This window comes from Sphingobacterium lactis, assembly GCF_011046555.1.
In the GTDB taxonomy this organism is placed as follows: domain Bacteria; phylum Bacteroidota; class Bacteroidia; order Sphingobacteriales; family Sphingobacteriaceae; genus Sphingobacterium; species Sphingobacterium lactis.
The window spans coordinates 1,095,757-1,211,099 of sequence record NZ_CP049246.1; the positions used below are offsets into that span (position 1 = coordinate 1,095,757).

Here is a 115,343-nt window from a genome sequence, read left to right on the forward strand (position 1 = left end):
TTGATGCGCATGATCTGATCCATATAGGACTTCACCCCACTTGGGACACCCCAGTTATACATTGGCAGGCCGAATACAATGATATCTGCTTCCTTAAGTTCACGGACCAGTTTATTGCTGAGTGCCAATGGTGCTTGGTTTTCTGCATTCCGATCGGATACTTTGGTAAAGGATGCCTTAATCCAAGCATCATCTATATGAGGTATGGGGTTTATGCCAAGATCACGAAAGATAAAATGATCGGTAGGATATAGTCGCTGCCAATTTTCCTGAAATAAGGCTGTCATCGCACGGCTCTGCGAATTGGTGATCCGGGCACTGGAATTAATAATTAAAACTTTTTTCATGTTATTTTTTTTCAAAAATATCCGAACCTTATGTTTTAATTCTTAATCTAGATTAAGAAATCCTAGCGGTTTTGGCTTCTTAGTTTGCTGAAGAATTCCGGTGTCACGCCGAGGTAGGAGGCGATTAAATATTGTGGTACCCGCTTTGTTAAAACTGGATAACGTTGGTAAAAATCAATATATCGTTCTTCTGCAGAATACGATAGATTGCGAACGATGCGGTGCTGGAGGGAGGCTGTATACTGCTGTAGAATAATGCGGAAATAGCGCTCCAATTTTGGGATTTCCCCTAACATTTCTTCAAATTGGCGTGAGTTGATCTGGAGGAGTGTAGTGGTTTCCAGAGCTTGAATAGCATATAGCGAGGGTTGCTGGTTTGCGAAACTTGCCAAGTCCGTAGCCCACCAATCTTCTGCGGCAAAGAAAAGAATTTCCTCTCTTCCCGATTCTTGGTTTATATAGAAGGCCTTCAGGAGACCTGATGCCACATAGCTGTCGTGTGTGCAGATTTCGCCCATCCTGAACAGGTAGTTGTCCTTAGGAAGTGTCTTCGTCGTCCAAAAAGTGCGCAGCCGCTCTTGCTCAGGAAGCGTTAGGGAGACAATACGGGATATGTTTTCTAGCAATCGCTCTATCATTACCCATAAATCTAAAGAAAATCTGGAAAATCAGCCATCTTGACCCTAACGAAAAATGTGAATTGCACAACAAAATCCCTGAAAAACAGGAGTTGAAATAGTCGTTAAAATTTGTAATTTGCTTAACCATTAATCTATGAATAAGGATGGCCATACATATTGATAATCAGCTATTATTTATTTCTTAATGAATTACGACGACTTAGAACAATTATTTTATTCTGGAGAATTGGCGGCCTGCATCGATGGCTGTGTTCACTATTTAATCGACCATCCCGGGGATGTTGAAGTTATTTTCTTGTTGGCTGTAGCGAAGCATGACCTGGCTTACCCAAATGGGCATGAAGCGGTTTATGAGACCCTGCAAGCAGAGGTAATCCCCCTGTTGCGTTCCATGATCCCCTTAGAGCCTGAAAATCCACGGGCACGATTCAATATACTCAATTATATTTTGGGCAATGAATATGACCTCTTTCAAATCGCACGACCGAAAAAGCATGTGACCGCCGAGAATAAGGATGAATTTATTGGGTATGCCAAAGATCTAATTGCAGTAAAAGAACATGCCGTATATGGCTATGATTTTCTGATTCGTATCCATGAGTCTTTAGGAGATGATGAAGAACTACTGCTTGCATTAGATCAGGCAATCGCCTTTTTTGACGTGTTCTTCAAGCATGAACGGGACATAAAAGATAGAAATATATCCATTACTTGGATGAAGAAGATCTATCTCCTGGATCGAAACAAAGATTTGGCTATGGAGAGCAACATCTTGGAAATTATTGAAACGGGTTTACCGCGTTTCGTTTCAGGACATGCCGGACAGTACTTTGATCTGGCGGAGATTGCGCAGGAACATAATAATTTTGATCTCGCGCTTAAAATCTTGCTCAAGGTTGTCAGGGGTGATGATGAGAACGACCAGATTCAGGAAGGCCTCGTCAAATGGCATCAGCGGTTTTCTGATCTGATCGATAAAGGGTTCCATCCGACCGATGTGCTTTATTTTCAACTCTTGGTGGAGCGTGCCTATCCTGAACGCTTACAGATAGCAGAGGATTATTATTATCAACATGCCTTGGAAATCATACAGCGCTATCCCAATACCTACGGGGCCTTCCATTTTGCCGGAACCTATCTGTATGAACAGGGGGATTTTGACCAAGCTGTATCCTACTTTCGAAATGCATTGGCCATCCAGCAGCAAGTGACCACCTGGAGAAGGATGGTCGAGTCCCGATTCCTGGCCAATGGTACGCTTGAGGAACAGGTTCCTCAATTTAAGGATATTCCGAGAGATCTGTATAACGAAGGCGTGAACTTGGATGCCTTCCTGAAGAATATGGAAGAGAGTGCCGTGAAGGAAGCCTTGCGGAATCTGGATGTGATGATTTACCAGCAATCATTTGAAGCATTCCGAAAATATTTTGAAGAGGACAAATATGAAAGCGACCTGTTCGGGGATGAGCATTGCTGGGCAATGTGCTGCAATAACTTGGCTATAGCCTATACAGCACAGGGAAATTACCATGATGCCGTAGAAGTTGCTCAGGAAGGCTTGAAACATGCCGAATTCCAGGAACTTCATTACAGCTTAGTGGAGGCAGCCATAGAGTCCAATGATTACCTGACTGCCCAAGAAGCCCTACAAACCTATTTTGATCAGTATAACCAGGAAACGGCTTCCTATTATAAATATCTGCAGATGCAAGCGAATTTGGTGATCGTAAATCATCAGTTGGGGGATGAGGAAACAGAGCTTAACCATGCAAAAGACCTCCTGTTTGCGATCTACGATCATTATCAAGAGAACCCAGATATTTCCGATTATGATTTTCGGGATTTTGAAGCTGCAAAGAATACGATTGAGACCCTGCTGTACCAGGAATACGAGCATAAACCAGCAGCGGTTAGACAACAGTACTATGAGGAGATTGCCGCAAAATATCCAGATGAGGCAAATCCGCAGTACAACCTGATGCAGATTTACAATGAACAGGAGGATTACCAACAGGTGAATAGAGCCGCACGCTTATATATGGAAAACAAGCAGGCCTTTCTGATCAATGACTTCGATAAGGCAAAAACACTCTACATGATCGTAAAAAGTCATTTTCTGATTGGCCAATACCGGGAAGGCGCTGCCCTGTTCTCGGAATACGATAGTTTTGTGGAACAATCCCTCGAATCCACAGAGTATGTAATATGGCTAAGTTATGGAGTGAAGTTGTTGAGTAAATCCGGAGATTTGGAGGGTATGGAATCATTGGTGAGTCATTTCCAATCGATTTACAATCAGGAGAATTGGTCTTACGATAGCGATTCTGAAGGTGTTTATCTCGCCCAGGCTACAGCATTGTACCAACATGGGAACTTGAAAGAAGCGCATAAGGTTTTGGATTATGTGCTGTCATTTGATGACCACGATAAAATAGCCGACCATTATAAACAGACCTGGAAGAAACCTGGATTTCTGTCCAAGTTTGGGTTTTAAAGGCTAATTTCATTCATGTGATGTGTGCAACCGTATACCCCCTTTTGAAAAGGGGATATACGGTTTTTATTTGGTTAAAAATTACGCTAAAAGCCGGTCAGTGACGGTTGTATTTTACATGGTTGGTGTTAGGTGTTGTGCCATGTATATCAATTTATTGCTACAAGGATTTAACCAATATGAAGAAAAAGCCATGGTAAAAGTTTTTAATCCTACCTTTGCATTTGGAATAGAAACTGTCTGGCGATACAGTTCTGTTCCCAAAAAACAAAATGCAACCTATGAACGAAAAGTTGTCGAGGGTAATAGATTCCATGCGCATGCCACTAATTTTTTTGGTGGTCATTGCCCATCTTGTACCCTTTACTCTTCCCGAAATAAATTTCAGCAGGAACCCTGATGATATCTATACCCTGATTTCGGAAATGTTTTCGCACAATATTGCCAAGTTATCTGTTCGGTGTTATTTTTTGATCTCCGGCTTTTATTTCTTTAATAAGTTTAAGGATGACATTGTCACCTTTTACAGGACGCAGTTGTTTAAAAAGGTCAAATCGCTATTGGTACCATTTATCGTATGGAATGTGATGTTGATATTGGCCGTTTTCATCAAGCATCATGTTTTCATGAAGGTAGGTTTGGGGCCGGATGAAAGTTATGATTTTATTTTGGGGTCAAGTTTTTATGATCTCTTCTGGGGTTTGCCGATCAATTTCCCGCTCTGGTATGTGCGCGACTTGCTCTGTATGATGATCCTGTCACCCCTTATTTATTTGCTCATCCGCTATACGAAATACTTTGGCGTGATCGGTTTGGCTGCGCTGTATTTTCTGCAGGTGGAATCGCAGGTTCCCGGTCTCAGCACAACGGCGATCTTCTTCTTTACCCTAGGTGCTTATTTCGCCGTGGAGAAGATTGATGTCCTTGCCCTTTTTGACAAGTTTAAATATCCAGCCTACATCCTAACGCTAGTCTTCCTGGTGCTATCCCTTAAGCACAACGGACTGCCTGATCAGGAGTACTATCTGCGACCGTTTATCTTTTTTGGTGTCTTTTCCATTATCAACCTGTTTAACCTCCTCTATGACACCAAGCCAGCTTGGAGTAAAAAGCTAATGGGCTATAGTTCCCTTTCCTTTTTTATCTATGCCGCCCATGAGATCTATATCATCAACTGGCTAAAGGGTGGGTTCTTCGGTCTATCCTTTTTCAGTGCAGGCTGGGGCAAGTTGATTGCCTATTTTATCATTCCTGTCCTGTGTATGGTGATTTGCACGGTGATCTATAAAATCCTGATGAAGATAATCCCGAGGTGGTTCGCTTTTTCTCTTGGCGGTAGGCTCCCCAATTATTACGGCCCTGTCACTCCCGTTGCAGAAAGCAAATCGGATAAGGTGGAGGCGTAAGGGGAATCGGAAAGTATATCTAAATATTGTTGGCCCTTGCGCTTAACATGCAATTCAGCATGTTTCGGATTTTCTAAAACCCTAACTTTTCCAACTTTTACGTGTTGGATAATAAGATCCATTCACCTAAAACACACGGAAATGAAAGCTATTGCCGACAGAATCAAGGAGATAAATTGGGATAATTTTACTGAGCAGATGCATGCCAATGGGTATGCGGTATTACCTAAACTCATTACGCCAACTGAATGTGAAGTTTTGAAAGAAACGTATGCAGATCCAAATAATTTTCGGAAAACGGTGGTGATGGAGAGGTATCGTTTCGGTTTGGGTGCGTATAAATATTTTAGATATCCACTTCCCCAGATTATCCAGGACCTCAGGAAGGAGATCTATCCAGCGCTTGCGGGAATTGCGAATGAATGGTTCCAGCAATTGGGATTGAAGACAGTTTTTCCGTCGGCTCATGAGGAGCTTCTTGCTCAATGCCACCAAGCGGGACAGGAGCAGGCGACGGTGTTGATCCTGCGGTATGGTAAAGGTGGATTCAATACGTTGCATCAGGATCTTTACGGAGAGATTTTCTTTCCCATGCAGTTGGTGGTCATGCTGAGCGAGCTGGAGGAAGATTATTCAGGAGGAGAATTTGTCCTGACCCAGCAGGTTCCGAGGGCGCAATCGAAAGCCATTGTTTTGCAGCCTTCCAAGGGGGATGTGCTGGTCTTTACCACGAACTTCAAGCCGCAGAAGGGAGCTCGGGGTTTTTACCGGGTGAACATGAAACATGGTGTCAGTGAGGTTCATTCAGGCGAGCGTTATACGCTGGGTGTTATTTTTCATGATGCCATTTCCTGATCATGATTTGGCATGCAGCAATACAGGATGATGAATTACGAGTCGCGATTCGGCAAGGTAAAGTCAATTTCGGTGGTAATCGAAAGCTCAAAATATATGGAAAACTGTCCTGCACTTCCGGAAAACGCATGAAGCGTGAAAATAGGGTGTTCTTCGTCTCTATAGGGGAAGCAATCGAAGCTGGGTACCGGCCCTGTGGCCATTGCATGCGCGAGGAATATCTGAAATGGATGGCCAAAAATTAAAATACAGTTGAATTATCAAAATTTTATTCCTTGACCATGATGCCTTGCTGATGATAGGTTGAAATTCTTTTATCGATACATGTTGCAATTAAGAAGAGGGTAATGTCTATTTAAATTTTTATCTTTAAATACTATTCCATTTATAAGCTTTTGAAGCTATTTTTCAGGATTACATTTTGCAGTTTCAGACAAGGTAACGCATACGGTATGCCGTATTATTATCCTTAACACGCTCTCGGCCCGCCAATTTTATAAAGAATACCTGTAAACTCTGCCATTTTCACATTTGAATAGATCGCACAAAATGGTCGTAAGCAATAGCTAGACGTTGTCTAAGGTCCGTCCGTAGTGCGAGCGTGGTTTAACCGGGGTGCAGACGTGCTATAGACACGCTCTCACCACGCTCTGACCACGCTCTCACCTCAGACAAGGTCCCAAGGAATTTTTACCAAAATGCCAAGGGATTTAGGTTATTTATTGTCGTAAGTAAATGAAATACAGTGTTTTAATGGTGTTTTGAATTGTTTTGTGTTTTTTTTGCTAATTGGACGGTTTATATATACCAAGCTGCGACAATTTTATAGTCGAACCGTTGCATGGTCGGACCTGGAATTGGGCAGCCAAGATACTCCTGCTGTTGGGGGTAGATGGTGTACACCCGGCTTTCAGTGCGCTGTTGATTCATGTATATCCATTTAATTTCCACGGTGATGCCAATAGGTCGTGTGGTGCCGGTGTTTCTGGCATATAGCATTCGGGAGCCGTGTGGACCACAGACGCTACCTTCGATCATCTTGGCGTCGCGCATTGCATTCTCCTCTGTGTCACGAGCATCTAAGACATCGGATACATTTTCGTTTTCTACAAATTCGGGAAATTCCCGTTCTAAATTTTCCATGTGTTTGTAATTGGGTTAATAATATAGCTTAAAAATAACCAGCGAAAAGAGAAGGTCAAATACCTAGCTGTTGGTATTTTCTAATCTGGACAATGCCTTAGTGCTCAGTATTTTGTTTGAATGTTTTGGGGGTAACGCCGGCAATTTTTTTGAACAGGCGCGTAAAATGGGCTGGATTTTTAAAATGGAAAAGGTAGGCGATTTCGGCAATCGTAAAATTGGAATTTATAAGGTATTCCTTTGTTTCCTCAATAAGTAGCTCATGGATGATCTGCAATGCGTTTTTATGTTCCACCTGATGGCAGATCCTATTCAGGTGCACATGGCTGATGTCCATTCTGGAAGCATAGTCCTGGACGCGGGAAACGTTCTTGATGGTTGATCGGACAAGCCGCTTAAAATGCTGGACTTGGCTTGTGTACTGATCCAGGTTTTCGCTGGTTTTGTTGGTACTTTCCGTAGACCGGTATAGCTGCAGCAAGATCAGGAAGAGTAGAGCGGTTAGCGCCTGTTGATTTTTGTTGATATCGGAAAGCTCAGTCTGGATACGGGAGTTTAGAAAATGAATTTCCTGCCAGTGCGGCGAATCCTGAAATTCAATATGCCTTAAGTTTTTCAGAATGTGGTCATTCAGCGGAGGTTGAGCAAGTTCTTTTTCAAAGAAGGAGGCGTTTATGGAGTACAGATCTCCGTCGGAATCCTCTTTGAACCTGAAGCCGTGCAGGGTATTGGTCGGTATGAAAACAATAAAGGGGGCATGCAGTTCTTTTCGTCCATTTGTCGTTGTCAATATCCCCGAGCCAGACCAGATGACAAATAATTGAACGATATCCTTGTGCGTGTGATTCTGGACATCCCAGCTGTAGAATTTGCTTCGGCGTGCTAAGTTCTCGGCATGCACAAAATCTTTCTGCTGCAATCCAAATCGGTCTCTGTGTAATTCTTTGTAATTCGAAAATTTCCCCATGTGTGTAGACAGCCCCGTAAGTTATCGATATTAATTGGTTGTTAATTTGTTTTAAAATATACAATTATAATTTCTTTTTGCATAATCATGCGATCGTTTTGTGTAATAATTCATAATGCAGTCATTTGGAACTATGGTGCATAGTCATCTATAATTTTAAATTGTTTTGACTCTTAATGCTTCCTAATATTTAATAAATATTTATTCACACAGCTAAAATATGAATGCAACCTAACGATTTTAATTTCAAAAGCTAAATAAAATTCTTGCTATTATCTTGAAAGTATATAATATTTTATTAATGTTAATATTTAATTGTATTGAATATTATTTATAAAAATAAAAAAATAAAATATTTGAAATACTCTGTTTACAATACTTCATTAAAGTTTTGATTTTGTTGTTATTATAAAATATATGTATTATTTACAACTATTTAATTTAAAATATTTCTCAATAAATGTTAAAAAGCTTAAAACTGTTGTTATATTTGTAAAGAAATTAATCTAATTATGGTGATAGGATTTGACCGGTCCTTAAAATCATTAACAAACAATTATTAAAAATTTAAGTAAAGTTATGCAGCAAAAACTATTCAGTTTTCTCTTTACATGTTTGCTTCTTATTTCCGTCTCCTATGGGCAGGACTTTCAGGTTTCTGGAAGGGTAACTTCTCAAGCGGATGGAAATCCTATTGCAAATGTCACTGTAAGAGTTCAGGGTAAAAATTTAAGTTCACAAACGGATGCTGATGGAAGTTACACCATCCGTGCGGCAGAGGGTAATGTCATCGTATTTAGATCCCTTGGGTATAAAGAAAGATCCATCACAGTAGAGAAGATGAGTACGATAAATATCCAATTGGAAGCCGAGGAGGGTTCAATTGATGAGGTCCTTGTCGTGGGATATGGTTCCGGTAATAATATCGGTTCTGTTGTTGGGTCGCAAGTGACCGTTAGGGCAAAGGATATCGCAGGGAAACCTGCGCCAAATGCTATTGAGGCCTTGCAGGGTAAGGTTCCTGGGTTATCCGTAATGACCAGCAACGGTGAACCTTCGACAACGCAGTCCATACGCCTGCACGGATCAGGGTCCTTGGGAGCAAGTTCGACCCCTTTGTTCGTCATCGATGGAATTCCTGTGGGATCAGGATCTATTTTGTCAACCAATCCTGATGACTGGGAAAGTATTACAGTGTTAAAGGATGCTTCTGCTACTTCCATCTATGGTTCCCGGGCAGCAAATGGGGTGATTTATTTCAAATCCAAGAAAGGAAAGGCTTCGGAGCGGGCAACGATCACTGCAAGCGCTATGAAAGGGTATAACAACCTAGCCACGAAGAATATGATGGATCAAATGATGAACAGTAAAGAATTGCAGGCTTACTGGTTGGAAACAGGTTTTCGGACGCAAGCGCAAATCGATGAAATAAACCAGACCTTTGGACATAATGAGACCGTTTGGGGAGATTATTATTACAAGAAAAATACCGGGTTGGATCAGTATAACTTGAATATTTCAGGCGGTTCCGAAAAAATGCAATATTACATCAGTTCGGCCTACTATGATCAGGAAGGGATTATGTACCGTTCGAATTTCGATCGGGTTACCTTGCGCAGTAATCTAAGCGCGACGTTGAATGACTGGATAAAAGCTGGTTTAAATCTTTCTGGTGGATATGATAAGCGGATGTCCAATCCGTATGGTGGAAATAGTCTTAACGGTGCATTGTCTTTAATGGCTTTGCCTTGGTACTCACCGTTCGATGAAAACGGAAATGAATATTACGAAGAGCGGATACCAGGTTTGGATGCATATTCGCCGAAATACCTTGCCGATAAAAACTTGAACGAAGGCGTGAACAAACAGTTCAACCCGACGATTTTCCTACAGGTGCAGCCGTACAAGGGCCTGACTTTGAAATCAACAGCAGGTATGGACTATTTTGATTATCGAATTAGTGCATTGCGTTTGCCTTCCTATTTGGGCAACCTAAACAATGGTTCGGCAAGTGAAGAGTACCAAACAGGAATCTTAAAAACAATTACCAACACGATCGATTATCGGACGTTGATCCATAATGTGCACGACATATCCATGATGATCGGTCAGGAAGCGACGGATTACGATGAATCCTCTTTCAGCGCATCCGGATCTGGATTGACAGATGACCGCTTGACGTTATTGGGACAAACCATTGCGAATGGTCGTGGTGTCGGAAGTTCGAAATCCGAATATGCATACAATTCCTATTTTGGACGCTTAGGTTATTCCTATAATGCCAAATATCTATTGGATTTAAGTTTGCGAACTGATGCCTCTTCACGCTTTGGTAAAAACAACAGAAAAGCAACATTCTGGGCTGCCGGTGTCTCGTGGAAAGCCAAGTCGGAGAAATTCCTTCAGGATGTTTCCTGGTTGACGGATTTGACAATTAAGGCAAGCATTGGTACGCAAGGTAATTCGGCAATCGGTAATTACCAGTCTTTAGCTACGGTTGGATCTATTAATTATGATGGTGCTCCAGGATGGGGTGTTTCATCTCCAGGGAATCCAAATCTTGCCTGGGAACAACAGACAAAAACGACCTTGGGGGTTCGGGCATCCTTCCTCAATCAAATCAATCTGGACGTGGAAGTGTATAAGCGGGTAACCGACAATATGCTGGTATCTGTGCCTTATCCATATACTTCTGGCTTTTCAAGCATCACGAGCAATGTGGGGTCTTTGGAAAACAAAGGAATTGATGTGCAGTTTTCGGCAAATGCTTTCCGTAGTGAAAAATTCTACTTTACACCTTATGTAAACTTCAATTATAATCAGCAAAAGATTACGGAACTCTTCCAGGATAAGGAATATTGGATTGTGCCGAATACGGGCTTAAGCTGGGCTGTGGGAAAGCCGGTAGAGTTTTTCTTCCCCGTTCAAGCGGGTGTTAACCCAGACAATGGATTGATGCAATGGTATGTCCCTGGAGAGAACATAAGTGATTCTAACTTTGATCCGAATAATGTGACCACAACTTTTAATGCGGTAGATCTCCAGCAAAGTACGGGTTTACGCCGAGATGCGCCATTTACGGGTGGTTTTGGATTCACATCAGGCTACAATGGCTTTTATCTGGATATGGATTTTGCTTTTGTAAAGGGGAAATATATGATCAATAACGATTTGTATTTCTTTAGTAATCCATATCAATTCAGGGGCTACAATCAGATTAGAGGGGTTAGGGACTATTGGAAAGAACCTGGAGATCAAACAAGATATCCGAAATTCGGACAGGTGCATCAATTTGATACGGGTTTACTCGAAGATGCTTCCTTCTTACGGTTAAAGGGCTTGCGTTTTGGGTATAATATTCCAAAGAAGCTGTTGAGCGGTCAAAAATTCTTTAAGAGCGCCTCTGTGTATTATGTTGGCAGAAACCTATGGACGAAAACTAAATACCTGGGCCCAGATCCGGAAGTGGATTCCAACTTGGCGCTCGGGGTAAATCCAAATACAAAACAATCCTCATTAGGTATTCAGTTGCAGTTTTAATACGTAATTCTATTTTTATGAAACTAAAAAATATATTCATACTAGGCTTGGTTTCCATTGGGTTTATCACTTCCTGTAACCTTGACCTGACACCCTATAATGTTATTGATACGGAACTGTCATTTACGTCGGTTTCCGATGCGCAAAAATGGGATACACGTTTCTATGCCGACCTTCGCGGAAGGATCTACGGTCATTATATCATGTCCCCAGATGTTCAGGCCGATCAGTTAAATGCGGTAATAGATTATGGTAACAATTATGGAGCCGTACATCGTTGGAATGATTTTCTGGCAGACAGTTATGAAATTAGTAATGTGTGGGCCGGCTATTACGGCGCATTGAGCAATGTGAATACCGCGATTCAGGGTTTTGAAAAAATCACCCCTAAAAATGCGGAAGAAACCGAAAAGTTCAAGGCATATAAGGGCGATGCTCATTTGGCCCGCGCATATTATTACTTTATGTTGGTCAACAGATTTGCAAAGACCTATAACGCAACCACTGCCAATACCGATTTGGGAGTGCCATTGATATTAGCGCCCGATATAAATGCCATGCCGAAGCGGAATTCAGTGAAGGAAACTTTTGATCAAATTCTTGCGGATATAGCCATTGCCAAAACAAATCTATCCGCAATTCCGGGAAAGCCAAATGCGAATCGATTTACCATAGACGTGGTACATGCTTTGGAAGCCCGGGTAAAATTAGCGATGGGTGACTGGAATGGAGCGAAAGCTGCAGCAGAAACAGTGCTGAAAAAAGGGAACTATACCTTGTATAAAACAGAAGCAGATCTTAAGAAAATGTGGCACAATGATGCCGGCAATGAAGTGATTTTTGCATCATTCACATCCTTTGATGAAGGAGCAAATGCCAATTCAATTTATCTGGGCTATATGCCAAAAGAAAATAAATACCGCCCAGCTTACATCCCTTCCCAATGGGTGTATGATGCGTATGAAGATGGTGACTTCCGTAAAGGGATCTATTTTCTGAAAGATGTCGTTATGCCATACAACGGTCGAGATTATAAGGTAACCGTAGTGAATAAATATCCCGGAAACCCGGAATTTTACCAAGGAACCACCAACTACAGGCATACACCAAAGATTTTCCGTGTCGCGGAACTGTACCTGATTGCTGCAGAAGCTGCCTATAAAGGTTCACCGTCGTCAGCGGACGCCCTGACGCACCTCAATACCCTACGGACGGCCAGAGGATTGAAAGCACTAAGTTCGATTTCTGGAAATGCCCTTTGGCAAGAAATAAAAGCAGAGCGTTTCAGGGAATTGGCTTTTGAAGGATTTAGACTGGACGACCTGAAGCGTTGGGGCGAAGGTTTTACGAGAAGAAATCCACAACAGCCCTCGGATCTGATCCAGGTCGGACCTGAATTTGACTCCAAAACGGTGCCTGCTAACCATGATAAATTCGTGTGGGGCATACCGGATCGCGATGATGTGGCCAACCCGAATATAGAACAGAATAAAGGCTGGTAATATAAAGCGATGTAGTGGGTTCATGCCATTACGATGTTTAATTAGATGGACCCCACCGATGCATTTCGGTGGGGTTCTTTTTTTAGGTTTTGGGTAGGGTAACAATGACGGAAGAACCTATGATTTAACCTTTTTAAATTTAATTATATTCCCTATTTCCGAATTTTCATTAAAGATTTGTTAATTCCATGGTAATTATTATTTAACTTTAGAAACCTAACATTGTAATCAATTATAATAAAGTCGTCCTAATAAAGGATTCGCCTTATGAAACTGAGACCTGAACAAGAGCTGTTGTTGTTGCGTAGAATTGCTGATGGTGATCATGGTGCTTTTAATACTTTGTACCGTCATTATCAACCGATCTTGTTGCAGTATTGCCGCCCATTCATTACGATGGAGGTCAGTGAGGAGGAAATTGTCCAGGAGGTTTTTGTTGAATTCTGGGAGCGCCGTGAGCGAGCCGTGAATATACGCAATGTAAAGAGCTACCTGCTTCAAACGGCAAAAAATAAACTGCTGAATATTCACCGACACGTCTTGGTGGTGGAACGCATGAAACAGGAATTCCAGACCCTTCCCAAACAAGAGACAGCCGAGGACAAACTGATTTTTAAAGAACATTATGCACTGTTCCAAAATCAGATGATGGCCATTAGTCCAACAAAGCGGCAAATTTTTGAAGGCCGTATCTTTGATGACAAGTCCAATAAGCAAATCGCCACGGAAACGAAGCTTTCCGAATCCATGGTGAAGAAGCATTTCAAGCACGTAAAATCCCTTTTCGAAATTTTCGTAAAAAAATACCAATAGGAGGTGTCCTTTTTGTGGCGGTTGGTGTCTCTTCTATAGATGAGCGATACTATCCAACACCTTTTTGCCAAGATCCAGCGCAACGCGGCTACTGATGCCGATATCGATTGCTTTCGGGAACTGCTGAAAACGCTTCCTGAGGAGGAATATGCATACTGGCTTGACAAATGGACGGCCCACATGGAGGAGCAGGAAGTGGAAAGACCCGTTTCGATGCCGAGACGTATCTTCGTGGCTACGGCTGCCCTCGCCGCCCTATTTATCGGTGCATTCTTCCTCATTCCCAAATTTTCAAACCAGGAAATCGCAGAAGAGCATATTGCCCAAATGGACTCCATAATTGCTGCGCCCGCGGGTAATCGCGCCGTGCTCAAATTGGCATCTGGGGAGGAATTCAACCTGAATCAGGATGGTGACTTCCTAAAGATCGACCAGTCCTCCGTACGCCTGGGGGAACGGACGTTGTTCGATAAACTGTCTGCAGAAGAAAGCAATGCAGCTATTCAGTATCATGTATTGACCACGCCCAAGGGTGGAACCATGAAAGTGGAACTTCCGGACGGCAGTAAAGTGCAGATGAATGCCAATTCCACCTTGCGATTCCGGGCCGATTTTGCCCTCCATAGGGAACTGCAGATGAGCGGGGAGCTGTTCTTCGATGTCAAAAGAGATGAAAAACACCCTTTTATCGTTCATACGCCGAATCAGCGGGTGAAGGTGCTTGGCACGAGTTTCAATATCAATACCTATGATGCAGATGGGCGGGAGGAAACATCCGTGGCATCTGGGCTTGTGGAAGTCTCTGCTGCCAAGCAGGTGGTGTATTTGGCAAAGAACCAACAGGCCGTTAGCAACAAGGCCGGCCTTAGCGTGCATGATGCAGACATGTCCCTGATCTTGGATTGGCTTTCCAATGAATTTATTTTCAAGAACGCAACGGCCATAGAGGTACTCCGGGAATTTGAACGCTGGTATGCTATTGAAATCGAGGTCGTTGATCCACATCTATTAGCAAAAACAAGACTTTGGGGGAATGTTCAACGCTCGCTCAATGCCTATAAAGCGCTTGCGCAGTTAAATTATTTTGATATCCAATATGAAGTTATTTCGGAAGGAGGTAAGAAGAAAATAAAAGTTTTTAAGAAATAAAAGCATAAGGCCTCCCAGCTTGGACCCTGGGAGACTCTTCATGCAATAAATGAAATACTGGAACATAAATCATATATCAACTCTCAAAATTAATGAAATTTAACAGCTTTACTTCAGCAGTAAGGGTTTGTGCGGCTCGATTTTTTTCTAAAAGAAGCGTTCGACTGACAAGCACCTTCATTTTGGTATGCTGTGCCCTACACCCACATCTCAGTTTGGCACAGTATATTAACCTTAACCGAAACACCATAACGATCGGCGAGGCCCTGCAGGAATTCAGAAAGCAGGCCAAGGTATCCATCCTATATAACGATGCCAGTCTCGATCGTGTACAAGTTTCAAATATCAATATCAAAAACGCCAGCATCCAGCAGGCAATGGACAATCTGCTAAAGGGGACCGCTTTCGAGTATCGGGTGACTCCAGAAAAGAGTATCCTGATCAAGCGTAAAGCCGTGCAGCAAACTGCCTCGCGACGGGAGCAGCAGCAAACCCTTAGCGGGCGGGTTATCGATGACCAAGGCAAACCACTTGAAAATGTTACGGTGTCCATTGAAAATGGAAGACTAAGTACCATGACCAATACATCTGGAGAATTCAGTATCGTTTCTACTAAGGACGATGTTCTTCAAGTGAGCTTCATAGGTTACGGGAAAAAGGTGGTACACGCCAAATTGGGTCAAGCCGTTACGATCCAATTGCAACCCTTGGAGAACCTGGTGGATGAAGTCGTGGTCATTGGCTACGGTGAGGTGAAGAAAAAAGACCTGACCGGTTCGGTGTCCATTGTCAATGTGGAAGACCTACAGAACATTCCTGTTCCACGTGTGGATCAGATGCTCCAGGGGCGGATTGCAGGTGCTGAGATTGTCTCCTCATCAGGTGAACCGGGAGCTGGAACATCCATCCGGATACGGGGTACTCGCTCCATCTCTGCAACGAACGAACCACTTTATGTCGTAGATGGCGTCATGGATGCGATAACTTCCCTGAATGACTTGAACCCCGATGATGTCGCTTCAATCCAAGTGTTGAAGGACGCCTCCTCAACAGCAATATATGGCTCCAGGGGTAGTAACGGGGTGATCCTGATCACCACCAAGAAAGGTACTGCCGGAAAGAACGATGTTGCCTTGCGTGCCGATTTCGGATTCTCGGAAATACCACGGTTTCTGGACCTCATGAATGCACAGGAGTTCGCAGAATTGCAGAACGACCGCTATTACCTAGCGAATGTGGCCAACCAGACCAAACCTATCGAAAACTATCCGTATCCTAATCCCGAAGCACTCGGTGAAGGAACAAATTGGACCGAAGCCATCACCAGACGTGCGCCCTATCAGAACTATACGGTGACCGCGGCCGGTGGATCCGACAAAACGCGCTACTATTTTTCGGGGAATTTCAATGATAACCAAGGGATCATCAAGGCTAGTGGCCTCAAGCGTTATCAGGCGCGATTGAACCTTGACCATACGTTCAGCGATAAATTCAAGGGGGGCTTCCGATTTAACTACTCATATTTGGATCATGAATTAAATAAAGCCGATATCGGTACACAGACCCTATGGTACCGATCAACAATTTTCTTAGCGCCTACCATTCCGGTGTATAAGGAAGATGGTTCGCTCAACGATTGGAATTCGCAATGGTACACCGGTACGCTCTTCGACTCGCCAATGGCCAACGTCATGATGAAGCGTATGGATCAGGTGAAGAAAACAACCTCCCCGATGATGTACCTGGAGTACGAACCGATCAAAGGATTGAAATTCAAATCGCAGTTGTCATTCTATGATTACAACCGTTTTGATGACAATTTCTATCCATCGACCCTACCTACCCGAATGAACAACAAGAGTGGCGCCTATGCGTATAAGCGAGCTTATACCGCAAACAATTACCTGAATGAAAATACCGTTGCGTGGTTGGGTAAGACCAAGAAGCATTCCTATGATGCACTTTATGGCTTTACCATACAGAAGAACTGGTATACCAATCTTTCTGCCTCTGGCGATGGCTATTTCATCGACGAAATCAGCACGAACGACTTGAGTGCGGTCCCTTCAAAGGAAATGCTGAATGTAGCATCAAATTTTGAAAACAGGACCCGCGTGTCTCATTTGGGTCGCCTAAATTACAATTACAATTCGACCTATTACCTGACCTTGACCGGGCGTGCAGATGCAGGTTCGAATTTTGCCGCGAATAGGAAGTGGGCATTTTTCCCATCCGCAGCTTTTAAATGGAACATGAAAAACGAGACATGGATGAAGGATGCCAATTGGATCAATGAACTTGGATTGCGCCTAAGTGCGGGAACTTCCGGAAATGATGCCATCAGCACGTACCAATCCTTGGATCAAGTCGCGTCGACCATGAGTGGCTACATCTTTGATGGCGCTATTCCTGTGGCCTATTTCCCGAATCGTATCAAGAATGAAGATCTGACCTGGGAGAAAACAGTATCCTATAATGCGGGAATCGATTTTGCGATCCTGAACAGGAAACTCACCTTCACGATGGAAGCCTACATGTCCAAAACCTCCGACCTGTTGCTGACCGTACAATTGCCGCACCATGGCGGATTCCCAACACGCTTGATGAATCTCGGTAAAACAGAGAATAAAGGACTGGAATTAACCGTAGAATCGCAGAATATCAACCGGAAGAATTTCTCCTGGAATTCAACCTTTACGATTGCCCACAACTCGCAGAAAGTGGTGGATATCGGAACTTTCGATCGCGTGCCTACCTATGTGAACCCCTACGGAAGTCAGTATATGATGTATGGCTATATTCCGGGAAAACCCCTGAATGCATTGTGGGGAATGGAATATGCTGGGGTTTGGAAGAACCTTCAGGAAGTAGAAGATAATAAAGTGACCAAGCAATATGCTTCAGCTTCGACAGCCTATTACACGCCAGGAAGACAACGGTACATCGACCAAAATAACGACGGTATTCTGGATAATAATGATTTGGTATACCTGGGTAATGCAGATCCCATCGTTTATGGTGGTTTGCAGAATAGTTTCCGATACAAGAAATTATATGTGAATGTGTTCTTCAATTACAATTTGGGAGGTAAAATCTATAACCCTACGGAATTGTTCATGGGAACAGGTACCTATCTATCCAACCAGTACCGCTATATGGTGAATGCGTGGCACCCCGTACGGAATCCGGATTCCGACTATCCACGTGCTGACTCCAAAGACGATATTCCGAATGATCGCTTTATCTATGATGCCACTTTCCTGCGCTTGAAAAACGTGACGGTAAGTTATGTTTTCGATGTCAAGAAACTGACGAAGAACAAGCTTTCCTCCGTTACAGCTAGTTTGAGTGGAAACAACCTGTACCTATGGAAGAAATACAATGGATATGACCCGGAAGTATCGACTGAGAGTGGTGGATCGACGATCCGGAGAATGGATAATGGTGCCTATCCGAACAGTAGAACGGTTACCGCAAGTCTCAACATTAAATTCTAAAATCATGAAATTCAAAGCAATATTTAGCATATTAACCTGTTTGGTGCTCTTTTCGGGATGTTCGAAATTCCTGGAGGAGAAGCCAGCAAGCTTCGTGGGTTCAGATGGATTCTTCAAGACACCTGAGCAACTTCAGGCGTCCGTAAATGGTGTATATATCCCATTGACCAGCATTGTCAACCAGAACCTAATGATTGCCGTGGAAGGGGTTACAGATTTGGCCTTCCTGAATTCATCCAGTGTGGATGCGAAGATGGAAATATCACCTGCAAACCCTGGAATGGGCGACGACCTTTGGCGCAATGCCTACCGTGGTGTGCTGTATGCCAATGCATCCATTGCTGGTATTAAAGCCTCACCGGTTGAGGAAAGTTTGAAAGGACCTTACCTGGCGGAAGCAGCTACTTTACGCGCTTTCTATTATTACTACCTGACTTCAGTCTTCAATGGCGTGCCCTTTATCACGGTGAATGTGAATTCCGTGGAGGTATTGGACCAAGTCAACCAATTTGGCCGTACCGATGCCAAGATCATTCGGGACTCCCTGATCATGGATCTGCAGCAGCATGTTGAGCATCTGCCACAGCAACGCCCATCGGATGTCAAAGGCAATCGTGTATCTGCACCGCTGGCCTATATGTTGATCGCCAAGATGGCCATGTGGAATAAGGAGTATGCGGTAGCCAAGGATGCCCTTTTGAAGATTAAAGAAATCTATGGCGATTTATCGCAATATCCATTGGAGGATACCTATTTCCGGAACAAGAACAAACCGGAATCCATATTCGAGGTGCAATATGCTTGGTCAACAACCGGAATCAAGAAAACTACCCAGGTTGCCTGTTTCTTTACACCAGCGAAAAAAGCAGGGACTTCTACCTATGATGGGATTGAGATCTTGGAATTGGGCGCACAGGCCAACCCTTTCAACTCCATTACACCGTCGGACAATTTCATCGCTATGTACGATGTATATGATCCGAGGAGGGAAATTATTTTAGCCTATACCTACGACGGAAAAAACTTCAGCCGACCAATGGCCAATAATGGAACGGGTAAGCCCTGGATGGGGCCTAAGTTTTGGTGTCCGGGGATGCAGAACCTTTCCGACGGCAATAACCAAAAGGTTTTCCGCTATGCGGATGCATTGTTGATGTTGGCAGAAGTAGCCAATGAACTAGGGGATGCTGACCTGGCCATGAGCAGCATCAATGCCGTGAAGAAGCGCGCGGAGGAACATGCTATCATCACCCGTGAGTTTCAGCTAAAGAGCTATCCCGGCAAGGCTGCCTTCTTTAAAGAGGTACAGGATGAACGTGGGCGTGAGCTGATGGGTGAATACCATAGAAAATTTGATTTGGTTCGCTGGGGAAACTATGCTGACCTAATTCAAAGTACCATTGCCGAGGAATTCGCAGATCTGAAAACCAATTTCAGACCTTACCACCGCTATTACCCAATCCCGGATATCGAGGTGGTGAAGTCCGAGGGTAGATTGTCCAATCCAGAATATAACCAATAACAACCGACCATGAAAAGATTAGTTTTTTACATATGCTTACTGCAATTTGCCATTGCTTTTCCTGCTATGGCGCAGAAAGAAGTGAAGATTTTGTGCTACAACATTCTGGAAGGAATGACCAAGGATAGCACACCTGATAAGCAGGAATTTGTGAAATGGGTAAAGAATCAAAAACCAACCATATTTGCGATCCAAGAAGCCAATAAATTCACTAAGGAGAGCTTGGCCAAGATGGCAAAAGGATGGGGACACCCGTATTCCGTGCTGCTTAAAGAACAGGGGTATCCAGTAGCTCTGACCTCAAAGTACCCTATTGAGGACGTGAAGATTGTCTTGGAGAATTTTCACCACGGATACATCCAAGCCAAAACGAATGGCATCAATTTTATCGTTCTGCATTTGTCACCACACCGATGGGATAAGCGACGCTGGGAAATGGCCACGATATTGGAGAGCTTAAAACTGCAAGGGATTGAGCAGAATAGCGTTCTGCTAGGTGACTTCAACGCCTTCAGCCCCTTGGATTCTACCAGCTACCGCGATGGAAAGGATGTAGCGCGTTTTCAGGAACTGCTCAAGAAATACCCTAAGAACAATTACCTGATCAACAATAAAGATATTGATTTCCAGACCATCCAATATGTGCTGGATGCCGATTACGTTGATGCATTGAAGGCATTGGCAACAGCATCACCAGCTCAGGCGAAGACCATTCTTCCAAGCCCAAGACGCATTGACTTTATCTATATCTCCAATGATATGCTCGGACGGTTGAAGGGGGGACAGTTTATCGTGGATGACTTTACCAAAGTCTACTCGGATCACAAACCATTATTTATCACATTAAAACCTAAGTCATGATCAAGGTAAATTCAAATCCTATATACCTCCTTTTCCTGACATTCTTGTCGACTGTATTGTTCTTCGGATGCCAGAAGGATGAGCTTCGCCAGTTCACGACCGACTTGGCCATTAACCAACGGATTGTGCAGCTCGCGGACTCTGCTGCTAGCACGAAGATCCAGATTTATGCAGAGGACAATTGGACCATTGAAACCCAAGCAAAGGATTCTGTTTGGTTGACCGTTCCGGTGAATTCCGGTTCGGGCAAAAAATTGATCGATATTTCCGTGACCTCCAATGCAGGTAATTTACCGCGTGCGCAGACCTTGTTTATCAAGAGCGGCAATATAACAGACTCGGTCTCGATTCAACAGAAGGGGTTAGTTCCTACCTTGGCGATCGTCGATGAAGAGCTAAAGGCCATCGCTGGAGGGGGTACCATGCGTACAGCCATCAATACCAATATTCCATTTGAATTGATGAAGGTAGAGAAAACAACCTTAGCCGGCGGTGATCTGGATTGGGTAACCGACCTGAACATTGAAGAAGGATACCTTTATTTGAAGGTGGCAGCTTCTACCCAGCCGTCCATCCGTCAAGGGAAGCTGATGTTCAGCTACCTGGATGCATTGAATGTACTCGTGAAGGACAGCATCATGATTTCCCAACAAGTGAAGGGGGCTTATGAAAATGCCAAGCCTGTATCCTTCGATGAGGTTCGCATGAAGGGCGAGGGTGAAATCATGGAGGATATCTATATCGAAGGGATTATTATCAACGATAAAGGTGGAAATAATGTCGCATTGAATAGAAATGCAGCCGCCAATAAACATACTATCGACCGTACACCGACAAGTGTTACGGCCTATATCCAATCGTTGGATGGGCGACAGGCCTTCAAGATTGAAACGGCAACGGCCGGTGACAATATCTTCGATCGCAACCAGAAGGTTAAGCTCTGGTTAAAGGGCAGTAAACTGAACAAGCACAGTGCTCCTGAATTCATCACGATTTCCGGAGTGCAATCGGTCCAGGTGATGGAACAGAATGCTTTGGCTACACAGTTGCAGCCAAGAGAACGCTTCATGTCCGAGCTGACCGATCGGGATCTGTTTACCTATGTGAAATTGAAAGATGTTGAAATTTCAGTGCCATCGGGCGCATATTCCAACATCAATGAAGGCTATGTGAATAGAGCCAGTGTATATCCGCTGAACCTGCGCGATATCCGTGGGAACAGTTTGTATGCCCTATTTAATGTGGATGTGCCTTATCGCCGGGATGGCAGAAGAGTTCCACAGGGATCCGGAAATTTTGCGGGTATTCTCGTTTATGAAGAAATAGAACGTTACGGAACCCAAATTGGCCGATATGCCATTCGTCCGCAACATGAAACAGATATAACCCTGCAAGAGAATCGGGAAAGTGGGTTTTCCAAAGTCCACCTGGAATGGTCTCGTTTCAAGGATGAACATGAATCCAGCCCTACAGCAGCTCAGAACCCATTGACACCAGATATCGGAACAGGAAAAATCTATCGCTCCGGATATGACCCACTAAACTTCACTGCAGTCAGCGGAATCTATAAAACCGGAGATTTCAATGGCTTGTTACAGGAACCAACAACGGTAAAAGGAGCCGTTGCCAATGGAGGCTGGGGCGCCAGGAATTGGTGGAACGAAGATAAGAACAGAGGTGAAGCTTGGGTGGTTGAGATGAGCACCTCAGGAATTGCCAAACAATTATCTCTGCAGGTGGAAGGAAATGTGGATGTTGGTGGCCCGCGTAATTTCGTCGTGGAATGGAATACAAATAGTGATATGGACGACAGCAATTGGAAACATGTTGCCGATTTCACCTTCCAGGATATCACACAATGGTCAAATACGCTGATTTCACAAGTGCCCGGTTATAAGGTGGTTAATATCAACCTGCCTGTAGACCTGCTGAACAAATCCAAAGTGTTTGTGCGCTTAAAAGTTAAAGATAAAGCCGCAGGAACACTGACCAACCCAGTAGGAGGAACCTTGGTGAATTCCGCAAACTGCCGATTGGGCCATTTATCAATCAAGTACAACAAGTAGACTATTTTATAGTAGCATTAGTGTGTGAGTAGGAGGGGAACCCAATTGGGTTCCTCTTCGTATTTTCAAGATGTCAGTTATTTGATGTAGACTACCTCCCGAACAATTTTCCATGTTCCATTTTTCTTCTTCCAATAAATGTTGAAGAGAAATTCCTGCTCTTTGTCCAGCTGTTTCATCTTTCGGGTTAAAATAATAAAACCCTCATCTCCTTGCATATCGGCATAATGGAATGCTGCATGATCGTTGAGTGGTGCTGCATCGCTAGCCTTTAATGTGCGAAAGAATTCCATATTATCCGACTTGCTCAGCACTTCAATGGAGTTCTCCTGATCGATGCGCAGAAATTTAAGATCTTCGTCGTAAATATGATCCAGAAATTCCAGGTCATAGGTAGTTCCGCGGCGAATCAGTTCTTGGGTTAGGTTTAGTATCTCCGTATTTAGCATGTTCATTAATTTTTGGTAAGGTATGGAATTTAAGATGGGAAGTAAATGTAAATTGGGCGCAAGTCAACAAATTGACTTCATGATGATATGAACAAGTGAGGGAACATGTAGCCCATCCAATTGATCTATTGTTGGTGACTTGGTTTCCTTAAATTTTAGGGAGTAACCCCTATCTTCCGAAATATGTATATTTTTACGGTATGGCAGAAAAGAAATCCTATCTCATTTACCTAAGAGTCATCGCAACCTTTTTTGTGGTGCTGATCCATGCGTCAACCGGATTTCTCTACCACATTGACACGTCTGCTTTCGACTGGAATTATGCCAATTGGATAAATGCCGCAACACGGTGCTCCGTGCCCATCTTTGTCATCATATCTGGGGCATTATTGCTGCAAAAGGATGAAGGAACAGGCGAATTCTATAAAAAGCGACTTCCCAAGCTGATCTACCCGTTTATATTCTGGACACTGATCTACCTGGTATATTATTTTTATCGCTATACAAAATTCGATCTGCTCCCTACAGATAAGATCATGTCCATCAGTCTGGATAAGATTCTCCATGGAGCGAACGCGCATCTGTGGTATCTGTACATGATTATTGGGCTTTATTTGGCCATTCCTTTCATCCGCAAAATCCTGGTGCAGTCCACGCAACGCGAGATCGAGATCTTTTTGCTCCTATGGCTGGCATCCATGTGCATCATGAACAAATCGCTGTATGTCGCCATGCCCAAATTCGATCTGACATTCTTTTCTGGATATATAGGTTATCTTGTTTTGGGGTATTATCTCAGTATGCGCACCTTTACCTTCAAGCTCCAGCCATGGACATTCGCACTCCTGTATATGCTGATGTTGGCGATCGGGGCAATAGGAAGTTTCCTGATTAACAAGGAAGCCAAAAAGCTGGACCCATTTTTCTACAATTATCTATTTATAACCACCGCCATAGCTGCCGGTGCGCTTTTCATGTGGATAAAAACGACAACCCAAGCGGCCCATGTGCCCAGTTGGATCATGGGTATCGATAAGTATAGCTTTGGGATCTACTTGAGCCATATTATTCCCCTCAACTTCCTGCATCCACTCCTGTCAAAGTTCATGGGAACAGCATGGGTTATTCCACTGGCTACTATAAGCACAATTGTCGTCTCCATCGCCATAACTTATCTAATCCGGAAATTACCCTACGGGAAATATGTGAGTGGATAGTAGTGAAGTTTTTATCGGTTTTCAGGTGGTTGGGCTCGAAGCTTTAATAGGTCTTAATTCTTATGACCAGCTAACGGCTGCCATCTTTTTTGACAAGAAATTAGTCTACAGTTAGTTATGGCTCACCATGTACTTAACTTGATGGTCGTTCAGAAGCTGAACAAAGTCGGTAAAATCCTGTTCAAATATCATCGCTGCGCTGGGATACTGTTTTTTCCATGCGTTGTGGATACTTTCCGAGCAACCAACTGTAATACGCCCAACGCAAGCGTGTTACTTCGGCTCTTTAACTGTTGTCTTCTTCATGAAAATGAGATTGTATTGTTTTACCAAATAGTGGGATCAAGCTATAATTTGCTTGTCTTTTGGATTACCGCTAGTGGCTATATGGACGCCTAGGTAACTGATGAGAAATAGCAGATTTAACCCTCCGCAAGTATCCTCAATGGATTTTTGTTTCGCAAACGATGGAATAATCTGGGAGGTTTGGTATTGTTGGCGGGCAGAATTACTTACGGATTTTGCCAAGGGAATGATTATAAATTGTCCGTTGATTACTATGAGGAGAGATATGACCAAAAGCACGATATTCTTTCGTTTTTTACCCTTTTTTAATGCCAAAAACAATCCAATATTTCCGAATAGAAACAGCCAGATTGAAGGCATTGTTACGTAGTTCATAATCGGATTGACGAAATGCCTTTGCCAGTATAAAAACTCCATTGTCGGGTTATCCCCCGCAATGACATTCATAGCTATGAATGAAGCTATACTGCCTAAACATAATGAATAACCTACTATTATTAAGGTCTTGGCTATTTTTAAAAAGGATTGTTTGTTTAAAATTTCCATTGTATGTTTTTATACAAAGGAAGCGGGTGAAAACATTAAAGAAGTTACCTTGGGGTAATAAATTACTTCTTGGCAATTCTTCTTCGAATTCTGCTTAAAGATTGCGGTGTCACGCCGATAAAAGAAGCGATATAAAATTGTGGTATGCGTTGTTGCAAATGCTTAAAGTCATGTAAGAAACTTAGGTACCGCTGTTCGGCAGTGTCTGCATACACGGATATAATATGCTGAAGGGCAGATGAAAATATCTTTTCCAACAAGAGTCTTCCAAAACAGTCTCCTTTATTTATTTGTGCATAGAATTTTTGCAGATTTTCATATGAAATAATATTCAGTTCGGTGTCTTCCAACGCTTCAATTGTTTTCCTCGATGGTGTTTGGCTTATAAAACTGTCAAAATCACATGCAAATGTCTTTTCTTCGTTAAAATGAATAGTTAATTCTTTCCCATCATGATTGATATATTGCCTCAACAAGCCCTTTGAAACAAAGAATAGCGATTTACAGATTTTTCCTTGTTCAAGGATGTTTTCTCCCTTTTTTAAGGATCTATTGGTAAATAGTCGTTTTGTCAATTCAGTTTCCTCTTCTGAAAGATGAATATAATTACGAATATTATTGATAAGTTCTTCCATGCAGCAGGTTGTTAACATTACTATTTCGTGGTTCTTCAATCACTACAAAAGAAAGTGTTTTCATGTATTCATACAATGCTATTGTCTGCTTACTTCGCTTATCTAACTTTATTGTAATTTCCGTGTCCACCTATTTAAATGACACTAAATTAAAGTTACCGAAAAATACAATTGTTCGCTATAGGCGAGTGAAATAAAGGAATACACGGAATGAAAGAAAAGATTTTACAGTAAATGCCCAGATGGAGAACATGGGTCAGGGCAGTGGGTCGGGATTTCGGAGGCCTTAATTAAGCTCGGATTTTCGTTACATCGATACGTACCTATAATGTAAAATAAAGATAATAGGCGCTTATCCATTCGAAATAACTGGGTTAAATTTTTTAATCCAACTTCAAATTGCACAATATTATTTTTATGATTATCTTAAATCATCTTATTCACCGTGGGATCTTGTAGTCTCATAAATATAGGAACCAAACCTATATCCTAAAAACACCAATTATACCGTTTCAGACGCTATTAGGTGCGTTTTTGGACTTATGGAATTTTCAGGATACCCTTGTTAATAATGTAGAGTCAAAACTATGGAGACACTGGCGGAACAGTTATATGGTATATCCAAAGGACTTAAATATGGTGATTTTAATATACCGGATATTGGCGACATCGTACCGGCTTCCCTAATGATTCAGGACTTGGACGAGATGCGACCCACCGGTTGTAGTTATATGAACAACTGGGGTTGCAAACAATTGGGTTCCTCAGTAGAAGAAGTGAACCACCTCGGAGAAGCATACTACGAACGTTATTTTGTCAAAGAAGAATCCAATGATATTTTCCAAGGAATGAATAATTATCTCAGGCTTGGCGATTTTGACCGACAGTATAACTTCTTTCAACGGGTCAGGCTATATGGCGATACCGATTACACCTGGTTCTATACGGTATTAAAAGTCGTGCAAGTGAAATATTCTGCCGAACTGGAAAATAAGATCATCCTGCTTTCCTCCCCAGTAATGGGTATGGACAACCTGATCGCCAGGGTAAATAAAACATTGGATCAGGGCGAATACATCCGTAACAACTACAGACGCTTTGCCGAACTTACCAGTAGGGAAAAAGAAATCATCACCCTATTGGCCAATGGAAAATCCACATGTGAAATAGCCGACCAGTTATTTATCTCGACTCATACCGTATCTACCCATCGTAAGAACATAATACGGAAAATCGAAGGTAATTCTTTTGCGGAGCTTATGCGATTTGCAATGGCATTTGACTTGGTATAAATATGGTAGTCCTAAGTCTATGCACAGTATCTGATGGATTACTCAAACATCTACTCTTCTTTTTAATATAGCTAAAATTGACAAATTATGCGGGTTTGGGTAGAAATCACCAAACGGGCACTAGGTACACTGCTTGATCCTTCCCTAGAGATGTAATCTCACTAAAAATTGTTCAATAGATCACCATAGAGCCCTCATATTATTACTTTATCTTCAATGTCGCCAAAGGCAAATTGGAGTTATGGATATTAGCGACAGGTTGATAAGGTAGGCAAAATACCTAGCGCTAGGTATTTACCCACATGCTTTGTTGGGCTAGCTTTGTGATAGGTATTAATCTAATGGAATATGAAAAGAGTCGCTAAAATTATGGTGAGCATCATCGGGATGATGTGTTTGCTTACTGTGCATGTGCATGCACAAAAGAACATTAAAGAGTTCAACGTAGCGGAAGAAGGTATATATAAAAAGTTAATGGAGGACCGTAGGGCGATGGGCGGTATACCGTTTAATCTAGCCCATAACGATGAATGGTCAGATTCGCGTATAAAAACAGAAATTGACCGCCGCAAAAATGCAATCAATGCATGTGAAAAACGTTTACAAGCCTGTAAAAATGCTCTTGGTTCCTTGCCCGATGCTCCAAGCTCAGAGGTTAGCAGTAATGCGCATTTAAGAGACCATACACAAAGGGCGTTTATAAATGCCTGGTATCCTGATTTGATAAGAGATTTTAAAAATCAGCTCAAACAGCTTGAAGATGGGTTAAGCGAGAGGGCTAGACTTAAAACTGCTGTACCAACTGCTTATTAACGGTGACGACCGCAAGATGGATTAGTCGGCATTTGGCAATAATGGCAATCTGGTTAAGAAAGCCGACGAAATCTATTACTAGTTAACAGAAATGTCATGAATCCCAAACACCGAAATAGTTCTTGCTTCCTATTGCTCAACTTCCCCCATCATGCAAACACTGTATCCCGTATCCGAAATAGAAGTAAAGCTATTAAATCGTGCCACAATAGCCAACTGCTTTTTGTCTCTGACTTATAATCTCAACCGCGGCTTGATGAAAGATAATACCACGTCTCTAATATATATACCATAAACATCAATGAAGATGAAACAATTGCCAACCAAGCTATTTTGAAAGAGCAAATGATAAAAAATAAAATCTATAAAAATGAAAACAATTACAAAATTAAGCCTCGCTGTGCTACTGGTTGGAGCATACGCGGCATTTAACAGTGCGGTAGCACAAAAGTATAAGTTTAAAACAAGCCTATTCAATGTGCCATCGCTTACTGAAGAACGAACTAAAAAGGAGACTTTATTTACAATTGATTTTGATAGAAAGAAGTTTGATAAGTCTTCAATCATATCAGAAATTAAGATTAAAGATTATCGAGATCATCAAGATCCAAAATATAGGATTTTAGAGTATAATTTTGAAATAGAAGACGGCTATACCGTATGGTTGACCATTGCCGGTTCTGAGTATTATGACGAACTTTTCTTATATGATAAAGATTTGGAAGGAATGGCTTCCGTACGTTATTATGGAAAAGTAACTGAAATAAAAAATAAAGTAAAATGAAAACAATCAAATTATTGATAACCGCAATAATGCTGTGTATGGCTAGCGGGAGTTTTGCGCAGTCGAAAAAAGAAACGTTAGCATTATTGAATGCCATTAAAAAGGATACGCATGGTGTGCACGCAAATTTTACAGATAAATATCTTACCTGGCAAGGCAATAAAGGCTCGGACTCGGTGCAGATCGCATGGAAAAGTATATCCAATGTTGATGTTGTAGGGAAATATACCCTATATGTCGCTTCAAGCCAAAAAGATGATAAAGGTAATGATATCACCATCTTTCTTAATATTCATGATGACGAAGCAAAAAGTAAGATAATAAAATATATTCGGCATTTGGCGAAATTAAATAGAGCTAAGCTGACCAAATAAAAAAGAATCATTAAAACACTATATTCATGAACCCCCAAAAGCGAAAAACCTTACAACAAAAAAGGGAGCAACTGCAGTTACAACTTCGATTTGATGCCTTTGTAAAGAGTTACGTGGCACCGCTGCTGGAGGTTTTGGGCGAAATGCAACGTTTGGATATCCCTTATCGGGTAGTTTCGTTGCGTTCGGTGCCGATGGAGCTGCAAGCCATGTTGTTAGAACAGCTCCGCAAGGATAGTTTGATGGAGCATAACTTGTCGGCACTCCCTATCGAGATGGATACCAGCCTGCTGGAACAGCTTTTTGAGGTGTATCCTACAGAGCATACTTCGCGTTATTTTCCTGAGTTGCCCGTTGTGGCCATGTTGGACACACCTTCTGCCGTATTGCAGGACCTCATACGCGAGCAAAACCTCTCCAGGCAATACGTGTTTATGTGTTGGCTTCAATATGCCTTGCTGTTGGAGGTAGACCTGCAACAGCTGGCTAAGCATGCTAATGCCAATATACTAGATATCCGAGGCGATGATGTAGTTCTCTTTCCGGCCGACCTAGACGTGCTGATCGTGTATAACGCCTTTGAAGACCAATGGCGGTTTGGTACAATGAATCGTTGTTCGATAATTTCTAAAACAGAGTAAATTGCATGTAGGCAATGAAAAATATAATTCTCCTTTGCTTCCTATTACTCAGCAGACTCCTTGTGCAGGCACAGCATCCCGTATCCGAGGTTGGGGTAGAGCTATTAGACCTCTTCCCGAAGCCTACCGCTAGCGAGTCGGCCGAGCAAGCTAAATTGCGCATGCGGACGTTAGACATCCGCGAAAGCGAGATTGTTCTTGACCTTAATACCGGCATATCCCAATTGGATACCATCATCGAAAGGGGGAAGTATAAGCTCTTAATTAAGCATGATACAGATATTGTGCAGTTTGGAATCTGGAAAAACGATAGGCCGATCAAGCGGATTGAAAAGAAAGATAACAAGACCTATGCGTTGTTCAGAGGGATACGTAGTAGGATAAACAGGCCGCTATTACGCTTCGGGAAGCATACAACCTATATCATACAGATACAGCTGGCAGGTGAGGTACATTCGCGGGCGATACGTCTCCGCACAAGGAGTCCCGATATTCCCAAGCCTATGAAAGAAAAGAAAGGAGTCCCGATATGAAAACACGGAATCCCTAAGCTGTCTGTATTGGAGTCAATTTAACTCACATTATAAATAGCTCGATTAAAATATGAATCAGTGAAATCTTGTCAAAAGATCTGCTACGTAAATAGGAGAACTATCTTCCATTTCCAGAATTTTATCGTGATTAAACATCTCGATTTCTTCTGAAATCATTTCATACGATACCCATTCAAGGGAATTATCGAACTCGGGGTTTACGATGGTATGAAAAATATAACTTAGAACTGGATTATCATTCTCGTAAAAGTATTTGTCAAAACCGCTCATCCCCGGCACTGAACTCCAGGCCAAGAAATATCCAAAAATGCTGATAGCAAACACAACGGTGTCATTGTTAGGGAGTTGGATTTCGAACGTGAGGCAGCGGTCTTCTTCAATAAAATAGGTATACCTATAAGTCGGCAATTCGGGATAGACGGTTTTAACTTTTTGTATAATATGTACTAGTGCATTTGGATACTTGGACTGAAAATCTTTTGCCAGATTGTTAATCAATGGTTGCTTTGGCATGTAATGTCCCCAAAAAAAATCAAAGTCGAAATAATTATATATGATCGTTTGAATTCTGTTCATCTTCTTTTTTCTATAGACTTCCAGTGACTGGAGATTTTTGGCGTTTTGTCTTTATAGGGATTTCCATTACCACCTACTTAACTGACACCACTCTAAAGTTACTGAAAAATAAAATTGTTTGCTATCGACGAATGATAGAAAGGTATACAAATCATGAAAAATAAAATGATAGTAAATGCCAAATGGAGAACATGGTCAGGGGCTGTGGCATCGGGATTTCTCAGGCCATAATTAAGCTCGGCACTGCAGCAGTCGTCTTCAGACCAAATACCAACTACTATATACTAAAAATGCTCAGCTTTCGCTGAGCATTTTTTCGTAGCCCGTAGGGGAATCGAACCCCTGTTTCAAGAATGAAAATCTTGCGTCCTAACCCCTAGACGAACGGGCCGTTTTGTTATTCGGTGTGCAAATATAGAATTAACTTTTATTACCGCAAAATTTTTTTGATAAAAATTGCGCCTTCCGATCTAAGGTGGTATTTTAGGGAAGTTATATAACAAATTATGAGACTTATAAAGCTATTCGCATGTTGCGGTGCGCTGTTCGGCGCTGTGGCGGTACATGCACAGGAAAACAACCTGAAGGTAAAATGGGATTTCGCAAGCGATTACGATGCCAACAGGAACAAAGCATTGACTTTGACGCTGCTGAATACCGGCGGGAAAGCTATTGATCTATCGGGTTATGAGCTGTGGTTCAATTCCATGTATCCCATTCAGGAACGACCGGATGCGGCCGTCGATATCCATAACCGTAATGGTAACCTCTATGCAATAGACTTTGCGAAAAATACCGTAATCAAGGAAAAGGATTCGTTGGTGATAACCTACGATTCACCTTATCCGATAACCCATACCTCTTTGACTCCAAATGGTTTCTACCTGCAGGGAAAAACAAACCCAGAGGACGTTATCGATCTGGGGCACCCCGAGGTTGCACTTTTGGATATCTCCACTGCGGAACAAAATCAGGTTCTGAACCGTCTGTTTGCCAAAAATGAACAGATCATGGGGCAGGTGGATGCGCAATTGATTCTGCCTACCCCGGCGAAGATGGACATTGGGCGAGGATTCTTGACTCTTCCAGAGACGGTGAAGTATTCGATTGCTCCCGAATTTGGCAATATGATGAAGCACTTGGAGACGTTGGCAGGACAGTTGAGCCAGTATCAATTTATTGAAGCTCCACAGGGAGATGCGTTTATTCAGTGGCGCCATGACAGCAATCTTTCGCAGGAGGAATATACGCTGAATATAGACGGAAAGGGCATACGGATTGGTGCATCGACCGATGCTGGCGCCTTTTATGCCCTACAGTCGCTAAAATCCCTGCTGCACGCAGAGCATTTACGTGGCCAAGGAAAAGTAGCACTGCTTTTCATGGCGGTGCAGGATAAGCCACGTTATGGCTATCGCGGGTTCATGATGGATATTGCCAGGAACTTCAAAGACGTTGCAGTCATCAAGAAGTACATTGACCTGATGGCCCAGTATAAATTGAATAAATTTCACCTGCACCTGATTGATGATGAGGGCTGGCGATTGGAGATCCCTTCACTACCTGAGTTGACGGAAATCGGATCGGTACGTTCGGCCGATTTCAAGGACGGCAATAGCATTCAGCCGGCATATGGCTCAGGTCCTGAGGCTACGGCAGGGGCCTATTTATCCAAAGCGCAATTTCAGGAAATCCTAACCTATGCTGCCGATCGTTTCATTACCGTGATTCCGGAGGTAGAAACACCAGGGCATGGTCGGGCAGCCATCAAGGCTATGGAGACCCGGTATAACCGGTTGATGAAAGCTGGGAAAAAGCAAGAGGCTGAAGAATTCCTGTTGTATGAAGCGGCGGATCAATCCGTGTATAGCTCAGCGCAATATTGGGATGATAATGTAATGAATCCTGCCTTACCTTCCGTATACCACTTTTTGGATGTGGTCGTGGAGGATATCAAAAAGATGTACAATGAGGTAGGCCTAGAGTTGAAGTTGATCTCGCTGGGCGGCGATGAGGTGCCTGCGGGTTCCTGGGAGAAATCCCCAGCTATCCAGGCGTTGATGGAAAAGGAAGGCATGCAGAGCGTCTATGAAGTCTGGCCGTATTACGTGAAGAAAATTCAGCAAATATGTGCATCCAAGGGGATGGACCTTGCGGGTTGGGAAGAATTCGGCATGATCAATAAAGGTTCGGGAATGGTCGTGAACAATGAATTGTCCCACCTTAATATCCATCTGGATGTCTGGAACAATGTGATCGGTGGGGGACAGAAAGATTTGGCCTACCGTTTGGCGAATGCGGGTTACAAGACCGTGTTTACCAGCTGTGCGAACTTCTACCTCGATATGGTCTGGGATAAGGATTTCCGCGAACCGGGATTGAAATGGGCATCCATTACCGATTTGGAACATGCCTTTTCGCTCTTGCCGGAAAATTTCTTCGCCAATATGCAATACACCGAAGCGGGAAGTAAGTTGGAGAAGGGGAAATTGGCCAGTAAGGTACGCCTGACCGAAAAAGGAAGATCGAATTTGATCGGTGTGAAAGGTGCGCTTTGGGCGGAGACCATCCTAACAGCAGACCGTATGGATTATATGCTATTACCTCGTTTCTACGCACTAGCGGAGCGGGCATGGGCACCGAAACGTTCCTGGGAGGATGATTATAAATTCGATAAGAAGGCATACGATAAGACATATAAGGAATTTGTTCATAAGGTGGGAAGCCAGGAATTGCCAAAACTGGCCAGCATTGGAGATGGTTTCAATTACCGCTTGCCATCGGTCGGTGTGCTGCAGAAAGGACAAACCTTGTTTGCCAATGCGGAATACCCAGGCTTTACCTTGGTTTACACCGTAAATGGAGCTGATCCAGGTCCTGAATCCACTGCACTGGGAGAAGGAGAGGGCGTGAAGGTCAAATCGGGGGATGTGGTCCGCTTTGCAACCGTGGACAGCCAGGGTCGGGTTGGCCGAATTAGTACCTATGTGGTTGATTAGCAAAAAATAAATAACGCAAAACAAATAAAGGCTGCAGATCACTGCAGCCTTTATTGTTTTGCGTTTGTATAGGATTAAAATTCCTTGAATTTTTCCGGTTCCATCTCGGTAAACGAGGCTACCTTTTGGTAGGTGATGTTGTCTCCACTGCTTTTAAAGCTCGTAGGGAGCACCAATCCATTTCCGATGTCCTTGTACCCATTTACGGCAAAGGTCTTGTTGTTGATCTCCAAGCGCTTGATAAAACCTGTTTCTTCGCTGACATAGAAACTGCCTTTCGAACCCAGGAAATTGGAGAAGTCCAATTTCTGTAGTTTTTCGGCATTGATGATCTTGGAATTATCCTGTCCACTGATATTTGCGGCCAAGATACTGATCGGCAGCGATAGGACCTTAAGGTCCAGGTTGTATTGATCGATCAAGTCTGGAAGCACCGATTTATATTCCTGCAGCGTGAGCTCAGATCCATTCTCATCATAGATATGATTCAATTTCTGGCTCTGTACATTTATTAAAGCAACAACATTCTCATTGTTCAGGGTTCCCTCGAAGCGCACATTTCCCGATTGTTTGTCCAACAGGAACTTGCGGCTTCCGGAAACTGCCGGATACTTGTTGTTTCCCGAAACGGTAAACATGATGTATTTTGTGCTTTCCCATTTCGATTTGCCACCTACCGCGTTCCAGATCTTATCGGTCATGGCTGCGGATTGCCCGAACAGCAATGCCGGAGCAAAAGTTAGGGCAGCAAATAATAAATAGATATAGCGAACTATATTCTTGTGATGTTTCATAATGCTAAAAATTTAAATAATAGAGAGGTTATATGCCCTCATCCATCCTATCTGCTCAAATTATTCGTGTTTGGTGTAAGAATATTTGCAGGTCTGGAAAGAGATGCACATAATGTTGGAAGAGTTGATCCTTTCGGTTCAACGGCAAACATGATATGACGATAACGTTTCATAACCTCTTCATTATCAAAAACAATACCACTAATAACTTTTGTGGATATGTGCCATCTGAATGGCCGTAATGGCAGCTTCTTCGCCTTTGTTACCATGCTTACCTCCTGCACGGTCCAGAGCTTGCTCCAGATTATCCGTGGTTAGAACACCGAAGATAACAGGTTTGTTGTGCTGGATACCAACTTGTGCAATGCCATTGGCAACAGCATCACAGATAAAGTCAAAATGGCGCGTTTCGCCTTGGATAACACATCCCAGGGTGATCACCGCATCCAGTTCTTTATTGCGTAGTGCGATATCGCTCCCCGCTACCAGTTCGAAACTTCCGGGTACTTCTATTAATGCTATGTTTTCTTCTTGGGCACCATGGTCCAAAAGACCTTTGTAGGCACCGTTCAAAAGTGCGCCAGTGACTTCCGCATTCCACTGCGAAACCACAATTGCAAACTTAAGACCTGCAGCGCTTTTCACCTGCAAGTGGGAGAAATCCGATAAATTTTTTAATGTACTGGACATAGTATTTGTTTAAAATAAAAGGGCTGCCATCGGGCAGCCCTCAAAGTTATAAAAATATTCTTGTCAATAAACTTTGAATAGTCTTGTTCCTAGGGACAACTATTGTTGTTTAGCTTGAACGCGAGCAATAAAGCTATCGATGGTTGTTGACTCCGAACTCTCCGGATATTCATCTCTGATCTTTTGGTAGGTGCTTTCTGCATTCTTGTAATCCTGCAGTTCCTCATATACCAATCCTAATTTCTTCAGGAAGATTGGAGATGTGTACGTGTTGGCCGATTTATCAGCTGCTTTCTTGTAGTAGTTAGCGGCTTTGTCGTAGATTTTTTCTTCCGAATATGCATCACCCAAAAGTCCGATGATCAAAGGATCCAAGACCTGACTTCCAGTTTCTGAGTATTGCTCTAGATATTTGATCGCTTCCTTGAAGTTTTTCTGACGAAGGTATAGACCACCTAAATAGGCATTCGCAATATTTGCTGATTTCGTGTTGGCGTATTCATCGGCAATTTCCTTGAAACCAGGGAAAGAACCGTCGCCATTGATCGCTTTCGCCTGTAACGAATCGATCGCCGCATACTGCTCTGCCTGGTACATTTGGCTCGCTGCTTTCTCTGCACGCGGTGCCAAATATAATTTTTGGTAACCGATGTACAGTAAAATCAATACGATAATACCGGCAACGATGAAAATGATACTCTTCTCATTTTCTTGGAAAAAAGATTTCTTCGGCCCTGTTGGCAATGCTGAAGAACCGTTTGGGTTATTTTGTGACATTCTTAGTTTTAATAGATTACGGAACGCAAAAATACACTTTTAAAGAATACTTGCAATATTATACGAAAAATATTTAAGGGAGTTAGGGGTTAATGGTTGCCATGATTTCCTTGTCCAATTGTTCGTAAATGGAGTTTTGACTCTTGAATTCTGGAACCATGACCTTCATCTGCCGAACAATATTCACATTATTGTTGCTTTCGAGTTCCTTGCCCAAGGTATTCAATTCGCTTTTTACCAATTCGAAATCGTTATTGCGCACCTTGGCGATCATGATCTTTTCATGATGCGTAGGGAGGGTATTCTCCAGGTCGTTCAGCAATTCCTCATATAATTTTTCGCCAGGACGGAGTCCGGTGAACTTAATGTCGATATCCTTGAATGGCGTAAAGCCAGATAGGCGGATCATTTTCTTGGCGAGGTCGACAATCTTCACGGATTTTCCCATGTCGAACACGAAGATTTCGCCTCCATTCCCCATGTTGCCGGCCTCAATCACCAATTGACAGGCTTCGGGGATCGTCATGAAGTAACGAGTAATGTCGGGATGGGTTACCGTTACGGGACCGCCTTTTTCAATTTGATCCTTAAAACGGGGAATCACGGAACCGTTTGATCCCAGAACATTCCCAAAGCGTGTGGTGATAAATTTGGTCGATTTTATGCCATTGACGCTCGTCAGGTAATTATTCAGTGATTGCACATACTTCTCGGCGATTCGTTTCGTCGCGCCCATCACATTTGTAGGGTTCACCGCTTTATCCGTGGACACGAACACAAATTTCTGTACGTCGAATTCCACCGCCAAATTCGCCAATTGATACGTGCCGAAAACATTCGTCTTTACGCCTTCACTCGGGTGGTTCTCCATCATCGGCACATGCTTATAAGCTGCGGCGTGGTACACAAAGTGTGGTTTAAAGGTTTCAAATAGCAGGCGCATCCGTTCTTGGCTGCGGATATCCGCAATAAACGTATGGTAGATCTGGTTCTTGAATTGATCCTGTAGGTCCAGTTGTAGGTTGTGCAATGGGGATTCTGCCTGATCACACAAGATGATCATCTGCGGTTCGTACTTGCCCAATTGCTTGGAGATCTCGCTACCTATTGAACCTGCCGCGCCGGTCACCAAAACGCGCTTGCCACGCAACTGATCCAATAGCTTCATGTTGGAAATCTGGATCGGTGCTCGCTCCAAAAGATCCTCAATCTTCACCTGTTTAATCTGTGCCGGTGAAAGGTCGCCATTGATGATCTTGTGAACTGGTGGAAGGGTCAATACATTTACATTCAGTTCCAACGCCTGTTCTACCACCAAATTCTTGGTTTCGATATCAATGCGGGTAGAAGCAATGATCAATTCATCCACGCCATATTTACGCACGATCCGTTGGAAGTCTTTGGAAGAAAAGATCTTTAAGCCGTCGATGACCTTGCCAATTTTCTCCTCACTGTCATCCATATAGGCAACAATGGTTTTGTCAGCGCGGAAATCGTGCTCAAACGTACGTTTTACAGCGATTCCCAGATCCCCAGCACCATAGACGATTGCGTTTTTTCGACCATTCCGGGTAGATTTGGTGTACTGGAAAAAGATCTTGATACAGGTACGGTATGTCGTCAAGCCCGTGAAAGCAAATAGGGCGTATGTGATGATCAGGTTGGTGGGTATACTAATGTTGATCGAGAAAGCAATGAAGGCCAACTTCGCAATGAACATCGTAATGGATGTGAAGACGATTGTGGATAGGATGCGGATGGAATCCACGGCACTAGTATACCGCACAATACCACTGTAGAGGCGGAAAATCATAAAGGATAGTGCGGTCAATCCAATGCAGAACAGAAAGTCTATCGCAAAGCTTTCATTGGTAAAAGAATCCAACTGAAAGTTGTAACATAAGACATACGCAAAGAAGAATGCGATGGCTGAAACGGCAATGTCGAAGGTGAAAATGATCCATCTCGGCACTATCTTAATGTTATTCAACGGCTTAATTATTTTCATCGTAATAGGTTAGTTTAAGAACTTACGATTAATAAACTATAATAATTTAATAATTACCAAATATAATTCTTTATGCTTTATTTGTTGACATATTATTGCGTATTTTTAGCATACATTATATTTACGTAAATGATAAATGTATCCAAGTTGGCCCAAGAAGGGGTACTACAACCTAAAGAAGCACTGCTGAAAAAAGATAAGAAAAAGGGTAGCTTGAGTATCGGTATTCCCAAGGAGGACTCCTTTCAGGAGAACCGGATTGCGCTTACTCCGCTTTCGGTTGGCCTATTGGTGGAGAATGGGCATGAGGTGCTTATTGAAAGCGGTGCCGGGGATGCGTCTAATTTTCTGGATCACCATTACAGCGAGCAGGGTGCCCGTATCGTGCATGATCGGAAGGAAGTTTTTCAGGCCGATATCGTGATCAAGGTGGCGGGACCGACCCTGAAGGATGTGGAACTGATGAAAAACCGACAGGTCTTGTTCAGTTCGCAGCAACCTTCGCTGATGAAATTGGAAGTGTTGAAGGCGCTCATGAAAAAGCAGGCTACCGCATTATCCTTTGAATATCTGCAGGATGAGGGCGGACATCTTTCCGTTGTACGCGCCATGAGTGAGATTGTCGGTGCAACTTCGGTATTGATCGCTGCTGAGTACCTGTCCAATGTTTTTGATGGCAAGGGACTGATGCTAGGCGGTGTGACGGGTGTCCCACCAACTGAAATGGTAATTATCGGAGCTGGTACCGTCGGTGAATTTGCGGCTCGTACAGCTATCGCTTTGGGCGCACAGGTGAAGGTCTTCGATTCGTCTGTCTACCGCCTGCGCAGGTTGCAGAATAATGTCGGAAGCCGGGTGTTTACCTCAGTCATCCAGCCCATCGTGTTGAATAAGGCTATTCGTTCCTGTGATGTAGTCATCGGTGCGGTACGGGCGAAGAATGGACGTACGCCATGCTTGATCTCCGAGGATACGGTTTCTAAGATGAAACCGAATTCGGTATTGATCGATGTGAGCATAGATCAAGGCGGGTGCTTTGAAACGTCGGAGGTCACGACCCACGACAAACCTGTGTTCCGCAAATACGATGTGATCCACTATTGTGTGCCAAATATTGCATCCCGGGTGGCCAGGACTGCTACCTATGCATTGACCAATATTTTTACACCCATCCTTTTGGAAATCGGGGAGGCAGGGGGCATGAACAACATGATCTGGGCCAACCAAGGTATCCGGAGTGCCATCTACCTGTACCATGGCAACCTGACCAATAAGGATATGAGCGACAAATTCAATGTGCCGTGCAAGGATCTGAACCTCATCGTTATGGCAAACTTCTAATATGAAAAATCTACTGTTACTACTGTTGAGCATCATGTCAATTCATCTATATGCCCAGGATACTGGGGAAATGCGCGCATTATATGGGGTCGAGGAGATTCCGGGGAGCCTCAAGCCTGTTCAGGAACTGGAGGATGCCGATATCCCCAAATTATTTGTCCACACCGCCGCAGACAGCAGTAAGGACATCGTTTTCTTGGTGATTCCGGGAGGCGGCTATTCGCATGTCGCAATCAATCATGAAGGCCACGCAGTCGCCAAGCGGTTGAACGATCTTGGCTATTCAGCCTATGTATTGCGCTATCGCCTACCGAAGGCAACGACCATGAAAGACAAACGCTATGGGCCCGTGCAGGATGCACAATATGCCATGGCGCAGATTCGTAAGGATCATCCCAATAAGAAGATCGCTGTCATCGGATTCTCCGCGGGAGGACACCTGGCCGCATCGGTTTCCAACCTCTTTGAGCTTCCACAGACCGAAGCGTTGAAGCAGGTGAACCTGCGCCCGGATTTTACCGTACTGGCGTATCCTGTAATTTCGTTTGAGGATGCAATCACCAACAAGGGTACGAAGGAAAGCCTGATCGGGCCAGATTTCAAACCGGAGGATGTAGAATTTTTCTCCATGGAAAATAGGGTAAGTGAAAGCTCCCAACCTACATTCCTGATGAGTGCCAAGGATGATAAAACGGTGCCGATTGAAAATGCAAACCGTTACGCAAAAGCTTTAAATGCGTACAATGTCAGAAATGCCATGTTTACCTATGAGGAAGGCGGGCACGGTTTCGGTCTGATCAACAAAACCAATGACCGGGATTGGTTTGCCGCTATGATGAAGTGGTTGGAAGAAGTAAACGCCCAATAAGAATTTTTAAGTACCAAATTTATGGTAAGAAGATACGAGGATATGAATTCTCGTATTTTTTTTGACCAAGGTTTTCGGATATTGTATGGTATGGAGCGTAATGTCGTCATTGCCGATGATCAGTTCATTGTAGAACCCACGGAATCGGAAATCCTTTACCCAATAAGCTCCGTGTTCCTGCTCTTCGAACCGGATGTTTTCCTGAAGGATGGAAATTTCGCTGTCAACCTGAATCCCCAGGACGGCGGCTTGCTGGGGGCTTAAGATGTTGCTTTTGGCCAATAGTCGCGCCGTATACGGGCTATTGGGTTCGACATAAAGCGCATGGGGTTTGCCCTGGTCGGTAATCTCGCCAGCTTTCATCACGATCAGGTAGTCGGCCATGGCTAACACTTCAGCAGGGTCATGGGATACCAAAATCACTGTCAGTCCTGTTTTTTGTACGATCTGTTGGATGTCCTGTTGCAGTTCATCTCGAAAGGCAGCATCCACTTGGTTGAAGGGCTCGTCCATCAAGAGCACTTCTGGATCATTGATGAGCGCTCGGCTGATGGCAACGCGTTGCTTTTCCCCACCGCTGAGATCTGCGACACGTTTTTGGGCCAGGTGGTCTATGCGCAACTGTTCCAGTACTTCCTGCGTCCGGCTGGCCTTGAGGGCCAGGTTGGTGTTGGAAAGCTGGGATGCCACGTTATCCCACACCTTGGCATAGAGGTTCAGGTCATCAAAACCCTGCGATACCAGTTTCATGGCATCATGCCCTGGAATCAGCTTATCCTTCCGCGTAGGCACCAGCCATCCACGGTACCGAATTTCGCCGCTGTTGGGCTCCAAGAGGCCGTAGATCAATTTCAAGAGGGTACTCTTACCGCTGCCCGATTCACCGATAATGGCCGTGATCTTGCCTTCCTCGATGCCGAAGTCAACGTGATTGACCGCGGTCACCGTCAGGTTGCCCTCGAATATGCAGCTGACATCCTCACCGTAGATAAGGGGTACATCCTGCTTTTGAACATCCGAGAAAATATACTGACAAGAGTTAGATTGCGTAGCCATAAATAATGTCGGGCGTTTTGAACCCAACAACAAAAATACAGTTTATAATCGTTTTTCCTTTAAAATCCCAACGTTACCCCGAAAGTCAAATTGCGGACACCTTCCTGCTGAGGACTATCCTGGAACATATCATTCATGTAATATTTTGCAAATAGCCCGTAATTATCATAGCCAACGCGAAGGAACGGTCCATACTGGAAGGACTGCAGGTTAAAGCCGTCCTTGAATTTCTGTTTGCCGTTTTTGTCGCTCTTTAGGCGTTGCGTACCTTTTAGCAACACACCCGTCATCGCTCCGAATGCCAATTTGAAACGCTTACCGTTCTGCAGTTGCCTGCTCCGCAATTCAAATGAAAGTGGTAATCGGAGGTAGGTGGATGTCAGGATGTTCTTCTCATAGCCCGCCTGCTCATCCAATTGCGCATAGGTTAAGGGCTTCACATCTTCCAGCAGCTGTACATTTTGCTTTAATCGCCAATAGTTCCACTCGAAACCTGCCGAGAGGTAGATTTTGAAATTATCCGTGAATCGGACGCCAAATTGGGCAATGTCGAATCCGAAGTTTGACGCTTTCTTGTAGGAAAGAAATTGGTTCTCATCGCTCAGGGTAAAGCTCCCATCGTCCATAAGGCGGGAGAATCCCCAGTCGATCCGGGTAAATGTCAATCCTCCGTAGGTACGCGGGTAGACGATCACTTCCCCGTTATCCATTTCCGAATCTCCCTTGCCAATGCCTACCGAAACAATGTCCGTGTTTCCCAAGGAGTCCTTGGATTCTTTTTTGTAGATAACTTGGGCAGTGGAACTGCTGATACCAATAAATAGGGCGAATAAGCTTGTTAAAAATAATCTCATGCGTTTAATCTCGTTGATGTGCGCCATTGTATTTATATCGTAATGGTCCTTGATTTGTCGTCATTGACCGTTATTTCCACGAGGATGGCATCCTCAGGGATTAAATTAGGTATTTTTTCCGGCCATTCAATAAAACAGTAGTGGTCGGAATAGAAATATTCTTCATAACCCAGATCGAACGCTTCCTGTTCGTCCTTGAGCCGGTAGAAATCGAAATGATAGACCGGTCCTTTCGGCGAACGGTACTCATTGACAATGGAAAAAGTCGGACTGGAGGTGCTGTCCTCAACCTGCAGGTGTTCGCAAAGGGATTTGATAAAGGTCGTCTTGCCGGCACCCATAGGTGCCTTAAAGATAAAAACCCTGCTATCTCCCGTATGGTCAAAAAGCCAAGCCGCTGCATTCCTCAGTTCTTCGGGTTGCTGTACACTATATTCCATGGCTGTTTATTTGGGGCTATACGTAATAAAAGGGATAATCATCTCTTCCAGCGAAATCCCCCCATGCTGAAAGGTCCCGTTGAAATAGTTGACGAATTGATTGTAGTTGTTCGGGTAAACGAAAAAGGCATCTTCCTTGGCGAATACATAAGCGGAACTGACGTGTACCTTCGGTAACTGTGCCTCATGGGGGTTTTTGATCACAAAGACATCCTTGTCGATGTAATTCAGGTTCTTCCCCTGTTTGTAGCGAAGATTCGTGTTGGTATTCCGATCGCCGATGATCTTGCTCGGCTTTTTCACCCGTATCGTACCGTGGTCCGTCGTGATAATGACCCGCACGTTTTTCTGCGCCAACCATTTCAGCACATCCAATAGGGGCGAGTGCTCAAACCACGATAAGGTCAACGAACGGTAGGCTGCGTCATCATTGGCGAGCTCGCGGATCATGGCTACATCCGTGCGTGCATGCGAAAGCATGTCCACGAAGTTATAAACCAACACATTCAGATCATTCTGCATGTACTTGTTGATGTTATCGAGCACATCTTTTCCCTGCTCCATGGTGATGACCTTGGTATAGCTATGGCGGATATCCTTACGGTACACGCGCTTTATCTGGTCGGCCAGGAACACATCCTCGTACAGGTTCTTTCCACCTTCATCGTCGTCATTCTGCCATTCGTTGGGGAACCGTTTCTCCATTTCCAATGGAGTCAGCCCCGAGAAAATAGCGTTCCGCGCATATTGCGTTGCGGTCGGCAAGATACTGTAATAATTGTCTTCCTCTTCCACGCGGTAATAATCTGTAATCACCTCGTTGATCACCTTCCACTGGTCATACCTTAGGTTGTCGATGAGGAAGAAGAATGTGGGTTTCTCAGGTTCAAGTTTGGGGAAAACCTTTTTCTTGAAAAGCTGGTGGGATAGGGTAGGTCCCTCCTCCGGATTTTTGATCCAATGCAGGTATTCCTTTTCGATAAATTTGGAGAACAACAGGTTGGCTTCAGACTTCTGCATGGTCAAGATTTCATGCATACCTGCGTCTTCCAATTTCTCCAAAGATAGTTCCCAGTACAACAGTTTCTTGTAGGCGTGTACCCATTCGTGGTAGCTGCCGATATCATTCATGCGCATACCCAGTTCCCGGAAGTCCTGTTGGTAGGCCATGCTGGTACGCTCGGAAATCAAGCGTTTATTTTCCGTGAATTTCTTGATGGTGAGTAGAATCTGTTTTGGATTGACAGGCTTGATCAGGTAATCATCGATCTTGGCGCCGATGGCATCTTCCATCAGGTGCTCCTCCTCGTTCTTGGTGACCAGCACCATGGGAATGGAAGGGTTAATCTCCTTAAGGATATCCAGGGTCTCCAATCCAGTCAATCCAGGCATATTCTCATCCAGAAAAACCAAGTCAAAGGGTTCGTTTTGAAATGCTTCCACAGCATCTGAACCGTTGTTTACTGTCTTTACTTTATAATCTTTCTGTTCTAATAATAAGATATGAGGTTTTAGGAACTCAATTTCATCATCTGCCCAAAGAATGTGGATTTTCTGCATATTACCTTTCCTTAATCGAGCTAATTTACATTTTTAGAAGCATACTTGGGGTTTATTTACCAGATTAAGTTAAAGGTTGCCTGACATAACTTGTTCAATTTTTTTGAAATTCGATAAAAAATTTGCCGTAATCCGGCTTTAATTTATTATATTTCAGTAATCCTACCGCCCGAGGGACATTATCCCATTCTAAGCTCTATTTTTTATAGATCAATAAGATAATCCTTAAATCCTTGCAAAAACCAAATTGGCCATACGCTGTCGTGTTTTGTTTTTTTTATCATTTTACACCTTGACTTGACATTTCCTCAATGCACAATTGGGGCAAAATCCGCTTTGCCATTGCTTAGGACCTTGTTCGACATGCATGCGGGGTGCGTCCGGGGTTTTAGCGAGGTGAGAGCGTCCTATAGGCACGGTCTCACCTCGCTCTCACCACGCTCTGACCACGCTCGCATGTCAGACAAGGTCCCTGTCCATTTTAAATCTATTGTCTGCTTACATGAGAAGTTTTGGCCATTGAAATGTATCCACAGGTGTTCGAAAAGCTTGATTTTTAAAAAAGTTGTTCAGTAATAATTAAAAAATTGTCAACTACATGTTGAAACATTCGTGTACGTTGTTCAATGGAATAATGTGGTGATATGGAGATGTTAGCGAGAAACTGAATGTTTGGGTATTGCTCAGAAAAGTAGTTGAAAATAGGTAATTACAAGGTTTTTGGCATTTTTTTAACATTAATTAAGTACCATGTATGTATCTTTGCCCGTATCTTAGACTTACTATATAGCATCCTGCTTGCGGTTGGGCGAAGGCATAATCACTATTTTTAGGCAATTGAATAAGAAAAAAATAATAAATGATCCTGTCTACGGTTTTGTTACAATTCCGTCGGGATTCATTTATGACCTCATCCAGCACCCCTATTTACAGCGCCTTCGGTATATCAAGCAGGTAAGCATGACACACCTGGTTTACCCCGGTGCACTGCATACGCGATTCCAGCATGTCATCGGTGCCATGCACCTGATGAGCTTGGCCATTGAAACACTGCGCGGTAAGGATGTCTATATTTCGGAGGAAGAAGAAGAGGCCGCATTGGCAGCAATCCTGTTGCACGACGTCGGGCATGGGCCATTCTCCCATTCCCTGGAACATACAATCGTCGAAGGTGTATCCCATGAGCTGATTTCGGCGCTGTTGATGGATCGCTTGAACCAGGAGTTTTCAGGCAAGTTGGATTTGGCCATTACGATTTTTAATGATCAGTATCCCCGTCGTTTCCTGCACCAATTGGTCTCCAGTCAATTGGATACAGATCGGATGGATTACCTGAACAGGGATAGTTTCTTCACCGGTGTGTCAGAAGGGGTGATTTCCTTTGACAGGATCATCAAGATGCTGTTCGTAAAGGATGATCAATTGGTCATAGAGGCCAAGGGGATCTATTCCGTAGAGAAGTTCCTGATTGCCCGTCGGTTGATGTACTGGCAGGTCTATCTGCACAAGACGGTGATCACGGCAGAGCAAATGCTCATACAGGCGCTAACCCGCGCCAAGGAGCTAAGTAATGCTGGAGAAGAGCTGTTTGCCACGCCAGCATTTGGCCATTTCCTGAAGAACAAGGTAAATAAAGATAATTTTTTAGCTGATCCGTCTCACTTGAAGTGGTTTACACGTTTGGATGATACGGATATCTTATCAGCGATTAAGATATGGACGGACCATAAAGACCCGATATTAAGTCTTTTATGTTCCAAAATAATAAAACGGGAGCTGTTCCGAACGGAGTTGAGCAATACACCCTTTTCGGAATCCTATAGACAAGAGATTAAAGAACGAGTAATTGAGAAGTTTGGTGTCGCGGAAGAAGATTTAGGCTACTACATCTATGAGCAGGTCATTGCGAACAATGCCTACGATGCAAGTGGCGGCAAAATATGCGTACTATTCAAGGATGGACAATTGAAGGATATTGCTGAGGCATCCGATCTATCCAACATTGAGGCACTTTCCCGGCGGGTGGAGAAATATGCGATTACCTATCCGAAGGAAATTGGCTATGTACCCCTGACCAAACAGACAATTATTAACATATAACTAGTTTTATTGCATGCAATTTACTGCTGAACAAATAGCGACCTTATTAAAGGGAAAGGTGGAAGGGGATTCCACAACGGTGGTTGATCAACTTTCCAAGATCGAGGAGTCAACCTCCCGAAGCCTAACCTTTTTGGCCAATCCGAAGTATGAACATTTCATCTACGAGATCGAAGCAGGGATCATCGTGGTGAATGAGGACCTTGCCCTACAGAAACCGGTCAAATCTACACTTGTGCGCGTAAAGAATGCGTATTCTGCATTTACGGAGCTGTTGAAGCTGTACGATGAAATGACTAACGATAAACGAGGTATTGAAGAGCCGAACGCGATTCATGAAACGGTGCAATTGGGAGAGGATGCCTATGTTGGCGCCTTTACCTATATCGGTAAGCATGTCAAGATCGGGAATAAGGCAAGAATCTATCCACAGGTTTTCATCGGTGATAACGTACAGATCGGGGATCGAGTGGTGCTGTTGCCCGGTGTAAAGATCTACAACGACTGTGTCCTTGGCGACGGTGTCATGATCCATTCCGGTGCGGTCATCGGCAGTGATGGCTTTGGCTTTGCGCCCCAGGGAGATGGAACCTATCAGAAGGTGCCACAGATCGGGAATGTCGTTATTGAAGACGATGTGGAGATCGGTGCCAATACGGTCGTTGACCGTGCGACATTGGGTTCCACACGTATCAAGAAGGGTGTCAAATTGGACAACCTGATTCAGATTGCGCACAATGTGGAGATCGGTAAGAATACCGTTATCGCGGCGCAGACAGGAGTGTCCGGCAGTACCAAAGTCGGTGAGAATGTCATTCTCGGTGGGCAGGTTGGCGTCGTTGGGCATATTACCATCGCCAAGGGCACACAGGTACAGGCGCAATCGGGAATTAACCGCTCCCTATTGGAGGAAAATAAAAAATGGGGCGGAAGTCCAGCATTTCCTTACAACAATGAATTGCGCTCTCAGGTCCTGTATGCAAAGCTTCCGGAAATGGAAAGACGTATCGCTGAGCTGGAAAAACAACTAAAAGAAAAAAATAATAGCTAACTTTACCCGATAATATTTTTTGCAAAACACGAATGCTAGATATGAATGTAAAACAGAGAACCATTAAATCTGACGTCCAATTTTCGGGCGTAGGCCTGCATACGGGGAAGCAGGTGAATTTGACTTTAAAGCCTGCGGCGGAAAACCACTGGTATAAATTCAAACGCGTGGATTTAGATGGTGAACCAATTGTAAGTGTGGATGCTGACAACGTGTCAAATACCGCAAGGGGAACTACAATTACGCAAAACGGCGCTTCTGTAAGCACCATCGAGCATTTGATGGCGGCATTGGTAGGACTGCAGTTGGACAACGTGCTCATAGAGATCGACGGTCCTGAAGTTCCTATCTTGGACGGAAGTTCAGCGATATTTATCGAGAAAATTCAAGAAATTGGCTTCCAAGATCAGGAAGCTGATCGGGACTTCTTCGAAGTGACCGACAACATACATTATACGGATCCTGAAAATAAGGTGGAGATTGTGGCCATGCCCGTAGATGGGTACCGCATTACCTGCATGATCGACTTCAACTCACCGGTGTTGGGCAGCCAACATGCGTCCATTAGCAATATCGATGAGTTCAGTAAGGAGATTGCCGGATCCCGTACCTTCTGTTTCTTGCATGAGCTGGAAGCTTTGGTGAGTCAGAACCTGATCAAAGGTGGTGATCTATCCAATGCGATCGTTATCGTGGACAAGGAAGTTTCAGAGGGCGAATTGGATAAGTTGCAGGATCTGTTCCACAAGCGAGTGGAAGTAGCGCAGGAAGGAATTTTGAACAATATCTCCCTACGCTATCAGAATGAACCTGCCCGTCATAAATTATTGGATATGATCGGTGACCTTGCCCTAGTCGGCAAGCCGATCAAAGGTCATATCATGGCAGCACGCCCTGGGCATGCTGCGAACGTGGCCTTTGCAAAACGCATCAAGGCACAAATGAAACGCGAAAAACAGAAAAAAGGCGTGAAGGTGTACGACCCGAATACGCCGCCGGTATATGATACCGTACAGATCATGAACATCCTGCCGCATCGTCAACCTTTCTTGATGATCGATAAGATTCTTGAGCTGTCCGAAACCCATGTTGTCGGTTTGAAGAACGTAACGATGAATGAAGACCTGTTCATGGGGCATTTCCCAGGAGCACCTTTGTTCCCGGGCGTTCTGCAGATCGAAGCGATGGCGCAGACCGGAGGTATTCTTGTACTGAATACCGTTCCTGACCCTGAAAATTGGTTGACCCTGTTCTTAAAGATCGAAAATGCACGTTTTAAGAACCAGGTTGTCCCTGGCGATACAGTGATCTTCAGCTGTGACCTGATTGAGCCTATTCGTCGTGGAATTGCACGGATGAAAGGAGTGGGTATGGTTGGAGATAAAGTCGTTAGTGAGGCCGAACTAATGGCACAAATTGTCAAGGTCAAAGGAAATTAATATTAGAATGATACAACCACTATCATATATCCATCCTGAGGCAAAAATTGCCCAGAATGTTGTTATCGAACCGTTTTCCACGATTCACAAAGATGTGGAGATCGGGGAGGGAACTTGGATAGGTTCCAATGTCGTCATCATGAATGGCGCACGGATCGGAAAGAATTGCCGGATTTTTCCGGGAGCCGTGATTTCGGGTGAACCTCAGGACTTAAAGTTTGAGGGGGAGATCACAACAGCGGAGATCGGCGATAATACCACCATCCGCGAGTGTGTGACCATTAACCGTGGAACAAAAGATCGCTATCGGACCGTAATCGGGAAAAATTGCCTGATTCAGGCATACAGCCATATCGCGCATGATTGTTTCATCGGCGATAACTGTATCTTTTCCAATTCCAGTACCTTGGCGGGCCACATTACCGTTGGTGACTATGTGGTATTGGCGGGAATGGTTGCGGTACACCAATTTTGTAAGATTGGATCCCATGCCTTCGTAACAGGGGGTACCTTGGTGCGCAAGGACGTTCCTCCGTATATCAAAGCGGCACGTGAGCCTATTTCCTATGCAGGTATCAACTCGGTTGGGCTTCGCAGAAGGGGATACAGCAACGAGCAGATCAATGAAATCCAGAACATCTACCGCGTCCTGTTCGTACAGCACAGTAATCTGGGTAAAGCCCTGGATTTGGTGGAAGCGGAGTTCGAAGCGACTGAATTGCGGGATGAAATCCTAGGATTCGTACGCGCCTCCAACCGCGGAGTTGTCAAAGGATTTGGACAAGGAAAATCGAGTATTTAATAAAACAGCGAATATTTGAATATAACTCTACATGATATTGGTAGAAGGTATAATAGAGAGTGGATTTTTCGCCACCTCGATTATACCTTTTCTTTTGGAAACAGTTACGCGATCCTAGGTCCGAACGGATCTGGTAAATCCACCCTGATCAAAGTATTGACAGCAGCACTCAATCCCAGTGAAGGGAAGCTGCAATACCTGCAGGATGGAAAGGAAAAGGATCACGATCAAGTTTTCCAATGGATAAGCCTTGCTGCGCCCTATGTCGAGTTGATCGAAGAATTTTCTTTAGCGGAAATGATCGATTTCCATTTCAAATTTAAGCCGACGAGCATGGATCGGCAGGAGATGGTGGATCTGTTGGGATTTGCAAAGCATGTGCAGCAGAAAGAGATCCGACACTTTTCATCCGGGATGAAACAACGGGTGAAATTGCTGCTGGCCTGTTGTGCGGACAGCAAAATTCTTTTTTTGGATGAACCGACCAGTAACCTGGACCGGGAAGGTGAAAAATGGTACCTGGACCTCTTGCAGAAAACAAAACAAGAACGTATATTGATCATCGGTTCGAATCAGGAGCATGAATATGCTTTTTGTGATGAATTTCTGCAAATTATGGATTATAAATAACGTGATACTCACGTTTTTTGTTATTTTTGCGCAAGAAATTAAGAATATATTATGGCAAAGGCTTCAGACGTTAAAAGTGGAAATATACTTCGTTTCAATGGAGAATTGGTATCGGTAGAGGAATTCATTCACCGTACTCCAGGAAACCTACGCGCATTTTACCAAGCGAGAATGCGTAATATCAAAACGAATAAATTAGTAGAATATAGATTCAGAACGGACGAAGAGGTAGAGATTGCACGTGTTGAGACCAACGACTATCAATACCTATACGAGGACGGCGAATTTTTCGTGGTAATGGACAACAATACCTACGATCAGTTCAATATCCCGAAATCCTTGTTCGGTGATTCTGCCCGTTTCCTGAAAGAAGGAATGAACGTAATCGTGGCATTTGAGAGCGACGAGCCGATCATGGCGCAGACTCCTGCAAGTGTGGAATTGGAAATTACCTACACTGAGCCTGCAGTAAAGGGCGATACTTCGACCAATGCGTTGAAAAGCGCAACTGTAGAGACTGGCGTAGAAATCCGCGTTCCTTTGTTCATTAACCAAGGTGATAAAGTAAAAGTAGATACACGTACCGGTGATTACATGGAACGTGTAAAATAAAGATTTTAGGTTTAGGTTGATTATTCGGTCTTGTTAGCTCCCAAGCTTCAAGGCCGTTTTTTTTGAAATTGATATGGATAAAGCAACGGCAAGGGCAGCCTACAAACTGAAGAGAACGAACCTTTCCATTCCAGAGGTGGAACGGATGGACCAGCAATTGTTCCAGCAATTGCAGGCATTCGATTGGTCAGGCATTACCTACCTGCACTGCTACCTCTCCATTGCTAAATTCAAGGAATACGATACCATGCCCTTCATCGAGTGGATTTGGGAAAACTACCCAAAAATCCATATCGTGATCAGTAAATCTGATTTTGAAACCCACGAGCTGAAGCATTACCTGATGGAAAAGGACGCTCCTCTGGAACACAACCCATGGGGAATACCAGAGCCCGTGAATGCCCCGGAAATCGATGTGCAGCAGATCGATGCCGTCGTGGCGCCGTTGTTGGTGGTCGACCGTGCTGGAAATAGGATAGGGTACGGAAAGGGCTTTTACGATCGCTTTTTCGCAGCCTGCAGACCGGATGTGCAGAAGCTCGGCATTTCTTATTTTGTACCCATCGATCACATCGATGGTATCCAACCTTGGGATATACCCATCTCGGTCGTCTTTACTCCAGGAGGGACCTATGAGCTGGGATAGATTCGGGTTCGCCGGTCAGAAATATCAGGAAAATTATAATCTTCGCGCCAAATCGGCGTTTTAATAGTAGAGGGTTGATCAAATGGTGCGTAAAAGGGGTTTTTCCCGGAGCCATTGGATAAAGGAGTACGGAGATCTGCCCAGTAGATCATCCAGAATAAAGAAAGATTTGTCTAAAAAGCTGAGGTAAACATCATTCATTATTTACTCCCTGTACTGTGAGGATCTGGCGGAAATTGCCGGACCTTAAAAATTCAAAATCGAAATGCCTAAAGGTATTTCCAGTTTCCTAAGCTTTTTAGACTTACTTTCTAATCCCTATTTATAGAGAATTCTAAATTTTATCGTGTTTTCCACCTGTTTCAGTTGTTTTAAGACCGTTTTGTCGTAGGCGGCATCAATATCCGTAACGGCATAGCCGATCTCACCACGGGTCATCAGGAACTGTGAAAAGATATTGATTTCATGCTCTGCATAGATCTTGTTGATCTGCGCCATAACACCAGGAACGTTCCGGTGGATGTGCAGTAAGCGGTGTGCTCTTGTCAGCTTCGGCAACAGCAGGTTCGGGAAGTTCCGGCTCTGGTCCGTATCCCCGTTATTGATGAAAGCGGCCATTCGGCGTGGGATAAATTCCGCATTGCGTTTCTTCCCCTTTTTATCATCGAACACCACAATACCCTTTTCATTGCAGATCGCTTTGGAAAGATGGCCTTTGACATCGCCCAGATACCCGATAGTCTTGAGTTTGTCCGCCCGGGATAGGACCTCATCGTCAATCGTTTCACCAGGACCTAGCAATAACAGCCCTACATCTTTCACGTATTTTTCTTCCAAGGTATCCTTAATCCGGATGGATAGCCCATCATTTTTGAGGATATGTGCCGCTATTTCCGGTACATCGCCGACAATTAGGCATAGAATCCTGTTTTTTGGGTAGGAAATGGCCCTTGGCAGGTCGTTGACATAGAGGAATTCATCAAAAGATGGTGTGATATGGTCCGCGCGATCCGTAACGGATTGGCGGGAGATATTCTCCGTAAAGGCGTAGAATTTCTCGATCAGTCCGGATTCTTTCAGCTGGAAATCCGAATAGCCATCCCCAATACCAAAGATGCGTCCCTCGATATTCAACTGCTGCAGTAATTTGACCTTACCACCTTCATCGGAAAGCGGATTATGTTCATCATAGCCCACAATATTGCCGGCCTCATCGAATTTAAACGTGTTGGCGTAGATGTTCTCCTTCTGGATATGGTATTGGCTCACGACAGGGGTAATGAACTCCTTAAAGCCTCCCGAAACGATCCATGCGGTGTCGGAATGTTTTTTGAAGAATTCCTTGTTGCGGCTGAAGGATTTGGACACCTTTTTCTTGAGGTGGGTAATCAATTTGTCCAGGTGGCTGCGGTTTGCCTGCAGTAATTTTACGCGGCCCGCCAAGCTCTCCCGAAAGGAAATCTTCCCCTCCATGGCCAAGTTGGTGAAACGTTCGATCTCCTTGTAGATTTCCTCCTGATCCGGATGATGCTCCAGGGAAATTCTAGCCAATTCGTCCAAAGCCTCGACTTGGGTAAATGTGCTGTCGAAGTCTATGATGTAATAATTTTTCACTTTTATTGCGTTTAGATTGTTTTCGCGTAATAGGTCTCGCAGACCTCTTTCAACGTCTGGTCCACAGGTTTGAAGCTGTAGTTCAGGGTTTTCACAATTTTGCTGTTGTCGTACTGCATCCTGTTGTTGGCTGCGCGTGCTGTTTCGGCGGTTAGTGCCGGTTTCTTGCCGTTGATGAGCGATGCAACCTTGGACATGCGCCATGCCAGCGAGAGCATCACGGGTGTGGCCTTGATCCGCGGTGCAGGTTTGTTCATCAATGTGCTGATCTTGGTTAACAATTCCTGGTTGCTGATGTTATCGGCATTCAGGATAAAGCGCTCACCGGAAATACTGCTGTTCATCAGGGCGATCATGATTTTGGCAACGTCACTGACATCGACAATTCCGACGGATCCCTGCGGATAGATTTTATTGCCTTTGTCGACCATATCGAAGATGGCACGCGAACCTCGCTCGCCCCAACCGATCCCCATGATTATGGATGGATTGACAATAATGGCATCCAAGCCCTCTGCAATACCGCGCCAAACTTCCATCTCACTTTCGTATTTGGCCAACGAATAGTTTGATGTCTTCGGCAGACGCTCCCATTTGTCCTTTTCGCTCACGGGCAGCCCTTTTTTATTGGTGCCCAGGGCAGCAATGGAACTCACGTGCAGCAAGCGGACCTGATGGAGCATGCATAGGTTAACAATGTGCTTGGTCCCCTCGATGTTGGTCTGGAACATCTCGGAAGCATCGGATTTCTGGTAAGAAACCTTGGCTGCGCAATGATAAACCTGTTTAATCTTGGGGAACAATTCTTCCAGAGCAAAGTAATCCGTGATATCAGCGTCTACCCATTGGATCAGGGAAGATGCCTTTAAATGATCCGGAATGATGGAGGATTCGCGTTTCAGGGCAATCACACCCTGCCCATCATCAATCAGATATTGCAAGAGTGTAGATCCCAAAAATCCTGTGCCGCCTGTTACTAAAATCACTTCCTAACTTATTGTTGAAAAATTGTGTACTTCAAAAATAAGGTAATAAATGCATATTTGCTAAATACTAAAGCATAAACACCTGATTTTTTCGGGTTTTACATGAACTATATGACATTAGCTGACTTTTTATCGCCGATTGCAATACAAGATCTTGGCCTCCCCGAGGATTACTACAATTCTCAATTCGGAAAATCCATCGAAAAATACGTTGACACGTTTCCAAAATGGGAGGAGGAAGATGAAGTGCCGCAGATTGCCATATTTGGGGTAGAGGAAGGTCGCGGAGCTTTCAACAACAACGGTACGCAGAAAGGACCTGATGTGGTCCGCCGACACCTGTACGACCTCTACCAAGGGGATTATACGGTGAAGATTGTCGATTTGGGCAACATTAAAGCCGGCTCTACCGTAAAGGATACGTACGTGGCCATTAAACTGGTTATGGAAGAACTGATGAAGCAAAACATCCTTCCGATCCTGATCGGAGGTGGCCAGGATCTGACCTATGCACAGTATACAGCATACGAAGGTATGGAGCAGCGTGTGGACGTGGCGGTGATTGACTCCCGTTTTGATCTGGATCAGGAAAATGCGGAAGACATGCCCTTGAATTCACAGACCTACCTGAACCATATTATCCTCCACCAACCCGACTACCTCTTCAACCTGAGCAATATTGGCTACCAGACTTACTTGGTTAGCAAGGAGTCGATCAATATGTACGATAAATTGTTTTTTAATGCCATGCGTCTGGGTTCCTTTTCCGGGAAATTGGATCAAGCCGAGCCGATCATTCGTTCTGCGGATATGGTCAGTTTTGATATTGGTGCCATCCGTGCTTCTGAGGCGGGAGGGAATGCCAATGCAGGACCGAACGGTTTATATGGCGATGAAGCCTGCCAATTGGCGCGCTATGCTGGGATGTCCGACAAATGTACCTCTTTCGGAATTTACGAGTACAACCCGACCTTCGACCCAATGGGCCATACAGGGATGTTGATCGCCCAAATGGTATGGTGCTTTATCGATGGATACTATAGCCGCAAGAAAGATGCGCCGATGTATCCGAAATCGAACTACATCATTTACCGGACAACGTTGGAAGCAGAGGATTATGAATTGGTGTTCGTCAAGAGCAAGAAATCGGATAGATGGTGGATGCAGGTTCCTTATTTTGGATCCAAATCGGTCAATGAACGGTTCTATTTGGTTCCATGCCGTTATGAGGATTACCAGATGGCTGTCGCTGGCGATATGCCCGACCTCTGGTGGAAGACACATCAAAAATTGCAATAATAGTTAACACGATAGATTTGGAGATCCTATACCCCTTGATCGTAGTCCTTTTGGTACTCATCTGTGCATACTTTATCTGGCGGAATGGGCAGGCTGTGTCCAAGGAGGCCTTTCAGAAAGAGCAGGATGCAGTGAAGGATTTGCAGATCGCATACGCCAAGATGCAGGAACGTGACAGGCTTTTGCAGTCGGAAAAGGACCGGATTCAAGAAGAACTGCGTTTCGAAACCGCTGCCAAGCAATCGCTGGAGCGCAGTCTGGAAGCGACCAATGCCTATCTGCAGGCCCAACAGGAAAAATTTACCGAGCAGAAGGAAGAGTTAGAAAACCTACGGTCTCGGTTCAATGCCGAATTCCAGGTCCTTGCCAACCAGATCCTGGAGGAGAAATCGCAGAAATTTACCCAGTTGAACCAGCAACAGATGGCGCAGGTGCTGGATCCACTGAAGGAGAAGATCAAAACCTTTGAGGAAAAGGTGGAGAAGACCTACCAACAGGAATCATCGGAGCGGAACGTTTTAAAGGGCGTGGTGGAGCAATTGATGCAGCAGAGTATGCAGATCAAGGACGAAGCCAATAATCTCGCTAAGGCGCTGAAAGGGGATAATAAGAAGCAGGGGAATTGGGGAGAGGTTATCTTGGAAAGGGTATTGGAGCGATCGGGCTTGCTGAAAGATCAGGAATACCGGTTACAGCATGCCTTGATCGATGAGGAGGGAAGACGATTCCAGCCGGATGCCGTCATCTACCTTCCAGATGAAAAGCATTTGGTGGTCGATGCCAAGTTATCTTTGATCGCATATGAACGTGCGGTCAATGCGGATACGGATGAAGATCGTCAGCTCTTTGTGAAGCAGCATGTGCAATCGATCGAAAACCACGTTAAGGAACTCTCTGCCAAAGATTATCACCGACTTTACGGGATTCAATCGCCGGACTTCGTTCTGCTGTTCATCCCGATAGAATCCTCCCTGAGCCTAGCGGTCAATCATAAACCAGAACTTTTCAGCGACGCCTGGGATAGAAGGGTCGTCATCGTCAGTCCATCCACTTTATTGGCTACCCTACGGACCATTGCGAGTGTGTGGAAACAGGAGCGACAGAACCGGAATGTGCTCGAAATTGCCAAGGAAGCAGGACTGCTCTACGATAAATTTGTAGGCTTCCTTTCCGATATGGAGCAATTGGAACAGATCCTCCAAAAAGCCACTGACAAGCACGCCGATGCCATGAAAAAACTGAATTCAGGCTCCGGAAATGTAATCCGCAAGGTGGAACAGCTCAAAACCCTCGGCGCCAAAGCCAATAAGCAAATCGGGGATAGGTACCTCGAATAGATATTAGATGTGAGATTTGAGATTTGAGATATTAAGGCGGCTATTAGTCGCCTTTTTTTTGGGGTCAATTTGACTTTTTTGAAAAATGTCCCTTATTATCTCAAGCATTTCTCCCGCTTTCTATCTCACATCTCACCTTTCACTTGCCACAATTAAAGTTTAGTTTGCCCGTTTTCTATCTCATACCTCACATCTTACATCTCACATCTAAAAGTTGGTTATCCCGATTTCTATCTCACATCTCATATCTCACATCTCAAATCTATTAGCTACCTTTAAAGCATAAGTTGAATCTCGCTAAACTCGTGCATTATGGAAGACATGATTCTCTACAATCGTCTGCAATTTGCTTTTACCATTACCTTTCATTACCTCTTTCCGCAATTGACCATGGGTCTTTCGCTCATGATTGTGTACTTCAAGTGGAAATTCCTACGAACCAATAACGTGGTGTATAACGATGCGTCGAAGTTCTGGATGAAAATTTTTGCGTTGAACTTTGCGATGGGTGTGGTGACAGGGATTCCGATGGAATTTCAGTTTGGGACCAATTGGGCCAAGTTCTCGGAATTGACGGGAGGAATCATTGGGCAGACGCTGGCGATGGAGGGGATGTTTTCCTTTTTCTTGGAATCTTCTTTTCTGGGCATGTTTCTCTTTGGGGAGAAGTTGCTTGGTCATAAGCTCCACTTTGTTGCGGGATTTCTGGTCTTCCTGGGGTCCTGGGCTTCGGGTTACCTAATCTTGGCGACCCATTCCTGGATGCAGCACCCCGTAGGTTACGAAATTCTGGAAAACGGAAAGTTCGTACTGAATAACTTTGGCGCGCTGTTCAATAATCCGTGGCTATTGCCATCTTACCTCCATAACCAAGCTGGATCCCTGATTACGGCATCTTTCTTTATGGCGGGAGTTGGCGCATTTTACCTGCTCAGCAACCTGCATCAGCAATACGGCAAGATCTTCCTGAAAACGGCTGTCATCTTTGGCTTGATATCATCTGTTGCCGTTGCTTTCCCCACTGGGGACCTGGTGGCGAAGAATGTCGTGAAATATCAACCTGTCACATTTGCCGCCATGGAGGGGATCTTTGAAACCGAGCATGGCGGGGCTGAGATCATTCTGATCGGTCAGCCGGATATGAAGAATAAGAAATTGGATAATAAGATTGCAGTGCCGAATGTGCTCAGCTTCCTGACCTATCAGCGTTGGCATGCCACGATCAAGGGGCTGAACGAATTTGACGAAAGCATACATCCCACGAATGTCCCGGGATTGTACTACAGCTACCACATTATGGCCGGCCTCGGTACGATCTTTATTGCAGTGATGGCCATTGCGGCCTTCCTGCTCTGGCGCAAAAAGCTGTACGATACCAAGTGGATTCTCTGGGCCATGATGTTCTTGATCCCTTTTCCATATATCGCCAATACCGCAGGGTGGTACACTGCGGAGTTAGGGCGTCAGCCTTGGTTGGTATATAACCTGATGCGGATGGTGGACGGGATCTCGCCAACGGTATCTTCTGGGAATACCCTGTTTACCCTATTGGGATTCGTTGGGCTCTATCTCCTGTTGGGCTTGCTGTTCCTGATGTTGGTTTTGAAGATTATTAGAAAAGGTCCGGAAACAAAAGTTGCTTTAAAATAACGTGCTATGGAATTATTCTGGTTTATAGTTTTAGTGGTTATGCTGGGGGTCTATGTCATCCTTGATGGTTATGATTTTGGTGCCGGTATTGTGCATCTTTTCTTTGCGAAGACCGATGAGGAACGCAAGGCGGTGACCAATTCCATTGGTCCGTTCTGGGATGCGAACGAGGTTTGGCTGATTGCATCAGGTGGAGTCCTTTTCTTTGCCTTTCCTACATTGTATGCTTCGGCATTCAGTGGGTTCTATCTGCCCTTGATGCTGGTTTTGTGGTTCCTGATTTTCCGGGCGGTAGGTCTTGAGTTGCGCGGACAGATTCACAACCGCCTGTGGGAGCGGTTCTGGGAAACAGCATTCGGTATAGCGAGCCTCTGTTTGGCACTGTTCTTTGGTGCTGCCTTGGGCAATGTTGTCCGTGGCGTTAACCTGGGAATGGTCGAAAATGGGGTTTCCACTGTCGAGCCTCAATATTTCTTTCTGGAGCTCTGGAATCCCACATTGGATCCGATGGCGGAATCCCACGGCATCATCGATTGGTTCACCATCCTGATCGGTTTGGTATCCGTACTGACCTTGACCATCCACGGTGCCAATTGGGTCATCCTCAAATCGTCCTCATCCTTGAATGCACGGCTAAAACCCGCCATATTTAAGATCAATATTGCACTGGCCATCCTGGTCATTTTGACGTTCTGGCTGTGGGAGCATGTAAAGCCATTTCCGCTGAACAATCTTTTTGCCCATGCATGGCTCTGGATATTTCCCGCTATTGCGGCAACTGGACTCATCGGCCAGTTTTGGATCCGACGGTTCAAAAAAGATGGTATGGGCTTTATGTTCTCCACCCTCTTTATCTTGGGGAGTCTCGGCACGACCGTGGCATCCCTGTTTCCAAACGTGCTGCCTTCCACAAACACTGTAAACCCATCCCTGACCATTTATAATGTGGCCGCTGCGGACTATGAGCTTTCGGTAGGGGTGTACTGGTTTGTGATCGCGCTGCTGTTGGTGATTATCTATTTCATTATCCAGTTCCGGGTCTTCCGCGGAAAATTGGATGACGTCGGCTACGGCGAACATTAAGGAGAGCTCGTGCTACGGGTTTTGGTACAAATTACCACCGAATAGCTATCCATCTATCCGCCAATCAATCCAAGGGGATAAAATAGCTACGTCCTCCATATCGACAAAAGCCTCGCCGCCCCATTTTTTGGTCTGCTGAAGCAAACCAAAAAATGGGGCGGCGGGGCAATTTTATGCTAGGGCCTTTGCTAAAATAGTTACACCCCTCTGGGGTTGCCCTAGTTCAGGCATTATGTATGGCTATGAGATGTTGTGTTATTAATCATAATGACTCAATCCTTCCGCCCGTTTTCTATCTCACATCTCAAATCTATCATCTCACATCTCAAAAACTAGTAGCCCGCAGCCTTGTCATCGCCACGCGGGTCTGCTCCAGTTTGGAGTTTTCCATTCTTAAGGATAACAATGTTTTCCACGCGGCCGATAGGTCCTCTTTTATGGATGGTATAACCATCTTCGGTTAGGCTCTGCCGGGTTTTTGCATCAATTGCCTTTTCTTCCACATCAATGCGATCAGGTTGCCATTGGTGGTGGAAGCGTGCTGCACTCACCGATTCCTGCGCTGTCATGTCAAATTCAAGGACATTCAGGATCGTCTGGAATACAGAGGTGATAATGGTTGAGCCTCCAGGCGTACCCACGACCATTTTCAACTTCCCATCCTCTTCGATGATGGTCGGTGTCATCGCACTCAGCATGCGTTTTCCAGGGGCAATGGAATTGGCCTTACCGCCCAATAGACCGTACATATTTGGAGAGCCCGGTTTTACGGAGAAATCATCCATTTCGTTGTTGAGGAGAAATCCTGCGCCATCCACCCACACGCAAGAACCATAGGATCCATTGATGGTCGTGGTCAGGGATACGGCATTTCCATTCTTGTCTACGATGCTATAGTGGGTCGTCTCTTCGGATTCATAGCCCGGGAATTTCGCTGCCTTGACGGCATCGCTAGGGGTTGCTTTCGCTAAGCTGACCTTAGCCATGCGCTCCTGGTTGAATTTGGCATCCGTCAGGTTCGCGACCGGTACGCGGTAAAAGTCCGGATCGCCCAAGTGCGTTGCGCGATCCGCATAGACGCGTCTTTCCGCTTCTACCATCGCACGGATGGTGCTGTCGCTCTGGAATCCCCATTCTTTTAGTGGGTACTTTTCCACGGATTGCAATAATGCCATTAATGCCACACCGCCGCTGGACGGGGGAGGCATCGAAATTACCTTGTAGTTCTTATACTGACCAACAATGGGATCACGCCACGCCGCTTGATAATCTTCCAGATCCTTCAAGCTGATAATACCGTTTCCACGGTTCATCTCAGCCACGATAAAGGCTGCGGTTTCCCCTTTATAGAAGCCATCTCGACCTTGCTCCGCAATGCGGGTCAAGGTTTGGGCAAGTTCCGCTTGGACAAAATTATCGCCAGCCTTCCACTCCGTATCGCGAATGATGGCGGCACCATTGGGGTTATATTTTTGGAATCGTGCTTTATATCTGTTGAATTCGCCGGCCTGCTGTTCCGTAATCGGAAATCCTTTTGCTGCCAGGTCGATTGCTGGTTGAACGAGGTCCTTCCAAGGCAGGGTGCCGTATTTCTTATAGGCGGCATCCATGCCTGCTACCGATCCTGGTACACCCGATGCCAATTGGCCATACAGGCTAAGATCGGTTATAGGATTGCCGTCTTTATCCAGGTACATGTCGCGGCTGGCCTTTCCCGGCGCTTTTTCACGGAAGTCCAGGGACGCTACGGAACCATCTCTTCCACGATAGACCAAGAAGCCGCCTCCGCCCAAATTCCCCGCATTTGGATAGACAACTGCTAGCGCAAATTTTACGGCAATCGCCGCATCCACCGCATTTCCGCCCTTTTTTAAAATCTCAACACCCACTTCGGATGCCAGTGGATGGGCCGTCACAACTGCACCGTTATTGAATACATCCTGCTCACTAGCAGATTGTTGGTGCACCGAGCAGGAACCCAGTAGCATGACGAATAAGAATAAATAAAGTAAGTTAGGTTTTTTCATCTCGCTAAGATAATAATTTGGTAATATTAGATGAATATATTTAACTTGAATAAAAATTTAACCTATGCGGATATTTAGCCTCTTCGTATGCCTTTTCTTGGCCCTTTCGGTACATGCACAGAAGGTCAAAATCCTAACCTATAACATCCACCATGCTAATCCCCCTTCGAAGCCTGGCGTAATCGATATCAATGCCATTGCGAAGGTAATCAATGAATCAGGAGCGGAAATCGTAGGGATCCAGGAAGTGGATATCTTGGTGTCGCGATCGGAGATGATGAACCAAGCGGAGAAACTCGCCGAGCTGACCGGCATGGAGTACTATTTTTCAAAGGGCATCAATTTGGAAAAAGGATACTATGGTACCTTGATCCTGAGCAAGCACAAGATCGTCGGCAAGCGCCGGTATGACCTGCCAATGCCTGTTGCCAGTGAAAATCGTTCGCTCGCCATTGTGGATGTGCAGTTGCCGGATGGAAAGACCATCTCCCTAGCCAATACACACTTGGACCTTAAGGAAGAAAACAGGATAGAACAAGCTGCATTCATCAATGAACTGGGGGAGCTGTATAGCAAGCCACTGATTTTGGTAGGCGACCTGAATGCAAAGCCGAACTCAAAGCCCATCAAACTGCTTGAGCAATATTTCGTGCGCAATACAAAGGACAATAAACCAACTTCCCCAAATGTGAATCCGAAAAATGAAATCGACTACATCATGGTGTTGAACAATATGAAGTTTTCCTGGATCAGCTATCGCGTGATTGCCGAAACGTATGCTTCGGACCACCTTCCGTTAGTTGCGGAAATAGCATTTAATTGATAGGTCGCGGATTAGCGCAGCTTTTCATTGTTCTTATGCCTATCGGCATCGCGGATGCTCTTTTTCTCGAGATTCTTTTCCAGAGCTTCGGTTAGATTGATGCCGGTCTGGTTGGCCAGACAGATCAGTACAAATAGTACATCCGCCATTTCGTCCGCCAGATTGACCTCTTTATCCGACTTCTTGAAGGATTGTTCGCCATACTGCCGAGCCATGATCCGAGCAACTTCGCCCACTTCCTCCATCAACATGGCTGTATTCGTTAATTCGTTGAAATATCGTACGCCGGTGGTTTTTATCCACTGATCGACGAGGTTCTGTGCTTCTTCTATGGTCATTTTTTTCAGCTTAATGATTGTCCTTGTCCTTGGTATTCATGATGATGGTCACGGGACCATCGTTGCGGAGGTCTATTTTCATATCACCACCGAAAACACCCATTTGTACTTCCTTGCCCAACAGTTCGCTCAGGTATCGGCCCATTTCTTCATACATGGGTTTCGCAAGGTCCGGCTTTCCCGCGCGAATAAAAGATGGACGGTTCCCTTTCTTGGTCTGGGCAAAGAGCGTGAATTGCGATATGAGTAGGATGTTTCCATCGATGTCCTGAACAGACTTGTTCATAAGTCCCTGCTCATCGGAGAATATCCGTAGGTTCACCAGCTTTTGGCCCAGCCATTTCATATCTTCGGCACTGTCTTCTTCCTCAACCCCAAGGAGTACCAATAGTCCATTTTCGATCTTTCCGGTAATGTCGTTGTCCACAGTGCAGGATGCATGTGTGACACGTTGAATAACTGCTCGCATATTGGCTCTAAAATAACTAGAAAATACCTTTTTGCGGTCGTTTTCGGCAATTTAACTGTTCTGCTTTTCGTAATCTAAATACATGGGCAAGGCTAACCTTATCTGTTTATTCGGGTAAAAGCCTGCTGAATGCGATATGTAGAAAACAAAAAATCCCCTTCCACGAGCCGGAAGGGGAAGTCACACTACTATCTAATTAAGATTAGAATCTGATGTTGAGACCCAGCATGGCATTCACTTCGGCCTGTGGGTAATAGAAATTATAGAAATCGCGGTTGCCCGTGGATTCCATGATCATACTGTAGGTATAACCTGATGTCGCGTATTTCGCGGAGAAGATGTTGTTCACCATCAGGTTGAGGTCAATCTTCTCGATGCCGAATGCCGCAAAGGTATACCGTGCTTGCACATTGTTGACAAAGGAAGAGCCAATGCTGCGTTCCTTTGCGGAGGTATTGTCCAGATAGATTCTGGAAATGTACTTGCTCAAGAAGCTAAAAGCCAGGTCGTCGGTAGCTTGGAATGTGAAATTGTTCGACAGGACAGCCGCCGGTGATTTGGCAATGTCGGTACTTTTGTGCGTGATGATCTCACTGCTGACCACGGACCAATTGTCATCATATACTGGGATGCTCTCCTGAAAATCTTTGATCTTATTCTTGCTCAGTGCAGCTGTTGCGCTCCATCTGAACTTGGGATGGATCTCCCAGCTTCCGTCCAACTCTACACCCATACGGTAGCTTTTGTCGATATTGACACGCAGGGCAGCACCCACATCGTTGATTGCGCCTGTAGGAATCAACTGATCTTTATAGAGCATGGCATACACATTGGCGCCAAGTTGGATGTTTTCTGTTCTGTACCGGTATCCAGCTTCGATGTCCTGCATCTTTTCCGGTTTTGGGAATTCCCCATTCGGATTTTCTACATAATCGTTCCGTGTCGGTTCTTTGCTTGCAAATGCATAAGAGGCATATACATTACTGCTCGGATTGATGAAGTAGGTAAGCCCCAGTTTTGGGTTGATGAAGTTCAGCTTATCCTCAAAGTCCAGTCCTTTAATCTTATCGTCATCGCCTTTTCCCTTATACAGGATGTTGCGGTATTGGACGTCGATATTGAACAGGAAATTTTCCATCCGGTAATCGGCCTTCGCATAAAAGTTGAAGTCGTTTTTGGTGGATTTATTCAGGTAGTACTTTTCGTTGATCTCACTATCAGACGCATACCTGGCCCAGATGACTTCGCCATAGTGGTCACCCTTGTATTGGTTGTATGCGCCGCCAAAGGTCAGGTCGAGGCCTTCTTTTGGACGGTATTGCAGCGAGTAGGTCAAGCCATAGAAGTGGTTGTCTAACCAACGGCGACGGATTAGATCGGAATTGTTGATGGTATCTGGCGCATGGATGACAGGGGGGATGCCGTAATGGCCTAAGTCGTCCCCAGGTCGGTATTCTTCGTAATATCCTGCACCGCGTGTATAATGAAGGGCGGTGTTGATGTTCATTTTTTCATTCGGACGGAAGGTGTAGTTCAGGTGACCATGGGTCTGGGTATAATTGTCCGTCTGATTGTCGTACGTATAATAATTATAACGTCGATCGCCTTGAAGGAAGCGGTCCAATTCGGTGCCCGAAAGGCCTAGGCTACCTGCATAATCGTCAATCCGTTCCTTATTTCCGGTGAAGAGTGGTTCCGCCAAACCGTACCAAGACTGGTAGGTCTTTTCCTTTCCAGAAAAAAGTGTCGCTTTTAGGGTATGTTGGTCTGTATAGAGACCGCCATCTACATAAAAAGATTTAAGGTCCGAAGATGCGCGTTCCACATAGCCATCGGATGAAATCCTGGACAATCGTGCATTGAATGCATATTTGCCATGCAGCAATCCGGATCCTACTTTCAAAGTATTTTTCCAGGAGTTGAATGAGCCGTAGCTGTTATTGAATTCGGCATAGGGGCTGGCCTCGAGTGCATCGGTTTGAATGTTCAGGGAAGCGCCAAATGCACCAGGCCCATTGGTTGATGTACCGATACCACGCTGGATCTGAATGCTTTCGGTGTTGGATGCGAAATCCGGGAGGTTCACAAAGAAGGAGCCCATGCTTTCCGGATTGTTCAGCGGCACACCATTTAGCGTGACATTTATCCGTTCACTATCCGATCCGCGAATGGTCATGTTGGTATAGCCGATACCCGCTCCGGCGTCCGAACCGATGACTACGCCGGGTGTTTGATCCAGCAGATAGGGAATGTCCTGACCGAGGTTGACCTTCTGGATTTCTTCCTTGTTCAGGGTCTTGAATGTTGTTGCGGCATTTTCCTTAGCACGCGTCGCTGTTACATACACCTCCTCGAACGCAATAATTTCATCACTTAATTTAACCTGAAGTTGGGGCTGCTGAGCAGGGTTAATGGCTAATATTTCCTCTTTGTAACCAATAAAAGAAATTTTTAAGTTATATGTTTGATTTTCAAGATTTTGGAAAGTTGCATTCCCGGATTTATCCGTTTTCGTGGATTTTCCATTGATGCTAAGTGATGCAGGATAGGCAGGTTGGCCATTTTTGTCCACTACCTGCACAGAAAGTTGATGTTGAGCGAGGCCCAACTGTACGAGCAAACAGAAGGCTATAGTAGCCAAAAGCTTGTTGATCATGATAAAATAGATATTTAATGAGTTAAACTTTCATGTTGCAAGGGGTTACAACACGTATTATTTAACCGCCCTTTTCCCTACGCTGGCATTATCCAGATCAGGTATGTGCACCCTATTTTGGTGGCACTGGGTATAATCTCAGCCTGTTTTTGTGTTCTTTCAACAAGGCACCCCTAATAGATAGCGCAAATGTATGTTTTTCGCGAATGAAATCAAAATGGAAATATTGGTGTAACAAATTCGTAATTATTATTTTATTAGTTAAACTAAATTATTTTTTTTGTAATTTGCCCCGTAAGTCGCTAAACGACTCAAAATGATACACTAACTTTTAATAAAACGGAACTTTAATCTATATGAAGTATTATGCTGCTGATGTTGTGTTTCCAATTGTAGGACCTGCCATTAAAAAGGGCGTGGTAGCAATGGATGACCAAGGAGTTGTACAAGGTGTTTACAATCCCGGAGAGATTGATGATCAATTGATTGAGACTTTTAAAGGAGCGTTGATTCCAGGTTTTGTCAATACGCATTGCCATATCGAACTGTCGCATATGGTTGGGCAGTTGCCACAGCATACGGGTCTGCCAGCTTTCCTTTCCGCGGTCATCAATGAACGGGGAAAGCATGAAGCTTCATTGGAAAAAGCTATGGAAGAGGCGGATAAGACCATGTACAAAAATGGAATCCAAGCCGTTGGGGACCATGTCAACTCTGCCGTGTCCGCAAAGGTTAAGGAAAACAGCCCCATTACTTACCATACTTTCGTTGAGGTGATGGCTGTCAATAAGGATGATGTGGCTACTCGGGTAGACAATGCTAAGGAAATCGAATTCCACTTTGATTACAAGCATTCGTCCATTACGCCCCATGCACCGTATTCCTGTTCAAAATATCTTTTCAAGACGTTGAAGAAAGCGGTGTCAGAGGATAACATCATCAGTATCCACAATCAGGAAAGTGATGAAGAGAATAAATTATTCCGTTATAAGAAAGGCGAGTTCCTTGACTTCTTCAAGAAAATGAACATGAATGTCGAGGATTTCCGAGCGCAAGCCCGTAACTCGCTGCAGTCTTTCCTGCCATACATCCCGACCAAGAACAAGTTGATCCTGGTGCACAATACCTATACATCCATTAAGGACCTTGACTTTGTGGATCGCATGGGGCGTAAGGTATACTTCTGTTTCTGTCCGAAGGCGAACCTATACATAGAGAACCGTGTTCCAAAGATTGATAACTTTATGCTTGGTGGCCATGAGATCGTCATCGGTACAGATAGCTTGGCATCGAATGATACCTTGGATATTCTGGAGGAGCTGAAGGTTATCCACCAAGAGTTCCCTGAGTTGGATTTCAACGAGACCATCAAATGGGCCACATTGAATGGCGCAAAGGCGCTAAACCTGGAGCACGAATTGGGCTCCCTTGAAGTTGGCAAGAAGCCAGGCTTGGTGTTATTGGAAGGTATGGACACCTTCAAGTTGACTCCAAACGTGAAGGTACGACGGATTAGGTAGTTAAATTACATTGAATAGTTTACCTTTGTATCCATGAAACATTGGAATATTCAGGTACGAGGCAAGGTTCAGAAGGTTTTCTTCAGAGCTTCCACGAAGGCAGTAGCCGATCAGTTGGGCGTGAAGGGATTTGTGATGAACAAGCCTGATGGTTCAGTATATATCGAGGCAGAAGGGAATACCTTCGGCCTCGAGTCGTTATTGGAGTTTTGCCAAGAGGGTCCCGAGGGTGCCATGGTGGAGAGCGTAGAGTATCAGGAGGTGGATGTCTTGCAAGGATTCAAGAATTTTGAGGTCATTAAAAAAATAAATTAAGGTGTCGGTAGTTAAGCGTTTTGTCAGCGATACGGTAATCTATGGTTTCACGACCATCCTGTCGCGCATGCTGAATTTCATACTTACGCCGTTCTTCGTGCGCAAGTTCGAAGCGTCGATTTACGGGGTCTTTACCAATCTTTTCGCCATAGCCTCCATGGTGAATGCCGTGCTGGCATTTGGGATGGAAACCACTTTTTTCCGCTACCTGCAAAAAGTGGAAGGCGATAGATCGAAGGTTTTCGACAACAGTTTCTTCATTACCTTAATTACGACGGCGCTCTTCCTGCTGACGGCCTTTACGTTTACGGAGCCCATTGCGCATTGGCTGAGCCGGGGAGAAGCACAGGAGATACAGGATTACGTAAGTTATGTGAAACTGTTTGCGGTTATTTTAGCAGCAGATGCCATTGCCGTGGTTCCATTTGCAAAATTGCGGGCGGAAGGTCAGGCAAAGCGTTATGGTTTTATCAAAGTGTTGAACATCCTTATTTTTGTGGGCTTCAACTTTTTTCTCCTGTATTGGTTGCCTGAATGGAACAAAGGTTCCGAGTTTTGGCGGAATTTCAGCGCCGGCTGGTTTAGGGAGAATTGGCTGGGTAATGTCTTTATCTCCAATCTGATTGCCAGTGTGGTCACTTTATTCCTGGTGCTTCCGCAACTGCTCTCCTTTAAGTTTAAAATTGATGGAAAGCTGTTGAAAGATATGATGGCCTATACTTTTCCCATCCTGATCGCAAATATTTCTTTCATCATCAACGAAAACCTGGATAAGATCATGTTCCCGAGGTTGCTGACCGGTGAGCAGGGTGAAGAGGATCTGGGGGTATACGGCGCGGTCGCGAAATTGGCCGTATTCCTGCAACTCTTTGTGACGGCCTTCCGTTTGGGAGCAGAGCCATTTTTCTTTTCCTACGCAAAGAATGAGAATGCCCGCAAAACCTATGCCCTGATCATGGAGTACTTTGTAATCGCCATGGTCATTGTGATGGTAGGAATTTGTGCCAATGTGGATTGGTTGAAAGGGTTTATCCGCGGCAGCGAAGACCAGCAGGCTGTCTATTGGTCCGGACTCGCTATTGTTCCGGTACTGCTTTTTAACTATGTCCTGTTGGGTATATACATGAACCTTTCCGTTTGGTATAAACTTTCGGATCAGACCCGATATGGCCTGTATATTTCGGGAATCGGCGCAATCATTACGATTATATTGAACTTTATGTTAATCCCGACCTATTCGTATTGGGGCGCTGCGCTGTCCACTACGGCAACCTATGTGGTCATGGTTGGGCTTTCGTATGTTTGGGGTCAGAAGAACTACAGCATCCCCTATGATGCCAAGAAAATCGGTCTGTATCTATTGGCGGGGATCGTAATATCGGGATTGGCCTATCAGGCCAATTTCTGGATCGGTAATCTACTGCTAATCGCTTTCCTGGCAGGCATTGCTTACTTGGAGAAGGGATCCTTAATGAAGATTATCAAAAGAAGGTAATGGCTCAGCGTTGAGCTCTTGGCTTTTGTACCACCCATAAAAAGAGGTCCTCATGCTGCTGCATGAGGACCTCTTTTTATGTTTAAATATGCAATAAGTTATATTAAGCGATTTCTTCAGCGAAGTTATGCTTGATTTCCTGAAGCACTTCGTGGATATCGGCAACTTCCATTAGGCTGACCAATTTCATGCGGTATTCCTTGAAGTTTGGAATCCCCTTGAAGTAATTAGCATAATGCCGGCGCATTTCAAATATCCCTGTTTTCTCGCCCTTCCATTCGATGGACTTGGTGAGGTGTGTTTCGCAGACAGCCACACGTTCGGCAATTGTTGGCCCTTCCAGATGCTCTCCAGTATTGAAGAAGTGTTTAACCTCGCGGAATATCCATGGGTAGCCGATGGATGCACGGCCGATCATGATACCGTCCACCTCATATTCTTGGCGCCACGCTGCTGCCTTCTCCACCGAGTCGACATCTCCATTTCCAAAAATAGGAATCTTCACGCGTGGATTGCGCTTTACATCACGGATCATGGTCCAGTCTGCCTGTCCTTTGTACATCTGGGCACGCGTGCGGCCATGGATGGCCAAGGCTTTGATCCCGATATCCTGCAGGCGTTCCGCCACCTCGTACACATTCTTCGTGTTGTCGTCCCAACCTAAACGGGTTTTTACTGTAACGGGCAGGTCTGTTGCTTCCACTACGGCCTTGGTCATGGCCACCATCTTATCGATGTCCTGTAACAGGCTAGCGCCCGCACCACGGCAGGCTACATTTTTAACCGGACACCCGTAGTTGATATCGATCAAATCCGGACGTGCAGCAGAGCATATTTCAGCAGATTGTCGCATGTGCTCGATGTCGGAACCAAAAATTTGGATGCCGATCGGGCGCTCGTATTCAAAAATATCCAACTTCTGACGGGATTTGGCCGCATCGCGGATCAAACCCTCCGAAGAAATAAATTCCGTGTACATCATATCCACCCCATTCTGTTTACAGACAAAACGGAAAGGTGGATCACTCACATCCTCCATTGGAGCTAACAACAATGGAAACTCCCCTAAATCAATATGTTCACCTATTTTTACGGACATGCTGTTCAAAATTTTGACAAAGGTACGGAATAAATGGTTTTCTGTAAAATGTGCTCCCGATCTGTGGATCCTAACTGGAGAAATTACCATTTATATGACATTCCAAAAAGGTGTTGTACAAAAAAAGGATGACCAGTGGTCATCCTTTTTTTGGTTGTAATAGTTTTAAACCAATGCGGCCACAAATTCCTGAATGGCGGCGCTTGGATCATCGGTTTTCATGAAATTCTCACCGATCAGAAAGGCGTGGAATCCTGCAGCTTTCAGTTCTTTGATTGTAGCTGGATCGGAAATACCGCTCTCGGAAACCTTAATGTACCGCGCTGGAATCTTGCTCACCAAATCGTAGGAGTGGTCCAGGGATACCGTAAAATCTTTGAGGTTCCTGTTGTTCACACCGATGGCATCGATGCTGTCAAATAGATTCTGCTGTAATTCTTCTTCGTTGTGCACTTCCAATAGCACATTCAGCCCTAGAGATTTGGCGTATTCCGAAAGGGATTTCACCTCCTCAGGTGTTAAACAGGCGGCAATCAGCAGGATAATATCTGCACCATACGCTTTCGCCTCGGCGATCTGGTAGGTATCGACGATGAATTCCTTGCGCAAAAGTGGGATGTGTAACACATCGCGCGCGGCCAATAGGTCCTGTAGGTTCCCCTGGAAGAAGTCCAGGTCGGTCAGAACCGATATGGCGGATGCGCCGGCTAGTTGATAGCCCTGAACGACTTCCTGGACAGTGGATTCCCCGTTGATCAGGCCTTTGGAAGGGGAGGCGCGCTTATATTCGGCAATGATGCCCTTGCGATTGGGATCCAGGACACTCTCCCGCAAGTTGTAGCAACTCCTCGAGAATAACGGCATATTTTCCAGTTCTTCGATGGCAACCTTACGCTTAGCATCGGCAACTTCCTCTTTTTTTCTGGCTACAATTTTATCTAATATGGTCATAATACTCTAAAAATAGGTGGTGATAATTTACGCATTGATCCAGTTGGCGAGGAGGATTTTCCCATTGTCCGTCAATATGGATTCCGGATGGAACTGCATGCCTTTCACATCATAATCTTTGTGGCGTAGGGCCATGATCACCCCGTCCGGGTCAATGGCGGTTACTTGCAAAATATCCGGCAGATTTGATGATTCTACCGCCCAGGAGTGGTACCTTCCGATTTTGGCATCTGCAGGAAAGCCCTGGAAAAGTTGCTCATCAGGTTCGGTCACCTGGATGCCAGTCGCTACCCCGTGCAGCGGCTTGGGCATATTGTACAGTTTCCCGCCGAATACTTCGGCAATGGCCTGTTGGCCCAGACAGATTCCCAGAATGCTCTTGGTCGGTGCATAGGTGCGGATCACGTCCAGCAATAGGCCCGCTTCCTCCGGAATCCCAGGGCCCGGCGATAGGAGGATCTTGTCAAATTGCGCGACATAGGAAAGGTCGAACTTGTCATTCCGGACTACCTCGTAACTTTGTCCCAGTTCCTGCAAGAGATGAACCAGGTTATACGTAAATGAATCGTAATTGTCGATTACTAATATGGGTTTGCTCATTTTAAATTTGCTCTGCTAATTCTAATGCTCTGCGAAGGGCAGAAATTTTGTTGTTAACTTCCTGAAGCTCCTTTTCTGGATCGGAATCCAGGACAATGCCCGCACCGGCCTGGTAGTGTAGCACGTTTTGCTTGCTCAGGAAAGATCGGATCATGATGGCATGGTTGAAATCCCCATTGAAGCCCATAAATCCGATCGCTCCCGCGTAGAAGGAACGCTGCAATCCCTCGTACCGGTCGATCAGTGTGATCGCCATATGTTTTGGAGCACCAGATAGGGTTCCCGCCGGGAAAGTGTCGCCCACGACGTCAAACGGATTGGTGTTCGGTTTTAGGGTTCCCGTAACCTTAGATACCAAATGGATAACGTGTGAGTAATATTGGGCCTCTTTGTAAGATTTTACCTGAACGGCCGTACAATGCCTGCTGAGGTCATTACGCGCCAGGTCTACCAGCATCACATGCTCTGCGCTTTCCTTGGGGTCGTTCTTCAGTTCTTCGGCAATTTTCTCATCTTGCTCCATGTTTCCAGTCCTTTTGAAGGTGCCGGCAATGGGGTAGATGCTCGCCAGGTCGCTCTTGATGGTCAATTGCGCTTCTGGGGAAGATCCGAAGAGTTTAAAATCACCATAATCAAAATAGAACAGGTAAGGGGAGGGGTTGATGGAGCGCAATGCCCGATAAACGTTAAATTCGTCACCCGCGAAGGGGGTCTGGAAGGCTCTGGATGGTACAATCTGGAAAACATCGCCACGTTGGATGTGTTCCTTCATCTTGTTGACCAACTGGCGGAAGCTTTCGTCGTCCATATTGGAGGTTTCGGCGCCTTTCACCTGAAACGTATATTCCGGGAAGTTTTTGTTCTGAATGAGGAATTGCATCCGATCCAGGTCACTTTCCTCATTTTCCAGTAGATTTTCGAAAATATGGAGTTGGTTCCGGAAGTGGTCGATTGCGATTACGTACTTATAAATGTGGTACTGCAGGGTCGGTATGCTGCGTTTGGGGTTGTCTTCTGCGGTTAGGGTGATATCTTCGTAGTATTCTACGGCCTCAAAGGTGAAATAGCCGAACAATCCACTCGTAATGACATTGACCGCGTCGACTTTATCAGCGGTAAAGTTCTTGCGGAAGTTGGATACCTCTTCGCGGAGGTTGATGCCTTCGGCAGGTTTGCTGATTTTTGCTTGATTCGGCAAGTTAATGCTCAATCCTTCATTTTCCAGGACGATCCCTGCAATGGGTTGACAACAGATGTAACTGATGTTGTTATCCCTGCTTTGGTACTCCGAACTCTCCAAAAGTAGGCTGTTGGGGAAAGTGTCCCGAAGCCTAAGGTAGATGCTGACCGGGGTTGTCGTATCGGCCAGGATCTGTTTATGGTTCGTCTTGAAATTATAACTCATATATGTCGTTTAAAATTGTTTAAAAATAAAAAAAGCCCGACGTGTTCGTCGGGCTACCATTCAGTGGTTTTGGTTGATTATGAAAAATTTTTATCTAAAATATACCACCCTCCCGACTTATTTAGTCAGAAGCCACCAACGGTTAGTATATTGATTTGTTGTCGTCATAATATGACAAAATTAATAGAAAAATTGAATATTCAAATTTAATTTGTGAAAAAAGCAATGATTCAAGAGGTTCATTAGTCATTTAACAAATCCGGCCGGCGGGCTTTCGTCCGCTCAAGCTGCTGTTCGTGGCGCCACGCGGTGATCTTTGCTTCATGTCCGCTCAGGAGAATATCGGGAACCTTGTGTCCCTTCCAATCCACCGGTCTGGTATAGATGGGTGCATCCAGCAAGCCGTCCTGAAAGGAGTCGCTCAGGGCGGACGTTTCATCCGATAGGACACCTGGAATTAGCCGGACCACGGCGTCCACCAGGATAGCAGCCGGTAGCTCTCCGCCCGACAGCACGTAGTCTCCCACTGAAATCTCCTTCGTGACGTAAATGTCACGGATGCGCTGGTCTATCCCCTTATAATGCCCGCAGAGAATGATGACGTTTTTTGCCGAAATCATCCCATTTGCAATTTCCTGGTTGAGGGTCTGACCGTCTGGTGTCATATAAATGATCTCCTCATAGGTTCGCTCAGCCTGCAGGTGCTCGATGCACGCCGCAAAAGGAGCAATCTGCATCACCATGCCCGATCCACCGCCATAAGGGTAGTCATCCACTGATTTTTGTTTGTTGCTGGAATAATCACGCAAGTTGTGTACATGGATCTCACAGAGCCCTTTTTTCTGTGCCCTTTGTAAAATTGAATGGGCAAAGGGGCTATCCAATAACTGAGGAAGTACGGTAATGATATCGAAACGCATATGCAAAGGTATCTGATTTTTTAGAATTCGGTGAAATAAATAAAAGTCTGGAAATGTGATTAATTATTACTTAGATATTGGTTGTGTTTGTAACCATATAAACAACATTCCATTTGCGTGTTTAATTATAACATTTCGTTTTTATGCTGTTTTGTTCTTTAAAATTAATAGTTCTAATTATTGATTCTTCTTCTCAAGTTTAAGCTAATGTTAAACCAATGTTAATTATAAATGATTTTATTATAAGTTATCAAATTAATATAATTTCAATATATCACTAATATTTTTGCATTTTTTTTGTAACAAATGCATCATAATTATAGATTTGGAAACGGTTTAACAATTATTAACACATTAGCCAGAGTAAAAACCAATATTTATTAACTAAAAACAACAAACATGAAACAAAAATTACTCAGCATGTTTTTGCTGTTAGCTATGCTTGTAGGTGTAGCTTACGCGCAAAACCGTCAGATTAGGGGTAAAGTGACTTCATCAACTGATGGCTCTGCTATTGCAGGAGCTTCAGTGTTATTGAAAGGCACTAATCAGGGGACTCAAACTGATGGTGACGGAAATTATCTCATTACAGCTTCTTCCGGAGCTACACTTGAATTTCGATTTATCGGGTTTGAGAGCCAAACAGTACAAGTTGGTTCGCAGTCGATCTACAATGTGACTTTGATTAACAATGAGAACACATTGGATGAGGTAGTGGTAACCGGTGCAGGTTTGACAGCTTCGAAAAGAGCATTAGGGGCAGCTCAAACGACCATTAAGTCAGAAGATTTACAAAAAGGAAGACCAACCAACGTGGTGACTGGTTTAACCGGTAAAGTCGCTGGTTTGACAGTTCAAGGGGTTGGATCAGGTGTGAATCCTAACTATCGCGTAATGCTTCGTGGTATGCGTTCGTTAACTGGAAATAACGAGGCATTGATCGTAATTGACAACGTAATTTCACCTTCATCCATGTTGAGCAATTTAAATGCTGATGATGTTGAGGATATTACAGTTCTTAATGGGGCAAATGCTGCGGCGCTATATGGTTCTCAAGCATCGAATGGAGCTTTGGTCATCAAAACTAAAAGAGGTCCAACATCTTCAGGGATGGAAGTGGTACTTGATCACACTACTAATTTTGAAGAGGTAGTATTCCTTCCTAAGGTTCAGCAAAGATTCGGTTCTGGTGCAGATGCGCATATCCAAGTGTATACGCCTTATGAAAACCAGCAATATGGACCAGCTTTTGACGGCTCAATGTTACAAATTGGTAAGCCTCTTGAGGATGGATCCATTCAAACAGTACCTTTCTCTTGGTCAGGTGATAAAGATAAATTCTGGCAGACTGGTATCACCAATATGACAAATTTGTCTGTAGGAAACAGAACAGAAGCTAGCTCTTTTAGATTCTCAGGTCAATATTTAAGATCTACTGGTACTGTTCCTTTCGATAAATATAATAGAGCAACCGCTCGTGTCAATGGTCAAAGAAAGTTAAACGACCAATTTGAAGTATTATATAATGCTTATTACGCTCAAAATAGATATAATCAAACAAGTGTTAATGGCGGAATTTATGATGCGGTATTGCAATCTCCTGGACAGATTCCGATCTTAAATTATAAGGATTGGAAAAATGATCCTTTTTCTGATCCAAGCGGATATTACAATGCATACTATCAAAACCCATACTTCTTAGCAGAGAACAATCGTCAGCATACGAGAAATGATTATTTCTCTGGAGTTGTTGAATTGAATTTCAGACCGTTGACGTGGTTGGATTTTATGGGTCGTGTAGGTATGACCACACAAAATGCATCTTACAAAAATACAACTGGGGTTTACAAGTTCAGTGATTATGCGAAACCTCAAGGTTCTTATAAAGGAACGGATATTTTAGGTGGAGTTACGGATGGCTTCAGCTACAATACGCGCATTGTCTCTGACTTTGTTGGGCATGCTGGGAAAACATATGGTGATTTTAAGGTAGATTTTACAGCATTATTTCAATATGTTCAAAATCAATATTCGGGCATGTCAGCTGGAGTTAGTGGTTTAGTTGTACCTGAAATCTATAATTTAGGTAACTCCTTGAACAACCCTTCTGCTAGTCAAGCTTCTTATATGTCAAGGTTATTTGGTTTAACAGGAAAACTTGATGTTGCCTATAAAAATTATCTCTTCTTAACCGTTACTGGAAGAAATGATTGGGTTTCGATCCTCGATCCAGCAAATCGATCGTTCTTCTATCCATCAGCATCTTTGTCTTTTGTGGCTTCGGATGCAATCGATGCATTGAAAGATTGGGAACCTTTAAATTATTTGAAACTTAGAGGAAGTTGGTCAAAAGTGGGACAGGTGAATTTAGGTTCTTCAACAAACTTTGGCGCATATTCGTTATTGCCAACATTCAGCCAAGGATCTGGTTATCCTCATAACGGAGTGGGTGGACACACCATCTCAAACCGTGTAGTGCAAGCTGGTTTAAAACCTGAGATGACAAGAACAATTGAGTTTGGTATTGAGTCTGCTTGGTGGAATAGCAGAATTTTAGCTGATATTACCTATTTCAATAATAGAACAACTGACAATACCGTGCCAACAGGGATTTCTTGGGCAACAGGTTACAGTTCTTACTTAGTGAATGCTGGAACAACTACTGGTAAGGGTATCGAATCCAGATTAAATGTCATTCCTGTCAGAACTGAAGATTGGGAGTTGAGCTTAGGTGGTAACTTTACTTATATTGACAACCGTGTAGAATCTATTTCATCAGATCTAGATATCCTAAACTTAGGTGCTTATGCATCTGGAGCCGGATCATATGCTGTTGCGGGTGAAAAATTCCCAATTATTATGGGTAAAGGTTACAAGCGTGATGATCAAGGTAGAATCATTGTAGATCGTATTACCGGTTATCCATCAGCAACTGAAAGTAATATTAATTTCGGTCCTGCACTTCCTACACATACCTTAGGTTTGAACTTTACAGTTAGTTATAAAGATTTATCCTTTTATACAAGTGCGGAATACCGTACAGGTAACTATATCTATAATGCAGGTGCTGGGTCATTTGATTTCTCCGGTTCAGGTATTAATACTGTTGCGTACGATCGTGAACGTTTTATCATTCCTAATTCTTCTTATTGGGATGAGGCTACTAATTCCTATGTTGCCAACACAAGCGTAACGGTTTATGACGGGGGAGCCAACTATTGGTCCATGGCCAACCCAAGAACAGGAATCCATGAAACTTACGTAACATCAGCGGCATTCTGGAAGATTCGTGAGATGTCTCTATCCTACAATTTGCCTAAATCTCTTTTAGCTGGACAGAAAGTTTTGAAGGCAGCTAAAATCAGTGCTCAAGGTAGAAACCTTTTCTTATGGACGCCAAAAACGAATGTTTATACAGATCCAGAATATTCTGATGGAAACGGTAATTCAAATGGTAATGCGATTGGTTTGACTAACTTGAATCAAACGCCACCATCTCGTTACATTGGTTTCACACTCTCATTAACACTTTAAGCTATCAAATCATGAAAATTAATAAAACAAAATATTTATCACTTGCTCTAGTTGGCGCCATGTTTCTTGGTTCCTGTAATAAAGCGCTTGATATAAACGATAACCCAAATAGTCCAACGGAGTCTACACCGGCCTTAGTGATGCCGCAGGCTCTGGTAGCTACGGCTAACTCCATGCTCACTTATCATATCTATGGTTCCAATCTTGTTGGTTACCGAGCCAATGCTGGTGGATATAGTGGCTGGGGTACATTGTTAAATTACGATTTTACCAATGCAGATTATTCCGGCCTTTGGTCAACAACATATGATATTCTCACAGATTTTGATTATGTCGTTAATAAAACCAAGGAAGATCAGGCAAACCAAGATTATTATTTCGCATCATTGGTTCTAAAAGCTTATAATTTCTCCTTATTGGTTGATACCTATAACGATGTTCCATACTCGGAAGCGTTAAAAGGAAATGAAATCTTGAACCCTAAATATGATAAAGCACAAGATATTTATATAGATCTAGCTAAGAATTTGGATTTAGCCATCAACTATTTTAAGACGGCAAGTACTTCATCTTCTTTCAAAAGTTCTGATGTTTTATTCAAGGGTACTTCAGCTTCATGGGCGAAGTTTGCCAATACCTTGAAATTACGCTTGGTACTAAAAGGACAGGGTAAAGTTAATTTTGCTAACGCCACAATTGATGCTTCTATAGGGGTCTTGGATAATGATGCTATCGTTAATCCTGGTTTCTCTAAACAAGATGGAAAACAAAATCCTTGGTGGGGCAATTACGCATATAATGCTGCTGGAACGAACGTAACAGGAAACGCCCATATTCCTACACCTTACCTTATGGCTTTCTATAACGGCACTAAATTGGATGACGAAGAACGCGCCAATTTGATTTTTGTCAATGGTGTAACAACTAATGTAAATCAATTGGGATATGAAAATAACCCGCCAACTGGTTATTTGCCTTCTGCCTGGTTAACTAAGCCGGAAACTGGAACTTTGAGTGCGACAAATTACCGTGGGTATGGTGCTGTAAAAGGACCCAAAGCTGGGCAACCAATCATGTTAGCTTCTGAAGCATCCTTCCTAGCAGCTGAAGCGGTTCTAAAAGGGTTGTTGTCAGGGGATGCGGAAGCATACTTCAAAAAAGGTGTAAAGCAATCCTACGAATATTTACGTAAGGATGAATCAGATAAAGTGATTGCTGGAACCGATGCAGAGGCTTTTTATGTTGATTATGTTGCTAAAAACGCAGGGTCTAAATTGGCCAATTTTTCACTAAATAGTTCGAACGAAGAAAAGCTTGAAGCAATTATCACGCAGAAGTACATTGCTTTCAATGCTTTGTTTGGACATGAAGCATGGAATGAGTACAGAAGAACAGGTTATCCAAAGGTAACAGGTTCCAACTCTGAGGCTAATAGAAATAATACTTTTGCTTCATCAAAGTCTGTTGCAACTACTACGGATAAACTTCCTACTCGAATTCTTTACCCATTGAGTGAGTATACATATAATGTGGCTAATGTGCCAGAAGTAGATAAGTTTAAGTCAAAAATATTTTGGGCTAAATAATTAGAAAAGACATGAAAAATATTATAAAATTTATTCTTGCATTTGCAATCACACTCAATTTGTCCTCATGTCTAAAGGACAAAGATTTGATCGGTCCAGATGCAGATGGGGCGATCAGCAATATTATCGAATTTGGAAATGTGTCGGCACCCACAACTGGTGTAACAAGTACTATTCCTGGTTATTCATTGGCCTTCGATATTGCTCCAACGGGAACATTGGAATTGAAGGTGCAGAGCGTAGGTGCTGAAAAGGCAACTGAGGACATTAAAGTTGCCGTTGCGCTGAACAATAGTCTGTTGGCGAAATTCAATGAAGAAAATGAAGAGCATTACGAACCGCTTCCTTCTTCGCAATATGCTTTAGGTTCAATGGAAGCCACAATTAAAAAGGGTGAAAGAACTGCGATTATTCCAATTGCTTTAAAACCAGATCAGTTTACATTTGACAAGCCATATGCTTTGGGATTTACAATTACATCCAGCTCAGCAGGTCAGATTTCAGCTAATTTTAGTAATATCGTAATTAATATCGGCGCAAAAAATCCGTACGATGGAACGTATGATTATTCAACATCAGCAAATACTTCCCTTGCACCGAATAAAAAATCAACTGTAAAATTGGTTACCGTTGGTCCAAATCGTGTGAAACTATCTCCTGGTTTATTGGCATCTTACTCTAATGAGGTGTTCTATAATGTAGACCCGGCAACAATGGCGGTTACTGTAGAATGTCCTTCCTTGGGAGTTCAAACCCCTCAGGATACACGAAGTAAATACGATCCTGCAACAAAAACACTTACAGTGTTTTGGAAACAGGGTAATGGTGGAAGAACGTTTGAAGAAACATTCGTCTACATAGGTCCTAGATAAAATACATAACAATGGAAAAAGGGTTAGTAAAATTTTTACTAACCCTTTTTTATTTCAGGAAAAATTCAAAGCACTTGGATATCTCGATCAATCTTATTGCAAAACTAGATATATAAGCTCGCATTGATTTAAGAAACCTTAAGCATCAAATATGTTAATATGGTATTTTCAAAATGATTTGTTACAATTCCCAACAATTTTTTAATAAATTTCCAGAATTAACCCACGCTTTACAGTGGTTTAATATTCCCATAATCCTAAAACCATCCCGCCAGCACCGCATAAAGCACCCCATTTGTGTATCAAAAAACGACAATTCCTTATTAAAATAAGTCAAGTTATCAACGAATACCCATATTTATTGATAAATAGTTATTAATTCAGTTTATATGGTCATAAATTGTTAAAAATTAAACTTAATCATATTTTATTTGCTGAATATTTAATCAAAAACTATATTTGGTAATTGTTTAACAAATTTTAACGGTTCAAAGCCTAATTTATTTTAATTAACTAACATTTATGAGACAAAAATTACTCAGTCTGATTTTTGTGCTTAACTGTCTGGTATTGACAGCTTTTGCGTAAGATCGCCAAGTGAGTGGTAGGGTGACTTCATCATCGGACGGTGCGCCATTGAGCGGCGTTTCTGTCGCGGTGGTTGGAACGTCGGTTGCTACCCAAACAGATGGCGAGGGGGGTTATTCACTTGCGGTTCCAGAAAACGCAACATTGAATTTCTCCTATGTAGGTTACGATTCGCAACGAATTCCTGTAGGGACACAGACAACGATCAACGTTGCCCTTGTTGCGAACTCCGAAAGCCTAGAAGAGGTTGTCGTAACAGCCTTAGGTGTACAACGTACGCGTAAATCCTTGGGTTATTCCGTACAACAAGTAAAAGGGGATGACTTGACTCAAGCAAAACAGGTCGATTTGAACACCGCTCTTGCGGGTAAGGTATCCGGTGTACAGATCCGTTCGGGATCCGGTGCTAAATTCGGAACTTCTTCCCTACGTATCCGTGGTGTGAACAACCTGACAGGTGGTAATCCGATCTATGTAGTTGACGGGGTTATTACAAGTCCTGAACTCGTGAACAATGATGATGTTGAAAACTTGACCGTATTGAAAGGTCCTGCAGCAACAGCATTATATGGTCAGCGCGGTTCAGAAGGTGCTGTCGTAATCACGACCAGAAGAGGTAAAGTGAGCGAAGGAATCGGGGTTGAGGTTAACCAAGCAACTTCATTCGAGAATGTTTATGGCCTTCCAAAGTACCAAAATGAGTACGGTGGTGGTTATAACAAGACTTGGCAGATTTTCGAGTACGATCCAGCAAGACATCCGGAATACTTGAAACAGATGGATGGCGTGAAATACTATAACTACGGTGCCGATGAGAGCTGGGGTCCACGCATGGATGGAACAATGCACGCACCTTGGTACTCATGGGATCCTACGCACCCTAAATTTGGTCAGTTGGCTCCATTCGACCCACAACCAGACAACGTGAAGAACTTCTTCGAAACAGGTTCGACATTGAACACGAACGTAGCTATCAGCAAAGCAGCTGACAATTACAATACGCGTGTTTCCTACACGAATCTTTCCCGTCATGGGGTGATGCCGAACACCAAGCAGAATAAACACTTCTTAGGTGCAAGTGCAGGTGTGGATCTTTCCGACAAACTAACGGTTTCAACGAACCTGAACTTTATCTACGAAGACCGTTTCAATACACCGATCGACGGGTATTCCTCTGGCCCGCAAAGTTCATTTAATCAGTGGTTTGCACGTAACATCAACATGGACGACCTACGTGATTACCAACGTCCGGATGGAACGTACAGAAGCTGGAACATGACTTCGCCTACGAACTCCAATCCAGCATACTGGAACAACCCATTCGTGGAAATGTACAAGAATATTCGTGGTAACTTGAACCGCACATTTTACGGTAATGTGACAGCTAGCTATAAATTCAATGAGGAATGGAAGGCAACAGCTGTAGCCCGTGGTAACTTCGCAGGTTCTGATCAACACTCCCGCATCGCATCAAGAACTTTGAGCGTAGCTGAATACTACCAGTATCAAAGAACAGCACAGGAAACCAATTTCGTGGGTAGTATTGACTACACCAAGCAGTTGGAAGATTTCAACATCAGTGCTGCTATCTATGGAGAAACAAGAAACAACAAGATTCGCTATACAGAAGGTCGTACGCAGGGTGGTCTAGCCGTTCCTGATCTGTATACCCTTTCGGCATCCAAAAACAGACCGCTTACCAATTCATATGTGTCGGATTACAAAGTGAACTCTTTGTTCGGATATGTGACATTGGGTTACAGAGATTTCTTGTTCTTGGAAGGTAACTTGCGTAACGACTGGTCTTCCAGCTTGCCTGATGGACAGAACTCCTACCTATATGGTGGTGTTTCAGGATCCTTCATCTTCACCGAATTCTTGAAAACTGATTGGTTAAGCTACGGTAAGGTGCGTGCATCCTTTGCGAAAGTAGGTACGGATACAGATCCATACCGCGTGATGCAGACGTACTTGTTGAATTCCCCTTATGGATCTAATCCATTATTGACCGTTCCTAACCAAATTCCTAACGCAGCATTGAAGCCTACACTTTCAACTTCCATTGAGGTGGGTACTGAATTGCGTTTCTTGAACGATCGTTTGACTTTCGATTACAACTACTATACACGTTCGGCGAAAGATCAGATCATTCCAATGACGATCACTGGTGCGACCGGTTATTCAACACAATTGATCAATGCAGGTCAGATCGACAACTGGGGGCATGAATTCTCCCTTGGTGGTACGCCAGTTAGAAATGATAATGTGACCTGGACCATGAGTGCCAATATCGGTATCAATAGAAATGAGGTTGTTGAATTGTACGAAGATCCAGAAACAGGCATGCGCGTAAGCAACTTACGTGTGACGGTTGATGGTACACAAAGTAACTTCGGTTTCGTAGGTGCGCCAATCATTTCCCTGAATGCACGCGAAGGTGAAACTTTCGGTATGTTGACAGGTTCCGGTTACACCAGAAATGAAAAAGGTGAAAAAGTGGTAGGTGCCGATGGTTATTATATCCCTTCTGCAAGTGATGTGGATTTAGGTACCATCCTTCCAGACTTTACCGGTGGTTTCACGACAAACGTGAATTACAAAGGATTTAATGCAGGATTCTCCCTGGATTTCCAAAAAGGTGGTAAATACATGTCCATTTCATCGATGTTCGGTTCCGGTTCCGGTCTATTCGAAGAGACTGCCGGTCTAAATGATAAAGGTAATCCAAAGCGTGACCCTGTTGAAGACGGTGGTGGTGTTGTATTGGAAGGTGTGAAGGAAGACGGTACGCCGAATGATATCTATGTAGATGTTCAGGAACTTTACAGAGATAAACTAAATTCCGGTAGTATTTGGGAACACTGGGTGTACGATGCATCGTACGTGAAGTTGAGAGAGGTGAGCATCGGTTATACTTTCCCGGATAGAATCTTCGGAAAAACTCCTTTCAAGAAAGTATCCCTTAACCTGATTGCACAAAACCCTTGGTTAATCTATGCTAAGAACAAAAACTTCGATCCATCTATCCTGGAAGGATCTTGGTTTGAAGGTGGACAGTTGCCAAACGTTAGATCATTTGGTTTCAACTTGAGATTTAGCTTATAATATTGAAACATATGAAAAGGAAATTTTTAAATATAATCGCAGGGCTACTCTTGATAGGTATCAGTGCTTCTTGTACAAAGAACTTTGAGGAAATCAACGTGGACCCGAATAATACGCCTGATCCGAACACGAACTTGCTGATCAGCAACGCCATTCGTCAGATCGGGACACAGAATGCCGGTATTGCAGGCTGGGCGAAAGACCTATATCCGCAGTATATGGCAGAGATCCAGTATACCAACGAGTCGAGATTCCAGAACAGATTCTATGATTTTCAGCCATTCTACAATGCGCCGCTTATGGACTTGCAGACGGTTATCAACCTGAACTCGGATGAAACCACCGTTGGTGCGCCTTATGTGGTAGTGGGTGGTACAACAGCCAATCAATTGGCCGTATCCCGGATCTTGAAGGCATTCTACTTCATGCACATGACCGACAGATGGGGAATGATCCCTTATACTGAGGCCTTACAGGGTAAGCAAAAATTGGATCCGAAGTACGATGCACAAAAGGATATCTATAACGATATCTTTAAGGAATTAACGGAAGCTGAAGCGCAGATAGATACGAAAGGTAAAATTTCCGGAGATATCCTATTCAATGGTGATCTGAACAAATGGAAGAAATGGGCCAATACACTACGTATGGTTGCTGCGCTTCACCTTTCCGAAGTTGACCCTACCTTGGCTAAAACGCAGTTTGCTGCAGCATTTGCCAAAGGGGTATTGGAAAGTAACAGCGACAATGTACTCTTCAAATACCTATTGGACGCTAACAACCAGAATCCGGTGTACAACAATTATTTAAGTCGTGTCGATTATGCAATCAGTGAGCCTTTCGTAAAAGCACTTGAAGCAATCAGCGATCCACGTCTTCCTGTATATGCACAACCTACCGTAAAGACAGGTAAATATGTGGGGATGCCTTATGGTCTTGCTTCACCTGGTGATGACCTGAACAAGGAAACTGTTTCCTTGTTGGGTAAGAAATTCATCGCTCAGGATTATTGGTTGCCGATTACAACTTTTGCTCAGGTACAATTTATGTTAGCTGAGGGTGTTGTGCGCGGATGGATCACTGGTGATGCCGCAGCTTACTACAAAGCGGGTATCGAAGCTTCCATGGCGCAACACGGTGTAACCGCGCCAGCAACTTACTTTACACAACCAGGTGTAGCTTACAATGCGGGTGACGCCTTGAAATTGATCATCACGCAGAAATGGATTGCCAACTACCAAGCGAATGGTTATGAAAGCTGGACAGATTGGAGAAGAACGGGATTCCCGGCATTGAATCCAGGCCCGGCGCCATTGTCGGTGCACAGAGGTATTCCTTTGCGTCAGGCTTATCCGAATACGGAGTCTGGCTTGAATGGTGAAAACTATAAAGCTGCCGTTGCTGCGCAAGGTGCAGATGATTTGAACACACGCGTTTGGTGGGATACGAAATAACCCCCTGAACGAATGAATATTTGAAAGGCCGTTGGGAATTCCCAACGGCCTTTTTCTATGCTGGGCCAATTTGTCCACTTGAAAGCCTTTTACCCACCTAACCTGCCAATATAAACGTTTAATGCAAAATTTATGAATTCGTAAATTTTAAAGCTAATTCATTTTAAGTCAGCGTGTTGTCTGTTGTTTTGTCCGGATTTTTCTTAATTCTTTGCTGGACCTTGTCCGACATGCGTCCGAGGTGAGAGCGTACTGAGAGCGTGGTGAGAGCGTGTCTATAGGGACGCTCTCACCACGCTCGCAATACGGTCGGACCACGGACGCACTACGGAGCAATATAGGCCCATTTATTGTCCGTTCAAGACGATTTGTGAAATGAAAAATGCGACGAAATAACTGATATGTTAAGAAATTTTCAGGCGACTACGTGTCGAGATTTTAAGTTTGATAGTAGAATATAAGGATGAGTGCAGAATTGTGAAAATCCAGCATAAAAGTAAAAAGGGACAGGTTGCTGATGTAAATATAAGAATTTCTTATAAAGAAAGTAAAGATAGTTTTTTGATTACCAATAATCGATGGGCCATTGGACAAAAATTGGGATGACGCAACAGTCAATTTGTACTTCCCTTGCATAAATTTTATCAAATATCCGGTGTTTTTCCTGAAGGCCAGGTGTTTATCGTCCTTTTTTTTAAAAAATTTGCAAAGAATTGCAAATGAAATTATGTTCTGATTTTAATAATAATTTGTTTTTAATATTCGGATAGGATGATGTTTTATTTAATTATATTTTGATTCCCACGATCAAGGTCTCATGGCGGAGGATCAGATAGTTGACAACTGGTGCAGGTTTGGCTAAATGTGTTGCAAAATTCGTAATTATTTGCTGTAGTCTCTTTTATAGCTTTGAATATCAATGAAATAAGCATGTTTAAACATCCTTAAAAACGCCAATTATTTATTCGAATCGGTCAAATAACTATTAAAAATAACCTATGTATTAAGTATGTTACCATATCATTAAAAATTAGTTATTAAATCAACCTTTTAATTATCCATTTTATAAAAATCAAAACTAATAGGAATATGTTTGCGCTATTTTTAATCAAAGTTTATATTTGGCGATTGTTTAACAATTTTTAACATTCTATGTTAAAAATATTTTAATTAATAACAAAATTTATGAAACACAGATTACTTAGCTTTGTCTTTGTGTTAACCTGCTTTATCGGAGTAGCGTTCGCACAGGATCGTCAAGTGAGTGGTAAGGTAACATCAGCATCTGATGGTTCCTCACTTGGTGGGGTTTCTGTAGCGCTTGTGGGGACAAGCATTGCTACACAAACTGACGCAGACGGGAATTACAGCATTGCTGCTCCCGCAAATTCAACATTATCCTTTTCGTATGTTGGATACACTTCCCAGCGCATCAATGTAGCAAGCAACACAACCGTAAACGTTCAATTGGCTAGTGAAGACCAAGCCTTGGATGAAGTGGTTGTCGTGGCTTACGGTACGGCTAAAAAGTCGAGCTTTACAGGATCCGCTTCTACCATTAAATCGGATGTATTGGAAAACCGCTCCATTACCAGTGCGACTAAAGCATTAGATGGTGCAGCTCCAGGTGTTGTTGCAACGTTGGGTTCTGGTCAGCCAGGGTCAGATGCAACGATCCGTGTGCGCGGGTACGGTTCCATTAACGCAAGCTCTTCCCCTTTATATGTAGTTGATGGCGTTCCTTTTGACGGAGACTTAAACTCGATCAACCCGAACGATATCGAAAGCTTAACGGTATTGAAAGATGCCGCAGCATCAACACTTTACGGGTCTAGAGCCGCTAACGGTGTCATCATGATTACCACAAAAGCCGGTAAAAATACAGATGGCAAAATCAACATCAACTTCAAAGCCAATGTAGGGGTAAACTCCAGAGCAATTCCTCGTTATGAAGTTATGGATACCAAAGAATACTTGGAAACGGTATTCCAATCCTACAAGAACAGAGAGATCTTTGCTAATGGCGTTTCTGAAGCACAAGCTGGTCAGATCGCTGTGGATAAGATGAAAGGCACTGTTGATCCGATCTTCGGTATCAACGAGCAATATAACCCATACAATGTTCCTGTTTCCGAATTATTCGACCTTGCTACAGGAAAGATCAACCCAAATGCACAGTTGAAATGGAATGACAACTGGTTGGATGAGGTTATGGCCAAGAATCCGATCCGTCAGGAATACCAATTCGACGCGTCTGGTGGTAGCAGCAAATACAAAGCAATGGCTTCCATGAATGCTTTGAAGGAAAAAGGTTTATTGAAAACAACTGGTTTTGATCGTTTTACAGGTCGTGTGAACAATGAATTCACGCCTGTAGATTGGTTCAAAGCTGGCCTTTCGGCAAACTTTGCGAAAGCGACTTCCAACATGTTGAGTGCGAGTGGATCCTCCATTTCCAATATTTGGTACTCTGCAGAGCAAATGGCTCCAATCTATCCAATCTGGCAAAGAAATGCTGCTGGCGACTTTATCTATGATGAAGCTGGTGAAAGATTGTTCGATTATGGTGCCAACAGAGCATCCGGTGCACAACAAAAATTCAACTCCATTGCTACTTTGTACGATGATAAATATTTCGACAACAGAGATAACGCAGGTACAAGAGCGAACATTGAATTCAATACGCGCGATGAAAAATACGGTGCATTCCAAGGTTTTGCATTTGCAGTTAACCTAGGTGCCGACTATGTTGGAAATCAATACACGTATTACTACAACCCTTACTTCGGTAACGCAGCAGGTTCCGGCCGTTTGAACAAACAGTGGACAAAAACGTTCTCCTATACTTTCAACCAATTGTTGACTTATAACAGAACATTTGGCGATCATAACGTAGATGTGCTATTGGGTCATGAAAACTACAGCTACAGATACAACCTTTTGACTGCGCAAAAAACTGGATTCCCATTCGGTGGTTTGTACGAGTTGGCACCGGGTTCATCCATTGCTGACGCAAACTCTTACGAAGATAACGAGACTATCGAGTCGTACTTCTCTCGTGTGCAGTACGATTACAAATCAAAATATTTCTTGTCCGGATCCTTCCGTACAGATGGTTCATCCCGTTTCCACAAGGACAACCGTTGGGGTAACTTCTGGTCTATCGGTGGTGCATGGAAGATCTCTGATGAAGATTTCTTGAAAGATGCTTCATGGATAAATACCTTGACCTTGAAATCAAGTTACGGTGAACAAGGAAATAACGGTCTGTTGAATTCTAGCGGTGTGGATATGTACTACGCTTGGCAAGCATTCTACGACCTGACTTATAGCAACGCCAACAACAACGGTGGTGTGGTTTCCTCTGTTGAGAACAAAAAGATCTCTTGGGAGAAAAACCAAAACTTCAACGTAGGTTTTGATGGTCGCTTCGCAAACAACAGATTGACGGTAGGTTTTGACTACTGGTCCAAGAAAACTTCAGACATGTTATTGGTTCGTCCATTGGCATTCTCTCTAGGATTCGAAGGATACAACGATAACATTGGTGATATGAAAAACTCCGGTTTCGATCTTTCCATCGGATACGATGTGATCAGAAACGAAGACTTGGTGTGGAACATCACAGCAATGGGCTCTAAAGTGAAGAACAAAGTGCTTAAGTTGACTGACGAGAATAAAGAAATCATCAGTGGATCAACCATCATCCGTGAGGGTGAGGAATTGAGCTCATTCTTTATGGCAAGAAGTGCAGGTGTGGATCCGGCAACAGGTAGCCAATTGTACTGGGTATTCGATAACAAAGCAGACGAATTTGACCAAAGCAAACATTACATTTCTGCAGATAAGAACAAAGCAGCGGCTAGCCGTGTGATGTTAGGAAGCAGAATCCCTAAATTGTACGGTTCACTTTCAACAAATGTTAACTACAAAGGTTTCGATTTCTCCGCAATGACAACCTATTCCATCGGTGGTAAGATCTATGATGTTGTTGGATATAGCTATTACAACCCATTGTACATCGGTAACAACTACTCGAAAGAAGTGTTGAGAGCTTGGCAGAAACCAGGTGATATCAGTGATATCCCACGTGTTCAAAAAGAAGAGACACAAACGTTGACAGATAGAGCATTGGTTGACGCGTCTTACTTTGCCATCAAAAACATCGCGATCGGTTACACATTCAATCTTCAGAACTACGGTCTGAAATCGGTACGTGTATTTGCTCAAGGCGATAACCTAGCTGTATTCTCAGCAAGAAAAGGTTTGAACCCACAAAACAACTTTACAGGAACTTCAGATTACGTTTACTCACCGAACAGAACAATCTCTGCTGGTGTAAATGTTAGATTCTAAAATTTATTATTTGACCAAAATGAAAAAGTTATTATATGCTTCTGTAATTACGTTGGCGCTGGGAATGACTTCTTGTAAGAAAGATTTCTTAGAAACAACCCCTACAGATAAAGTCGATGCACCTACAATGTTAGAAACCACAGATGGCGCGCAAGTAGCCATGGATGGTATCTACCGTATGTTATATACTTCCGGTTGGACAACTGGAAACACGGACCAGAACTTCGGTATCATGTCTACAAAGATTTTCACGTCCCTTATGGGCGAGGATTTCTTGCAGGATGCACAAGGTAATGGTTGGTTCTATTTCGATTACCGTTTTGATGTGCGCAGCCGTTATACATCGACAACTTGGCGCTCTTACGGTACTTGGAACTTCTATTACACATTGATCAGTAATGCCAACTACATCCTTTCGGCAGAAACTACGTTGAAAGGGGAGAAGGCCGTAATCGATAACATCATGGCGCAAGCGTATTCCATCCGTGCCTACGCTTACTTCCAATTGATCCAATTGTTCCAACAGACGTATATCGGTCACCAAAACGCACCTGGTGTGCCTTTGTATACCGAACCAACAACTTCAGCTTCTCAGGGTAAACCAAGAGGAACTGTGGAAGAGGTGTATACACAGATCAATAGTGACCTGGATAAAGCCATCACCTTGTTTGCACAGGATAAAGCTTTGCAGAAACATAAGTCGCATGTCGATTTCTATTTAGCGAATGCGTTTAAAGCAAATGTATCCCTTGTACAGAACAAGTGGGATGATGCTGTGAAATATTCGACCGAAGCATTGAGCAAACCGGGATTGGAAATGATCTCCGGAGCTGACTTGACTTCAGGGTTCAACAGCATTAGCTTGAAAGACGTTCTTTGGGGAGCGCAGATTATCGCAGACCAATCTACGGTATATGCTTCATTCTTCTCGCACATGGATGCTTCTGCAGACCGTTATGCTGCGTCTTCACGTAAAGTAATCTACAATTGGTTATACGATCAGATCCCTCAAACAGATGCACGCAAGAAATGGTGGCACGACGCAACTGATGGTGGCGAGCCAGAAACCAAACCTTACAACCAGGTAAAATTCAGATATGCTGACAAAGCATCTGACCTTGGGGATTACATCTTCATGCGTGCTGAAGAAATGCAATTGGTGAAAGCTGAAGCGTTAGCGCATGCGAACCGCTTGACGGAAGCAAAAACAGAGTTGGAGAAATTGATGAAGTTGAGAAACCCGAACTATGCACAAACCTTGAACGGCATGAAAATGTCCAAGGACTTTACTATGGGATCAATCGGTCTGCCTACTACGTTGATGGATCAGATCCTATTGCAGAGACGTATTGAGCTATGGGGTGAAGCAGAGCGTATCTACGATTTGCAACGTCTGAAAATGGGCTTCAACAGAAATGCGACTAAATCCAACCACACTTCCAAGCCAATCTGGAATACAGAAGAAGTGGCGAGCAAAGAGTTCATCTTGACCATTCCTCAAAAAGAATTTGATGGAAATACAAGCCTAGATGCAACGAAGGATCAAAACCCATTGTAATTATTAAGATCGATTAAAATGAAAAAAAGCATATTAGGTTTTCTAGGAGCAGCGGCTATGTTGGTCAGCTTGAATTCCTGTGATAAAACAGAGGGTGCTCTGTATGATTTAAATGATAATAAAGCGAGTTTTTACAGCCCGAAGGTAACTGTACCGATGGAAGGTGGATCGGTTATCGTTCCACTTGGCCGCACCACGACCAGTGGTGAGCTTTCCGTTCCTGTAACCTTGACAGCAGCAGGAGCAGGATACACGAATATCTTCAAGGTAGCGGGGCCTGCAGTCTTCACCAATGGTGAAGGAAAAGCGGAAGTAAAGGTAACTTACGGCGATTTCTCTAAAATCGACGCAAGTGCACTTTCGGTTTCTCCAATCGCAAATAACGATGTTGAGGTTGGCTTGGCATTCCCATTTACCTTAGCGATTGATTCAGCAAACCTTTCCGTAAGTCAAGTGGCCAAAACTTCGGTTTCCGCAACATCAACTTTGGAGTTTGCTGATGCTGGAACAGCCGTTCTGAATTCGACAGGGGGATGGATTGGTGAAAATGGCATTAAGAATGTAAAGATACAGAAGGCTAAAACTGCAAATGTATATAAAGTGGTTAGTCCTTTTGGAGAAAACAGCATTGCCTTTATGATAAAATCCGATGGTAAAACAGTGGTATTCCCGAACCAAGTGTTAGGAATGGATGAGGAATATGGCGCTGTTTCCATGTCAAACGTTACTGGTACGATTGCAGGTAAAGTGGTTACCTTAAATGTTGCTGGTTATACCGTTGCTGCTGGTTCATTCGGATCAGGAGTAGAAATCATCACATTGCCGTAGTTAACCCTACACCGATAACAGAAAAGCCCGATTCATTTGAATCGGGCTTTTTATGTGTGCCCAGCATGGTCACTAACTATAGGGGGTAAGTCCCGAACTCGCACTACCGAATTTATCAACTGTTCAAAAGATTAAACGGAATATATAAACCACTTAAAAACTTTTTTTAAGTTAAGGAAATAAAAGTTATACATTTAAAGGCGCTTCTGAAGGAATTGCTTTATTAAAAATTTTTATGGAATTAGCACTGACTGTATTTAAATTGATTTTGAAATGAAGAATTTACTGTTAATTGTAATTATTACTTTTGTTTATATAGGTTCGTCTAATGGGCAGACTCCAATTGACGTTGGAATATTCACAATAAATGGCAGGACTTATAAAGTTGATAAACCTAATTCTGATTCGCCATATATTATCCGACTTAATTGTTTGCCTACTCTTACTTCAAACCCAGAAATGGTAGGAAATTATACATACGAAGATTATGTTGAGACAGTAATTCAAATTCCAGGTTACCAGTCGGCATGGGTGGATATTTTGCTTCCGTTGTTAAGTCCATCCAGATTAGAAGCTCTTAAAAAAAATGGTGAATGGATTTCTACTAGTTATTTTCTTAAAAATGATGGTAGTGTTATTTTTTCTACCATTATTTTGCCTAAAAAAACGTCATTTAGTATGATCGAGATTGACTCCATATCTAGAGCTATAGATGCAAACTATAAGCCTGAAATACGTAGCTTAAACAGTGGACACCTAACATTGAATTATCTAGAGATTTTTGGAGGACGGTATTATTTTAAATGATATATCACAAGATTCGGTTTGAAGAACTAAAATGAAAAAAGTCAATGTGATGAACATTGACTTTTCTTTATCTATTTATTGGTTTTTAAAACCAGGCAATAAAAAAGCGATTACTATTAAGCTGTTTAATATAGAAGTTTCGTTTTTAGTCTTTTCCTACGATTTTTAATATAAATGCAAGCATTGTCGGCCTTCCTTACGTCACTTCAATAGAAACGATCTAGCCACGCAAATGCGTGAAATTTGTGCTATGCTTTCACGGCCAATATGCTCAATTCCTGCGCCACACGTCCGGCAATGGCCTCAAAAGCTTTTGCTACGGGTTCGTCCTGATCCAGCGCAATTGGGAATCCATTGTCGCCAGCGTCTGCTACAGCTTTCACCAACGGTATTTCACCTAAGAAAGGAACCTGGTTGCTTTCTGCGAGCCGTTTTCCACCATCTTTTCCAAATATATAGTATCTGTTGTCCGGTAGTTCAGCAGGTGTGAAATACGCCATGTTTTCCACCACGCCAATTATTGGCACCTGTACACCTTCCATTTGGTACATAGCCATCCCTTTGATCGCATCTGCGAGAGCAACCTGCTGTGGGGTGGTCACAATGACCGCTCCAGCAATTGGGTAGCTCTGTGCGACGGTGATGTGAATATCGCCGGTACCTGGAGGCATGTCGACTACTAAATAATCCAGTTCGCCCCAATCGGTGTCGCCAAAGAGTTGCTTAATGGCCGATGTCGCCATCGGTCCGCGCCAAGGGATCGGTTGGTTCGGATCGGTGAAGAACCCGATGGAAAGGAGCTTCAATCCGAAACGTTCAACCGGTACGATTTTATTCTTGCCATCAGGGGTCTGTGTCGAGGCTGGTTTTGCATCTTCCACACCGAACATCATCGGCACCGATGGGCCATAGATGTCAGCATCCAAGAGACCTGTTTTCGCTCCGGTATTGGCCAGTGCTAGTGCTAGGTTTGCGGCAACCGTTGATTTACCGACACCGCCCTTGCCCGAGGATACCAGGATAATATTCTTGATCTTGCTCAGCTGAGCCGTTTCCACGGCACGAACACGAGCAGTCATGTTGATGTCTACCTCTACCTCTTTCGAAACGAAAAGTGCAATGGCATTGCGGCAGGCATGCTCGATATGTCCTTTCAATGGACAGGCTGGTGTGGTCAGCACCACATCAAATTTTATTTTATTCGGAAGGATTTCAATGTTCTTGATCATGTTCAAAGTCACCAAATCCTTCTTGAGGTCAGGTTCTTCCACATGCCCGAGCGCATGTAAAATTTGTTCTTTAGTAATCATAGATGCTTATTAAACATACAAAGCTAAAGAAAGACGCGCAAAATCTTGTCATAATGATGTTTTTAATGATTTTTGCATATTTTTACCCTGATCTACGCGTTTACTTGAGGATAGCATGAATGTAAAGGATATCAACTTTGGTTTTGTGAGGAAAAAATGGTTCATCATTACGGTAGCCTCCATAGTGGGCGTCCTGCTGATCGGATTTATCTATGCGATGTCCGTTCGCGGCGAGATGCTGAACAAAGCCGTTGCCAAGGTGCAGAAGAAGCTGAAAGACGACTACCAGTTGAATTTCTTGGTCGATCGTTTCAGTTTTGCGGGATTGACAACCGTCGAGTTCCAAAAGGTAAAGATTGTTCCCGACAGCGCGGAGCAATTGGCTGCCATCGATCAATTCAAGGTTTCCGTGAAACTGTTCCCCTTACTTTCGGGGAATGTACAGTTGGATCAACTCGATCTTAAGAATGCAAATATCACGTTGGTCAAGGAAGATAGTACCGCAAACTATGACTTTCTTTTCCGTAAGAAAAAAGATCAGGACAGTACCCAGAATACACTGACCAGAACGCTTGCCGAAACGGTGGATAACCTGCTTAAGCGTGCCTTTCAGGCCGTTCCCAATAACCTCAATATGGAAAATGTAAGTCTTTCGTTTCAGGATTCTTCCGCTACGCAGGCGGTACGGATTCCAGAGGGAAGCATTGACGATGGGGATTACGATATCGATGTCTTTCTGAACGAGCAGGAAGCAAAGTGGAACTTTAAGGGCAATATCAATTCGAAGCGGCAGACTGCCAGCGTGACGGTTTCTTCAGAAAATAAAGATGCAGAAGTTCCGTTCCTGGGTCGCAGGTACGGATTGCATGTACGTTTTGATGAGATTACCTTTCACCTGGACGATGTTGTTCGGAAAGGGAAGGAGAACTTGCAGGTGCAGGGCGGATGGAGCACGAAGAACCTGCAGGTGAAGCATCACCGGCTTTCGGAAGAACCAATTGTATTGCCGGAGGGAGCTGCAGATGGGGGATTTGTTGTTTCTGAAAATACCATCGAATTATTGCAGGGTACCAAAGTACAGGTGAAGGACTTTACCTTCCAACCGAAGGTCAAATTCTCCCGTAAGCCGAAGAAGATATTGGAACTTGCCGTACATACCGGCAAATTCAAGGCTCAGCATTTCTTCGATGCCCTGCCGACGGGGTTATTCGAAAACCTGGACGGCATACAGGTCGATGGCGATATCCAATACGACATGGACTTTAAGGTCGATATCGATGATCCGGATGGTCTGCAATTTGCCTCAAAGATCGACGATAGTGCGCTGAAAGTTGTGAAATGGGGGAAAGCCAATATTGCCGAATTGAACGGGCCATTCGTCTACGAAGCCTATGAAGATTCGGTGAAGATGCGGGATATTGGTCTCTCGACTGCCAATCCCAACTTCACACCCTTGGACCAGATTGCACCGATCCTGAAAAAGGTCGTACTGAATACGGAAGATCCATTCTTTTACAAACATAACGGCTTCGAACTGGATGCCTTCCAGCTCTCAATTGTCACCAATATCAAGGAAAAGAAGTTCAAGCGAGGCGCGAGTACCATCTCCATGCAGCTGATCAAGAACCTCTACCTCAACCGCAACAAGACCATGATGCGGAAGTTTGAGGAAATTCTGTTGGTGTGGTTGATGGAGCAATCCAAGGAGGTCAGTAAGGACCGCCTATTCGAGATCTATCTGAACATCATCGAATGGGGCAAGAATGTGTATGGAATAAAAGAGGCCGCGAATTATTATTTCGGAACGACACCGGATAAATTGACCATCGGTGAAAGCCTGTACCTATCGAGTATTATCCCTAGGCCGAAAACGGGGCTTTCCTCTTTCGACTACACGGGCGGTTTGAAACCGTGGGTCATGAAGCATTTCAACACCTATGGATATATCCTGAATAAGTTGAATCAATTGGAAGGGGAGCAAGTGCCAGCGAACTATGGGTTCTATCAGGTTCAGTTGCAACCGAAACTGCGCCCGCCGCGGCCAAGAGGTGTACCGGATACCATGATGTCCCACGATAATATCAAGGATATGGTTGACGATATCGATAATGAAGAGAAGATCCGGCGGTCCCTGATCGAAAAGTTGTTCGGTAAGGAAGCAACCCAGGAACAAGAAAACCAATAACATGAAAAATATACAGATCGATAACCTGGAATTTGAGCTGATGATCGACTATGAGCAGATCCAGAAGCGGATTCGCCTGATCGGCATCGATATCAATTTGAAGTACGAGGACAAGCATCCGGTATTCATCGGGGTTCTGAATGGTTGCTTTATGTTCATGGCCGATCTGATGAAGCAGGTGCATATTCCCTGCGAAATGTCTTTTGTGAAGTTAGCTTCCTATGCCGGTACCGAACAGGGCGAACTGCATGAGCTGATCGGTGTGGGGATGTCGCTTGTTGGTCGGCATGTCGTTATTGTGGAAGATATCGTTGATTCCGGCCGATCTTTGATGCACACCATTGAAGCCCTCGAGAAGTTGGGCGTTGCGAGCATTTCGGTGGCTACCCTGTTGATCAAACCAGACTGCCTGCTCTATGCCTTTGATAACATTATGTACGTGGGATTTGAGATCGAGCGGGAATTTGTGGTAGGCTACGGCTTGGATTACAATGGCCAATGCCGCAACCTCCAGAATATCTATAAAAATATAGGAACCGTTACGCCGTCCTAAAGCTGCAAGAGGCAATATGGTCGTTGACCATTCCGACTGCTTGCATATAGGCGTAGCAGATGGTCGATCCGAAAAACTTTACACCTCTTTTCTTCAGGTCCTTCGCAATGGCATCGGAAACCGAAGTCGTCACCGGGGCCTCCTTCGCGTTTTCCAATGTGTTGATGATCGGTTCGCCGTTGGGCAGAAAGCTGTACAGGTAATTGTAGAAACTGCCGAATTCCTGTTGTATTTCCATGAAGATCCGTGCATTCGCGATGCTGGATTTCACCTTGAGGCGATTCCTGATGATTCCTTCATCCTGCATGAGCCGTTCCACATCGGACTCCGTGTATTGAGCGATCTTCCGGTAGTCGAAGTTGTCATACGCTCGCCGATACCCTTCGCGCCTTTTCAGGATGGTGATCCAGCTAAGACCCGCCTGTGCGGATTCCAGGATCAGGAACTCAAATAGGGTACCGTCATCTTTAACCTGTTTTCCCCATTCCTGATCATGGTAGTCTTGGTAAAGCGGATCCTGTCCACACCAGCTGCATCGGATAATTTCTTTCTTACTCATTTTTTCAATTTATAAAGCAGTTTTTTTGTTCTAACTTTACGGCTTCCATGAAACACTTGAAGTCGTACGGTCTTATTGTATGTTTAGTCTTGTGCGCCCTATTGGGGATGACCAAGGCAAATGCGCAAATTGTGCCGCAGGATTCCCTTTTGCGAGCAGATTCCCTATTGCGGGTAGATTCTCTGCGCATACAGGATTCGCTAGCACGTATGGCGGTGTTTGACTCCCTGGATAATGCCCTTAAAAGTAGCGAAATTATCCTGTATCCAGATAAGGGGAAGGATTTTGTGGTCAAATCCATTCGCAAGGTCTTGAAGGCGGGGAAGCATGAGGTTACCTTTGGTCTGCAACAGGTATCCTATCCGGATGCGTATGCGAATCAATACGGCCAACCAAAAGCCAGCCGGCCGATTTGGGTGCTCTTTGTAGTACTATTTCTCTTTCTAATCTTGGGTGTCCTACGCATCATCTTTCCAGTGGAATTACGGACCATTGTCGATGCCTACTACAAAGAACGGCTGTTGCTGCAGGTCAGCAAGGAGGATAGCTTGGCGACCTCCTGGCCATACATCTTCCTGTACGGTGTGTTCAGTCTTTCGCTGGGACTTTTCGTGGTGGTAATCGTGTCGAGTTTCGGTGACAAAAACTACCTGACCTTCGAGAATTTTTTAAAAAATTCAGGCTTTGTTGCGATTTTATTTATCGCGAAAATTTTGCTCATCCGTTTTGTCTCCTTCGTCTTCCAATTGGAAAAGATTGTACGTGAGTATATTGCTATTTTGTACCTGGTGTATTTTAACAGCATGTTTTTCCTGATGCCTTTCCTATTGTTAGTAGTCTTCGTTCCGACGAAATATTTCGCGACGATTTCGATTATTTACGTATGCTTGGTGATTATTCTCTTTGCATATCGGTTTTTGCGGACCGCGTTACACCTGTTTGGCAATTTCAAATTTTCGATTTTTTATTTAATTCTCTATCTTTGCAGTCTCGAATTAGCACCAATTTTGATTTTAGTGCGTGCACTAAGTAATTAAGAAGAGTTTATGCAGATTGATGTAGAAAGATCCAAAAAAGTAAAGAGCATATTAGTTACTTTACCAAAACCAGACAACGACAAATCACCCTACTTCACACTAGCTGAGAAATATAATCTACGATTAGATTTCCGAGGATTTATCCATGTCGAAGGCGTTTCCGCCAAAGATGTAAGAAAAGAAAAGATCAATTTCGCTGATTATTCTGCTGTGATTTTTACGAGCAAGAATGCAGTGGATCATTTCTTTCGGGTATGTGAAGAAATGCGCTTTGAAGTGTCGCCAGAGCTGAAGTATTTTTGTATTTCGGAAACTATTGCCCTCTATCTGCAAAAGTACATCCAGTACCGCAAGCGTAAGATTTTCTTCGGAAAGCAAACTGCCAAAGATCTGGAGGATGTCTTGAAGAAACACAACAAGGAGAAATTCCTGTTCCCATGTTCGGATGTTGCTAACGAGGAAACCCAACGCTGGTTGCAGGAAAATGGGTATGACTTTACGCCAGCAGTCCTTTTCCGCACCGTCATTTCCGATATCAAGGACCTGAAGGATGTCTTCTACGATATCATCGTGTTCTTTAGCCCAACCAGTGTGCAGTCACTCTACGAAAACTTTCCTGATTTCGTGCAGAACAAGACCCGTATCGCTGCTTTTGGGGCAACAACACAACAGGCGTTGTTAGATCATGACCTGATCCTGGATATCCCTGCACCGACGCCAAATGCGCCAAGTATGACGATGGCCATCGAGCAGTATATCAAACAAGTAAATAAATAGTATACAAAATATTGGAATAGCGGTCAATCTTTTAGGTTGACCGCTATTTTCGTTTAGCATGGGGCCATCTATTAAAATCTCTCAATTACCGAATTAATCCTTCCATATCCTCTTCATTACCGTATTTACGTGCCACTAAAGGCCTATTTTGGGATCCCCTTTCGGTACAGGCTGCATAAATTTGACTTTTATCATTTTTTAATAAAATATTTCTCCTTAATTTGCTCTCATATCAGCGTAAAAAAGGGTTCTCGATATCTTAGGTATATTTATTGTAGAAATATTTTTTTTATGTTTGTAATAATTCTAAATAAGGAATCTTGTGAAATTAAAACCTGTAAATAGTATCTCTGGAATAGCTCCCAAGGACTTTATTAGAGATTATCTAAATAAAAGTCAGCCGGTTATCATCAAGGATTTTATCAGTAAAGATAGTCCCTGTTGGACCAAATGGAGCTATGACTATTTCAAGGAAATAGCGGGTAACGAACAAATCGATGTGTATGGTAGGGAGGAGGAATCACAGAACCACGCTGCAAGTCCTCCAGTGGGACGGATGAGCTTTGGCGAATACCTGGACTTGATCCGCAAGGAGCCTACAGAATTGCGCCTGTTCCTGTTCAACCTCATGAAGTTGCGCCCGGAATTGAAGAAGGATGTCATCTTTAACGATGTGACGGGTGGCAAGGTGTTGCAATGGTTGCCTTACATGTTCTTTGGTGGCGAAGGCTCAGCGACAAGAAACCACTTCGATATTGATATGTCGCATGTCTTTATCTCGCAGTTCCAGGGAGCGAAAAGGATCTGGTTGTTCCCGAATAACCAATCCGACCTGATGTATAAACTGCCGTACAATTTCCACAGCATTGCAAACTTGAAGAAGAGCAGTGTGGAGGAATATCCTGGTCTGGAATTTTTGGATGGCTATGAGGCTGTCATCAATCCTGGCGAGACACTCTATATGCCAGCAGGGTGGTGGCACTACATTCAATATGAAACGGAAGGGTATTCCATTTCCGTTCGGGCTTTGGCCAATTCGCTGAGCGAAAAAATAAAGGGTGCCCGTAATCTATTCGTAACGCGCCACTTTGATGATACCATGCGGAAGATCTTTAAGGACAAATGGTTCGACTATAAGATTGAAACGGCTAGGAAACGCGCAAACAAAGCCATTAAGAAGCAAAAACGCTAAGCGATTTTGTTGAGCGCATAACAAACCCGATGGAATCACCTTCCGTCGGGTTTTGTGTTTAGTCCATTCGGGTTTCAACTGCTCAGCTACCTGCTTGTAGACATTTAGGGAGTTTCGAAACCATATTTTTTATAGATGGCCTTGGCATCTTCCGATTGCATAAAGTCCACAAAATCTTTGGCCGCTTGCCTACGCGGTGCATTTTTCATTTCGGCAATCTTATAGGTCGCTCGGATATTGTCCCTTTCAGGGATTTCGACCATCTCCACGGGGTTGTCCAATAACTGTTGGTACACGACTTCGGAATACCACACCGGGGCAGCTTCTGCCTGTTGGTACAGGATGCGCATAGGACTTTCTCGGTGATGGATCTTGGTTAGGTAGGTTGTTCCGGAGGCCACCTTTTCTTTCATGATCGCGTTTTCCAACTTTTCTCCGCCGAGACGATTATACACGGAGACAATCTGTCTGCCAATTCCTTCCCATGCAGGATTGGGCATAGCTACCTTGAGGCTTGGTTCCGCCAGATCCTTGATCGATTTTATTTCCTTGGGATTCCCCTTCGGAACCATGATCGCCAATTTATTGAAAGCATAGGTTTCCACACGGGAGAAATGTGCCGACATGCTATCGATGCGATTCTTTCCCGCCGCATACACATCGGGTTTATGATCGATCCGCATATTGCCTATGGTGATCGATCCTCCTTCGATCTGCTTGGCCAAGATCCCCGGAGGTAGGGTTTCCACAAAGATGCGTTGGTAGTTCGGGTATTTCTTCTTAAAGGCTGCCAATAGGTCATCCATGACCATAAATTGGTTGCCCGCGAAGAATACCACCAACTGCGGGTCTACGATATCTCCATACAGGTCCGGTACATTGTCGATACCGGGAACCGTAAAGTTCACTGCCGATTCTGGTGGGCTATTCCAAGGTGGGTCGTAACGGTGCTCCTGCGCATGTGTGTTGTTCATGATCATACATAAAAGAATGAGAGTGATGCTTCGTGCTAAGTTCATAGTTGCTCTTTTTAAGGTTTTACAATGACCCATCCTTCGCTTGCGCGGATAACAAGTTCACCATTGCCACTCGGCACAAAACCTATGAAATCGTACAGTTGATCTTTTTTGAGGTTTCTCTCCTGAAGTGAGTTTGTGCATTGGGCTACAATAACCCCTTTATCAATCAGTTTCTTCAGATCTTCGGCATATGGGGAATCTTTTAACATCACTTCCGTTCCTCCGGAAAAAGTTATGAGTTCAAGATGCAGTTTTCCCTGCAGGCGGGGATCATTGAGGATATTGTTGATGTTTCGGAAGGCCTTTTTGACAATATCCGGATTGTTGCTATCCAACTGATAGATGGCATTGTACGCTGCCTTGTTGGCTTCAGCACCTTTAAATGCTGCGTTTGTTGTTAATTTTCCTTCCAGACCTTTGTTTTCCTGTGCATGTGCAGCAGCTGAAAATAAAAGGATGGATGCTAAGATGATATTCTTCATGTGTTAAAAATTAAAAGGTCCGTATTTATGTTGTTCTGCGGGAATAGTATCCGCAAAGGGTGGATAGGCACTATCCTTTGGTTTTTTGCTGAGGTCTGGGTAGTCCAATTCCTTCCCTGCTTTTTGGGGCCGTTCGAAGGAGTTGATATATGCGGCCACATCATACGCTTCTTCATCAGACAATAGTGGATTTTCCGCGGTTGCTCCCAGCGGCATATTGCCTTTGATGAATTTCGCTGCGGTCAACATCCTTGCCATTCCTGCGCCATCGTTGTAGGAGTCCTCACCCCACAATGGAGGATACAGATAACCTTGGCTTTTGTTTCCCGCAACATGCAGCATTCCCTGTCCTGACTCTTGATGGCAACTGATGCACTGTTTCTTGAAAACGGCTTCACCATGTACGAGATCTGCTTTGCGTTCTGGAACGGCAATCTCGACAAAGCCCTGTCCGGCTATGCGGCCCCCGACCTGTACATCCCTACTCAGGTGTTTCATGTAACTGACGATGGCCATCATCTCCTTACTGTCCAAAGGCAATTTGCGACCGTTTAAGCTCCGTTCGAAACATCCATTGATTCTGGTCTCCAGGCTGGCCACTTTGCCCTCGCGCCCACTGTAAACAGGGAAGAGCGCGGTAAGGCCAATATAAGGTGCTGCGTAGGGTTTGGTACCTCCGTTGAGGTGGCAACTCCCACAGGCTAGGTTGTTCCCGGCATAGACTTCGCCAAACGTGTTGCCCGGTCCCAGGTACTTGGCGGTTTCCCGGATCAACTTTTCTCCATAGGCCGCCTGCTTTCCTTCCTCAGTGTCCGGATAGGGTGCCGCTTGGAAATCCTCCGGTATGGCCTGCACCTTTTTTGTTCCTCCGTCATCTGCCGCTGCGGGACGGAGCCAAGAAAGACCGAAGGTCTGTGCCACAATGATTAGGACAATGACAACAAATAATAGCGCAATTATCCGCGTTTGAACGGCCAGCTTCTGCATGGTGGCCAACAGCGTTTTCGATGGGTTTAGATCGTTCTGCATGAAACAAACATAAGTCTGTTCACGGTATTGCTAAAACGGTAAAATGTTATGGTCTATAACCTTAGGTTATGCTACTTTCTAAGTGATTGATTCAGAAAGCGTATGAACTGTTGCGGAAGGCCGGAAAGTTCGCCATGGAGATGCACCAAGTTTAATTCGCGATGGATTTGAAAACCCTCCACCTCCATCTGCTGCAAGATGCCATCTTCAATTTCCTGCTTGACCGCATATTGGGAAAGGATGCCGATACTGTTTGAATACCGAATGTATTGCTTGATGGATTCGGAGCTAGACATCTGTACCCTGTTCACGAGATCCTGTGCATGAATGCCAAATTCTTTTAATCGGTGGAAGACAATATCATTCGTGCCGGATCCTGGCTCCCGAAAAATAAACTCCTGCTCCCGTAGCTCATCCAGGCAGATTCGGCTTTTCTTGAAAAGCGGATGTTCTTTCCGGGCCACCCAAATCAATTGATCATCCCATACCTTGCTGTATTTTAAGGACTGTTCTTCGGCCATCCCCTCTACGAAACCCAAGCCGATTTTACGCTCGAACAGCCAACGATCCACCTGTGCCGTGTTGCCGGTAAATAACTTGATGTTGACCAGCGGATTGCGCTCCGAGAATTGCGCAATGAGCTTGGGAAGGATGTATTGGGCGATCGTGGTACTGGCGCCGATGATCAGGTTACCGCGGATCTGATTGTTGAGCAATCCCAATTTATAATCAACCAACTCATATTCCTGAATAATGACTTTCACGGCGTCCATCAGTGTTCGCCCGGCTTCGGTCAGGATCAAACGGCTACCGTTCCGCAGGAATAACGCTTGCCCAATCGTCGCTTCCAATTCTTGGATGTGCTTGGAAACGGCAGGTTGGCTGATGTTGAGCTCGCGGGATGCCTTCGTAAAACTGAGGTCGCGCGCCGCCTGATAAAAAACCTTGACTCTGAAATTGACTTCTAACATACCTGTTGATTACACTTGATCCTTTACGCCTCTTCTGATGCTTTTTCTTCCGTACTGTACCTGTAGAATAGGGTATAGGGATCCGAAGGATAAACAACCGCATCCGGATTGTGTTTGAAGGGTACTTCAGGGTTGAACAGCTCCTCCAATTGTTCCCGTAAAAATCCAACGAATACCTGCTTCTGATCTTCCAGAAAGAAGTCATCAAAGGTCATGCTGCCTGATTTATTCCTAAAGAGTGTACCGTCCTCACGCATCCTTCTGGCTACATAAAGATGTGGTTCCAGCCCTTTCAGACCTGATTTTTGTTCATAAACATAAGCATAGAACAAAGTTTGCAGTAACGCTTTGTTGTCCGTGTTGGCCGCAAAGACCTTATCCAAGTTGGTGAACAGCACCTGATCAGATCCCGTTTTATAATCCACAATACGCAATTTGCGGACCCCGTTCCGATCGATTACTTCATCCACACGGTCGATGATCCCGTACAGTTTGATGGTTTCCTGTTTACCCTGGATTTCAATTGGAAAATCAAGGAAGTAATCCTCGTCGTTTTCGAGCTCGACGATACGGATGGATTCGTATTGATCCATATCGTATTGCAGGTACATTTTAATGTATTCCGTGGCAATCTTATGCATGATGCGCTGAAGACTGTTCAGTTCATCCAAGGTTTTAAAATCCGTAAGGTAGATAATTCCGATTTCCTGAAGAACTTGTTGGTCGACACGTTCAAGAGCGGCTTTCAACTCTTGCGTAGGGGTGAAATCTTTCACGTCCAAGAGCGGTGTCAGCAACTTTTCCATGCATTCATGGATGACCGTACCGAGCTTGTTCATCTCAAATTCCTGGGAAATGGAAGGCGGTTCTTTGATATCGGCCACATATTTCAGGAAGAACTGTAAGGGAGATTGCAGGTATGTTGTAAAGGCGGAAGCAGAGAGCGCTTTCCGTCTGACGATATAGGTCTGGTACAACTGTTCCCATATTTCATCCTTTTTCGGAATGATGAGCTCCTCCGGTTGTGTCGGGAATAGCAGCGGTTGCTGTTGGGTATGCTTTATGAACTGCAGTGGGGTTTCAAATTCCATCTGTTTGATAAAGCGACTTTCTTCGCCCGTACTGCTTTCATCCACAATGCCATTGTAAAAAACATGGATGTCATGGCTAAATTGGAAATGACGGTAGAAAAGGTATGCCGACAGGGCATCTTGATTTTCCAGCACGGGTAGGCCATAAGCTTTCCTCAGGTTGTTCGGAAGGAAGGTTGCCCCACTGGAGGTTTTCGGCAGAATCCCCTCATTTGCACCGAGGATATACACATGGTCAAAATTCAAACAGCGACTCTCCAGCAAACCCATAATCTGCAGCCCTTTCAATTGATCACCTTCAATGGCGGAATTGATCGACGCAATCGCTTTCCGGATCAATCCGATCTGAAAGCTTATGCTCAGAGGACCCAAATGTGCAAAGCCCAAGTGCAGTTGATTGAGCACCTTCTTGGTCTCAATAAGGAGATTGGACTCAATCTGCCTGATCCGGCCATTGCTGGCAATGGTCATCAGTAGCTCGTCGATCAGATGCACCATGGTTGGAATGAGTTCCGATGGATGGTTCAAAGGCTTAAAGAATTTCGGAAGGGCAGAAGAACTGACATCGATTTCGGCTACCTGGATTTCAAATAGCTGCTTTTCGGCAGATTCCCGTTGGATGCTTTGTTTCTGTTGTGGACTCACTTTGCTGAGTGGATGAGAAATAAAGGTCTCCAGTAATTGATACGGAATCTTTTCCTTTTTCTGATGGGAAATCAACTGCTGGGTTTCCATCCATAGGTCGAACAATCCAAAGATTGGCGACTGGATCAAGGGGTAACCGGTGGTGATATTGATATCCATCTGGGGCAGGCTCTGCAACAGGGGCACCAATAGACTTTCATCGGCGAGCAAGACCGCTGCGGATTCCTGTCCGTATTGTTCCTCGGTCAATTGTTTCTCGAGGACATCGTGTAGCAATTTTGCCTCGCTATTTTTGCCCAAGCTTTGGTACAGGTGTACTTCGGTATTTCGGTTTCCGATAATGTTCGGTACATCGCCCAACGCGTTGATCAAGCCTGTCTGTTCTAGATTGCGCCGGATAAATAAGCCGGCCTCTTGCATTTTATCATCCAGATAATGCGCGTCGGCATCAAAATAGAACAATGCTAATCCCTCATCCTGCCACTGTTTGAAGAGTTTGGCCTCCGCGCGGTTGAGCGCATTGAATCCTACGAACAAGATCTGTTTGAAGTCCTTATGGAATTGCTGATGCTGTGCCTTTCCTTCCGCAAGCTCCCGATAAATGGTGGGATGGTTGGTCTGTTTTTCGGATTTCAGTTTCTCCTTGAGTTCCTTGTAGAGCACAGGCAGTTTCTTCCACAGGCTGAGAAAACGCTGTTGCACTGCCGTATGGCCCTTCATGCTAAACGATTGCCAAAACTGACGGATAAATTCCTGCTGTTCCGGTGTGAAATGTTGAAACGCAAGATCGATTGCCGTGGTGTCGTGCAGCTCCATGTAAATCTGATCCACAGGAACAAGGTCATAATCCAACTGGCCAAAATCACTGAGAATTTTTTCAGCAATGGGATAGAATTCTTCCAACAATTCTGGTTCGCGACCCTCCTTGATCAGGAGTGCATTGTGCAATTCGAAAAGGTAAAAGAACTGTGTAAGGGCCGAAGCCTGCACGTCCTCCGTGGATCGGGAAAGGAATTCCTGAATGGTAAAGAATTGGGGAGACCAAATCGCCTGTCCGAAGACATCCACCAAGTGCTTCTTCAGGTAGGTGATCGGTCGTTTATTATTGAAAACAATGGCGATATCGGAGATGTCCTTCCCGAACCGCTGTTGAATGTCCTCTGCTACTAATCTTAAAAATGGTTTTTCCATGTTTGACAATCACTATTTCACTTCTACTAAATCCTTGGTCTTTGCATAATACAAATAACCTTTAATTTTTTCATAGCCCACGTTCTTCAGTGCATCCATATATTGGGCGACTTGTGTTTTATGGCTGATGTAATCACCTTGGGTGAACTTGAAATCCAAAACGATGGTTTCATCGGCATTGGTGAAGACCTTATCGGGGCGTTGCGTGCCGCCATCGACGGTGATAATGCTGGATTCATTCCAGATTTTATAGTTGCCGGATAGCCACGTATTGATGATAGGGTGGTGCCATATTTCGTGAATTTCTTCCACGAGTTTAGGGCGGTCCTCCACCGCCAAGATGCCTTCCTGTATATATTGGTCGACCAGCACATCAATCTCTGATTCGCTGTTCACCAAGGAAATGATCTCATGGGCCAATACCCCATATTGCGCTGCTTTTTCCATCAATAGGATATTGTTGATGCTACGGCCCGTTGATTTATCCAAGGCCGATTCCAGTGCGAGCGATTGCGGATAGTCCGATAGGTGGATTAGGTTTTCCGATTCTTCGTTCTTTGCTTTTGGCTCCAGGACTTCCTGTATATCCAGTTGATTATTCTGTACGGTAAAATCGGAATCGCTCTGTTGCAACACCTGCAGTAGGATATCGGAAATCAATTCGTTCTTGATTTCAGCGCCCAGGATCTCTCCTGTTTTTTTATCCACGTTTTCCTTGAATTGTGGAGCCGTGATGTAGAGGTGCTGTTTTGCCCTGGTCATGGCAACATAGCACGTATTCAGTGCATCCATGTAGTTGAAGAGCATCTCTTCATAATACTGTTTATAGAATATGGAATTGCCCAGGATCTGGGTGTATTTCACGGGGATTTTTCCCAAGTCGGCAAATGGCGTTTCCAATACATCGATCCAGAAATCTCCATTGGTCATGCCATCCAACTGCCAGGAGCAGAAGGGGAGCATGACCACGTCGTAGGCCAGGCCTTTAGATTTGTGAACCGTGGTCACCTCTATAGCATTGATGTCGCCATTGCTCGGTAGTACTGCGCGCTCGCCATCCTCATCCCAGTATTCAAGGAACTGGATCAATCCACGTTCGCCCATACTGGAGAATGCTGTACACATATCTTTGAATGCCAAAAGATAGGGCAGGTGGATGCTACCCTTGTTGCCCAAGCCATACATCGCAATTAGTTTTTCGATCAGGTGAACCAAAGGCAGCTTTTGGAGCTGGGACCATTCCGAAAGCAGTTCCTGCGGTAGTATTTCATGCAGTTCATCGAGGCGATTCGCTTTAAAATTCAGCCAATACCGGTAAGGAAATCCTGAACGTCCCGATGCGAGTTGGTACAGGTATGCCATATTCGCATGGTGGATCACATGTTTATCGGATTGGAAAACCAAAGCTCTTAGCGTTTCGACTAATAGGTTTACGGCGTGATTGGATGCCAGTGATAAAGCATCTCCCGAAATCACTTCAAAATCCAAACCCTCGGCATTTTTAAAGGCCATCAGGGACTGAATGATCATCTTTGCCTGGGCATTGCTGCGCACCAGTATACCGATCTGCCCCGGTGTATACCTGCCTGTGCGCATCCATTCGCCGATATGTTGGCAAAGTGACTCCACCGACTGTTCCACCACTTGATTGCTTCTGAATCGACCATCGGCAACCGGGAAATACTCGATTTCGATAGATCCCTTGGGTTCCCCAGGAGCAAGTTTCGACTCGGGAATCAACTGTTGACTATTTGCATAGGCCTTGATCAGCATGTTGGCATTTCCGCTCTCGGTCCACCAGGCCATACCTTCTTCACCCAAGCTTTCAGAGACCTTTTCGTTCAGCACCCGTTGCAGATGGGTAGGCATTTTTTCGAACAGGTAATTGTTGAAGTTGATGATATTCGGCAAGCTGCGGTAGTTTGTGTCGAGGGAACCCGATTCTATAAACTCCGGCAATTGCTCGGTTGGCAGGTGGAAGGTGCCCCCGACCTGCTGTTCGATTTGATGGAGCAGGATTCGCCAGTCGCCATTTCGCCAACGGTAGATGCTCTGTTTGACATCGCCAACCACCAAATGCTCACTCAGTTTGCCGGTTGCATTCGCCAGGGCATTCAGCAGCAATGGGCTGTAGTTTTTCCATTGCACGCGGGAGGTATCCTGAAATTCATCGAATAGGAAATAATTGTAGCGGTTGCCGATCTTCTCCCAGATGAATGTCGGGTCGTTCTGCTCATCAAGCCCCAATTTGTTCAATAGAATTTGGGCATCCGAAATCAATTGTGCCCCATTTTCTTTCCGCCATTGGCTCAAAAGTTCACTCATCTCCTTCAATAGGCGCAGGAAATACAGGTTCCCTTGGACAGATTGATAGGCAATATAGCTGGCAAAATGGCCTTCCAATATTTTTATATGATCCAATGCCGGTTTCAGGCCTTGGATAAGATCATAACGTACTTCTTTATTGCTGTCGGTGTAAGGTTCTTCATTATCGATCAGCTCGTTGAACTTATCGAACACTTTCGATTGAATTTCACCGATCGGTAATTTATGGACATTGACTTCCATCTTGCCCGTGGAGACTACTTTATTCCTCGACTTAGCCTTCATCTCGTCCTGATCGATGTTCAGCGCACGGTATTGCGATTTGTAGGCTTCGATAGCTTCCTGCAGTGCATCCAAGAATCCTTTGGTTTTTTCGGCGATCTCTGTATTCAGCAGATTGAAGATCTGATTGCTGTCCGATGAGATGATATAACTGTCAAATTCCTGGAAATTCTCAGAGAATATCAGGCCAGCGAGCGACATTAATTGATGGCGATAGTTCCAATTTTCATTCTTGGCGATCTTCTGTTCGGCATAGGCAATGATCCAGTCTAGCAATTCCGGTTTTTCATCTAGTAGCTGGTTGAGCATGATGGTGAGGTCCCGTTTTACCTTGTTGGTATTCATCTCGATGGCATAGCCTGAATCCAGATTGAGCTCGTAGGTGAAGCTGCGGATGACCTTCTGCGAAAAACCGTCAATTGTGCTGACGGAAAAATGGCTATAATCATGGAGGATCCTCCGGTAGATGCGGTGCGCTTTCTCTTGCATGCTGTGGGCATCCCATTGTGGATTTTGCGCCAACAGTTGCTGTCTATATTGTTGGATGGATGGCGTTGTTGATCCCACCGCCAAGCCCTGCAGTACGGAAAGTATCCGCTCCTTCATTTCGGCGGTCGCTTTATTGGTAAAGGTTACGGCGAGAATCTCGCGGTAACTACTTTCCTTATGCAGCAACAGGGTGAGGAAATGTATGGTCAAACTGAAGGTCTTTCCCGATCCTGCGGAGGCCTTAACGATCTTTAAAGGAGCTTTCCTTGACATAAAAATTGAACGGTTTTGAAAGATTTGAATATCGTGATTATTGGGGTAATCCTCAAATTAAATCGGATAAATCATGGAATTGCAGCTGCAGGGCAATCGTGATTAAGAAGAGTTGTTGACTACCAGGGGTTTGGCATTTTGCCTATTGCAATTAAGGCTTGCGATAATAGATTTTTGTTTTTATCTTTGCGTCCCCTCTTGCATGTAGCTCGGGGGATATGTTGAATACATAAATAATCATTAAAACATGGCAACTAAAATCAGATTGCAGAGACATGGTAAAAAAGGAAAACCTTTTTACCACGTAGTAGTAGCAGATGCACGTGCTCCACGTGATGGTAAGTTCATTGAGCGTTTAGGTTCTTACAACCCAAACACTAACCCAGCAACAATCATTTTGGATTTCGAAAAATCTTTGGACTGGGTGAACAAAGGTGCACAACCTACTGACACAGTTCGCGCTATCCTTTCTTACAAAGGTGTTCTTTACAAGAAACACTTGCAAGGTGGTGTGAAAAAAGGTGCTTTCGATGAAGCTAAAGCTGAAGAACTATTCACAAAATGGTCTGAAGGTAAAGACGCACAAATCGAAGGTAAAAAATCAGGCTTAGCAGAGACTAAAGGTGAAGCTAAAAAAGCTGCTTTAGCTGCTGAGGCGAAGAAAAAAGAAGACAGAGCTGCTGCTATCGCTGCTAAAAACGCTCCAGTTGCTGAAGAAACAGCTGCTGAAGAAGCAGAAGAAGCTGCTGATACTGCAGAAAACACTGAAGAAACTGAAGGTTAATTCTTTCATACAGTATTCGAAAAGGCCGATTCAAAAGAATCGGCTTTTTTTGTGCATGAAATCGGGGTATAGCTGTTGCAGTTCGTAAATTTTCCCGCCAACCCGAAAGAAATCCTTATTTTTACAGATCAAATACACAACATGACAATAGATCAGTGCTTTTATATTGGTTATATCAGTAAGACCCGTGGGCTGAAAGGCGAGGTACAGTTATTCTTCGAATTCGAGGATTATATGGACCTGGACCTGGATTTAATTTTTCTGGAGGTGAACAAGAAATTGGTTCCTTATTTTGTGGATGCCATTAAGCTGCAGCAAAATAGTACGGCATACGCAACATTTGAAGATATCGACCACATCGATAAGGCGCAGGCTATTGTCCGCAAGAAAATGTATTTGCCGAACGATAAAATGCCGGAGCGGGATCCCGAGGACTTTACCTACAAAGATTTGGTCGGCTTCCTGGCAATCGAGGAGAGTGAGGGCGAGTTGGGTGAAATTACCCATGTGCAGGAAATGCCCCAACAATTTATCGCTACGGTAGATATTGATGGCAAAGACGCCATGTTCCCCCTGAACGAAGATTTTATAGTAGGAATTGACCCGGAAGAGCAGGTAATCGTGTTACGATTGCCAGAAGGCTTGATCGATATGTACTTAGAAGATTAGGAGGTTTAGACCTCCTTTTTTTATGCCCATGGCGACGGGTGCTTAAAATCGATCTACTTTTTTCGGTTAACATTTTGAGATTACAGGTCTATTAGCGATATTAGCCGTCGCTTATAGAGAAAGGCAGAGGGACTAGACCCGCTGAAGCCTTAGCAACCTGACACCAGTCAAGGTGCTACATTCTACCCTTAACGAGGAAAGATAAGCTGAAGAACCGGTCACCGCTGTGTTTTCTCTAAGCCTTAATATATTCTTATGAAAATTGTAGATCACATCAAGAACGCAAAAGGGAAGACGCTGTATTCTTTTGAATTGTTGCCACCAGCGAAGGGACAAGGTATCCAAAGTATATTCCAGACAATGGATGAACTGATGGAATTCAAGCCCCCATTCATTGATGTTACGTACCATAGAGAGGATTACCTGTATAAGCAGCACTCGAACGGCCTGTTGGAGCGTGTTTCCTATAGAAAGCGCCCAGGAACGGTAGCGATCTGTGCGGCGATTATGAGTAAATACAAGGTGGATGCGGTGCCACACCTGATCTGCGGAGGCTTCACCAAGGAAGAAACGGAAAATGCACTCATTGACCTGAATTTCTTGGGTATCGACAATGTCTTGGTATTGCGTGGCGATGCACGCAAGGGCGACGCCGATTTTATCCCTACCGTCGGCGGGCATGCGTATGCAACGGATTTGCTACAGCAGGTCGTGGATATGAACCGCGGACAATACCTGCATGAGGATATCGTCACCTCCGAGAAAACCAACTTCTGTATCGGTGTGGCCGGTTACCCTGAAAAGCATTTCGAATCCCCGAACTTCAATACCGATTTCAAATGGTTGAAGAAAAAAGTGGAAATGGGAGCCGAATTTATCGTAACCCAGATGTTCTTTAACGTGGAAAAATACAAGGAATTCGTAACGAAATGCCGTGAAAATGATATCCATGTACCTATTATCCCGGGATTAAAACCATTGACGACCAAAAAGCAATTGATTACCCTACCACGGATCTTCCATCTGGATATTCCAGAGGATTTGAGTGATGCCGTGGAATCCTGCAAAACCAATGCAGATGTTCGCCAAGTAGGTGAGGAGTGGTTGGTACAGCAGTGTAAGGAATTGATCGAATTTGGTGCACCGGTATTGCATTTCTATACCATGAGTAACCCTGGACCGACACGGAAAATCGTCGAAAAATTGGTGTAACGGAAATTGAAGAAATACCTGTATAATACCAAAGCCCTGCTGATGTCAGTAGGGATTTTGTATGTTTAGAATTTGTACCGAAAGCCCAATGTCGTATAGCCTACTAGATTTTTATACGACTGGAAGTATTCCATTCCTTGTTGGTTATCTACCAAACCCAAGGGATCGGCAGATTTCAATCCTAAATTTTGCAAAAAGTTGTCTGCCTCCAACAAGAGTTCAAGCTTATCGGATAAGCTATAGCGCGTTGAAAGGTTCATATCCAAAAAGGAATTGCTTTGCTGCCTATCTTTGATGAAACTGTACTTAAGGAATGTTTTTATCACTAATTTCTTATGGTTATAGCGTGGACCGAACAAAAGACTGTAATTTTCCTGTTTTGAGGTTTCAGAATCATTGTAATTGATGCTTGTAATCTCAGTGGATATCTTCAACATCCCATTTATCCGATTTTCTGAAAAAGAATTGACACAAGCTTGGATGATATGATTGTCTTGCACAATGGGCACCTCTTCATTTGCTAGGAATTGAAAATAGGAGTCTCGGGTTATGCGGTAGGAAACATCAACCTTAAGTGGGTAGCTATTCTTAAGCATGTTATGACTGTAATAGACATCGCCACCATATCGTTTAAGACCCTTCACGCGTTGGTAGGTCCAGAATCTATTGTTTTCTTTATTCAGGGTTTGGATGATCGTGTTCGAACTGGAATTACCAAAGACTGCCAGTTGGAAAGATTCACCTTTGAATGGCAGGTCGTACACATAGGCAATTCTACCAGCGATACGATCGAAATTTTCAAAAAACAGGTCACTTTGACCGAATAGGACGTGGTCATAACGGTCTACATTATAGGGTAGTGCTGCTGTAATCGGCGCAAAAAGTGCTGACTTATCCAGTGAAATTCTGATTTTATTCTTCTTATAGTTATCTAGGAAAATGTCGGCATTTAGATTTCCTGCGAAATAATTTACCTTTTTCGTCTGTTCCGCGAGGTAACGGTGGAGTCGGTTATAATTAAGATTTGCCTCTACGTTGACGAATTTAGTTTTAATATGCACCTCAACCTCAGGACTTAACCTGTTGCTCTTGAATTGCAGGAGATAACGGTCAACTTTGTCGAGTGTCCTGAAATAGGCAAGGCCCACACTTCCACTCATTCCTTTGGCAAAATTGTAATGTAGGCTGGAATTAATGGTATGCTCCTTGTTTTTCAATTTTATGTCATTCTCAGGATGAAGAATTGGAGAATCCGCTATACCATTACTGTTTTGCAACACCCAAAGATCACCACTGTTTTCCGTTTTCAGACTGTAACTAGTGGACCAAGCAATCTTGTTGCTAATTTTGGAATCCAGATTGATTTTATGGGCGTATATGGTGCTGCCTTGAGTAGCACGTTCTTCTACAAAAAAAGACCGCTGCTCTTGGTGATATGTAGCATTAAAACGGTCATCCCGAATAAGCTTGTCGCTATAATTGGACGAACTAAGTTCCAAAATGGATGTTTTGAATAGCTTATGCTTAAAATTAAGCATGTAACTGAACATGCTGGCCTTCAAGCTATCCGTATTGAGCCTATCGTAGAGCGAGTTGCCCAAATAGCGTGTATTGGTTTCTGAAAATTTTAACGAGGAAAGTACATTGTAATTAATGACTGCCTGAAAGGTATATTGATCAGTCGTCCGTTTTACAGTTGTCGAATTCAGAAAACTTAATTCCCGATTTAGGGTTAGATCTTTCGCATAAAACGTACTCCGGTTCGCATCGCGAAAATAGCGGGAGCCCAAATTGTAGGATTGGAGACCTCCGGAATAATCTTCGCTGCTCCAATCTTTATCATACATATTATTCAAATTATTTAAGGAAAATACAGCAAGCCCTTCGCTGAAATAGAAGAGGAATGGTTTAATCTTAAACTTATGCTTATAACCGCCCATTAATTCTATATTCCCTTTTATGATATTGGAAAAGTCTTCTTTCAAGGTAAGATTTATGACCTTGTCTGTTTTTCCTTCTTCAAGGTTTACCTGGAAAGGGTCTCGGTAATCATTGATGACACTCAACCCATCCAGCATTGCGTTTTCAATATTATCCAATGCAATCTTGTTCTGGAATTCAAACGCTTCCTTACCATTTACGAGGATTTTATTGATTTCCTGGCCAGCATGGGTTATTTTGTAGTTTTCATCGACTCGAAATCCTGGGATTCGATTTAAAATTTCTTTGAGGTTATCACTACCAGCCAAGTTTAAAGCGTTTAGGTTAAACTTGATGGTATCGTTGCGAAGTGAAGCAAACCCTTTGTTCATATCGGCTACTACTTCTTCAATCGC

Annotated in this window: 90 protein-coding genes, 1 tRNA gene and 1 riboswitch (2 of these 92 only partly in view); of the genes, 54 read left to right on the top strand and 37 right to left on the bottom strand. The window is 44.0% G+C overall.

From position 1 onward, the window contains the following. Together G6N79_RS04835 and G6N79_RS04840 are read right to left on the bottom strand one after the other, a co-directional pair. A protein-coding gene (locus G6N79_RS04835; RefSeq protein ID WP_103905491.1) for an FMN-dependent NADH-azoreductase crosses the window boundary here: on the bottom strand, positions 1-347 show its 5' portion. It extends 280 nt beyond the left edge of the window; only the first 347 of its 627 coding nucleotides appear in the window; its start codon is at positions 345-347; its stop codon lies beyond the left edge, outside the window. 62 nt (positions 348-409) lie between these two features. Further along, a complete protein-coding gene (locus G6N79_RS04840) occupies positions 410-985 on the bottom strand; it encodes a Crp/Fnr family transcriptional regulator (RefSeq protein ID WP_103905490.1) in 576 nt (191 codons plus the stop codon). A gap of 187 nt (positions 986-1,172) precedes the next feature. Here G6N79_RS04840 and G6N79_RS04845 point away from each other — a divergent pair, with 187 nt between their 5' ends. The 4 genes from G6N79_RS04845 to G6N79_RS04860 all read left to right on the top strand — a co-directional run bounded on the left by G6N79_RS04845 (position 1,173) and on the right by G6N79_RS04860 (position 5,988). Beyond that, positions 1,173-3,482: a tetratricopeptide repeat protein gene (locus tag G6N79_RS04845; protein WP_103905489.1), complete on the top strand. Its 2,310-nt coding sequence runs from the start codon at positions 1,173-1,175 to the stop codon at positions 3,480-3,482. A 281-nt stretch (positions 3,483-3,763) separates the two neighbouring features. Then, complete coding sequence (locus tag G6N79_RS04850; RefSeq protein ID WP_160003654.1) at positions 3,764-4,888, top strand: acyltransferase family protein; 1,125 nt, start codon at positions 3,764-3,766, stop codon at positions 4,886-4,888. A 141-nt stretch (positions 4,889-5,029) separates the two neighbouring features. Then, the gene (locus tag G6N79_RS04855; RefSeq protein ID WP_103905487.1) at positions 5,030-5,743 is read left to right on the top strand and encodes a 2OG-Fe(II) oxygenase; all 714 of its coding nucleotides are present in this window, start codon (positions 5,030-5,032) and stop codon (positions 5,741-5,743) included. Between the two features lie 2 nt (positions 5,744-5,745). Continuing rightward, the gene (locus G6N79_RS04860; RefSeq protein ID WP_103905486.1) at positions 5,746-5,988 is read left to right on the top strand and encodes an Ada metal-binding domain-containing protein; all 243 of its coding nucleotides are present in this window, start codon (positions 5,746-5,748) and stop codon (positions 5,986-5,988) included. A gap of 553 nt (positions 5,989-6,541) precedes the next feature. On the opposite strand, the gene G6N79_RS04865 is transcribed toward G6N79_RS04860, so the two are convergent. Continuing rightward, positions 6,542-6,886 (bottom strand): hypothetical protein, encoded by a 345-nt coding sequence (locus tag G6N79_RS04865; RefSeq protein ID WP_103905485.1) that lies wholly within the window; start codon positions 6,884-6,886, stop codon positions 6,542-6,544. Between the two features lie 97 nt (positions 6,887-6,983). Further along, positions 6,984-7,853 (bottom strand): AraC family transcriptional regulator, encoded by an 870-nt coding sequence (locus G6N79_RS04870; RefSeq protein WP_103905484.1) that lies wholly within the window; start codon positions 7,851-7,853, stop codon positions 6,984-6,986. A 579-nt stretch (positions 7,854-8,432) separates the two neighbouring features. On the opposite strand from G6N79_RS04870, the gene G6N79_RS04875 reads away from it, so the two are divergent. The 8 genes from G6N79_RS04875 to G6N79_RS04910 all read left to right on the top strand — a co-directional run bounded on the left by G6N79_RS04875 (position 8,433) and on the right by G6N79_RS04910 (position 22,803). Further along, positions 8,433-11,393, top strand: a complete 2,961-nt coding sequence (locus tag G6N79_RS04875; RefSeq protein WP_103905483.1) for a SusC/RagA family TonB-linked outer membrane protein — start codon at positions 8,433-8,435, stop codon at positions 11,391-11,393. A 17-nt stretch (positions 11,394-11,410) separates the two neighbouring features. Beyond that, positions 11,411-12,895, top strand: coding sequence for a RagB/SusD family nutrient uptake outer membrane protein (locus G6N79_RS04880; RefSeq protein ID WP_103905482.1), 1,485 nt, complete (start codon positions 11,411-11,413; stop codon positions 12,893-12,895). Between the two features lie 267 nt (positions 12,896-13,162). Continuing rightward, positions 13,163-13,708 (top strand): RNA polymerase sigma factor, encoded by a 546-nt coding sequence (locus G6N79_RS04885; RefSeq protein WP_103905481.1) that lies wholly within the window; start codon positions 13,163-13,165, stop codon positions 13,706-13,708. 39 nt (positions 13,709-13,747) lie between these two features. After that, positions 13,748-14,857, top strand: coding sequence for a FecR family protein (locus G6N79_RS04890; protein ID WP_103905480.1), 1,110 nt, complete (start codon positions 13,748-13,750; stop codon positions 14,855-14,857). A 215-nt stretch (positions 14,858-15,072) separates the two neighbouring features. Then, the gene (locus G6N79_RS04895) at positions 15,073-18,354 is read left to right on the top strand and encodes a TonB-dependent receptor (RefSeq protein ID WP_160003652.1); all 3,282 of its coding nucleotides are present in this window, start codon (positions 15,073-15,075) and stop codon (positions 18,352-18,354) included. A 4-nt stretch (positions 18,355-18,358) separates the two neighbouring features. Continuing rightward, positions 18,359-19,876 carry a RagB/SusD family nutrient uptake outer membrane protein gene (locus tag G6N79_RS04900; RefSeq protein ID WP_103905478.1) on the top strand — a complete coding sequence of 506 codons (1,518 nt, stop codon included), beginning with the start codon at positions 18,359-18,361 and terminating at the stop codon, positions 19,874-19,876. A gap of 9 nt (positions 19,877-19,885) precedes the next feature. Beyond that, a complete protein-coding gene (locus tag G6N79_RS04905; protein ID WP_103905477.1) occupies positions 19,886-20,737 on the top strand; it encodes an endonuclease/exonuclease/phosphatase family protein in 852 nt (283 codons plus the stop codon). After that, positions 20,734-22,803 (top strand): BACON domain-containing protein, encoded by a 2,070-nt coding sequence (locus tag G6N79_RS04910; RefSeq protein WP_103905476.1) that lies wholly within the window; start codon positions 20,734-20,736, stop codon positions 22,801-22,803. The genes G6N79_RS04905 and G6N79_RS04910 overlap by 4 nt, the downstream gene beginning before the upstream one ends. A 77-nt stretch (positions 22,804-22,880) precedes the next feature. On the opposite strand, the gene G6N79_RS04915 is transcribed toward G6N79_RS04910, so the two are convergent. Then, a complete protein-coding gene (locus tag G6N79_RS04915; protein ID WP_103905654.1) occupies positions 22,881-23,252 on the bottom strand; it encodes a hypothetical protein in 372 nt (123 codons plus the stop codon). 200 nt (positions 23,253-23,452) lie between these two features. Between G6N79_RS04915 and G6N79_RS04920 the strand changes: the two genes are divergently transcribed. Next, positions 23,453-24,469, top strand: coding sequence for an acyltransferase (locus G6N79_RS04920; RefSeq protein WP_103905475.1), 1,017 nt, complete (start codon positions 23,453-23,455; stop codon positions 24,467-24,469). A gap of 342 nt (positions 24,470-24,811) precedes the next feature. Here the strand turns inward: G6N79_RS04920 and G6N79_RS04925 are convergent, their stop codons facing one another. Both G6N79_RS04925 and G6N79_RS04930 read right to left on the bottom strand, forming a co-directional pair. Continuing rightward, complete coding sequence (locus tag G6N79_RS04925; protein WP_103905474.1) at positions 24,812-25,321, bottom strand: hypothetical protein; 510 nt, start codon at positions 25,319-25,321, stop codon at positions 24,812-24,814. Positions 25,322-25,383: 62 nt separating this feature from the next. Continuing rightward, positions 25,384-25,956, bottom strand: a complete 573-nt coding sequence (locus tag G6N79_RS04930; protein WP_103905653.1) for a Crp/Fnr family transcriptional regulator — start codon at positions 25,954-25,956, stop codon at positions 25,384-25,386. A gap of 587 nt (positions 25,957-26,543) precedes the next feature. Here G6N79_RS04930 and G6N79_RS04935 point away from each other — a divergent pair. From G6N79_RS04935 to G6N79_RS04960, 6 genes are all read left to right on the top strand, one after another. Continuing rightward, on the top strand, positions 26,544-27,248 hold the full coding sequence (locus G6N79_RS04935) for a response regulator transcription factor (RefSeq protein WP_103905473.1): 705 nt from the start codon (positions 26,544-26,546) through the stop codon (positions 27,246-27,248). Positions 27,249-27,596: 348 nt separating this feature from the next. Continuing rightward, positions 27,597-28,061 (top strand): hypothetical protein, encoded by a 465-nt coding sequence (locus tag G6N79_RS04940; protein WP_103905472.1) that lies wholly within the window; start codon positions 27,597-27,599, stop codon positions 28,059-28,061. A gap of 370 nt (positions 28,062-28,431) precedes the next feature. Further along, positions 28,432-28,845 carry a hypothetical protein gene (locus G6N79_RS04945; RefSeq protein WP_103905471.1) on the top strand — a complete coding sequence of 138 codons (414 nt, stop codon included), beginning with the start codon at positions 28,432-28,434 and terminating at the stop codon, positions 28,843-28,845. Then, positions 28,842-29,219 (top strand): hypothetical protein, encoded by a 378-nt coding sequence (locus G6N79_RS04950; protein ID WP_103905470.1) that lies wholly within the window; start codon positions 28,842-28,844, stop codon positions 29,217-29,219. The genes G6N79_RS04945 and G6N79_RS04950 overlap by 4 nt, the downstream gene beginning before the upstream one ends. A gap of 26 nt (positions 29,220-29,245) precedes the next feature. Further along, positions 29,246-29,860, top strand: a complete 615-nt coding sequence (locus G6N79_RS04955) for a hypothetical protein (RefSeq protein WP_103905469.1) — start codon at positions 29,246-29,248, stop codon at positions 29,858-29,860. A gap of 14 nt (positions 29,861-29,874) precedes the next feature. After that, complete coding sequence (locus G6N79_RS04960; RefSeq protein ID WP_103905468.1) at positions 29,875-30,393, top strand: hypothetical protein; 519 nt, start codon at positions 29,875-29,877, stop codon at positions 30,391-30,393. Positions 30,394-30,468: 75 nt separating this feature from the next. Here the strand turns inward: G6N79_RS04960 and G6N79_RS04965 are convergent, their stop codons facing one another. Both G6N79_RS04965 and G6N79_RS04970 read right to left on the bottom strand, forming a co-directional pair. Next, a complete protein-coding gene (locus G6N79_RS04965; RefSeq protein ID WP_146060581.1) occupies positions 30,469-30,990 on the bottom strand; it encodes a hypothetical protein in 522 nt (173 codons plus the stop codon). 319 nt (positions 30,991-31,309) lie between these two features. After that, a tRNA-Glu gene (locus tag G6N79_RS04970) sits at positions 31,310-31,381 on the bottom strand. Positions 31,382-31,496: 115 nt separating this feature from the next. Between G6N79_RS04970 and G6N79_RS04975 the strand changes: the two genes are divergently transcribed. Continuing rightward, positions 31,497-33,989, top strand: coding sequence for a family 20 glycosylhydrolase (locus G6N79_RS04975; protein WP_103905466.1), 2,493 nt, complete (start codon positions 31,497-31,499; stop codon positions 33,987-33,989). 74 nt (positions 33,990-34,063) lie between these two features. Here G6N79_RS04975 and G6N79_RS04980 read toward each other — a convergent pair whose 3' ends face one another. From G6N79_RS04980 to G6N79_RS04995, 4 genes are all read right to left on the bottom strand, one after another. Continuing rightward, positions 34,064-34,783 (bottom strand): hypothetical protein, encoded by a 720-nt coding sequence (locus G6N79_RS04980; protein ID WP_103905465.1) that lies wholly within the window; start codon positions 34,781-34,783, stop codon positions 34,064-34,066. Positions 34,784-34,984: 201 nt separating this feature from the next. Continuing rightward, positions 34,985-35,473 (bottom strand): 6,7-dimethyl-8-ribityllumazine synthase, encoded by a 489-nt coding sequence (gene ribH / locus G6N79_RS04985; protein WP_103905464.1) that lies wholly within the window; start codon positions 35,471-35,473, stop codon positions 34,985-34,987. 99 nt (positions 35,474-35,572) lie between these two features. Then, positions 35,573-36,250 carry a tetratricopeptide repeat protein gene (locus tag G6N79_RS04990; protein WP_103905463.1) on the bottom strand — a complete coding sequence of 226 codons (678 nt, stop codon included), beginning with the start codon at positions 36,248-36,250 and terminating at the stop codon, positions 35,573-35,575. An 82-nt stretch (positions 36,251-36,332) separates the two neighbouring features. Continuing rightward, positions 36,333-38,258, bottom strand: a complete 1,926-nt coding sequence (locus G6N79_RS04995) for a polysaccharide biosynthesis protein (protein WP_103905462.1) — start codon at positions 38,256-38,258, stop codon at positions 36,333-36,335. 129 nt (positions 38,259-38,387) lie between these two features. Here G6N79_RS04995 and G6N79_RS05000 point away from each other — a divergent pair, with 129 nt between their 5' ends. After that, a complete protein-coding gene (locus G6N79_RS05000; RefSeq protein WP_103905461.1) occupies positions 38,388-39,599 on the top strand; it encodes an alanine dehydrogenase in 1,212 nt (403 codons plus the stop codon). A 1-nt stretch (position 39,600) separates the two neighbouring features. Continuing rightward, positions 39,601-40,467, top strand: a complete 867-nt coding sequence (locus G6N79_RS05005; RefSeq protein WP_103905460.1) for an alpha/beta hydrolase — start codon at positions 39,601-39,603, stop codon at positions 40,465-40,467. Positions 40,468-40,473: 6 nt separating this feature from the next. Here the strand turns inward: G6N79_RS05005 and G6N79_RS05010 are convergent, their stop codons facing one another. The 4 genes from G6N79_RS05010 to porX are packed head-to-tail and all read right to left on the bottom strand — an operon-like array spanning position 40,474 to position 44,377. Continuing rightward, positions 40,474-41,523: an ABC transporter ATP-binding protein gene (locus G6N79_RS05010; protein ID WP_103905459.1), complete on the bottom strand. Its 1,050-nt coding sequence runs from the start codon at positions 41,521-41,523 to the stop codon at positions 40,474-40,476. Between the two features lie 59 nt (positions 41,524-41,582). Continuing rightward, on the bottom strand, positions 41,583-42,377 hold the full coding sequence (locus tag G6N79_RS05015) for an outer membrane beta-barrel protein (RefSeq protein ID WP_146060580.1): 795 nt from the start codon (positions 42,375-42,377) through the stop codon (positions 41,583-41,585). Positions 42,378-42,409: 32 nt separating this feature from the next. Further along, positions 42,410-42,817 carry a tRNA (adenosine(37)-N6)-threonylcarbamoyltransferase complex ATPase subunit type 1 TsaE gene (gene tsaE / locus G6N79_RS05020; protein WP_103905457.1) on the bottom strand — a complete coding sequence of 136 codons (408 nt, stop codon included), beginning with the start codon at positions 42,815-42,817 and terminating at the stop codon, positions 42,410-42,412. Positions 42,818-42,823: 6 nt separating this feature from the next. Next, the gene (gene porX / locus G6N79_RS05025) at positions 42,824-44,377 is read right to left on the bottom strand and encodes a T9SS response regulator signal transducer PorX (RefSeq protein WP_103905456.1); all 1,554 of its coding nucleotides are present in this window, start codon (positions 44,375-44,377) and stop codon (positions 42,824-42,826) included. An 837-nt stretch (positions 44,378-45,214) separates the two neighbouring features. Here porX and G6N79_RS05030 point away from each other — a divergent pair. The 7 genes from G6N79_RS05030 to G6N79_RS05060 all read left to right on the top strand — a co-directional run bounded on the left by G6N79_RS05030 (position 45,215) and on the right by G6N79_RS05060 (position 51,657). Then, entirely contained in the window at positions 45,215-46,477 is a 1,263-nt protein-coding gene (locus G6N79_RS05030; protein WP_164527202.1) for an HD domain-containing protein, read from the top strand. Between the two features lie 13 nt (positions 46,478-46,490). Continuing rightward, positions 46,491-47,528, top strand: coding sequence for a UDP-3-O-(3-hydroxymyristoyl)glucosamine N-acyltransferase (gene lpxD, locus G6N79_RS05035; protein ID WP_103905455.1), 1,038 nt, complete (start codon positions 46,491-46,493; stop codon positions 47,526-47,528). A gap of 41 nt (positions 47,529-47,569) precedes the next feature. Next, the gene (locus G6N79_RS05040; RefSeq protein WP_200818761.1) at positions 47,570-48,967 is read left to right on the top strand and encodes a bifunctional UDP-3-O-[3-hydroxymyristoyl] N-acetylglucosamine deacetylase/3-hydroxyacyl-ACP dehydratase; all 1,398 of its coding nucleotides are present in this window, start codon (positions 47,570-47,572) and stop codon (positions 48,965-48,967) included. Positions 48,968-48,974: 7 nt separating this feature from the next. After that, positions 48,975-49,769: an acyl-ACP--UDP-N-acetylglucosamine O-acyltransferase gene (gene lpxA / locus G6N79_RS05045; RefSeq protein WP_103905453.1), complete on the top strand. Its 795-nt coding sequence runs from the start codon at positions 48,975-48,977 to the stop codon at positions 49,767-49,769. 15 nt (positions 49,770-49,784) lie between these two features. After that, entirely contained in the window at positions 49,785-50,399 is a 615-nt protein-coding gene (locus tag G6N79_RS05050) for an ABC transporter ATP-binding protein (protein ID WP_103905452.1), read from the top strand. 51 nt (positions 50,400-50,450) lie between these two features. Further along, the gene (gene efp, locus G6N79_RS05055) at positions 50,451-51,011 is read left to right on the top strand and encodes an elongation factor P (protein ID WP_103905451.1); all 561 of its coding nucleotides are present in this window, start codon (positions 50,451-50,453) and stop codon (positions 51,009-51,011) included. A gap of 73 nt (positions 51,012-51,084) precedes the next feature. Beyond that, entirely contained in the window at positions 51,085-51,657 is a 573-nt protein-coding gene (locus G6N79_RS05060) for a 5-formyltetrahydrofolate cyclo-ligase (protein ID WP_103905450.1), read from the top strand. Between the two features lie 318 nt (positions 51,658-51,975). Here G6N79_RS05060 and G6N79_RS05065 read toward each other — a convergent pair whose 3' ends face one another. Continuing rightward, the gene (locus tag G6N79_RS05065; protein WP_103905449.1) at positions 51,976-53,271 is read right to left on the bottom strand and encodes an HAD-IB family phosphatase; all 1,296 of its coding nucleotides are present in this window, start codon (positions 53,269-53,271) and stop codon (positions 51,976-51,978) included. An 11-nt stretch (positions 53,272-53,282) separates the two neighbouring features. Continuing rightward, complete coding sequence (locus G6N79_RS05070) at positions 53,283-54,257, bottom strand: NAD-dependent epimerase/dehydratase family protein (protein WP_103905448.1); 975 nt, start codon at positions 54,255-54,257, stop codon at positions 53,283-53,285. 111 nt (positions 54,258-54,368) lie between these two features. Here G6N79_RS05070 and G6N79_RS05075 point away from each other — a divergent pair, with 111 nt between their 5' ends. From G6N79_RS05075 to cydB, 4 genes are all read left to right on the top strand, one after another. Then, positions 54,369-55,556 (top strand): formimidoylglutamase, encoded by a 1,188-nt coding sequence (locus G6N79_RS05075; protein WP_103905651.1) that lies wholly within the window; start codon positions 54,369-54,371, stop codon positions 55,554-55,556. A gap of 17 nt (positions 55,557-55,573) precedes the next feature. Continuing rightward, positions 55,574-56,893, top strand: coding sequence for a DNA recombination protein RmuC (locus G6N79_RS05080; protein WP_234993160.1), 1,320 nt, complete (start codon positions 55,574-55,576; stop codon positions 56,891-56,893). A gap of 312 nt (positions 56,894-57,205) precedes the next feature. After that, on the top strand, positions 57,206-58,543 hold the full coding sequence (locus G6N79_RS05085) for a cytochrome ubiquinol oxidase subunit I (protein ID WP_103905447.1): 1,338 nt from the start codon (positions 57,206-57,208) through the stop codon (positions 58,541-58,543). A 6-nt stretch (positions 58,544-58,549) separates the two neighbouring features. Then, positions 58,550-59,626 (top strand): cytochrome d ubiquinol oxidase subunit II, encoded by a 1,077-nt coding sequence (gene cydB / locus G6N79_RS05090; protein WP_103905446.1) that lies wholly within the window; start codon positions 58,550-58,552, stop codon positions 59,624-59,626. 332 nt (positions 59,627-59,958) lie between these two features. Here the strand turns inward: cydB and ggt are convergent, their stop codons facing one another. Further along, positions 59,959-61,653, bottom strand: coding sequence for a gamma-glutamyltransferase (gene ggt, locus G6N79_RS05095; RefSeq protein ID WP_103905445.1), 1,695 nt, complete (start codon positions 61,651-61,653; stop codon positions 59,959-59,961). A 64-nt stretch (positions 61,654-61,717) separates the two neighbouring features. Here ggt and G6N79_RS05100 point away from each other — a divergent pair, with 64 nt between their 5' ends. Further along, positions 61,718-62,476: an endonuclease/exonuclease/phosphatase family protein gene (locus G6N79_RS05100; RefSeq protein WP_103905444.1), complete on the top strand. Its 759-nt coding sequence runs from the start codon at positions 61,718-61,720 to the stop codon at positions 62,474-62,476. Positions 62,477-62,487: 11 nt separating this feature from the next. Here the strand turns inward: G6N79_RS05100 and G6N79_RS05105 are convergent, their stop codons facing one another. The 3 genes from G6N79_RS05105 to G6N79_RS05115 form a co-directional block, all read right to left on the bottom strand. Further along, a complete protein-coding gene (locus G6N79_RS05105; protein WP_103905443.1) occupies positions 62,488-62,814 on the bottom strand; it encodes a nucleotide pyrophosphohydrolase in 327 nt (108 codons plus the stop codon). A gap of 10 nt (positions 62,815-62,824) precedes the next feature. Beyond that, positions 62,825-63,283, bottom strand: coding sequence for a D-aminoacyl-tRNA deacylase (gene dtd / locus G6N79_RS05110; protein WP_103905442.1), 459 nt, complete (start codon positions 63,281-63,283; stop codon positions 62,825-62,827). A 202-nt stretch (positions 63,284-63,485) separates the two neighbouring features. Continuing rightward, positions 63,486-65,939, bottom strand: coding sequence for a TonB-dependent receptor (locus G6N79_RS05115; RefSeq protein ID WP_103905441.1), 2,454 nt, complete (start codon positions 65,937-65,939; stop codon positions 63,486-63,488). A 356-nt stretch (positions 65,940-66,295) separates the two neighbouring features. Here G6N79_RS05115 and G6N79_RS05120 point away from each other — a divergent pair, with 356 nt between their 5' ends. The 3 genes from G6N79_RS05120 to G6N79_RS05130 are packed head-to-tail and all read left to right on the top strand — an operon-like array spanning position 66,296 to position 69,269. Beyond that, positions 66,296-67,459: an amidohydrolase family protein gene (locus G6N79_RS05120; protein WP_103905440.1), complete on the top strand. Its 1,164-nt coding sequence runs from the start codon at positions 66,296-66,298 to the stop codon at positions 67,457-67,459. A gap of 33 nt (positions 67,460-67,492) precedes the next feature. Continuing rightward, positions 67,493-67,774 carry an acylphosphatase gene (locus tag G6N79_RS05125; protein ID WP_103905439.1) on the top strand — a complete coding sequence of 94 codons (282 nt, stop codon included), beginning with the start codon at positions 67,493-67,495 and terminating at the stop codon, positions 67,772-67,774. A 1-nt stretch (position 67,775) separates the two neighbouring features. Next, positions 67,776-69,269, top strand: a complete 1,494-nt coding sequence (locus tag G6N79_RS05130; RefSeq protein ID WP_103905438.1) for a lipopolysaccharide biosynthesis protein — start codon at positions 67,776-67,778, stop codon at positions 69,267-69,269. Positions 69,270-69,372: 103 nt separating this feature from the next. On the opposite strand, the gene dusB is transcribed toward G6N79_RS05130, so the two are convergent. The 5 genes from dusB to trmD form a co-directional block, all read right to left on the bottom strand. After that, the gene (dusB, locus tag G6N79_RS05135; RefSeq protein ID WP_103905437.1) at positions 69,373-70,368 is read right to left on the bottom strand and encodes a tRNA dihydrouridine synthase DusB; all 996 of its coding nucleotides are present in this window, start codon (positions 70,366-70,368) and stop codon (positions 69,373-69,375) included. A gap of 165 nt (positions 70,369-70,533) precedes the next feature. Continuing rightward, positions 70,534-71,319, bottom strand: a complete 786-nt coding sequence (gene trpC, locus G6N79_RS05140; RefSeq protein WP_103905436.1) for an indole-3-glycerol phosphate synthase TrpC — start codon at positions 71,317-71,319, stop codon at positions 70,534-70,536. A 27-nt stretch (positions 71,320-71,346) separates the two neighbouring features. Then, complete coding sequence (locus G6N79_RS05145; protein ID WP_103905435.1) at positions 71,347-71,919, bottom strand: anthranilate synthase component II; 573 nt, start codon at positions 71,917-71,919, stop codon at positions 71,347-71,349. 1 nt (position 71,920) lies between these two features. Continuing rightward, complete coding sequence (locus G6N79_RS05150) at positions 71,921-73,324, bottom strand: anthranilate synthase component I family protein (RefSeq protein WP_103905434.1); 1,404 nt, start codon at positions 73,322-73,324, stop codon at positions 71,921-71,923. Positions 73,325-73,566: 242 nt separating this feature from the next. Next, positions 73,567-74,244, bottom strand: a complete 678-nt coding sequence (gene trmD / locus G6N79_RS05155; protein ID WP_103905433.1) for a tRNA (guanosine(37)-N1)-methyltransferase TrmD — start codon at positions 74,242-74,244, stop codon at positions 73,567-73,569. Between the two features lie 399 nt (positions 74,245-74,643). Between trmD and G6N79_RS05160 the strand changes: the two genes are divergently transcribed. The 9 genes from G6N79_RS05160 to G6N79_RS05200 all read left to right on the top strand — a co-directional run bounded on the left by G6N79_RS05160 (position 74,644) and on the right by G6N79_RS05200 (position 92,932). After that, entirely contained in the window at positions 74,644-77,778 is a 3,135-nt protein-coding gene (locus G6N79_RS05160) for a SusC/RagA family TonB-linked outer membrane protein (protein ID WP_200818760.1), read from the top strand. An 11-nt stretch (positions 77,779-77,789) separates the two neighbouring features. Next, the gene (locus G6N79_RS05165) at positions 77,790-79,364 is read left to right on the top strand and encodes a SusD/RagB family nutrient-binding outer membrane lipoprotein (protein ID WP_103905432.1); all 1,575 of its coding nucleotides are present in this window, start codon (positions 77,790-77,792) and stop codon (positions 79,362-79,364) included. Between the two features lie 11 nt (positions 79,365-79,375). Continuing rightward, a complete protein-coding gene (locus tag G6N79_RS05170) occupies positions 79,376-80,236 on the top strand; it encodes a DUF1735 domain-containing protein (protein ID WP_103905431.1) in 861 nt (286 codons plus the stop codon). 597 nt (positions 80,237-80,833) lie between these two features. Then, positions 80,834-83,929, top strand: coding sequence for a SusC/RagA family TonB-linked outer membrane protein (locus tag G6N79_RS05175; RefSeq protein ID WP_103905430.1), 3,096 nt, complete (start codon positions 80,834-80,836; stop codon positions 83,927-83,929). Positions 83,930-83,940: 11 nt separating this feature from the next. After that, positions 83,941-85,383, top strand: coding sequence for a SusD/RagB family nutrient-binding outer membrane lipoprotein (locus G6N79_RS05180; protein ID WP_146060579.1), 1,443 nt, complete (start codon positions 83,941-83,943; stop codon positions 85,381-85,383). Positions 85,384-86,568: 1,185 nt separating this feature from the next. Continuing rightward, on the top strand, positions 86,569-89,739 hold the full coding sequence (locus G6N79_RS05185; RefSeq protein ID WP_103905428.1) for a SusC/RagA family TonB-linked outer membrane protein: 3,171 nt from the start codon (positions 86,569-86,571) through the stop codon (positions 89,737-89,739). Positions 89,740-89,758: 19 nt separating this feature from the next. Continuing rightward, the gene (locus tag G6N79_RS05190) at positions 89,759-91,297 is read left to right on the top strand and encodes a RagB/SusD family nutrient uptake outer membrane protein (protein ID WP_160003650.1); all 1,539 of its coding nucleotides are present in this window, start codon (positions 89,759-89,761) and stop codon (positions 91,295-91,297) included. A gap of 18 nt (positions 91,298-91,315) precedes the next feature. Next, a complete protein-coding gene (locus tag G6N79_RS05195; RefSeq protein ID WP_103905426.1) occupies positions 91,316-92,125 on the top strand; it encodes a hypothetical protein in 810 nt (269 codons plus the stop codon). A gap of 273 nt (positions 92,126-92,398) precedes the next feature. Then, positions 92,399-92,932, top strand: a complete 534-nt coding sequence (locus tag G6N79_RS05200) for a hypothetical protein (protein ID WP_103905425.1) — start codon at positions 92,399-92,401, stop codon at positions 92,930-92,932. Between the two features lie 248 nt (positions 92,933-93,180). Here G6N79_RS05200 and G6N79_RS05205 read toward each other — a convergent pair whose 3' ends face one another. Continuing rightward, complete coding sequence (locus G6N79_RS05205; RefSeq protein ID WP_103905424.1) at positions 93,181-94,242, bottom strand: Mrp/NBP35 family ATP-binding protein; 1,062 nt, start codon at positions 94,240-94,242, stop codon at positions 93,181-93,183. A 115-nt stretch (positions 94,243-94,357) separates the two neighbouring features. Here G6N79_RS05205 and G6N79_RS05210 point away from each other — a divergent pair, with 115 nt between their 5' ends. Continuing rightward, positions 94,358-96,427 carry a transglycosylase domain-containing protein gene (locus G6N79_RS05210; RefSeq protein WP_103905423.1) on the top strand — a complete coding sequence of 690 codons (2,070 nt, stop codon included), beginning with the start codon at positions 94,358-94,360 and terminating at the stop codon, positions 96,425-96,427. A 1-nt stretch (position 96,428) separates the two neighbouring features. Continuing rightward, complete coding sequence (locus tag G6N79_RS05215; protein ID WP_103905422.1) at positions 96,429-96,980, top strand: phosphoribosyltransferase; 552 nt, start codon at positions 96,429-96,431, stop codon at positions 96,978-96,980. On the opposite strand, the gene G6N79_RS05220 is transcribed toward G6N79_RS05215, so the two are convergent. Next, positions 96,967-97,539 (bottom strand): DNA-3-methyladenine glycosylase I, encoded by a 573-nt coding sequence (locus tag G6N79_RS05220; protein WP_103905421.1) that lies wholly within the window; start codon positions 97,537-97,539, stop codon positions 96,967-96,969. The two genes, G6N79_RS05215 and G6N79_RS05220, sit on opposite strands and share 14 nt — an antisense overlap. Before the next feature lie 47 nt (positions 97,540-97,586). Between G6N79_RS05220 and G6N79_RS05225 the strand changes: the two genes are divergently transcribed. The 3 genes from G6N79_RS05225 (at position 97,587) to G6N79_RS05235 (ending at position 100,545) form a co-directional block, all read left to right on the top strand. Beyond that, positions 97,587-98,576: a DUF4271 domain-containing protein gene (locus G6N79_RS05225; protein WP_103905420.1), complete on the top strand. Its 990-nt coding sequence runs from the start codon at positions 97,587-97,589 to the stop codon at positions 98,574-98,576. Between the two features lie 9 nt (positions 98,577-98,585). After that, positions 98,586-99,353, top strand: a complete 768-nt coding sequence (locus G6N79_RS05230; RefSeq protein ID WP_103905419.1) for a uroporphyrinogen-III synthase — start codon at positions 98,586-98,588, stop codon at positions 99,351-99,353. A gap of 322 nt (positions 99,354-99,675) precedes the next feature. Then, positions 99,676-100,545, top strand: a complete 870-nt coding sequence (locus tag G6N79_RS05235; RefSeq protein ID WP_103905418.1) for a cupin-like domain-containing protein — start codon at positions 99,676-99,678, stop codon at positions 100,543-100,545. Between the two features lie 104 nt (positions 100,546-100,649). On the opposite strand, the gene G6N79_RS05240 is transcribed toward G6N79_RS05235, so the two are convergent. From G6N79_RS05240 to G6N79_RS05265, 6 genes are all read right to left on the bottom strand, one after another. Further along, positions 100,650-101,564: a molybdate ABC transporter substrate-binding protein gene (locus tag G6N79_RS05240; RefSeq protein WP_234993159.1), complete on the bottom strand. Its 915-nt coding sequence runs from the start codon at positions 101,562-101,564 to the stop codon at positions 100,650-100,652. 11 nt (positions 101,565-101,575) lie between these two features. Then, on the bottom strand, positions 101,576-102,046 hold the full coding sequence (locus G6N79_RS05245; RefSeq protein ID WP_103905416.1) for a DsrE family protein: 471 nt from the start codon (positions 102,044-102,046) through the stop codon (positions 101,576-101,578). A 3-nt stretch (positions 102,047-102,049) separates the two neighbouring features. Further along, positions 102,050-103,075: a c-type cytochrome gene (locus G6N79_RS05250; protein ID WP_234993158.1), complete on the bottom strand. Its 1,026-nt coding sequence runs from the start codon at positions 103,073-103,075 to the stop codon at positions 102,050-102,052. Between the two features lie 71 nt (positions 103,076-103,146). Then, the gene (locus G6N79_RS05255; RefSeq protein ID WP_103905415.1) at positions 103,147-104,046 is read right to left on the bottom strand and encodes a LysR substrate-binding domain-containing protein; all 900 of its coding nucleotides are present in this window, start codon (positions 104,044-104,046) and stop codon (positions 103,147-103,149) included. Positions 104,047-104,069: 23 nt separating this feature from the next. Next, positions 104,070-106,973 carry a PD-(D/E)XK nuclease family protein gene (locus G6N79_RS05260; protein ID WP_103905414.1) on the bottom strand — a complete coding sequence of 968 codons (2,904 nt, stop codon included), beginning with the start codon at positions 106,971-106,973 and terminating at the stop codon, positions 104,070-104,072. A 12-nt stretch (positions 106,974-106,985) separates the two neighbouring features. Next, complete coding sequence (locus tag G6N79_RS05265; RefSeq protein ID WP_103905413.1) at positions 106,986-110,342, bottom strand: UvrD-helicase domain-containing protein; 3,357 nt, start codon at positions 110,340-110,342, stop codon at positions 106,986-106,988. A 247-nt stretch (positions 110,343-110,589) separates the two neighbouring features. Here G6N79_RS05265 and G6N79_RS05270 point away from each other — a divergent pair, with 247 nt between their 5' ends. The 3 genes from G6N79_RS05270 to G6N79_RS05280 all read left to right on the top strand — a co-directional run bounded on the left by G6N79_RS05270 (position 110,590) and on the right by G6N79_RS05280 (position 113,007). After that, positions 110,590-111,126 (top strand): 30S ribosomal protein S16, encoded by a 537-nt coding sequence (locus tag G6N79_RS05270; protein ID WP_103905412.1) that lies wholly within the window; start codon positions 110,590-110,592, stop codon positions 111,124-111,126. Between the two features lie 141 nt (positions 111,127-111,267). Further along, the gene (gene rimM / locus G6N79_RS05275) at positions 111,268-111,795 is read left to right on the top strand and encodes a ribosome maturation factor RimM (RefSeq protein WP_103905647.1); all 528 of its coding nucleotides are present in this window, start codon (positions 111,268-111,270) and stop codon (positions 111,793-111,795) included. A gap of 108 nt (positions 111,796-111,903) precedes the next feature. Then, positions 111,904-112,003, top strand: a riboswitch (SAM riboswitch). Between the two features lie 47 nt (positions 112,004-112,050). Continuing rightward, positions 112,051-113,007: a methylenetetrahydrofolate reductase gene (locus G6N79_RS05280; RefSeq protein ID WP_103905411.1), complete on the top strand. Its 957-nt coding sequence runs from the start codon at positions 112,051-112,053 to the stop codon at positions 113,005-113,007. Positions 113,008-113,072: 65 nt separating this feature from the next. Here G6N79_RS05280 and G6N79_RS05285 read toward each other — a convergent pair whose 3' ends face one another. Then, positions 113,073-115,343, bottom strand: partial view of a peptidase associated/transthyretin-like domain-containing protein gene (locus G6N79_RS05285; protein ID WP_103905410.1) — the 3' portion only. The gene runs 261 nt beyond the window's last position; only the last 2,271 of its 2,532 coding nucleotides appear in the window; its start codon lies off the right edge, out of view; its stop codon occupies positions 113,073-113,075.

What these genes read in the sequence shown, in the direction of transcription:
- G6N79_RS05115 (WP_103905441.1), bottom strand. Translation starts at nt 65,939, where the DNA reads ATGATCAACAAGCTTTTGGCTACTATAGCCTTCTGTTTGCTCGTACAG.
- G6N79_RS04900 (WP_103905478.1), top strand. Translation starts at nt 18,359, where the DNA reads ATGAAATTCAAAGCAATATTTAGCATATTAACCTGTTTGGTGCTCTTT.
- G6N79_RS05195 (WP_103905426.1), top strand. Translation starts at nt 91,316, where the DNA reads ATGAAAAAAAGCATATTAGGTTTTCTAGGAGCAGCGGCTATGTTGGTC.
- G6N79_RS04855 (WP_103905487.1), top strand. Translation starts at nt 5,030, where the DNA reads ATGAAAGCTATTGCCGACAGAATCAAGGAGATAAATTGGGATAATTTT.
- G6N79_RS05215 (WP_103905422.1), top strand. Translation starts at nt 96,429, where the DNA reads ATGAAAAATATACAGATCGATAACCTGGAATTTGAGCTGATGATCGAC.
- G6N79_RS05250 (WP_234993158.1), bottom strand. Translation starts at nt 103,075, where the DNA reads ATGCAGAACGATCTAAACCCATCGAAAACGCTGTTGGCCACCATGCAG.
- G6N79_RS05145 (WP_103905435.1), bottom strand. Translation starts at nt 71,919, where the DNA reads ATGAGCAAACCCATATTAGTAATCGACAATTACGATTCATTTACGTAT.
- ribH (WP_103905464.1), bottom strand. Translation starts at nt 35,473, where the DNA reads ATGTCCAGTACATTAAAAAATTTATCGGATTTCTCCCACTTGCAGGTG.
- G6N79_RS04875 (WP_103905483.1), top strand. Translation starts at nt 8,433, where the DNA reads ATGCAGCAAAAACTATTCAGTTTTCTCTTTACATGTTTGCTTCTTATT.
- G6N79_RS05170 (WP_103905431.1), top strand. Translation starts at nt 79,376, where the DNA reads ATGAAAAATATTATAAAATTTATTCTTGCATTTGCAATCACACTCAAT.
- G6N79_RS05015 (WP_146060580.1), bottom strand. Translation starts at nt 42,377, where the DNA reads ATGAGATTATTTTTAACAAGCTTATTCGCCCTATTTATTGGTATCAGC.
- G6N79_RS05265 (WP_103905413.1), bottom strand. Translation starts at nt 110,342, where the DNA reads ATGTCAAGGAAAGCTCCTTTAAAGATCGTTAAGGCCTCCGCAGGATCG.
- G6N79_RS04885 (WP_103905481.1), top strand. Translation starts at nt 13,163, where the DNA reads ATGAAACTGAGACCTGAACAAGAGCTGTTGTTGTTGCGTAGAATTGCT.
- G6N79_RS05255 (WP_103905415.1), bottom strand. Translation starts at nt 104,046, where the DNA reads ATGTTAGAAGTCAATTTCAGAGTCAAGGTTTTTTATCAGGCGGCGCGC.
- G6N79_RS05040 (WP_200818761.1), top strand. Translation starts at nt 47,570, where the DNA reads ATGAATGTAAAACAGAGAACCATTAAATCTGACGTCCAATTTTCGGGC.
- G6N79_RS04870 (WP_103905484.1), bottom strand. Translation starts at nt 7,853, where the DNA reads ATGGGGAAATTTTCGAATTACAAAGAATTACACAGAGACCGATTTGGA.
- G6N79_RS04850 (WP_160003654.1), top strand. Translation starts at nt 3,764, where the DNA reads ATGAACGAAAAGTTGTCGAGGGTAATAGATTCCATGCGCATGCCACTA.
- G6N79_RS04990 (WP_103905463.1), bottom strand. Translation starts at nt 36,250, where the DNA reads ATGTCACAAAATAACCCAAACGGTTCTTCAGCATTGCCAACAGGGCCG.
- G6N79_RS05125 (WP_103905439.1), top strand. Translation starts at nt 67,493, where the DNA reads ATGAAACATTGGAATATTCAGGTACGAGGCAAGGTTCAGAAGGTTTTC.
- G6N79_RS04950 (WP_103905470.1), top strand. Translation starts at nt 28,842, where the DNA reads ATGAAAACAATCAAATTATTGATAACCGCAATAATGCTGTGTATGGCT.
- G6N79_RS05205 (WP_103905424.1), bottom strand. Translation starts at nt 94,242, where the DNA reads ATGATTACTAAAGAACAAATTTTACATGCGCTCGGGCATGTGGAAGAA.
- G6N79_RS05245 (WP_103905416.1), bottom strand. Translation starts at nt 102,046, where the DNA reads ATGAAGAATATCATCTTAGCATCCATCCTTTTATTTTCAGCTGCTGCA.
- G6N79_RS04975 (WP_103905466.1), top strand. Translation starts at nt 31,497, where the DNA reads ATGAGACTTATAAAGCTATTCGCATGTTGCGGTGCGCTGTTCGGCGCT.
- G6N79_RS05120 (WP_103905440.1), top strand. Translation starts at nt 66,296, where the DNA reads ATGAAGTATTATGCTGCTGATGTTGTGTTTCCAATTGTAGGACCTGCC.
- G6N79_RS04965 (WP_146060581.1), bottom strand. Translation starts at nt 30,990, where the DNA reads ATGAACAGAATTCAAACGATCATATATAATTATTTCGACTTTGATTTT.
- G6N79_RS05100 (WP_103905444.1), top strand. Translation starts at nt 61,718, where the DNA reads ATGCGGATATTTAGCCTCTTCGTATGCCTTTTCTTGGCCCTTTCGGTA.
- trpC (WP_103905436.1), bottom strand. Translation starts at nt 71,319, where the DNA reads ATGACCATATTAGATAAAATTGTAGCCAGAAAAAAAGAGGAAGTTGCC.
- G6N79_RS04955 (WP_103905469.1), top strand. Translation starts at nt 29,246, where the DNA reads ATGAACCCCCAAAAGCGAAAAACCTTACAACAAAAAAGGGAGCAACTG.
- G6N79_RS05000 (WP_103905461.1), top strand. Translation starts at nt 38,388, where the DNA reads ATGATAAATGTATCCAAGTTGGCCCAAGAAGGGGTACTACAACCTAAA.
- G6N79_RS05260 (WP_103905414.1), bottom strand. Translation starts at nt 106,973, where the DNA reads ATGGAAAAACCATTTTTAAGATTAGTAGCAGAGGACATTCAACAGCGG.
- G6N79_RS04960 (WP_103905468.1), top strand. Translation starts at nt 29,875, where the DNA reads ATGAAAAATATAATTCTCCTTTGCTTCCTATTACTCAGCAGACTCCTT.
- G6N79_RS04915 (WP_103905654.1), bottom strand. Translation starts at nt 23,252, where the DNA reads ATGCTAAATACGGAGATACTAAACCTAACCCAAGAACTGATTCGCCGC.
- G6N79_RS05075 (WP_103905651.1), top strand. Translation starts at nt 54,369, where the DNA reads ATGACATTAGCTGACTTTTTATCGCCGATTGCAATACAAGATCTTGGC.
- G6N79_RS05270 (WP_103905412.1), top strand. Translation starts at nt 110,590, where the DNA reads ATGGCAACTAAAATCAGATTGCAGAGACATGGTAAAAAAGGAAAACCT.
- G6N79_RS04860 (WP_103905486.1), top strand. Translation starts at nt 5,746, where the DNA reads ATGATTTGGCATGCAGCAATACAGGATGATGAATTACGAGTCGCGATT.
- G6N79_RS04935 (WP_103905473.1), top strand. Translation starts at nt 26,544, where the DNA reads ATGGAGACACTGGCGGAACAGTTATATGGTATATCCAAAGGACTTAAA.
- G6N79_RS05280 (WP_103905411.1), top strand. Translation starts at nt 112,051, where the DNA reads ATGAAAATTGTAGATCACATCAAGAACGCAAAAGGGAAGACGCTGTAT.
- cydB (WP_103905446.1), top strand. Translation starts at nt 58,550, where the DNA reads ATGGAATTATTCTGGTTTATAGTTTTAGTGGTTATGCTGGGGGTCTAT.
- porX (WP_103905456.1), bottom strand. Translation starts at nt 44,377, where the DNA reads ATGCAGAAAATCCACATTCTTTGGGCAGATGATGAAATTGAGTTCCTA.
- G6N79_RS05150 (WP_103905434.1), bottom strand. Translation starts at nt 73,324, where the DNA reads ATGAGTTATAATTTCAAGACGAACCATAAACAGATCCTGGCCGATACG.
- G6N79_RS04840 (WP_103905490.1), bottom strand. Translation starts at nt 985, where the DNA reads ATGATAGAGCGATTGCTAGAAAACATATCCCGTATTGTCTCCCTAACG.
- G6N79_RS04940 (WP_103905472.1), top strand. Translation starts at nt 27,597, where the DNA reads ATGAAAAGAGTCGCTAAAATTATGGTGAGCATCATCGGGATGATGTGT.
- G6N79_RS04865 (WP_103905485.1), bottom strand. Translation starts at nt 6,886, where the DNA reads ATGGAAAATTTAGAACGGGAATTTCCCGAATTTGTAGAAAACGAAAAT.
- G6N79_RS04910 (WP_103905476.1), top strand. Translation starts at nt 20,734, where the DNA reads ATGATCAAGGTAAATTCAAATCCTATATACCTCCTTTTCCTGACATTC.
- G6N79_RS05190 (WP_160003650.1), top strand. Translation starts at nt 89,759, where the DNA reads ATGAAAAAGTTATTATATGCTTCTGTAATTACGTTGGCGCTGGGAATG.
- G6N79_RS05105 (WP_103905443.1), bottom strand. Translation starts at nt 62,814, where the DNA reads ATGACCATAGAAGAAGCACAGAACCTCGTCGATCAGTGGATAAAAACC.
- G6N79_RS05240 (WP_234993159.1), bottom strand. Translation starts at nt 101,564, where the DNA reads ATGAACTTAGCACGAAGCATCACTCTCATTCTTTTATGTATGATCATG.
- lpxD (WP_103905455.1), top strand. Translation starts at nt 46,491, where the DNA reads ATGCAATTTACTGCTGAACAAATAGCGACCTTATTAAAGGGAAAGGTG.
- G6N79_RS04925 (WP_103905474.1), bottom strand. Translation starts at nt 25,321, where the DNA reads ATGGAAATTTTAAACAAACAATCCTTTTTAAAAATAGCCAAGACCTTA.
- G6N79_RS04905 (WP_103905477.1), top strand. Translation starts at nt 19,886, where the DNA reads ATGAAAAGATTAGTTTTTTACATATGCTTACTGCAATTTGCCATTGCT.
- G6N79_RS05060 (WP_103905450.1), top strand. Translation starts at nt 51,085, where the DNA reads ATGGATAAAGCAACGGCAAGGGCAGCCTACAAACTGAAGAGAACGAAC.
- G6N79_RS05165 (WP_103905432.1), top strand. Translation starts at nt 77,790, where the DNA reads ATGAAAATTAATAAAACAAAATATTTATCACTTGCTCTAGTTGGCGCC.
- rimM (WP_103905647.1), top strand. Translation starts at nt 111,268, where the DNA reads ATGACAATAGATCAGTGCTTTTATATTGGTTATATCAGTAAGACCCGT.
- G6N79_RS04845 (WP_103905489.1), top strand. Translation starts at nt 1,173, where the DNA reads ATGAATTACGACGACTTAGAACAATTATTTTATTCTGGAGAATTGGCG.
- ggt (WP_103905445.1), bottom strand. Translation starts at nt 61,653, where the DNA reads ATGAAAAAACCTAACTTACTTTATTTATTCTTATTCGTCATGCTACTG.
- G6N79_RS04890 (WP_103905480.1), top strand. Translation starts at nt 13,748, where the DNA reads ATGAGCGATACTATCCAACACCTTTTTGCCAAGATCCAGCGCAACGCG.
- G6N79_RS04945 (WP_103905471.1), top strand. Translation starts at nt 28,432, where the DNA reads ATGAAAACAATTACAAAATTAAGCCTCGCTGTGCTACTGGTTGGAGCA.
- G6N79_RS05160 (WP_200818760.1), top strand. Translation starts at nt 74,644, where the DNA reads ATGAAACAAAAATTACTCAGCATGTTTTTGCTGTTAGCTATGCTTGTA.
- dtd (WP_103905442.1), bottom strand. Translation starts at nt 63,283, where the DNA reads ATGCGAGCAGTTATTCAACGTGTCACACATGCATCCTGCACTGTGGAC.
- G6N79_RS05085 (WP_103905447.1), top strand. Translation starts at nt 57,206, where the DNA reads ATGGAAGACATGATTCTCTACAATCGTCTGCAATTTGCTTTTACCATT.
- G6N79_RS05005 (WP_103905460.1), top strand. Translation starts at nt 39,601, where the DNA reads ATGAAAAATCTACTGTTACTACTGTTGAGCATCATGTCAATTCATCTA.
- G6N79_RS04980 (WP_103905465.1), bottom strand. Translation starts at nt 34,783, where the DNA reads ATGAAACATCACAAGAATATAGTTCGCTATATCTATTTATTATTTGCT.
- G6N79_RS05180 (WP_146060579.1), top strand. Translation starts at nt 83,941, where the DNA reads ATGAAAAGGAAATTTTTAAATATAATCGCAGGGCTACTCTTGATAGGT.
- G6N79_RS05220 (WP_103905421.1), bottom strand. Translation starts at nt 97,539, where the DNA reads ATGAGTAAGAAAGAAATTATCCGATGCAGCTGGTGTGGACAGGATCCG.
- dusB (WP_103905437.1), bottom strand. Translation starts at nt 70,368, where the DNA reads ATGTCCGTAAAAATAGGTGAACATATTGATTTAGGGGAGTTTCCATTG.
- G6N79_RS04880 (WP_103905482.1), top strand. Translation starts at nt 11,411, where the DNA reads ATGAAACTAAAAAATATATTCATACTAGGCTTGGTTTCCATTGGGTTT.
- G6N79_RS05200 (WP_103905425.1), top strand. Translation starts at nt 92,399, where the DNA reads ATGAAGAATTTACTGTTAATTGTAATTATTACTTTTGTTTATATAGGT.
- G6N79_RS04930 (WP_103905653.1), bottom strand. Translation starts at nt 25,956, where the DNA reads ATGGAAGAACTTATCAATAATATTCGTAATTATATTCATCTTTCAGAA.
- G6N79_RS05210 (WP_103905423.1), top strand. Translation starts at nt 94,358, where the DNA reads ATGAATGTAAAGGATATCAACTTTGGTTTTGTGAGGAAAAAATGGTTC.
- G6N79_RS05010 (WP_103905459.1), bottom strand. Translation starts at nt 41,523, where the DNA reads ATGGCTACGCAATCTAACTCTTGTCAGTATATTTTCTCGGATGTTCAA.
- G6N79_RS04995 (WP_103905462.1), bottom strand. Translation starts at nt 38,258, where the DNA reads ATGAAAATAATTAAGCCGTTGAATAACATTAAGATAGTGCCGAGATGG.
- lpxA (WP_103905453.1), top strand. Translation starts at nt 48,975, where the DNA reads ATGATACAACCACTATCATATATCCATCCTGAGGCAAAAATTGCCCAG.
- trmD (WP_103905433.1), bottom strand. Translation starts at nt 74,244, where the DNA reads ATGCGTTTCGATATCATTACCGTACTTCCTCAGTTATTGGATAGCCCC.
- tsaE (WP_103905457.1), bottom strand. Translation starts at nt 42,817, where the DNA reads ATGGAATATAGTGTACAGCAACCCGAAGAACTGAGGAATGCAGCGGCT.
- G6N79_RS04920 (WP_103905475.1), top strand. Translation starts at nt 23,453, where the DNA reads ATGGCAGAAAAGAAATCCTATCTCATTTACCTAAGAGTCATCGCAACC.
- G6N79_RS05225 (WP_103905420.1), top strand. Translation starts at nt 97,587, where the DNA reads ATGAAACACTTGAAGTCGTACGGTCTTATTGTATGTTTAGTCTTGTGC.
- efp (WP_103905451.1), top strand. Translation starts at nt 50,451, where the DNA reads ATGGCAAAGGCTTCAGACGTTAAAAGTGGAAATATACTTCGTTTCAAT.
- G6N79_RS05230 (WP_103905419.1), top strand. Translation starts at nt 98,586, where the DNA reads ATGCAGATTGATGTAGAAAGATCCAAAAAAGTAAAGAGCATATTAGTT.
- G6N79_RS05185 (WP_103905428.1), top strand. Translation starts at nt 86,569, where the DNA reads ATGAAACACAGATTACTTAGCTTTGTCTTTGTGTTAACCTGCTTTATC.